The organism is Aurantiacibacter marinus, assembly GCF_001021555.1.
GTDB lineage: Bacteria > Pseudomonadota > Alphaproteobacteria > Sphingomonadales > Sphingomonadaceae > Alteraurantiacibacter > Alteraurantiacibacter marinus.
Window position 1 is genome coordinate 569,452 of sequence record NZ_LDCP01000002.1, and the last position, 111,377, is coordinate 680,828.

Here is a 111,377-nt window from a genome sequence, read left to right on the forward strand (position 1 = left end):
ACATTCCGCTCGCCACGCTCCCGCATGGCAAGTTCGAAGTGTATGATTCCACGCTGAGTGAATTTGGCGTGCTTGGTTTCGAATACGGCTTCTCTCTGGCTGATCCCAAAACACTCGTGATGTGGGAAGCGCAGTTCGGCGATTTTGCCAATGGCGCGCAGATCATGATCGACCAGTTCATTGCCGCAGGCGAAGTGAAGTGGATGCGTGCCAATGGCCTCGTCCTGCTGTTGCCGCACGGCTACGAAGGTCAGGGGCCGGAACATTCCTCTGCTCGCCTCGAACGTTTTCTGCAATTGTGCGCGAACGACAATATCCAGGTCTGCAACATCACCAGCCCGGCGAATTACTTCCATGTTCTACGCCGCCAGATGATGCGGTCTTTCCGCAAGCCGCTGGTTATCATGACGCCCAAAAGCCTGCTGCGTCATGCCTCCGCCAGATCCGAAGCGGCCCAGTTCAGCGGCGACAGCCATTTCATGCGCATCCTTTCGGACCAGAAAGAGATCGCCGACAAGAACGTGCGCCGCCTCGTGCTGTGTAGTGGCAAGGTCGCCTATGATCTGATGGACAAGCGGGATGAGCAGGAAGTGGATGATGTTTCCGTGATCCGCCTCGAACAGATCTATCCATTCCCCGGCGAACCGCTGGCCGTACGCATGAAGCGCATGACCAATCTGGAAGAGGTCGTCTGGTGTCAGGAAGAACCCCAGAACAATGGCGCATGGTTCTTCGTGCAAAACCGCATTGAAGACGCGCTGACCGCGGCCGGACATACAGGCATGCGCCCGACCTATGCTGGCCGCGAAGAAGCCGCATCACCCGCAACCGGCTTCGCCAAGCGCCATCTGGCGCAGCAGGAAGCTCTCGTATCCGTCGCGCTGGGCCTGTCCAGCCGCGGCAAATCCGCCGCCATGCAAGCGGCGCGTTCCACCAAAAAGAACAGCTGAGGAACTCCTTTCATGGCAACCGAAGTAAAAGTCCCCGCACTCGGGGAATCGGTCACAGAGGCCACCGTCGGCGAATGGCTGAAGCAGCCTGGCGACGCAGTGGCGGCAGATGAGCCGATTGTCAGCCTGGAAACCGATAAGGTCGCGGTAGAAGTGCCGTCTCCTGTTGCAGGCGTCCTCATGGAATTCGTGGTGGAGCTGGGTGAAACGGTAGAAGTCGGCGCGGTCATCGCGAAGATCGAAGCCGGCGCAACCGGGGCGGCAAAAGGCGAAGAAGCCGGACGCGCAGCAGAGCAGCGTGAGGAAAGCAACGAGGCCGACACCGCCAGTTCTTCCGATGGCTCTTTGACTATGTCACCCGCTGTGCGCCGCGCGGTAATCGAACACGGCGTTGACCCGACCACCATCAAAGGGTCTGGCAAGGATGGCCGCCTGACCAAGGAAGATGTGGTCGCCGCCGCCAAGGCCAAGAAAGACAGCAGCGGGGCTGCGGCAACCTCTGCGCCAGCTCCCTCACCCTCGCCTACGCCAGCTCCCGCAGCAAAGGGCGAACGGCGCGAAGAGCGCGTGAAGATGACACGGATGCGCCAGACCATCGCGAAGCGATTGAAAGGCGCGCAGGAAGAGGCTGCGCTGCTCACCACTTTCAACGATTGCGACATGACCGCCGTGATCGAAGCACGCAATGCCTACAAGGATGTGTTCGCCAAGAAGCACGGCATCAAGCTGGGCTTCATGAGCTTCTTTGCCAAGGCTGCTGCACTGGCCTTGAAGGATGTGCCATCCGTCAACGCACAGATCGACGGGGACGAAATCGTCTACCACGACTACATCGATCTCTCGGTAGCCGTCAGCGCTCCCAATGGCCTCGTGGTGCCGGTGGTACGCAGCATCGACGCGATGAGCTTTGCCGAGATCGAGCTCGCCATCGCCGACTTCGGCAAGCGCGCCAAGGCTGGTGAGCTGACCATGGAAGACATGAAGGGCGGCACCTTCACCATTTCCAACGGCGGCGTGTTCGGATCGCTGATGAGCACCCCGATCATCAACCCGCCGCAGTCTGCCGTACTCGGCCTCCACCGCATCGAGGATCGCCCCGTGGCGGTGAACGGCGAAGTGGTAATTCGCCCGATGATGTATCTGGCGCTAAGCTACGATCACCGCATCATTGATGGCCGCGAAGCCGTGACCGCGCTGAAGATCATGAAAGAGGCAATCGAAGATCCCATGCGGATGCTGATCGACCTTTGAGAACTTATTCCACTGTGGTGAACCAAAATGGCTGAATACGACTACGACATTCTCATCATCGGCGCTGGCCCGGGCGGCTATGTCGCTGCCATTCGCGCGGCGCAGCTCGGCCTGAAAACCGCCTGTGTGGAAAGCCGCGAAACGCTGGGCGGAACTTGCCTCAATGTCGGCTGCATCCCGTCCAAGGCGATGCTGCATGCGTCCGAATATTTCGATGCGGCGACAAATGGCACTATGGCCGAAATGGGCATCGAAGTGACGCCAAAGCTGAACATGGACAAGATGCACGCGCAGCGGCTGGATGCTGTTGACGGGCTGACGAAAGGCGTCGCGTTCCTGTTCAAGAAGAACAAGGTCGACTGGAAAAAGGGCCACGCGGAGTTTGTGGATGCCCACACGGTCGATGTTGGCGGCGAAAAGGTGACCGCTAAGGAAGTAGTGATCGCCACCGGGTCCTCCGTTACGAAACTGCCTGGCGTCGAAGTCGACAATTCCAAGCATGTGGTGGTCGATTCCACCGGCGCGCTGGAGCTGCCAACAGTGCCAAAGCACATGGTAGTGATCGGCGGCGGCGTGATCGGGCTGGAGCTCGGCTCTGTCTGGCGCAGGCTCGGCGCGAAAGTCACCTGCGTGGAATATCTCGATCAGATTTTCCCCGGAATGGATGCCGATATCCGCAAGGAATCGAACAAGATCTTCAAGAAGCAGGGCATTGAGTTCAAGCTTTCCACCAAGGTCACCGGCGTATCCGTGAAAGGCAAGACCGCCACCGTTACGCTGGAGCCTGCCGCTGGCGGCGAAGCAGAAACGATCGAAGCCGATTGCGTGCTCGTGTCGATTGGCCGCCGTCCCAACACTGATGGTCTCGGTCTCGAAAACATCGGTCTGGAAGTGAACAAGCGCGGACAGATCGAGATCGACCATGAATTCCGCACCAGCGTGGAAGGCGTACGTGCCATTGGCGATGTCGTCCCCGGCCCCATGCTCGCCCACAAGGCTGAGGACGAAGGCATTGCGGTAGCAGAATGGATTGCGGGCCAGACCGGCATCGTGAACCACGATGTGATCCCTACGGTCGTCTACACTCTGCCCGAAATTGCAGGCGTTGGCCTGACGGAAGAACAAGCCATCGAAAAGATGGGCGGCGACAAGTCCAGGATCAAAACCAGCAAATTCCCGATGATGGCGAACAGCCGCGCAAAGACCAATCACCAGACCGATGGGCTTGTGAAGGTCATTGCCGAAGCGGAAAGCGACCGTGTGCTGGGCATCTGGGCCATCGCCAGCGTGGCAGGCACCATGATTGCCGAAGCCGCCATCGCGATGGAATTTGGCGCGACGAGCGAAGACATTGCCTACACCTGCCACGCGCACCCGACCCATGCGGAGGCGCTGAAAGAAGCGGCGATGGGCGTTCAGGGCAAGCCGATCCATATCTGATCCATGCAGCCTGACATAAGCATTCGTGATCGCCTGCCAGCACTGCTGGCGCTGGCGATCCCGGTGCTTTGCGGCGCTGCGTGGATGGCGACAAACGGTGCTCCGGCGCATTATCCGCTTGTCAATCTGGGTGCGCTCGCCCTTGCCTGTCTGTGGATCATTGGCGGGCGCGGCCCCCACACCGCGCTCAGCCGCCATATCCTACTCGGTACCTTGCTGCTTGTACTGCTGAGCCCGCTGTTCATCGGGCCCGAACTGACTTCGATTACCGGCGACCGCGTGATGCGCTGGGTGCCGCTTGGCTCTGTATTGCTGCACACTGGAATGCTCGTCGCGCCTGCCCTCGTTCTCCTCGCCGCGCGCAATCGCCGTTATGGCGCAGGGTTCCTCTTGGCAGGCATACTAGCCGCAATGGTCCAACCCGACGCCGCCACCGGTTTTGCGCTGACCTTCGCCGCAGTGGGCATCCATCACGTAACAAAGGACTGGAAGTTCGGTGCTGCTGCAATCCTCGGTTTCTTCGCGTCAATTGCGATGGCGCTTAACGGAGAGATTGCGCCCCAGCCTTTCGTGGAGCGTGTACTGGTAGAGGCGACATTACAAAGCATTGCTGTGGGCTTGGCGCTGGCAATCGCGCTAATCATCAGCTTTCTGGTCATACTGTTCACAATACCCTTTGCGCGCGAAGGACGTATGGCGCTGGCAGGCCTGCTGTTTGGTTTTGCGATTATGGCGCTTATGTCCAACTATCCCACGCCTTTTGTGGGCTATGGCGCTGCTTCCATTCTCGGCTTTGGCCTTGCATTCGGATTACACAGGATACCCGCCCGATGACCAAGCTTTCACCCTTTCATCTTGCTTTCCCGGTTGACGACCTTGCGGCTGCGCGCAGTTTTTGGGGCGGCGTAATCGGATGTCCCGAAGGTCGGTCTTCGGACCATTGGATCGATTTCGACTTCTACGGCCATCAGATTGTGACGCATCTTGCTCCTGCCGCAGCGGACCGCGCCGCCAATCCGGTTGACGGGCATGACGTGCCTGTCCCGCACTTCGGCATCGTGCTGAGCATGGCGGAATGGAAAGATCTCGCAGCGAAGCTGACAGACGCTGGCGTAGAGTTCGCTATTGCGCCGTACATAAGGTTTGAAGGGCAAGTGGGGGAGCAGGCGACTATGTTCTTCCGCGATCCCGCGGGCAACGCCATAGAGATGAAAGCCTTTGCGGACCGGTCGAAACTCTTCGCCAAAGACTAGTCGACCTCGCCTGAGGTGGGTATGGGCCGCGCATGACCCGGCGCAAAATCATGCGACTCTTCGCCAAATGGCACATCTGGCTAGGCTGGCTTGTCGGCGTGCCGATCCTGATGTGGACGATCACCGGTCTGATCATGGTGTGGCACCCCATCGAACAGGTGCGCGGCGATCATTTGCGGATCGAAAGGGAGCAGGCGCTTTTGCCAGCAGGCAATCCGGTTCCAATTGCGCTGCCCGCAGATGGCAGTGTGCAGTTTCAGGAAATGCGTGTCGCCATGCAGAATGGCAGGCCCGTGTGGTTTGCGACGCATCCGGATGGCCGCGTGGAGCGTTTCGCCGCTGATGGCACCGGCGTACCGCTGCCAGCTATCGACGAGGATTATGTGCGTGCATTAGCTGCCGAGCAAATCGTGGGCGGTGCCGATCCAGTTGCAGTCGAGCAGTTCTCTGCTGAAAAAGCGCCCTTCGATTTTCGCCGTCCCGTGCCAAGCTGGCGAGTAACTTTGCAGGACGGCGCCCATATCTACATTGATGCGCAAACAGGAGAGATCGCTGCCGTGCGTTCGCGGTTCTGGCGCGTGTTCGATTTTGTATGGGGTCTGCACATCATGGACTTGCAGGAGCGCGAGGACACCAGCCATCCGGTCCTGATCCTGTTTGCCGCGCTGGGCGTGCTTGGTTCGCTGCTTGGCTGCGTGCTGATGTTTCGCCGGCGTAAGGCGCGGGTGAAGACATGAATACCGAAATCCTGACACCGCTGCTCGATTGGCTCGATCTGCTTGGCGTTGCTGTTTTTGCGCTCACCGGTGCACTCCTTGCCGGCAAGGAGCGCCAGACATTTGTGACCATGGTGTTCTTCGCGCTGATAACAGGCGTGGGCGGCGGCACGGTGCGTGATCTGTTGATCGGTGCGCCGGTGTTCTGGATTGCCGACCCTTGGGTGACGCTGATTATTCTTGGTGTGTCGCTGATTGCCTGGCTCACCCCAACGCGGTGGTGGGACGGCCTGCTGCTCGAATTCGCTGATGGCCTGGGGCTGACCGCCTACGCCGTGCTCGGCTCGGCCAAGGCTCTCAGCTACGGCGTGCCGCCGATCCCGGCTGTGCTGATGGGCGTAATCACCGGCTGCGTTGGCGGCATAATCCGGGATGTGATCGCGGGCCGCCCATCTATCCTGATGCGACCGGAACTTTACGTGACGGCTGCGGCTCTATCCGCCGCTCTGTGCGTGTTGGGAGAGTTTCTGGGCCTTCCGCGCGTGCCGGTATGGATAGGTGCAGCGACGGCCGGCTTCCTGCTCAGAAGCGCGGCCATTCGCTGGAACCTGTCCCTGCCCGCCTATTCGCGCGAACCCTGAAGGCTCAATTACCCCGCTGCGGGAAATCTGGTGCCTCTGCTGTGGCATAACGGCCATCGCCTTCGTCCTGCGAAGCGTCGCCATACCCTTCTTCACCCGGCAGCGGTCCGCCCGGATAGGCAGGCTGTGGGCCATCATTTTCCGGCGTATAACGGGCCTGTGCGCGGTAGGTATATTCACTGTCAGCTGCCGTGCGTGTGGTGGCACGGGCGCGGGCATAGGCACCGTCATCCCATTGGTCACCTGCGGGCGCAGCTGATGCGGAACTGCCGTAATTCGCATCGGCTTCATAGGAATAACCAGGCACGCCAAGATCAACGTTGCGGATTCGCCCATCATTATCGATCCAGCAGCTCCAGCCTTCGCCGCCGGACAGGGTCCCGGCAACACGCCAGCCATCGGCGGTGCGGCGCGCGCTGGATATCTCTTCCACCCGCTCATTCCCGCGCTCCACCTGATCGGCGCACATTTCAGCGGCGTTATCGAGGCCGCTGCTGTCATAGTTTCTGCGCTCATCACGATTACGGCGATCATCCCGATCACGGTAATCCCGATCACGATAATCACGGTCCCGTACCCGGTCCCGGTCGCGGTTTCGACCAGAACCCGCGATTGCGGCAATCGTGCCGAGCACCAGAACGCCAGCAATCACGTCACCTGCATCAATCCCCCGATCACGATGACGGCGGTGACGGTAGCGGTGCTGATTCTGTTCTTCGGCAGCCCCTGTCTGCACCGCCACATCGGATACACCGATGTAGGGCAGATCAACGGCCGCAGCGGGTGTTGCAACCATGGACAGTGCCGCTGCCAGGGCGGCACCCGTGGTGATCTTGGATGGCTTGGTAATCATACGATGCTTCCCTGTCCTTAACCCCGTGAAACGCAGGCGCCCTATTACGGGCTAGGCGGCCCAGGCTGACACCAACCTGAACCGCCCCGATGCCGTTCAAACTCCGTTAGAGCCCGCGGATACCGCGGAAGTCGATATCGACGACCCGGCCGTTGCGGAATTCACATTCAAAGCGGCCCTCGTCCCAGCCATCGTTGCGGTAGCCACGGCGATAATCGCCGCGATGTCCACGGCTGCGATAATTGTCACGAACTGCAATCCGGCCTTTCACTTCAAAACCGTGACGTTCACGGTCCACATCGCGGATTTCGTAAACTTCGGCGCTCGATCCGGTGTAACGCTGGGCGGTACGCTCTGCGGCCCGGACACAGGCTTCTACTGCACGGCGGCCATTGTTGGCATAACCGCGATTATCCCGGCGATTGTGACGGTAGTTGTCACCGCGATAGTCCCGGTCGCGGTAGCGTCGGTCACGATCATCATAGCGATCATTGTTGCCCGACGAGAGGATGGCAGCAAGCCCGCCGAGAATAACGGCGCCGGCAATCACTTCACCTGCAGAAATACCGTCATCATGACGGTCGCGGTAGCGATCCTGCGCAGCGGCAGGAGACACTGCGGTCACAGCCATCGCGCCAGCCGCGACGGTCGCAAACGTGCCCTTGGCAAATGCTTTGGTTATGGACTTCATGGTGCTTCTCCTTCCGAAGCAGATGGCTGGATTGCCACCCGGTAAGAAGGTTATGGCCGGCGCGTCCTTAGGTGAGCCTGAACTTGCGCGTTAGGCGGCGTTCAGGAAAGCGTTGAGTTTCCTGAACGCACTTACTCTTCGACTTCCAGTCCGGTCCAGTGTCCAAAAAAGCTCAAAATATCAGCTGCTTCGGCTATCGCCTTGTCCGTCGGCTTGCCCGATCCGTGGCCAGCGCGGGTCTCGATGCGGATCAATTGTGGCCGTTCGCCCAAATCCGCTTCCTGTAAGGCAGCGGTGTATTTGAAGCTGTGCCCGGGCACCACCCGGTCATCTGTATCGGCTGTCGTTACCAGCAGTGCCGGATAATCCATGCCGCGCTGGATGTTATGGTATGGCGAATAGGCCCGCAGGATGCGCCAGTCATCCTCACGGTCGGGATGGCCGTAATCGTCCACCCAGTATCGACCGGCAGTCCATTGGTCGAAGCGCAGCATATCCATCACGCCAACCGCCGCATTGCCCGCTGCAAACAGATCGGGACGCTGGTTGACCACAGCGCCGACAAGCAGGCCGCCATTCGATCCGCCCTGAATGGCAAGCCCGCTTTCCGGCGTAACGCCTTCGGCCATCAGAAACTCACCGGCAGCGATAAAGTCGTCAAACACGTTCTGTTTGTTCGCGCGCCTGCCGCCATCGTGCCATGCCTTGCCATATTCGCCGCCGCCACGAATGTTGGCGAGGACATAGGCCCCGCCTGCTTCCACCCACGCGAGCCGCGATGCGGAAAAGCCTGGGCTGAGCGAGACGTCGAAGCCGCCATAGCCATAAAGCAAAGTAGGCACTGCCTCAGCTCTGGCAGCAACATCGGCGCGGCGTACGATGAACATCGGCACGCGGGTGCCGTCGCGGCTTTCATAGAAGCGCTGTTCGACCACAAAATCATCGGGTGAGAAGGTGACTTCGGGTGAGGCAAACACCGTGCTTTCGCCTGTGGTCACATCATAGCGATAGATCGTGCTGGGGCGATTGAAGCTGGAGAATGCGTAGAATGTCTCCGCATTGTCCGGACTGCCGCCAAAACCGCCTGCGCTGCCAAGGCCCGCAAATTCAATCTCGCGAACCAATTCGCCGCCGAGCGTATAAACGTATGCGCTGGAGGACGCGTCCTCCAGATATTCGACGATCAGATGACCACCGACCATGCCTGCACCGGCAATAGGCTGATCCTTCTCTGCCAGCACTTCGGTCCAACCGGCCGCAGCATTGTCCATGTCGATAGAGAGAATGCGGTAGAGCGGCGCCTCATGATTGGTCACGAAAAACAGGCGTGAGCCGACACTTTCGATCATGCTCCAACTGTTTTCGAAGCCGCTGACCAGCGGACGCGCCTGCCAACCGAGCGTATCACGCGCGGCAAGGTCAATCATATGCACTTCATAACGGGAATCGGTGCCGGTGGAGGACGTGACAATTGCCCAGCGGCCATCGTCGCTGGTGCCAGCGCTGTGATTGCGTTCCGGGAAGTCCGGCGTTGCGTACACAAGCTGATCAGAAGCCTGGTCCGTACCAAGCGCGTGGTAATAGACAGCCTGATTTGTGTTCAGCGCCTGAAAATCCTCACCCTCTTCGGGTTCGGGGAAGCGCGAATAGAGGAAGCCCTCCTCTCCCACCCATGAAAGGCCGGAGAATTTGACCCAGCGGATTTCGCCGCCAATGTGTTCGCCTGTTGCCACATCCAGTACGCGCACAATGCGCCAGTCGGTGCCGCCATCCTGCACGCTGTAAAGCAGTTTCGTCCCGTCAGGCGAAGGTACCCATCCACCCAGCGCCGTCGCGCCATCATCAGCCCATTCGTTCGGATCGATCAGCAGACGCGGCTCTCCCTCCAAACCGTCCCGAACATACAGAGGCGACTGGTTCTGGAGGCCCGAATTGCGGCTGTAGAAATAGCGGTCGCCGCGCGCGACGGGGACGGAGAAACGTTCGTAATCGGTCAGCTCGCCGATGCGGCTTGCAAACCAGTCCCGTGCAGGAAGATTTTCCAGATAGGCATCGGTGACCGCGTTCTGCCGCTCCACCCAATCGGCCACGTCTGGATTGTTGCGCACATCATCTTCGAGCCAGCGGTAAGGATCTGCGACCTTTTCGCCAAAGATAGTCTCAACCACATCGCCGCGGCGGGTTTCAGGATAGTCGGGAGCTGTCATGTCCTGCGCGTTAGCGGGAATGGAGATTGTGGCAAGCAGCGTGGCTGCAGCAATAGCTGTTCGTTTCATGCGACCTCAGAATTAGCGTTCGGAGTAATGGTAGGTAGTTGGCAACGAAGCCTGACCGATGCAAGACGGCTTAAGGACTATTCATCCAGCGCGCCGAGCACATCGCGGGTAAAGGCCTCGATATCGAAGCCGGAGCCGCCCGCAGGGTCCTCCCCGCGCCGCACGATCACGAGATCACGGCTGGGGATGACGACGATGAACTGCCCGCGATTTCCTGCCGCCAGAATAGTGTCCGCCGGAATGCCTTCGGAATTGTTGAGCAGCCACCAGCCTGCTCCGTAACCCCACCCGCTTGCGCCATTCGGTTGCGGCCCGCTGGGCGTGGAGACGTACTCCACCCAGTCTTCGGGCAGAATACGCGTTCCGTCCGGCAGGATGCCATCATCGAGGTGAAGCTGCCCGAGCTGCGCCAGATCGCGCGCGGTCGACCATACCTGGCTGGAGAGGATGTAATTGCCCTGCCAATCTGTCTCCGCAATGGTGTGATCCATGCCGAACGCATCAAGCAGCGCGGATGGCGGAAGGTCAGAAAAAGTATGCTCAATTGCCTGCATTGCCGCAAGCGTATCGTTATTGGCGTAACGATAGGTGCTGCCGGGTTCAGTTATCAGCGGCCAGTCAACTGCCACCTCGTCCACCGTCGCTCCGCCGTAATAGAGCGGATCAGTGCGGTTGCCGGGCGTATCGGTATAGCGACCTGACGCCATGCGCAGCGCGTGATCGATTGTAATTGTAGCGCGTGGATCACGCTCCCCTTCGCCCAAGCCGGCGCTATAGGTGACATCGGCTTCACCGCGGTAAACTGCCGCCCCGACGAGGGTTGCGGCAATGCTCTTCGCGACGGACCATGTACGCTGGGGTACGTTCGGGCCATGATCCGACCCATAGGCTTCGCCAATCAATTTGCCCTCGCGCAAAATCACAACGGCGGTAGTCCGCGCGTCGGCACCATAAATCGGGCCAAAGCCAGCTTCCGCTAAAACACCATTTTCAGGCACTGCTGGCTCCAGAGCGAAGGCCCCGAACCGTGCGGCATTACGAAGGAAAATTTCGGTATCAGGCTCGGGCGCTTGTGCCCCAATCGGCAATATCGAGCACCCGCGATCAGGACGATGCATCGCGACACGCGGCAGCATGTCGTTGGCAAATAATACGCTGACGAAATCGATCACATCGTCAGCGCCGCGCTCGATCATCGCCGGCAGCGCCTCCACTATACCGTGAAGCGGTGCCTGGATACCTGTCAGTTCCCAACTCTCAACACTGCCTATGGAACGAGGCGCACCGAACAATTCCGCATTCGCAATCGCGCTGCACAGAAACATCGCCTTATAGCCCGCCGCCAGAGCGCGATCATACCGGGCATTGAGATCGGCTTGCGATTGTGCAGCGGCGGGGACGGTGAAGAGCAGCCCTGTGGTTGCCAGGGCAGCTGCGAACATGGTGGTGCGGATCATGACACACACTGTGCCATCAGCCTGATAAAATGAAAGGGGCAAAAGAAAAGGGCCGCCGGATCGCTCCGACAGCCCTTTCATTTGTTTCTTGGTGTGAGGCGGTTACGCGTCTGCGTATTCGTCTTCAGTCATCACCGGACCGCTGTCCTGACCCTTTGCGTCTGGGTCGCGATCGACGAATTCGATGTAGGCGATGGCGGCGGCATCACTGCCGCGGTAGCCGGCCTTGATGATCCGGCAATAGCCGCCATCACGATCGGAAAAACGCTCTGCCAATACTTCGAAAAGCTTCTTTTCCTGCGCTGCGTCCATCAAGCGGCTGTGCGCGAGACGACGGTTCGACAGGCCGCCACGCTTTGCCAGCGTGATCAGCTTTTCAACGTAGGGGCGAATTTCCTTCGCCTTGGCGGTGGTGGTAAGGATCTGCTCGTGCTTGATCAGCGCAGCAGCCATGTTGCGGAACATGGCAGTACGGTGCTGAGACTTCCGGCTGAGCTTACGCCCTTTAATACCGTGACGCATGATTGGTTACTCCAGTTTGAAAAAGGCCCGTATTAGGTAGCCCAGTGCAGGCGGCAGTCAGGGTCGCCGCCCATCACCCTGTTAGTGGCAATTAACCGAGCAGTTCCTGCTCAAGCTTCTTGGCCATTTCCTCGATGTTTTCCGGCGGCCAGCCAGGGATATCCATGCCGAGGCGCAGACCCATGCTGGAAAGCACTTCCTTGATCTCATTAAGCGACTTGCGGCCGAAGTTCGGCGTACGCAGCATCTCTGCTTCGGTCTTCTGGACCAGATCGCCGATGTAGATGATGTTGTCGTTCTTGAGGCAATTTGCCGAACGGACACTGAGTTCCAGCTCGTCCACCTTCTTGAGAAGGTAACGGTTGAGCTGGTTCGTGTCACTTTCCTGCGGCTCTGCAGCGACGCCAATCATGGCGGCCTGCGGCTGCGGGATGCCGTCTTCGAAGTGGACGAACAGCGTCAGCTGGTCCTGCAGGATGCGCGCTGCATAGGCAATCGCATCTTCAGGGGTGACGGTGCCGTCCGTTTCGATCGTCAGGCTCAGCTTGTCGAAGTCGAGTTCCTGACCAACGCGGGCATTTTCGACCTTGTAGCTGACCTGCTTGATCGGCGAATAGAGTGAGTCAACCGGGATCAGGCCGATCGGCGCATCAGCCGGACGGTTAGCCACGGCCGGCGAATAGCCCTTACCGGTATCGGCAGTCAGCTCCATATTAAGCGTTGCGCCTTCATCGAGGTGACACAGCACGAGATCCTTGTTGAGGATTTCGATGTCGCCAGACACGGCGATATCGCCGGCCTTCACATCACCTGGACCAGTAGCGGAAAGCTGCAGACGCTTGGGGCCTTCACCTTCCATCTTGAGGGCGATCTGCTTCACGTTGAGCACGATGTCGGTTACGTCTTCACGCACACCGGCAAGGCTACTGAATTCGTGCAGCACGTTTTCGATCTTGATCGACGTAATGGCTGCGCCCTGAAGGCTGGCGAGCAGCACGCGGCGCAGCGCATTGCCGAGTGTCAGACCATAGCCACGCTCGAGCGGCTCAGCGACGAAAGTCGCTTTGCGCTTCTTGTCGTTGCCTTCCTTGACGTCGAGAGTGTTGGGCTTCTTCAGTTCCTGCCAGTTCTTGGTATTGACGGACATGGACTTCCCCTAAAGGTAATATGTGGCGCACAAGCCGCGGGGCAATTGACCGCCGCGGCTGATGCAAATGACTGTTTGTGCGAGGACCGATTGCCCTCGCGGCAGACTTCGATCAGACGCGACGACGCTTTGACGGGCGAACACCGTTATGCGGGATCGGCGTTACGTCGCGGATGCTGGTGATATTAAAGCCCACCGCCTGCAACGCACGCAGTGCACTTTCACGGCCCGAACCCGGGCCCTTGATTTCAACTTCCAGCGTACGCACACCATGATCGGCGGCCTTCTTGCCGGCGTCATCAGCGGCGACCTGCGCTGCATAGGGAGTCGACTTGCGGCTGCCCTTGAAGCCCATCGCGCCTGCACTGGACCAACTGATAGTGTTGCCCTGCGCATCGGTGATAGTGATCATCGTGTTGTTGAAGCTGGAGTTGACGTGCGCAACACCGCTTGAAATATTCTTTTTATCGCGGCGCCTTACTCGGCCTGGTTCGCGTGCCATTGTTCGTGTTCCTCGTAACTCGAAAGAAGGGAAAAGCTGTGACCCAGGTTGCCCCAGGCCTCGCGCTTACTTCTTCTTGCCGGCAATCGGCTTGGCCTTACCCTTGCGGGTGCGGGCGTTGGTGTGGGTGCGCTGACCGCGGACGGGAAGGCCCTTACGGTGACGCAGGCCACGATAGCAGGCGAGGTCCATCAGGCGCTTGATATTCATCGCAGTGTCACGACGAAGATCGCCTTCCACGGTGATATCAGAATCGATGGTTTCACGGATCTGCACGACTTCACCATCGGTCAGGTCCTGCACGCGGCGGGAATGATCAATGCCGATTGTGTCGACGATCTTGCGGGCCGTGGTCGGTCCGATTCCGTGAATATAGGTAAGCGCGACAATCACGCGTTTGTTGGTGGGGATGTTTACCCCGGCAATTCGAGCCACTTATTAGTTCTCCATGCTCCACAGAAGCTTTGCTGGACCCGGCAAACGGGCGGCGCGCTTCTATCTCATAGCGGTTGCGTTTCGCCCGAAGCCGGGAATTGAAAAATCAAGGTCAGCATGAAAGCCGGCCTGAATCGGTCAAGTCTCTGCAAATGGACGATTGGTAGGCGCAAATAGGGTGATTCCCCCTCCACGTCAACAGGCGAAAGCGAGCCAGCGGTTCCCACTGCCCGTTTCCGGTCTTCCCGTTATCCTTTTGGCTTATAGCGAGCCTGCGAGCCCTAGTCAAAACAGCCGTTAACTTTGGTCAACCGCACCGCCCAATCGGTTGACCAGGTCGCCTAGAAACTCAGCTTGCACCCCGTCAACGACTGGTCCGAATTGCGCGACCGGAAATCGCGCTTGCCCGCCGGCGATATAATCCCAGGTAATACGGATACCACCATCATCTTCGGATAGCGTAACGGTCAAGGTGCCCACCAGTCCTTCGGACTGCAGCGGCCCCAGCGATCCGGACATGCGCAGCATCGTTCCAGGCATTACCATCACAACGCGCATATGCTCGACAGATCCGGCAGCCCAATCACCGTTTGCGGGCAGGCTTTCGCAGAAACAACCACCCGCCCGGGATTCAAGATGCAAATTTGCGGAATCGTTGGACCAAGTGTGGCTCCACCACTGTTCCGGGTGAACAAGTTCTTCCCAGACAGCTGACCTATCAGCTGCCACGATTACAGAATGTGAACTGGCGAAACCGCCATGCTCGGATTCGATGATCTCGGCAGCTGCGGGCCCTGCATAAAGTAAGGCTGCGGCCACCAAAGCGGCGACGTAAAATCTGTTCATTCCTCATCCCTTTGTTGGGACAAAAAATAAGCAAACACTCAACCGGCTGCCAGGACTTTCTCGATCGCGGTCGTGACATTATCGATGGTGGCCATGCCATCAACGCGTTGTACAATGCCGCGAGCATCGTAAATCGGCAGAATTGGCGCAGTTTTCGCACGATATTCGTTCATGCGGGTCCGCACCGTTTCCTCGGTGTCGTCAGGACGCCGCTTGAACGCGGTTAAACCGCACTTGTCGCAAACGCCTTCCACGGTCGGCATCTTGTGCCTGTCGTGGTAACCTTCGCCGCAATTTTCGCAGGTGAAGCGGCCCGTCACGCGGTCAACCAGCGCTTCCTCATCAACCAACAGTTCGATGACATGATCCAATTTGCGGCCATGCTTGCTGAGGATTTCATCCAGCGCATGGGCCTGCGCCTCGGTCCGCGGATAGCCATCGAAAATTGCGCCAACCTTGTCGCCCATATCCGACAGCTTGGCGTCGATCATGGCGGACACGATATCGTCGGAAACCAGCTCGCCAGCATCCATTACCGAAGCTACGCGGCGACCGAGATCGGTATCGGCCTTGCGCGTTTCGCGCAGCATGTCTCCGGTCGAAAGCTGCAGCATACCGTGATGCTCAACCAGCAAGTTGGCCTGTGTGCCCTTGCCTGCACCGGGAGGGCCCAAAAGGATGATGTTCATGCCAAGATGCTCATTGTGCCAGCGATTCCCCGTAAAATTGAGCCAGCACCGCCAGCTTAGCGCGTCCGGCCTTTCAGCTTGGCCTTCTTGATAAGATCACCATACTGATGCGCGAGCAGATGTGATTGGATCTGGCTGATGGTATCCACAGTCACGTTGACGACAATAAGCAGACTGGTGCCGCCAAGAAAGATCGGGATGCCCGTTTGCGCGATGCCCCATTCTGGAATGACACAAACCAGTGTGAGATAAATCGCTCCGACCACCGTAATGCGCGACAGCACATAATCGATATATTCTGCAGTTCGCTTGCCTGGGCGGATGCCTGGAATGAAGCCACCCTGCTTTTTCAGGTTCTCTGCAGTATCTTCAGGATTGAAGACAACTGCGGTGTAAAAGAAGCAGAAGAAGATAATGCCGGCAGCATACAGCGCCATGTAGAGTGGTTGGCCATGCGCCAGATACTGGTTTAGCGACTGGATGAAGCTGCCCGACCCGCTGGTCGTATCAATCGAATTGCCGGCAAACTGCGTGATCGTCAGCGGCAGCAACAGCAGCGAACTTGCGAAAATCGGCGGAATAACACCGGCGGTGTTGAGCTTCAGCGGCAGATGTGAACGATCCGCCTGCATGCCGCCGCGCTGCTGGGCGCGTTTGGGATACTGGATCAGCAAGCGGCGCTGGGCACGCTCCACGAAGCAGATGACCAGAATGAGACCAATTATCATGAACAGCATTCCGCCGATCACGATGCCGCTGATGGAACCGGTGCGGCCGCCCTCGAACAGATTGACAGCAAAGCTTGGGAACTGGGCAACAATACCCGCCATAATGATCAGCGATACGCCGTTACCGATACCGCGACTGGTGACCTGTTCACCCAGCCACAGCAGGAACATGGTTCCACCAACGAGGTTGATCACCGTCACAATACGAAACTGGATGCCTGGATCGACCACGGCCTGCAGACCGCTTTGCGCGCCATAGGCTTCAAGCCCACTGGCGAGGAACCAACCCTGGATCGCGCACAGGAACACTGTGCCGTAACGCGTATATTGATTGAGTTTCTTGCGACCTGCTTCGCCTTCCTTCTTGAGCGCCATCAGGCTGGGGTGCAGCGATGATGCGAGCTGGATGACGATGGAAGCGGTGATGTATGGCATTACACCAAGCGCGATCAGGCTCATCCGCTCAAGCGAACCGCCAGAGAACATGTTGAACATATCCAGGATGCCGCCGCGCGTCTGGTCATAAAGCGTTTCCAGAACCATCGGATTCACGCCGGGAAGCGGAACGAAGCTGAGGAAACGGAATACGATCAGTGCACCGATGGTGAACATGATTCGCTGCTTGAGCTCGGTCGCCTTGCCAAAATTGGCAAGGCTGAGCGTGCTGGCGATATTATCGGCGCGAGATGACATCTGAAGCCTTAATCCTGATCAAGTCGCCGGACCCTCCCCGGCTCTGGAGAGCTAGATAGTGAGGCGCGGGCCCGATGTCGAACCCCGCGCCTCAATTTTGTCCCAGCTTACTTGGTACGCTCTGCCTTGGCAGCGGTATTGGCCGCACGACGAGCTGTCTTCTTTTCGTGCTCCGATGGGCCACGATCGATGACGTCAACCTTGCCGCCAGCCTTTTCTACAGCAGCAACCGCGCCCTTGGAGGCACCGGCAACATTGAAAGTCAGCTTGGCAGAAATTTCACCCTTGCCGAGGAGACGAACGCCGTCTTTGCCGCCACGAGCAACACCAGCAGCCTTCAAGGCCGCGTGGTCAATGGTTGCCTTGGCGTCGAGCTTCTTTTCATCAACCAGCTTCTGGATCTGGCCGACGTTCACTTCAGCGTAGTCCTTGCCGAATGGATTATTGAAGCCGCGCTTAGGAAGACGCATGTGAAGCGGCATCTGACCGCCTTCAAAGCCCTTTACGGCCACGCCAGAACGGCTCTTCTGGCCCTTCTGGCCGCGGCCCGCAGTCTTGCCCTTGCCGGAGCCGATACCACGGCCCACGCGCATGCGCTCTTTACGGGCGCCCGGATTGTCTCTGAGATCGTTAAGTTTCATATCTTGCACTCGCTTTCGCTGTTTTCGCGCTAGTGAAAGCGTCGATTACTCGACGATTTGCACCATGTGCGGCACTTTCTTAAGGGCGCCGCGCACTTCGGGGGTGTCCTGCAACTCAACTACCTTGTGCATCTTGTTCAGGCCGAGGCCGATCAAAATCTGGCGTTGAATCTTCGGACGACGGATCGGCGAACCGATCTGCTTGAGCTTGATGGTTTTCTTGTCTGCCATCGTTCTTACTCCGTAAGGGCCGCTGCGTCAGCCTCGGCCTCCGCTTCGCTGACACCGCCACGACCGAGAAGGTCAGCGACCTTCTTGCCCCGGCGCTGCGCGACCGACTTCGGCGAGGACTGGTTGTTCAGCCCGTCGAAGGTAGCGCGGATCATGTTATAGGGATTGGACGTACCGACCGACTTGGTCACAACGTCTGCAACGCCAAGCGCTTCGAAAACGGCACGCATCGGACCACCGGCGATAATACCGGTACCCGCAGGTGCCGAGCGCACAACCACTCGGCCAGCACCGAAGTGGCCAGTGCCATCATGGTGTAACGTGCGGCCTTCTTTCAGAGCAACGCGGATCATCTTCTTTTTGGCAGCTGCGGTAGCCTTGTTGATGGCTTCCGGCACTTCACGGGCCTTGCCGTGGCCGAAGCCAACGCGGCCCTTGCCATCACCCACCACGACCAGCGCGGCGAAACCAAAGCGCTTACCGCCCTTCACCACCTTGGCAACACGGTTGATGTGGACGAGCTTTTCAATCAGCTCCTCACCGCCATCATCGCCGCCACGGCCGCCACGGCGATCGTCACGACCGCCACGGCCACGGCCACCGCCGCCTCCACGATTGTCGTTACGGCCACCACGGCCACCACCGCCACGATTGTTATCGCGTGTGCGCGGCTGACCTTCAGCACCCTGAGCGGCTGACTGATTGGCAGCGGCTTCAGATGTTGTTGTCGTCGGCGTCGGGGTCGAACCTTCGTTCGTGACCTTCACGTCTTCGGTTGTCTTTTCGTCAGCCATATTAGAACTCCAGCCCGCCTTCGCGAGCGGCATCGGCCAGCGCTTTCACGCGGCCATGGAACAGGAAACCACCGCGGTCGAACACGACAGTCGTCACGCCAGCCTTCTTGGCAGCCGCGGCAATATCCTTGCCGACCTTGACTGCAGCATCGACATTCGCGCCGGAGCTTTTTTCGCCAAGCGTGCTGGCAGCAGCCACGGTCCGACCATCCTTGTCGTCGATGACCTGGGCGTAGATGTGCTTGCCCGTGCGATGCACGGAGAGGCGGGGCTTGGAGCCGGAACGCTTGCGGAGTGCAGTACGCACCCGGCGGCGGCGGCGTTCAAAGAGAGAGAGCTTTGCCATCTTACTTCTTCTTCCCTTCCTTGCGGAAGATGTACTCGCCGCGATACTTCACACCCTTGCCCTTGTAAGGCTCAGGCTTGCGCCATTCGCGGATCTCGGCAGCAAACTGCCCGACCTTCTGCTTGTCGATACCCGAAATCTCGACCGTAGTCTGGTCGGGCGTCTTCACATCGATACCTTCAGGAACATCAAGATCGACATCATGGCTGAAGCCGAGCTGAAGCTTGAGCTTCTTGCCCTGAGCCTGCGCACGGTAACCGACGCCGTTGATCTCGAGAACCTTGGTGAAACCTTCGGTAACACCGTCAACCAGGTTCTGTACCAGCGTGCGCTGCATACCCCAGAACTGGCGTGCCTGAGTGGTTTTGTTGACGGGGGCGATCCGAATTTCATCACCGCCGACATCATATGTGATGAGATCGAACATGGTCATCGTGAGTTCGCCCTTGGGGCCCTTCACGCTAAGCACGCCGTCCTCAGTCTTGGCGGTAACGCCGGCCGGGATGGATACCGGCTGCTTGCCAATGCGGCTCATCAGAACACCTCCGCAAGCACTTCGCCGCCGACGTTCTCGGTGCGTGCTTCGGCATCCGAGAGCACACCCTTGGGTGTCGAGACGATGGTGATGCCAAGGCCATTACGGACTACCGGAAGCTCTTGGCTTCCCGAATAGACCCGGCGACCCGGCTTGGAGACGCGTGCCACGAACTTAATCGCTGGCTCGCCTTCGAAATATTTCAGTTCGATCCGCAGTGCCTTGTGCTTGCCGCTGTCGTCTTCACTGTAGCCACGGATGTAGCCTTCACGCTGAAGAACTTCGAGGACGTTTGCACGCAGCTTGGAAGCGGGCGAGAGGACAGAATCCTTCTTCGCCTGCTGGCCGTTGCGGATGCGGGTGAGCATATCACCCAATGGATCGGTCAATGCCATGGTTTAGATCCTCACCAGCTCGACTTGGTCACACCCGGGATCAAGCCTTTGTTGGCCAGATCACGGAGTTCGATGCGGCAAAGCCCGAACTTGCGGTAATAGCCGCGCGGGCGGCCGGTCGTGTTGCAACGGTTGCGCACCCGCGTTGGGTTCGCATTGCGCGGGATTTCAGCCATCTTCAGACGGGCAATCAGACGTTCTGAATCGTCAAGCGATTTGTCGTCTGCGATAGCCTGAAGCTTGGCATATTTGCCCGCATACTTCTTGACGAGCTGCTTGCGCCGCTCGTTCTTGTTTATGGAACTCAGTTTCGCCATTGGACTTAAGCTCTCCTGCGCCGCTTACGCGGCCTCTTTTTCTTCTGCGGCTGCATCAGCCGGGAACGGGAAACCGAACAGACGGAGCAACTCGCGCGCTTCCTCGTCGGTCTTTGCGGTGGTGGTGACAATGATGTCCATGCCACGCACCTTTTCGATTTTGTCGTAGCTGATCTCTGGGAAGATGATCTGCTCTTTGATGCCCATGGCATAATTGCCCTGGCCATCGAACGACTTGGGATTCAACCCACGGAAGTCGCGAATACGCGGCATCGCGATGGTCACCAGACGGTCAAGAAATTCGAACATACGGTCACGGCGCAGGTTAACCTTGCAACCGATCGGCATGCCATCACGCAGTTTGAACTGCGCGATCGACTTCTTCGCCTTGGTAATCACTGGCTTCTGACCAGCGATCAATTCCATTTCGGCAGCAGCAGTCGCAACCTTCTTTTTGTCCTGACTTGCCTCGCCCACACCCATGTTGAGTGTGATCTTCGACAACTGCGGAACCTGCAGGCGGTTGGTATAACCGAACTTCTCGGTCATCGCTTTCACGATTTCGTCCGCATACTTCTGCTTCATGCGGGGTGTGTAATCAGCCATCAATGGTCTCCCCGGATTTCACGGCAATGCGCACTTTCTTGCCGTCCTTTTCCTCAAAACGGACGCGCGTAGGCTTTCCATCCTTCGGATCAGCAACAGCAACTTTTGCGAGCGCCAGTGGAGCAGGAATGCGATCGATACCGCCCTGCGGGTTCGCCTGGCTTGGCTTGCGGTGGCGGGTCATCACATTGACACCTTCCACAAGAACCTTGCCCTGTTTTGGCATAACCTTCTGAACGGTGCCCGAAACGCCTTTGTCCTTGCCCGAAAGCACGACGACGGTGTCACCTTTTTTGATTCTAGCGGAAGCCATCAGAGCACCTCCGGCGCAAGCGAGATGATCTTCATGAAGCCCTTGCCGCGCAGTTCACGCACCACCGGGCCAAAGATACGAGTGCCGATAGGCTCTTCGTTCTTGTTCACGAGCACCGCGGCGTTCCCGTCGAAACGGATAACGCTGCCATCGGGACGACGAACATCCTTACGGGTACGCACGATCACCGCGCGGTGAACGTCACCTTTTTTGACCTTGGCACGCGGTTGGGCTTCCTTGACGGAAACCACGATCACGTCCCCGACACTCGCGGTACGACGCTTAGAGCCACCCAGTACCTTAATGCACTGGACGCGCTTAGCGCCGCTGTTGTCCGCGACGTCGAGATTGGATTGCATCTGGATCATCGATCCGGTTCCTTCTCATTGGCTTTCCGAGACTTTGGCACATGCCCGCCCGGAAGTTCCTAACGTCTGCTCTTCGCCGAAACGAAGAAGCTACTAATTACTCGGCTTTCGCCTCTTCCTTGTCGGACTTTGCAGGCTTTGCTTCGACCTGCTTGTCCGCCGGAGCGCCAGTTGGCTGGGATTCCTTCACATCGATGTCAGCTTCAACAGCTACACCCTTGCTCGCTACCAACCGGTCGATCACCTTCCAGGTCTTGGTCTTGGAGATTGGCTTCGTCTCCTCGATCCGGACGGTGTCGCCCACTGTATATTCGTTCGCTTCGTCATGCGCGTGATACTTCTTCGAACGCTTGATGATCTTCCCGTACAACGGGTGCTTCACTCGGCGTTCGACCTTCACGGTCACGGTCTTGTCGGTCTTGTCGGATGTGACAGTCCCGCTCAGGATACGCTTCGGCATTGTCTGCTCCTTACGCTTCAGCGCCAGCGGCAGTTGCCGCGCGCTCGTTTTGAAGCGTTTTGATCTGCGCAATTTCGCGGCGGACCTGCTTGACTCGGGCTGGGCCCTCAAGCTGGTTGGTCGCTGCCTGGAAACGCAGGTTAAACTGCTCTTTCTTGAGAATAACGAGCTGCTCTGCGAGCTGATCGTCAGTCTTCATACGAAGGTCTTCTGTCTTCGCCATTACTTGCCTCCACCCAGGTGCGAGGTGTCGCCCATACGTGCGACAACTTTCGTCTTGATCGGCAACTTCATCGCTGCACGGCTGAAAGCTTCGGCGGCCAGCGGGCCGGGTACACCATCAAGCTCGAACAAAATCCGACCCGGCTTTACCCGAGCAGCCCAGAATTCAACAGAACCCTTGCCCTTACCCTGACGGACTTCTGCAGGCTTCTTCGAAACAGGCACATCGGGGAACACACGGATCCACAAACGGCCCTGACGGCGCATGTGACGTGTAATCGCACGACGCGCAGCTTCGATCTGGCGTGCAGTAATACGCTCAGGTTCCAGAGCCTTGAGCCCGTAGGAGCCAAAGTTCAGATCGGTACCACCCTTGGCCTTGCCATGGATCTTGCCCTTGAAGGCCTTGCGGTACTTGGTTTTCTTCGGTTGCAGCATGTTATCTACTCACCTTAACGCGCAGGCCGGACGCCGGCCGTCTGCGATTCCATCATCAGACGATCCTGCGAGGTCGGGTCATGGCCCAGAATCTCACCCTTGAAGACCCACACCTTGATCCCGATGATGCCATAGGCAGTCAGTGCCTCAGCTTCGGCGTAATCAATGTTGGCGCGGAGCGTGTGCAGCGGCACACGGCCTTCACGGTACTGTTCGACACGGGCAATTTCTGCCCCGCCAAGCCGGCCGCCACACATGATCTTGATGCCTTCGGCACCAAGACGCATGGCAGACTGCATGGCGCGCTTCATCGCACGTCGGAATGCAACACGGCGGATCAGCTGATCGGCAATGCCCTGCGCGACGAGCTTCGCATCGATTTCCGGCTTGCGGATTTCAACGATGTTCAGTTTCACTTCGCTGTCGGTCATCTTGGCCAGTTCAGCGCGCAGCTTTTCAATGTCTGCACCCTTCTTGCCAATGATGACACCGGGACGCGCCGCATAGATCGACACACGGCACAGTTTGGCCGGACGCTCGATCACCACCTTCGAGATGGCTGCCTGCGGCAGCTTCCCGACGATGAACTTGCGGATCATGATGTCTTCCTTGAGCAGCTTGGCGTACTCGCCGCCTTCGGCGTACCACCGGCTGTCCCAGGTGCGGTTGATCTGCAGGCGCAGACCGATCGGATTGCTCTTATGACCCATCTTAAGCCTCTTCCTGCTCGCGAACGACGATCCGCAACCGGCTAAACGGCTTGAGGATGCGCGTGGACTTGCCACGGCCGCGCGTCGCGAAACGCTTCATGGTGATCGCCTTGCCAACACTCGCCTCGGCAACGACCAAGGAGTCGACGTCGAGATCGTGGTTGTTTTCCGCATTGGCGATCGCGGATGCGAGCACCTTGGTTGCATCACGGGCCATCGCACGCTTGGAGAAGGAGAGGATGTTCAAGGCCTCTTCAACCTTCTTGCCACGGATCAGCGCGGCAACAAGGCCGAGCTTCTGTGCGGAGCCACGAATTGTAGTGCCTACGGCCATCGCTTCATTATCAGCGACGCGGCGTGGTGATTTCGCCTTGCCCATTATCGCTTACCCTTCTTGTCGGCAGCATGACCGGGGAATGTGCGCGTTGGCGCGAATTCACCGAGCTTGTGCCCAACCATTTCCTCGCTGACCGAGACCGGGATGAACTTGTGACCGTTATAGACGCTGAATGTCAGGCCGACGAAATCCGGAAGGATCGTCGAACGACGTGACCAGGTCTTGATCGGCTTGTTGCTGCTTGCCTCTTGTGCGTCCTGCGCCTTCTTCAGAAGGTGCAGATCAACAAAAGGACCTTTCCAGACGGAACGTGCCATCGTGTCTTACCTCTTCTTCTTAGCATGACGCGAACGGATAATCACCTTGTCCGTCTGCTTGTTCTTGCGGGTACGAGCGCCCTTGGTCGGCTTGCCCCATGGAGTAACCGGATGACGGCCACCGCTGGTACGACCTTCACCACCACCATGCGGGTGATCGACAGGGTTCTTGGCAACACCGCGAGTAAGCGGCTTGATGCCCATGTGACGGCGACGACCGGCCTTACCCAAATTCTGGTTCTGGTTGTCGGGGTTCGAAACCGCGCCAACCGTACCCATACAATCGGAACGCAGGTAACGCTGCTCACCGCTGTTCAAGCGAACGATCACCATTCCGCGGTCGCGGCCGACCAGCTGCACATAGGTGCCGGCTGAACGCGCTATCTGACCACCCTTGCCAGGCTTCATCTCCACGTTGTGGATGATGGTGCCGACCGGCATCTGGCCGAGCAACATGGCGTTGCCTGGCTTGGTGTCGGTCTTCTCGCCAGCAATAACCTTCTCGCCGGGAGCGAGACGGTTGGGAGCGATGATATAAGACAGTTCACCGTCTTCATACTTGATCAGCGCGATGAAAGCCGTGCGGTTAGGATCGTATTCGATCCGCTCCACCGTTGCTTCCATGTCCCACTTACGACGTTTGAAGTCGATGAAGCGATACTTTTGCTTGTTACCGCCACCGATACCACGCGACGTGATATGGCCTTTGTTGTTACGCCCGCCGCTCTTGGTCATGCCCTTGGACAATGACTTGACCGGGCCGCCTTTGTGGAGACCGGTCTTGTCAACCAGGACGAGAGCACGCCGGGACGGGCTTGTCGGTTTATAATTCTTCAGTGCCATCGGATCAGCCCACGCCTTCAGTGATATCGATCGACTGACCTTCAGCCAGTGTCACGATAGCCTTCTTGAAATCGGAACGCTTGTAAGGCTTACCCTTCCAGCGCTTCGACTTGCCCTTGGTCAAAATCGTGTTCACGTTCGTGACCTTCACGTCGAACAGAGCTTCCACAGCAGCCTTGATTTGCGGCTTGGTGGATGTGTTCGCGACCTTGAAGACCACGGCGTTATGTTCGCTCAGCAACGTCGCCTTTTCGGTGATGTGCGGTGCGAGGATTACGTCATAGTGACGCGCGTCCATTCCTTGCTTCTTAGCCATTGAAACGCGCCTCCAGCTTTTCAACCGCGTCCGTGGTCAGGACCAGCGTGTCGTGGTTGAGAATGTCGTAAACATTGGCACCCATGGCAGGCATCACATTGACGCCCGGCAGGTTACCAGCGGCCTTGGCAAAGCCATCAGCCACGCTCGCGCCATCAATAACCAGAACTTTGCCGTTCCAGCCATTCTTGTCGAAGTGGCCTTTCAGCGCTTGGGTCTTGACCTCGTTCAACTCAAGACTGTCAACGATCACCAGACCGTCTTTCGCCTTGCTCGAAAGCGCCATTTTCAGGCCGAGCGCGCGGATCTTCTTGTTGAGCGACTGATTGAAGTCACGCTTGCGCGCACCATGCGCCTTACCACCACCGATGAAGATAGGGGCACTGCGAGCACCGTGACGTGCGCCACCGGAACCCTTTTGCTTGCCCCACTTCTTACCCGTGCGAGCAACGTCGGAACGCTCCCGCGTCGGACGCGCAGTGGCGCGGCGATTTTCGAGCTGCCACGTAACAACGCGGTGCAGGATGTCGGCACGCGGCTCAACACCGAACACGGCATCGTTAAGCTCAAGCTCTCCGCCCTTGCCCGATACGGCCTTGCCGTCGATTTTCTGGACCTTCACCTTCATGGCGATCAGCCTTCCTTGTTTTCGTCAGACGCAGGCGCATTGCCCACGCTGTCGGATTCTGCAGAACCGGTGTCGGTGTCAGCACCGGCTTCCTGTTCCTTAGCCAGCTTTTCCTGAGTAGCCGCATCGACTTCAGGGTTCACTTCGTGCTCCGCCGCGCTCTCTACGAGACCGGGGGTTGCATCTGGCGTTGCGGTTTCGTCAGCGTTCCGGCGCATTGCACCAGGGAACGGGACGCCCTCTGGTAATGCGACCTTCACCGCATCCTTGACCAGCAGCCAGCCATTCTTCGTGCCCGGGACAGAGCCCTTGACGAAGATCAGGCCGCGGTCGGCATCGGTGCGCACGATTTCAAGGTTTTGCTGGGTGCGTTGACGGTCACCCATCTGACCGGCCATCTTCTTGTTCTTGAAGACCTTGCCCGGATCCTGGCGCTGACCCGTCGAACCGTGCGAACGGTGAGAGATGGAAACGCCGTGCGTTGCGCGGAGACCCTTAAAGCCCCAGCGCTTCATGGCACCGGCAAAGCCCTTACCAACCGTATGGCCGGTAACGTCAACCATCTGTCCAGCGATGAAGTGATCAGCCGTGATCGTCGCGCCGACGGGAAGGAGACCTTCCTCATCAGCCACGCGGAATTCAGCAACTTTCTTCTTCAAGCCAACTTCAGCCTTTGCAAACGCTTCGCGCTGCGGCTTGTTGACGTTCTTGTGCTTTGCATCCCCGGCACCAAGCTGGACCGAGAAGTAGCCGTCGCGTTCGGCTGTTTTGTTTCCAGTGACCTGACAGCCCTCCAGAGACAGAACGGTCACGGGAACGTGACGTCCATCCTCCTGGAACAGGCGGGTCATCCCGACTTTTTTCGCGATCACGCCAGTGCGCATGACCAAAACTCCTAACAGAGGCACAAGGGGACCATTCCCCAGATGCTTGCCAACCCGAATTTTCGTAACGTCGCCCCGTCCGGGCTGAGTGCTCTTGCAGCCACCTGGCTGGTTGAGCGAGACGGGGGACGCGGCCCGGAGAAACTCCGGCGGTATCCCTATGTCTTGCCGATCTTGCGAAACGGCGGGGCCATATGGAGCCCCTTAACTCTCCGGCCGGCTTAAGGTCCTGCCAGGCGGACCAATCGAAGCGTGACCTAGGCCAGCTTGATTTCTACATTTACGCCAGCAGCAAGGTCGAGCTTCATCAGCGCGTCAACCGTCTGTGCGTTTGGCTGCACGATATCGAGCAACCGCTTGTAAGTGCGCACCTCGAACTGCTCGCGCGACTTCTTGTCGACATGCGGGCCACGGTTCACGGTGAACTTCTCAATACGCGTCGGAAGAGGAATAGGACCACGAATAAGTGCGCCAGTTCGGCGTGCGGTGTCCGCGATCTCTCCAGTTGCCTGGTCGAGCACGCGGTGATCGAAGGCCTTGAGGCGAATGCGGATATTCTGAGCGTCCATAAATTCCAACTACCGATGCGAAAGAGCCAAGGGGCAGAAACCCCAAAAACAAAAAGGCCCGCCCCGCGTATCCCCGGTTTCCCGGAACGGGCGGCCTTCCCGTAAAATTCATTTCGGAAGAGACGAATCCCTTCCTGTAGGCGCGCATATACGGAGGTGACCCTCTGCTGACAACCCCCGAATTCGGCCTTTTCGGCTTTGTTCGCGATAAGGTGCCTTTGAATATGCGTCAGACAGAAACTCTGCCTTCATAAAAAGGGCCCGGCACTCGCGTGAGTACCGGGCCACTTTTTGCAGTCCGCTGCGCCGGTATGGCGCGGCAGACCTACTTGGTGATCTTCGAAACCACGCCCGAACCAACGGTACGGCCGCCTTCGCGGATAGCGAAACGCAGACCTTCGTCCATGGCGATCGGTGCAATCAGCTTCACGCCGATCGAAACGTTGTCGCCTGGCATAACCATCTCGGTGCCCTCTGGGAGAACAACTTCACCGGTTACGTCGGTAGTGCGGAAGTAGAACTGTGGACGGTAGTTGGCGAAGAATGGCGTGTGACGGCCGCCTTCGTCCTTCGACAGCACATAGACCTCGGCATCGAAGTCTGTGTGCGGGTTCACATGGCCTGGCTTGGCCAGAACCTGTCCACGCTCCACGTCATCACGGCCAACGCCGCGGATCAGTGCACCGATGTTGTCGCCTGCCTGACCCGAATCGAGCAGCTTGCGGAACATTTCAACGCCGGTCACGGTCGTCTTCGAAGTGTCCTTGATACCGACGATTTCAACTTCGTCGCCAACATTCACGATGCCGGTTTCAACACGGCCGGTAACAACCGTACCGCGACCCGAGATCGAGAACACGTCTTCGATAGGCATCAGGAAAGGCTGATCAACCGGACGCTCTGGCTGCGGGATGAACTCGTCAACCGCATTCATAAGCGCAATGATCGATTCCTTGCCGATGGCATCGTCACGGCCTTCAAGAGCGGCCAAAGCCGAACCCTTGATGATCGGAATGTTATCACCGTCGAAATCGTAGCTGGACAGCAGTTCACGAACTTCCAGTTCGACCAGCTCGAGGATTTCCTCGTCGTCGACCTGATCAACCTTGTTCATGTAAACCACCAGAGCCGGAACACCGACCTGACGCGAAAGCAGGATGTGCTCGCGGGTCTGCGGCATGGGGCCGTCAGCAGCGTTCACAACCAGAATAGCGCCATCCATCTGGGCAGCACCGGTGATCATGTTCTTCACATAATCGGCGTGACCCGGGCAATCGACGTGCGCATAGTGACGGGCACCAGTTTCGTACTCAACGTGAGCAGTCGAAATGGTGATACCGCGTTCGCGCTCTTCAGGAGCCTTGTCGATGTTTGCGAAATCAACAGCAGCACCGCCGTGGACTTCAGCCATCACCTTCGTGATCGCTGCAGTCAGCGTAGTCTTGCCGTGGTCAACGTGACCAATGGTGCCGACGTTACAGTGCGGCTTGTTCCGCTGAAATTTTTCCTTCGCCATTTTCTCTTATTAACCTCTGTCTAAAATTGAAAGTTGTGCGGGGAGAGAGAGACGGCACCCGCGAAACAGGCGCCGCCCCTAGCTGTATCGCTCGCCTTAGGCAAGCTTCTCCTTGACCTCTTGTGCCACGCTGGCCGGAACTTCGTCATAGTGGCTGAACTGCATCGAGTATTGAGCGCGGCCCTGACTGAAGGATCGGAGCTCGTTCACGTAGCCGAACATGTTGGCCAGCGGCACGAACGCTTCGACCGCTGTGGCGATACCGCGCGTGTCGGTGCCTTGGATCTGGCCACGACGCGAGTTGAGATCGCCAATAACATCACCGAGATAATCCTCGGGGGTAACGACTTCAACCTTCATGACTGGCTCAAGCAGTTTGATGCCGGACCTTTCGGCCACTTCGCGCATGGCACCGCGTCCACAGATTTCGAAAGCGATCGCGCTAGAGTCGACGTCATGGTATTTGCCGTCAAGCAGCTCGATTGTGAAGTCGATGATCGGGAAGCCGATCAGGTAACCGCTTGCAGCCTGGTCACGCATACCCTTTTCGATCGCCGGGATGAATTCCTTCGGAATGTTCCCGCCCTTGACGCTGTCATCGAAGACGATGCCCTGGCCGCGTTCCCCGGGGCTCACGCGAACCTTGGCTTCACCAAATTGACCAGAACCACCCGATTGTTTCTTGTGGGTATAGGTCACTTCCACCTGACGGCCGAGCGATTCGCGATACGCCACCTGCGGCGCACCAACGTTGGCTTCGACCTTGAATTCGCGTTTCATACGATCAACCAGAATGTCGAGGTGAAGCTCGCCCATGCCCTTGATGATCGTCTGGCCCGATTCGTGGTCGGTCGAAACGCGGAACGAGGGATCCTCGGCAGCAAGACGATTGAGCGCGACGCCCATCTTTTCCTGGTCAGCCTTGGTCTTCGGCTCCACCGAGAGCTCGATCACAGGCTCTGGGAATTCCATACGCTCCAGAATGATCGGGTGCGCCGGGTCACACAGCGTGTCACCCGTGGTGGTTTCCTTCAGACCTGCAATCGCAACGATATCGCCGGCAAATGCCTCTTCGATGTCTTCACGGTTATTGGAGTGCATCAGCAACATGCGGCCGATCTTTTCCTTCTTGTCCTTCACCGAGTTCAGAACGCCGCCCTTGGAGAGCGTGCCCGAATAGATGCGGGTGAAGGTGAGCGAACCGACAAACGGATCGTTCATGATTTTGAAGGCCAGCGCAGAGAACGGGGCGTCATCGCGTGATGGACGAACCTCTTCCTTGTCGCTGTCCGGCAGGACGCCCTTGATCGACTCAACGTCGGTCGGAGCAGGCATGTAATCGACCACGGCATCAAGCAAAGGCTGCACGCCCTTGTTTTTGAAGGCAGAGCCACAAAGCACAGGCACGAACGCCTGGTCCATGGTGCCCTTGCGGATCAAACGCTTGAGTGTAGCTACGTCGGGCTCATTGCCCTCGAGGTAAGCTTCCATTGCCTCGTCATCTTGTTCGACGACGAGCTCGATCATCAGCTCACGGTATTCTGCAGCCTTGTCAGCCATGTCTTCGGGAACATCGATGTAGGAGAAATCGGCACCAAGACCGTCATTTTCCCACACGATACCGCGGTTGTTCACGAGATCGACCACGCCGCGCAGATCGCCTTCGATACCGATCGGGAGATACAACACGAGCGGCTTTGCGCCGAGGCGGTCGATGATTGACTGAACACAGTAGTAGAAATCGGCACCGGTGCGGTCCAACTTGTTGATGAAGCACATACGCGGAACTTTATACTTGTCCGCCTGGCGCCATACGGTTTCGGACTGCGGCTCAACGCCGGCAACGCCGTCAAAAACCGCGACCGCGCCATCGAGCACGCGCAAGGAACGTTCAACTTCAATGGTGAAGTCGACGTGGCCCGGCGTATCGATGATGTTGATGCGGTGCTTTGGACCCTTGCCATCTTCGGCGGACCAGAATGTGGTCGTCGCGGCAGACGTGATGGTAATCCCGCGCTCCTGCTCCTGTTCCATCCAGTCCATCGTCGCGGCACCATCGTGCACTTCGCCGATTTTGTAGGATTTGCCAGTGTAATACAGAATACGCTCTGTCGTAGTGGTCTTGCCGGCATCGATGTGAGCCATGATGCCGATGTTGCGATAACGCTCCAGCGGATAGTCGCGGGCCATGTGGAATTCCTCGTAAGGTTCGGGATGCGAGAATGTGCTCGCGCCCTATGTAGTGACTTTAAGTGACCACTTGAAGACCGGGACACCCTGCCCCGGTCTTTCAAGCAGAACGTCTTACCAGCGGTAGTGGCTGAACGCGCGGTTGGCATCCGCCATGCGGTGCGTATCTTCACGCTTTTTCACAGCATTGCCGCGGTTGTTGGCCGCATCCATCAGCTCACCCGAAAGACGGGCGCTCATGGTGGTTTCTGCACGGCCGCGAGCAGCAGCGATCAACCAGCGAATGGCGAGCGCCTGAGCACGTTCGGGGCGAACTTCGACAGGCACCTGATAGGTGGCACCACCAACACGGCGGCTGCGAACTTCGACCTGCGGCTTCACATTATCGAGAGCGGTGTGAAACAGCTCAACCGGATTGGCCTTGGCCTTGGCTTCGACTGTATCCAGTGCGGTGTAGACGATGCCTTCAGCAACAGCCTTCTTACCGTCGAGCATGAGGTTGTTCATGAACTTCGACAGGATCTGATCACCAAACTTGGGATCGGGCAGAATGATCCGCTTTTCGGGACGACGACGACGTGACATAATTCGTAACTCCTTCGGAGTGGGGCGGTGCCAGCCCTCTCCCCCTCCCAGCCACCCGATACCGTATCGGATAATCATCGGGTGGCTGGGAGGGGGAGAGGGCTGGAACCGCAAGGGAGGGACGGATGTCCCGACCGCACCCAACAAATAACTCCCCGCCGCAAGCGCCATGCTCACGGCGAACAAAAACCTTATTTCGGGCGCTTGGCGCCGTACTTCGAACGGGACTGGCGGCGATCTTTCACACCCTGCGTGTCGAGCACGCCGCGCAGCACGTGATAACGCACACCGGGAAGGTCGCGTACACGGCCGCCGCGGATCAGCACCACGGAGTGTTCCTGCAGATTGTGGCCTTCACCCGGAATATAGGCGATGACTTCGCGCTGGTTGGTCAGACGGATCTTCGCAACCTTACGCAGTGCCGAGTTCGGCTTTTTCGGGGTCGTCGTGTAGACGCGCGTGCAAACGCCGCGCTTCTGCGGGCTGGATTCCATCGCCGCAGACTTGCTCTTCTTGACGATGGGACTGCGGCCCTTGCGGACCAGCTGGTTAATAGTCGGCATTCGTTTCTCTTCACCTGATTTAGGAAGCACCCACATCAACCCCGTTCGTGCTGAGCTTGTCGAAGCACTGCCCTTTTCAAGGCAAGGCCGAAACAAGGAAAACAACCCTTCGACAAGCTCAGGGCGAACGGAAGAAGGTGTGGAGACCTCCAAATGAGTGGCACCAAAGGCACCGGATGGATTGTTTGAAAGGTCCGTGCAAATAAAGCCCGTTCGTCCTGAGGCTGCCAGAGGACATTGCCTCCAACCCGCCGGACGCGGACAATTGCACGAGCCTGAAACACTCCACCCGAACGCACAAAGGCACCGGGTTACTTTGGCGGCTGCCCCGGCGGTATCGCTACCGCCCCAATAGAAAAGAGCCCCTCACTAATGCGAGGAGCCCCGGGACATGACCGGCAATGTTCAGCTCTATCTGACCATGGCCGCTGGTTAGAGCATGCCTTGGATGAGGGCGCACTTAATTGGATTTGGTGTGGGGGTCAAGTGATCGCTATCTACTACTCGTATTTGTTTCTCTGGCGCTCACTGCTGGCCTCTGGCTCATTCAAAGCCTCAATCAACTCTGAAAGAACTATCAAATCGCAAAGTTTCGCCCCATTTTCTAAATCGGTCAAAGTATGGGTAACTCCATGGAACTGTCGCTGATCTGCATTCTCAGGTATCAATAAAGAGGTAATGCCATAACGCTCAGAATAAAGGCTTCCGGTTTGCCAACAAACGCAAAGATCGACATCATTCACATTTTTGTCATGCGTATCGAAGTCCTCGACAAGCCCATCCAATGAAAATTTGTATTCTAAAATGCGAGGTGGTGTGACCTTCCCACTGAGCGCCTCAGATAGTTCCAATGTCACTCCCAACGGATTTGAGGCCTCATCATAGACATAAAGTTCGCTGGGCAAGTCAAAAGCAATTTTTACTAAGCCATCATATGTAAAACGTTCGTTTGTGGACATAATTTGAAGCCCACGCACCACTCCGCCAGCGATAAGTTGATTGAAAAGTGCAATTACGTCCTGCTCGCGCGTTGGCTCTGAGGTCACAGATACCCGCTCGGTAGGAGCAAAGAAATGTTCGCTCTCAAGCTTAAGAGGCAAATTACCTTCATGCGCGAGCATTCTCTCCTTCCACTCACTAACTTTTAATTCCCGCACCAAATCTGGAGCAACTCCAGTGTTCGCCTTTAGCTGAGAACGCAGTTTCGCAAGTATGCTATCCGTTATTTTCTTCGCAACCGATTTTGAAAAATCTGCCAATTCTCGATGAAAACCCTTTCGGCCCATGTCTGGAGAATAATTGTCGAAATGAACCAAAAAATGGATTTGATTTTGGCGGCCGATGTTGCGGTCCAATGGGATTACGAGCGGCTCTCCCTGAGGCATACGGTTTGCGGCAAGCTGTATCCCCGCATGAAGAACTTTGTAATTGCTCCTAATGCCCAAGCTTTTATTAAATTTTGTCCAAAGTTTAGCGGTGTATCCAAATTCTACAGAAATAGTCGGAACGTATCTTTCTAATACCTCTCGTTCCTCCTCAGCTAGATCAGCACCCATAATTTGCGCGATTTCATCTGCTGACCAGGTGTCCCAGAGAAAATCCAATTGACGAAATTTATCCGGAAGTGCTCGACCCGGACCAAACTTTTCAAATAGTCTCCGTGCTTCCGCATCGACATCCCGTATTCTCGCGATCTTCCCACCTTGCTTATGAAGCCACAAGTAAGCGACACTGTCGGGCTCGATCGAGGTTTCGCCATTTTCGCTTCTAACTACGATTTTGGTCTTTATGGAGTCATCTTCCACAACAGAACCTAGGCCAGTTTTTATGGCCAAAATGTTTGCCCACTTCTCAGCGTCGTCGGCCATCACCCAGCTCAGCTTTCTAGGGTGAGTGGAGTCATCAAATCTGACTGTTATCGATACGCCACGCTCAAAGTTACTGAACTCAGGATCGGCAGACTGGCCGTCGGAGGGTTCAATCCTTGGATTTGCCGCCGCACCCATTTCATAGAGCCAATTTCTAGCTCCTCGGATCCGACCGGCGGCCGCAAATCCAGGTGTCTTGGTTTCAATCCTCATGTAATTGAATCCGTACGCTACATACGTCGCGCCAACGCCTTTGTGGCCCCTTGTGTTTCCCGACTTGAAAGAGAAATTAGGAGCTAAAAATTGCTGGAATTTTTGCTCATCGAGACCAATTCCGTTGTCTGATACTGTCAGCGAATTATTCACAATATCTATTAGAATAGACACAGTCGGAACATAATTTGCTTTGTTGCCATCGCTCGCCTCGAGAGCCCGCCTGGCCTCCACGGCATCGAGTGCGTTTTGGATTAACTCGGAGAATGGATCATACCAACCGACATATGAACTCAGGATGTTAGTAATCTCGCGCTTTAGCGCCGCAAGTGCGGCCTCGTTCACGTGGGTATTCTTAAATTCCAGAGGATCGAATGGGACGAAGGTCATCGCGTGTGAGAACTTTCATAGATAGGGGATTTGTCTTTCGACTACGCGCAACAGACTCACAAAGAAACTGTTTTCAAGTGAACGTGCATGGCAGCTTTGGCAAAGCGGCTGTCCAACTTGCATTGCGCGCAACAGCTTTTGGTAACGGCAAAAATCACTGAGCAGAAAAGGGGAAAACAGAACGGGAGTTTCGAGATTTCCCTAATTTTGAGGTTATCACTTTCCTACACCCTCACCCCCATGCTCCCCATCCCGCATGAGCAATCACCACACCAACACCCGCGCTATCGCCAGCCCCCTCTCTGAAACAGCGCCCGAGGACCGTCTCACCGATCCCGAAATCTCCGCGCACCCCCAGACACCTCGCCGCGAGGACCCGGCGGTGCGGGCCCGGGCGCGGGCCACCAGCTACGTCACCGCGCCCGCCGCCTCGCCCCTCCCCGAGGATGATCCGTTGCTGGACTTCACCCCCGTCCCGCACACCAATCCGCGCAAGAACTCCATCACGCCTGATCGCCAGCGCCGCTTTATCGCGCATCTGGCCGCCACCGGCATCGTCAAACAGGCCGCCAGGCACATCGGCGCTTCGCTGGAGGCTTTGTACAAGCTGCGCCAGCGGCCCGGTGCAGAGGGCTTTCGTGCTGCGTGGGAGGCGGCGGTTGATTGCGGCATTGCGCGGCTGGAGGATTGCGCGCTCCAGCGGGCGATAGAGGGGGAGGAGCGGCTGGTCGTCTCCTCCGGCAAGCTGCTCGGCACGGAGCGGCGGCATAACGAGGCGCTGGTGATGTTCCTCCTGCGCCAGCGCCGCGCAGACCGTTACGGCGCGCAGGTGCTGCCCGGCCACCCGCTGTACGAACGCATCCGCGCAGAGGTGCTGGCAGAGCACCGCTCCGCCATGCGCCAGAGCAAGGACGAAGTGCTCGCCAGCCTCAATGCCAAGCTCGACCTGATGCGCGAACGCAAGGCGCAAGCGCAGCGCCTCCTGTCAGAGGGCGGGCTGGAACCGGCGGGAAAGTAGCGGCAAGAGCAGCAACGCATGGGGACCAACGGAAAAAGGGCGGAGTTGCCCCCGCCCTTCTCATGTGGTTCTTGAAAGGTGCGTCCGGTCAGTCCGCCGGCATTACCATCGGCACGGGCGGAGCGGGAATTGAATACTCGTCTCCCATCACGTTCTCCACACGCTCTTCCATACCTTCGGTAATGGTAAGCGTGTAGGCGCCAGCCGATCCGCCAAGACCGGTTACGCGGATACGCATCATATCAAGCAGGCCGGGGTGATCTGCCAGCAGGCCAAGATCGACCGGCAGCATCGCGTTGAGCGTGCCCGAACCATCGTCATCCGATGTCGCCACCGCAAAACCGAGCGGCGTGTCGAAGCCCAGTTCGACAAACGGATCGATGTCCGAACCGAAATCAGGATCGCCGCCTTCGGCTGCGTTCATGCGAATGGTGATCTGCCCGGCGCCACTGCGGATCGTCGCCAGTGCGGCAGGGCTGAGCTGATACAGGATCGAGCTGGGACGCATCCCGTCTTCCATCCACGGTGAGGAAAGTTCACCCGTTGCCTCGTCATTCAGGCCGATCATCTGCAACGGCAACTGCGCCATGGCGGTACGGCGTTCACGGACGCGCAGGGTGTAATCGCCCGTGCTTTCGCCATAACCCATCGCCGCGATGGTGTAGGTGCCTGCTTCTTCAAAAACATGCGTCAACAGCGAATTGAGGCCGTTGCCGCCGTCATCATCCATATTGATCGTCTCGCCATCGGCATCGCGCAGTTCGAGATACGGATCGAGCTCACCTTCGGACAGCAGCGCGACTTCGATCATGTCGCCGGCCTGCGCCGTAAACGTGAACAGGTCCGGTTCACCCTGAACAGTGCCGGTTTCGCGTGACCCGTAGGTTACGGTGCGCGTGACAGGTGCGGTATAGGTGCTGGTGGCAAGGCGCAGGTCGAAACTGCCGCCATAGGTCTCCCCTTCTTCCACCCATGTCGCATCGAAGCTGTTGACCGAGATTACAATGCGCCGGCCTTCCTCACCGCGAATGCGTACGCGGGAATTGAGGTTGTCACCGCCGTCATCATCCTCTGCAATCACATCGCCGGTGGCGGCATCGGTGACTGTTACGATAGGATCGAGGTCGGACGTGGACAGCACATCGATCTGCATGATCGAACCCGCCGGCACGGTTACTTCAAAGGTGGCCGCCTCGCCATCTACCGTGCCCTGGAAAACGCGGACATCGCTTTGCGCCGCATCAAGGTTGACCTGAGCACTGGCCGTGGCGGGCGTAAGCATTGCAGCAGCGCCGATAAGCAGTGCCGTCTTGGTGAATCCGAATCTCATAGAATATGCCCCTCTTCGAAGTTGTTTCCCTGTTACTACCGGCGGCAGTCCCGGGTTTCTAGCGCGTTGTAACTTAATCAGTCCTAGCCTTGCCATTCATCGCAGAGAAGGCCGAACAACCAGGTGTCGCACCAGCCAATGTGCGTTTTCATGGCATGGCGCAAATGCGCCTCCCGCGTGAAGCCAAGGTCCAGCAGCAGGCGCGCGGATGCAGTGTTGCGCGGGTCAACATCACCAAATATCCGGTGATAGCCATCTGCGCGAAACAGGTGGGTGATCAATGCCGACAGACATTCGCGCGCAATGCCTTGCCCTTCATGCCCCGGGATCATGATATATCCGATTTCTGCGACACCGGGGCTGCTCTCACTCGTAAACAGCCGAAATACAGGGGCGCCGCCCTTTTTGGGGACTGCCACCCAGCTTCGCCCTGCACTGCTGTCGAGCAGATATTCGCGCAGCTTGTCCATTTCGTTAAATGGCCCGCGAGACCAGTAACGCATCTGTGCTGCATCGCTGAAGGCCGGCCAGAAGGCCTCTGTATCGCCTGCTTCCAAAGCACGGCAGACAAAGCGATCGGTGGTCAGCGTTGGCGTGTCAGTCATTCAAGATTTCTCAGTTCTGGGTCAAAAACGCCACCAGAGCTTGCACCTTTTTCTGCCGCCATTGCGGGCGCGGGGCGAGTAGCCAGTAGGCGCGGCGGCAGTCTTCGGATTGTCCGATCACTTCAAGCCGCCCACCCGCCAGCGCATCCTCTACCAAAGGCATTGGCAGGATCGCGCGGCCCATTCCGGCTATCACGGACGACAAGACCTGCCCGGCATTCCCGACCTGCAATCCAATGGCTGCGCCTTGCGGCGGTTCATACGTGGGCCAGCTGATCCAGATGTCCGGAGCACCCGGAGCGGCCACGGTCACGCGGCAGCCCTGAATAAGCTGCGCGCCTTCCAGATCATCGGGGCCGTCCACAAGCCGGATGGCCAGATCAAGATTGCTTTCGGTGAAATCGGCATTTTCGTCAGCCACCAGCAGGAACTTGGCCTCCGGGTTGGCTTTCTGGAATTCTGCCAGACGCGGTGCGAGCCATTGCGCGTAAAATTCGCGCGGCGCGGCAATGGCGAAATGGCTGCTGGACTGGCCAGCCTGCATGCCCTGCACGCTCTCCTCGAACCGAAGGAAGCCTTCGCGCAGGGCATCAAGCCCGGCATCGGCCTCATCCGTCAATTCCAGCCCTTTCGACGTGCGCCGGAACAAGACGACTCCCAACACATCTTCCAGCGCGCGAATCTGCTGGCCCACGGCGGCAGGCGTTACCGCCAGTTCGTCCGCCGCGCGGGTGAAGCTGAGGTGCCGGGCGGCGGCATCGAAAACGCGCAAGGCGTTGAGGGGAAGATGTGTGCGTTTCATGTGTCAAGCTGCACTTAGGCAGGCAAAAGCACCTCGGCAAGCCGCAGCGCACACGATCATACCACGCTGCTTGATCGCAGTGCCGCATCATGATCAATGCCGGCCGTTTCATACCGGCAACAGTACATGATCAATTTCGCGATCGGCCTGACTGCGATCTTCGCTGAAATGGCGACACCCGCCTTCCGCATAAAGTTTTTTGGACGGCAATTTCGATCAAGCGCCGGCGGCGCATGAGATTAAACTGAAGAATCCGCAGGTGCAGCCAACGAGAACATCGGGATCGCCACTTCGAACAGCGTGCCGTCGTCGTGGGCGAAGGTGTAGAACCCCTCCATAGTGCCCTGATTAGTTGTCAGCTCGCAGCCGGACACATAATCATGTGTCTGCCCCGGCTCCAGCAGCGGAGTTTCCCCGACCACGCCTTCGCCGTCGACGATGTTCACCATGCCCAGGGAATCGGTGATGCGCCAATGCCGTGTTTTCAGCTGTACGCGTTCATCACGGCCATTTTCGATTCGGATATGATACACCCAGAACCACCGTCCCGCGCCGATCCGAGACTGTTCGGGCATGAAATTCACCGCAACGCGCACGGTCACATCTTTCGTGATCGCAACATGCTGGAACAGGGAAGAGATCGCATCGAAAGCCATGCACACAGCGTAGCGGACTTCACTTGCGCGGCAAAGGGGGCTTTGGCCGATATCCTCTACCAGCAGCTTCTATCCGCCGTATCCAGGCTTTGCGGGACCGGATTCAGGCACTTCTCCCTTGCGCGGACCTAAAGCCCGACCTTGCCCAGTGCCCGGTCGAGATCCTCGATCAGATCGAGCGGGTCTTCCAGCCCGACATTGATGCGCAGCATGCCGTCTTCGATGCCCGCTTCTGCGCGGCCTTCTGCGCCCATGTTGTAATGCGTGGTGCTGGCGGGGTGGCACATCAGCGATTTGGAATCGCCGATATTGTTGGAGATATCGATCAACTCCAGCGCGTTGCACAGCGCCATCGCCTGTTCCTGACCTGCCGGCGCATGAAAGGCGAAGATCGGTCCGGCGGCGACCATCTGCTTTTGCGTCAGCGCATATTGCGGATGGCTGGGCAGGCCGGGGTGCAGCACGCGCAGGCCCTTGTCTTCAAGGAATTGCGCGACCAGCACCGCATTGGCGCTTTGTGCAGGCGCGCGCAGGGGCAGTGTTTCCAGCCCTTTCATCACTACCCACGCGTTAAACGGCGCGCAGATCGGCCCGGTGTTGCGCTGGAACGGGCTGAGATATTCCTCGATCCATGCAGTACTGGAACACACCGCGCCCGCCATCACGCGGCCCTGCCCGTCCATCAGTTTTGTGGCGGAATAAGCGACAATATCCGCCCCGAAATCCAGCGGACGTTGCAGCACCGGCGTGGCAAAGGCGTTGTCGACTACCGTCTTGATCCCCTTGGACCGCGCCAGACCGCACACAAATTCCAGATCGACAATGTCCATCGTGGGATTCGCAGGCGTTTCGAAGAAAAACGCCTTGGTATTGGGCTGCACGGCGGCTTCCCACGCGGCGTTGTCCGTCCCGTCGATCGCGGTGTGGGTGATGCCGAAACGGTTCAGCACATTGTCAAGAATCCAGCGGCAGGAGCCGAACGCGGCACGGCCTGCAACCACGTGATCGCCTGCGCTGAGCATACATAACAAGGAACCGGTCATCGCCGCCATGCCGCTCGCCTGCATCAGGCATGCCTCTGCCCCTTCCATCGCGGCGATGCGCGCTTGCGCCATTTCCACTGTGGGGTTTTTGAAGCGGGAATATTGCATCCCTTCTGCCTCGCCTGCGAAACGCGCGGCGACTTCCTCGGCGCTGTCATAGGCAAAACCGCTGGTAAGATAGAGCGCTTCGCTCGTCTCGCCGTGATGGCTGCGATTGGTGCCAGCGCGCACAGCCTGCGTGGCGGGACGCCACTTGGCGGTGATGGCGGGATCGGTTCCGGTAGTCTTTTTCATGATGGCGCGGGGTTTAGGGGCGATGGTGTGATTTGCCAATTGCTCTTGGCCCTGCGCCCATTTATCGAACAGATTATCTTATGAGCGCTCCGCCAGATCATCCCCGCGATCCGTTTGCCTGGAACATCCTCATCGCGCTTGTCTTTATGGCACTGGCGCTGGTGCGGATCAGCACACCGACCCAGCCATATTTCGATGAAGTGCATTACCTGCCGGCCGCACGTGCTGTGCTGGATTTGGGCTTTGCGACAAATGTAGAACATCCCCCGCTCGGCAAACAATTGATGGCACTGGGCATCTGGCTGTTTGGTGACGGGCCTTTCGGCTGGCGCGTTTTCAGCGTGATTTTCGGCGCGCTCGCCCTGTTTGCAGCGATGCGGGCGGCGTGGTTTTCCAGCCAGACGCGCGCCGCCAGCCTGCTGACAGGTCTGTTTGTCAGCACCAACTTCCTGCTGTTCGTCCATGCCCGCATTGCAATGCTCGATGTGTTCATGGTCGCTTTCATCATGGTCGCGCTGTGGATGTTTGCCGGTGCCGTGCGGGAGAACGAAACAGGGCGCTGGCGGCTTGTGATCAGCGGCGTTGCGCTCGGCTGCGCGATGGCCAGCAAATGGAATGCCATACCGCTCGCCGTACTGCCCGGCCTCGCCTTCTTCGGCGCCAGGCTTGCAGCGGGTCGGCGGCATTTCCTGACCTCTCGCCGCGGTTGGCCGGTCGCAGGCATTCCTTTGTGGGAAGCGGGTATCTGGCTCGGGCTGCTACCTTTGGCGGTCTATGCCCTTACCTTCTGGCCGTTTCTGTATTGGTCGGTTCCGTCAGGCAATTCGACCGGGCTGATCGACCTGCACCAGCACATGCTCGCGCTGCAAACGCAGGTGCCGCAGGGGCATCCTTATCAAAGCGAATGGTGGCAATGGGTCAGCAACAGCCGTTCGATCTGGTATCTTTACGAATTTATCGACGGGGCGCAGCGCGGCGTCATGCTGATCGGCAATCCGGTGACCATGTGGTTCGGCCTGCTGGCCATGGGCTGGTGCGCATGGGAAGGCTGGCGGACAGGGCGCAAGGATATGCTGGCGCTGGTATTGCTTTTTCTCGTCAGCCTCGCCCTGTGGATATTGGCGCCCAAGGCGGTACAATTCTACTTCCACTACTTCCTGCCGGGAATGTTCATAAGCGGCGCGATGGCGCTGGCCGTAGAGCATTTGTGGCAACGCGGGGAACGCTTGATTCCCATCACACTGGCGGTCGCTGCTGCGGGGGTATTCATCTACTGGTTTCCAATCCTGACCGCTGCACCGTTGGACGATCCACAGGATTTCCTGCGCTGGGCATGGATAGGCGGATGGCGTTGAGCTTTGCCGGATAAGGACGTTGGCGGGCGCTGTGCCTGATGGCGCGGCCGTGCTATGGCGATCTTTTACAAATGGGGGGCGACCATGATTGATCACGACATGCCGAAAGCTCTTAAAGTCTGGACGACTCCGGCCTGCGTGGATTGCGACAAGACCGCTACCAGCATCAGCGCTGCGGCAGGCCCCGCCGGATTCGACGGCGGCGCTTTTCCAAACAGCTACGCAACCAGCTGATCCAGAATTATCCGCCCGGCACCACCTGATATCGGCGGAGCGAAAATAGCAAAGGCGGGCAGCCCGAAAGCAGCCCGCCTCGCCGGATTGGGTGGTACGTAATTAAGCCTGCGGCGAAACGGTCACGATTTCGCCATCATCAGACGTGGCTGTGAAAGTTCCGGTTTCGTCAGGTTCGCTTTCGGTCCAGCATTCAGGTTCGGAGCCCTCTTCGATGCTGGTGAAGCAGGTTTTCCCGTCGACGATGGCCCATGTGGATTCCTGCACCACATTGCCTTCTGCATCCATGCTCTGAGAAGTACCGTCGGCGTTCAACATGGACGTTCCGATGGAGCCGTCAGCCATGGTTACGGAATACGTGCCAGCAGGACTGCCATTTCCGGTTGTCATCGCCGGTGCTTCCGCCTCAACAAGCGCCTCGTCGATTACGGCTTCTTCTTCTGCAGCCGGTTCGGCGCAGGCAACAAGCGCCAACGGCGCGGCAAGCATGATAAGTTTTCGCATCAATTTCCCCCAGGGATCGGCGCGACCCGAGCTGCGGGCAATACCATCATATGCGGGGGAAATGAAGGACCACGCGAATTACCGGAAACGGCCCCAGACAAATTTGCTGGAAAGCGCATAATTCCAGACAGATGCGATCACCACGCCGACAAGTGCCGCGCTCCACCACAGCATGCCCTGCTCTTCCAGCACGGTGGCCACAGCGACGTTGGCGAAAGCCCCGACCGAGCACGCTCCGCAGAATTTCAGCCAGCCCCAGAACATGCCGTCCGCTCCGCCAAGCTTCTTGTCGCGGTAAGTCAGCATGTTGTTGAGCCAGAAGTTGAATGTCATCGCCACCATTGTCGCGATGGCCTGCGCCCAGCCGAAAGCGACCGTTTGCGGCCAGTAAATCGCGGCCAGCACGGCCATATGGACGAAGACGCCCAAACCCCCGACCATGCCGAACAGGACGAAGCGTGTTGGCAGCCATTTGCCGAAATAGCGTTCAGCCAGGCCCGCAATGAAATCGAGCACGACGCCGTGATCAAGTTTGCTTTCCCCGGCGAGACGTTCTGCGAATTTCAACGGGAATTCCTTCACTTTCAGACGCGGCTGGGCAGTCGCGAGAATGTCGAGCATGATCTTGAACCCTATGCCCGAAAGGTTTTCAGCCTGTTTACGCAGTTGATCAGTACGCAGCAGGAAAAACCCGCTCATCGCATCGGTCAATTCCGTACCTGTCAGCTTGCGGGCGAGCGCATTGGCAACTTTGCTGCCTTTCTCCCGCCCTTTGGAGGACAGACCATCGGCATTGCCGCCCACGGCGAACCGGCTGGCATAGGCCAGGTCAGCCTCACCCGATTTCACCGCGGCCAGCATATCGACAAGCAGCGCGGGATCGTGCTGGTGATCGGCATCCATAACCGCCACATAAGGCGCAGCGGTGGCGCACATGCCTTCGATGGCAGCACTTGCCAGGCCGCGCCGTCCGATGCGCTGGATCACGCGAATACGCGGATCGCTGCGCCCGATGCGGCGCGCTTCTTCGGCGGTACCATCATGCGAATTGTCATCGACAAACACGGCTTCCCAGCCGGCAGGACCAAGGGCTTTTTCAAGCCGTTCTACCATTGGGGCGATATTGTCCCGTTCGTTCAGCGTGGGCAAAACGATGGCGAGGTCCAACGGAGCTGTCGCTTGCGCCTTCGCCAAAGCGGCGACGCTTTCTACCTGCTGCCGGAAATCATTGTGACTCATGTGCATGCACCCGCATTACGGGGAATTGTTAACCATAAGGTTACCGTACCGATTATTTCAGCCGTCCCAGAACGGCATCGCCAATGGCCCTGGTACCCGCCGATCCGCCCAGATCCGCACCCAGAATGCCGTCGTCCAGCGTCTTTGCCACTGCGGCCTCTATCACCGCAGCGTCATCCTCGCGGCCCAGCGAATGGCGCAGCAACATGGCAAGGCTGAGGATCATTGCAGAAGGATTAGCAGTACCCTGCCCGGCAATATCGGGCGCGCTGCCATGGATAGGTTCATACATGCCGAACGTGCCGAATTCTGTTTGCCGTTCTCCCAAGGCCGCGCTGGCGAGCAGGCCGATGGAGCCGACACACATACTGGCCTGATCAGACAATATATCACCGAACAGATTGCCGGTGACCATCACATCGAACTGGCCCGGATTGCGCACCATCTGCATGGCAGCATTGTCCACATACATGTGGCTGAGCGTGACATCGGGATATTCAGCGGCGGTTTCCACCACTACATCGCGCCACAACTGGCTGGTTTCCAGCACATTCGCCTTGTCCACGCTGCACAGGCGTTTCTTGCGGCCTTGCGCGGCGCGGAAGGCGACATGGGCGATGCGGCGCACTTCGTCCTCATTATAGGACATGATGTCATAACCTTCGCGCACGCCATCAGGCGTGGTGCGCATTCCCTTTTCGCCGAAATAGACATCGCCATTGAGCTCACGCACAATCAGCACGTCGATTTCCCGCGCGATTTCGGGCCTCAGCGCAGACATGTCCTCCAACCCGGCAAACATGGTGGCCGGGCGCAGATTGGCGAACAGGCCGAGCGCACTGCGCAGGCCAAGCACCGCCTGTTCAGGCCGCAAATGGCGTTCCAGATTGTCGCAAGCCGGATCGCCGACCGCGCCGAACAGCACGGCATCGGAAGCGCGGGCCATTTCCAGCGTTTCTTCCGGCAGAGGATGACCGTGGCGCTTGTAGGCCGCGCCTCCCACATCGCCCTCGAACAACACCAGTCCGGGCAATGAGAGCGCATCCAGCACACGCCGCGCCTCCGCCATGATTTCCGGGCCGATCCCGTCCCCTGCAAGCAATGCGATTTTCATGTCAGACCATCCGTCCCAGCAAATCCCTTAAGCGTCCGCGCGCGGCCATAACGTCTCCGCGCTGGTCGGCAAGCAGGTAGTGGTTCAGCGGCTCTGCCAAGTCGTCCATCACCTCGATCACCTGCGCCAGATCACCTTCGGGTCGACCGCCTGCGCCGCCATATCCCATTTCGCGTAGAAGCAGCACCTCGTATCCCACCAGGGCGCCTGCCCAGCCGCGCGCAGATGGTGCATTGCAGATCGCATCAAGCGCCCCGCCGAGCGCCTCGTGCAAAGTCGGATAGGGCTGGCGTTCCGGCAGCGCCGTAGCGGTGAGCGCACAAAGCCATGCAATCGCAGCAGCAGCCAGAGGCTCACCCAACCACGGCCCGCGGCTTTGCGTCAGTTCCACCCTGGCAAAGGGCAGTTGGCTGTCGGATTTGGCTGAAAACTGCACTTCCACGGCATTGCCGGGGATGACCACCGGGCGAAGGTTCCTCCCGCGCCCGCCTGCAACATAGGCTGCGACAAGGCCGTACTCGCCGGTCAGAAACCGTCCGATAACCGCAGTTTCGCCGTGCTGGCGGGCGGACACAAGTATGGCGGGGGCGCGCAGGTGCATATGCACAAGCGTTACCCGCTAGCTTCGGTCACCCCAAGCTGTTCTTCCAGAAACTCCGCCTGCTTTCGGTAATAGGCCAATCGGCTCGCCAGCTTTTGCCAGGCGCGACCTTCGTCCGGAATGCAAATGAAGGGCGCCTCTGTGCCGTTGGCGCGCAAGGCCTGCACCATGATTTCCGTTTCGGAAATGTCGATGCGCGGGTCCATGGCTCCATGCGAAAACAGCACGGGCACGCGTATCTGGCCTGCGCGCAACACCACATTCAGCAGATAGCAGGAAGCGTCAGCCTTTGGCTTCGAGAGCGGCGACGCGGGCTTCCAACGCCTCCGCGTGCTCGCGCGCTTTGGCAGCCATGTCTTTCACAGCGTCAAACTCTTCGCGAGAGACAAAATCGAGGCCGCCCATGGCCTCCTTCATTCTCTCGCGCGCGTTGTCCCGCGCTTCACGGCCCATACCCGCCAGCGTTCCCGCTGCGGAATTGGCGACTTTGACGAAATCGGCGATGATCGGGTTTTCGCTTTGCATGGGCACTATGTGGTGCGTCTCGCAGAAAATCTCAACCCAAAACCAACCGAAGATTGGCAAGGCCGGATGGCCGCCCGCTGGTGCCCGGCAGTGAAACGTAGGGAATAGCACCAAGGATGCGCGCCCGGATCGGCGAGCGTTACCGAATTAGAACTCGAAGCTCTGTACTGCGCCGTCATCGTCGAAATCTGCGGGATCGGGGTTCAGTTCAAGAAACTGCCAGTTCAGCACGGTCGCAAACAGAACCCATGCCAGATAGGGCAGCATCAGCAGGCCAGCCCATTTGCGCACCTTGAAAAACAGTACCGTGGTCAGGATTGCCAGCACATCGACGGCGATGATGACATATAGAGCCAACTGGATTTCCTGCTGACCGAAGAACACCGGCGACCACGCCAGGTTAAATCCCAGATGCACCAGGAAAGCGGCAATCGCGACGCCCCGGTTCGCCGAACCCCATGCCGCGCAGACCATTGCAAAGGCGAAGCCGATCATCGCGTAAAGGATCGCCCACACGATCCCGAAAGTGGCGGGCGGAGGAAAAATGGCGGGTTTGTCCAGCGACTGGAACCACGCGCTGTTGGCGTCTCCGCCCATTTGCCCCGCCAGAAAGCCGAGCAGGACAACAGAAGGAACAATGAACAGCGCCCAGCGGAGCAGGCTGGCGCGCAATTGACCGGGAGAAGCGAGACGATTCATTGAGGCTCCGATTCGTTTGACGGCAGTTTTGGCCGCGGTAACGCCCTAGAGCAAGCGCCGCCGCGCCCAATAGCTGTGTTGCCAGTGTCCGTTACCGGGTCACTCAGTAACATTGTCATCCATGCCGCGGACCGCGTTGATCAGGAATTCCACATTGCCCTGCGTGCCGGTAATCGGGCTATCCGTCAGCCCTTCGATACGCCAGCCGCCCGCTTCCAGCCACGCCGTCACTTCATCACATACGCGGGCGTGCAAAGCCGGATCGCGGACGATGCCGCCCTTGCCGACTTCGCCTTTGGCCACTTCGAATTGCGGCTTGATCAGCGCGACGAGGCGGCATCGCGGCGCGGCCAGTTTCAGCGGCACATCCAGCACTTTGGCAAGGCCAATGAAGCTGGCATCGCACACGACCCAATTACAGGGCCGGTCAATAATTTCAGGGGTCAGCGCGCGGGCGTTGGTCTGTTCCAGCACAGTGATGCGCGGATCCTCCCGCAGCTTCCAGGCAAGCTGGTTGGTGCCGACATCCACGGCAAACACATGCTCCGCCCCGTGATGCAGCAGAACTTGGGTGAAGCCGCCGGTGGAGCTGCCGATATCCATTGCCACCGCGCCGCGCGCATCAAGCCCGAAGTGCTGGATTGCATGGTCCAGCTTCATGCCCCCGCGCCCGACCCAAGGATGATCGCGGCCGCGCACCTCAATTGCAATGTTTTCGGTAACTTGCTGACCGGACTTGTTCACCCTTTCGAGCTTTCCCGGAGGCCCGGCAAACACCAGCCCTGCCATGATCAGCGCCTGCGCACGGCTGCGGCTGTCCGTCTCGCCGCGTTCGACAAGCAGTTGATCGATGCGGGTACGCGAAGGCTTGCGCTCTACCATGCGCGAAGCGATAGAGATTAGGATGCGGCAGGGCCAGAGCGTTTGTGCTGCAACATTTTTCCACCCACCCCGGTATTCGTAGGGTTATCGCTTCATGCAGTTAAATCGCACACATCTTCTTGGCTCCGCCGCCCTGATCGGCGCGTTTGCGCTTACCGCGTGCATTCCCCCGGCACCCCAGCCGACCCCTGTTCCAACGCCCTCACCTGCCGCGCAGCCTGCACCCACGCCGGTCCAGCCCGCCGCGCCTATCACCACGGCTTCAAGCAATTGGGCGGATAATCTCGCCACGCCGGGTGATTGGACATATTCGGACAGCACCGGCACGCCGATCGCATCCTTCGGCATGGCGGGACAAATCCCGCTGTTTGCCATGCAATGCAACCGCGCGAACCGCAGCATTTCGTTTGGCCGCCTCAGCAATGCAGGCGACCCGCGCACCATGCGTATCCGCACAGAAACCGCAGACCGCGATTTGCGCGCCGAACCGCAGTCGGGCGCTTCCGCCAGCATACTTTCGGCCAGCATCCCCGCGCTCGACCCCTTTCTTGACGCGATGGCCTTTTCCAAGGGCCGTTTCGCGGTTCAGGTGGCGGGAGAGCCGGTGCTTTATATCCCCGCTTGGCCAGAGGTTACGCGCGTGATCGAGGAGTGCCGGAACTAAGCCGCAAGGCGCATTGCAGCCCGGCTGTGAAAAAGAATTTTTTGGGGCTTGTTTTTACACCCTTCGCGATTCACATTGCCAATCAAGACCGGCGGTGAACGCAGGTCCCGGGCCCCCGGTGATCGGCGCGGCCCTTGGCTTAAAAGCGCGAAAGGAGGTGATCCGATGTCTCATGGTTCAGTAGCGAGGTCGGTGAAGACCCAGGCGGAGCATATTCGGTAGTTTCTTTTTGCCGAGTAAGGCTTCGTCGGCGGTCTAACTGACCGCTGACCATGCGAAGGGCGGTTCCTGTTTCGGCAGGGCCGCCCTTCCCATTTGTGGGGTTGGTCGGTTCTGGTTGGGTTTGGAGTAAATTGCAGACTGCCAAACTTCCCGGCTTCGACCACCAAATGCGGACTGCCTGCTAACGACCCAGTTGGGGACATTGTGCGTTCGAATGGCATAATTCCGTATCGGCTATTTGCGACAATCGATATGCGAGCGCGATCTATATAGGCGGATTGCTCTCGTGCCAGGAAGTTGCTTGCTCATAGGCATGACCAATCCGGCACAGCGTAGCTTCAGAGAAAGGGGCGCCGCCAAACTGTATAGCCAAGGGCATCCCTTCTGCGGTGAAGCCACACCGCACGGTGAGGCCTGGTGCACCTGCCATGTCGAACGGCACCGTATATTCCAGATGCGCCTTGTCAAAGAGCGGCTGTAGCGCTTCGGCGTTCTGATACAGATCATAGTCATTCTGTAGCGGACCGATCCCTGATGGCAGAGCCAGTGCGTCAACGCTTGCCAGAAATTCGTTGAACTCTGCCGAAAAAGCACGCCTGAGTTGCCATGCAGCATCAACCTGCTCTTGCGTAATTGTTGTGCCAAGAGCGAGAAAATCTCCGAAGTAACCGCCATAATCAGCAGCCCTTGCCGGATAGGTTTTGGCATGCGCTGCAACCGCTTCTGAAGCACAGATAGCAAACCAGGCATCCATCAATTCGGTTGTCTGGGAAGGCACGCTCACCTCGACTATCTGCGCCCCGAGCTTTTCCAATTCCAATAGCGCTGCTTCATGCGCGGCAATTAGCTCCTTCGATGCGCCAATTGCAGTGTAAGTCGCATCATAGCCGATACGCATACCCGCTATCCCGGCATCCAGATTGGATGTCAGATCGGGCACGGGACGATCCAGAGAGTGTCTATCGAACCTGTCGTATCCCGCCATTACTTCCAGCATGATCGCTGCGTCAGCAACACGACGGGTCAGCGGGCCGATGTGGTCGAGACTGTCTCCCAGGGTGAGAGCACCGGACTTCCCGACCAGGCCAAACGTTGGCTTCAATCCGACAACGCCGTTGGCCATTGCAGGAAATCGGATCGAGCCTGCTGTGTCAGTCCCAAGTGCTGCAAAGCACAGTCCTGCCGCAACGGACACGCCCGATCCACTCGACGAAGCCCCAGACCAGTAGCCTGCATTCCATGGATTGACTGGGATCTCGAAATCACGGTGGTAGCCAGCCATCGCGCCTTCGGTCATGTTGAGCTTTCCAATCAGGATCGCTCCGGCTGCAGAGAGCTTCTTCAATACCGGTGCATCATTAGCCGCGACATTGCCCTTGAGAACAGCCAGCCCTCCTTGTGTTGGAAGGTCTTTTGCATCGATAAGGTCTTTGATGGCGATTGGGATGCCATGAAGACGCCCGCGGTAATCTCCATCAGCAATCTCACGTTCGGCCTTCTCAGCTTCTTTGAGCGCCCTGTCTCTCGTTACCGTCATGAAGCTCTTGAGATCTTTGTCGATCGCGTCGATCCTATCAAGCATATGTCGCGTCAAATCGACCGGCGACAGTTTTCCGCTCTCGATTTGTTCGGCAACTTCGCAAATACCGGAATAATGTAGTTTACTCATGCAATCCCCCCAATGCGGAATCCATACACTTAATCCGGCGCGAAGACACAACTTCGCTGCATCAGGGGAATTCAAACGCAGTTGATCGAGGGTGCAAGTTGCAGGCATCCCAATCGGCATTGAAGTCCGCTTTCCACCCCAAACTCGGACCGTCGCTCACACACGACGCGATCCCGGAAGCTGGCATCAGTACTATCCAGGCTGGGGCCGCAAGCACTCATTCCACCACCTTACACCAACCCACACCCCCCTTGCCTCCAAACCCGCCCCCGACTAATCGCCGCAGGGCAAGGAGAACACACGCCCATGGCCAACGCGCCCGCCCTATCGATTGAACGCATTGCCCACCCTGCACCGGTCTCGGATGCAGACCGCAAGGCAGCGATTGCCGATCCCGGTTTCGGAACGGTGTTCACCGATCACATGATCTCCATCGATTACGACGAGGGGCATGACGGTCCTTTGGGGGGCTGGCACTCCGCCACGCTCGGCCCGCGCGGCCCGATCTCGCTCGATCCTGCTGCCAGCGTGCTGCATTATGCGCAGGAAATCTTCGAAGGGATGAAGGCTTACAAGCTTTCTGACGGTACGATGGCGCTGTTCCGTCCGGGCGAAAATGCCGCCCGCTTCAACAGATCGGCCGCGCGGCTGGCCATGCCCGCTTTGCCGGAGGATCTGTTTGTAGAATCGGTCAAGCAGGTGGTGCTCGCCGATAAGGAATGGTTCCCCGGCGTCGAAGGCGGATCGATCTATATCCGGCCCTTCATGTTCGCCAATGAGCATTTTCTGGGCGTGCGTCCGGCAAAGAAATACAAATTCCTCGTGATTCTAAGCCCCGCGGGCAACTACTTCAAATCGGGCGCGCCAGCGGTGTCTGTCTGGGTTAGCGAATATACCCGCGCGGCTCCCGGCGGCACCGGCGATGCGAAATGCGGCGGGAATTACGCCGCCAGCCTCGTCCCCACCGGAGAAGCCTTTGCCAAGGGCCACGATCAGGTTGTGTTCCTCGACGCGGCAGAACACAAATGGGTGGAAGAACTGGGCGGCATGAACCTGTTCTTCGTTTTTGACGACGGCACAATGATCACACCGCCGCTGCGCGGCACCATCCTGCCCGGCATCACCCGCGAAAGCATCATCACGCTCGGCCGCGAACAAGGCCTGGATGTGCGCGAGGAAATGTATTCGATCGACCAATGGCGCGATGATGCAGCAAGCGGGAAGCTGGTGGAAACCTTCGCCTGCGGCACCGCTGCCGTGGTAACTGCAGTTGGCAAAGTGGCCGGACGCGACGGCGAATTTACGATCGGCACCGGCGGCCCCGGACAGATGACCAGCAGCATTCGCGAAAAGCTTGTCGGAATCCAGCGCGGCACAATCGAAGACACCCACGGCTGGGTCACACGGCTGGGGTGAATGTAAGTCTGCCCAGACCGGATCCTGCCACCGGATATTGGGGGCTACAGCAAACCGACAGGCGCTGCGCCGATCAGCGCTTCCAGCTTTTGCATGCCGCTGCACCGCCCGAAAAAATTGTTGCCCACGGACATGCCAACCCCCACGCCGTATTCACTTTCGCGGGCACATATCTGACCGCCGCCAACAAGGAGACGGTCCCGCTGGCGACAGCCGCATTGGTGATCAATCCGCCCGATATGTGGCACCGGGATCGGTATGCGCGCGGCACGGGCAGTTTTCTGGCAATCGATCTGCCGCGCGGCGTTCCGGGTACGGCAGAACCCAGCGTGGTCCGTGACGCGGGGACTGTTTTCGCCTGCCTGCGGCTGGTCCGGCAGCTTCCCGATGCGGAAACGCTGTTGCTGCAAGAAGCGAGCCGCGCGATCATCTGCGGACAGGAAGGCACACCGCACAAGGCAGGTTCGCGCCTGCACCGCGCCTATGCCGCGATCATGGATAGCGAAACGCCGGAAAGGCTTGATCTGGCGCAGCTTTCCCAACTGGCAGAATGCCATCCGAACCATGTCTCCAGCGCATTTCGGACGCGGTTCGGAATTTCGGCCGCCCGCCTGCTTCGGCGTCGCCGTATCGAACGGGCGTGCATTCTGCTGCGCGAAAAAGACAGGCCGCTGGCAGATATCGCCTTGCAATTGGGATTTACCGACCAGGCGCATTTTTCCCGCGTGTTCTCGGCAGAAATGGGCGCGCCTCCCGGGCGTTGGCGCAGACGGAACGCAGAGCTTTGAAATATACAATATCCGGCACTTGCAGCGCGCTAGGGGATGCTCCCGAATTCGTTATTATGTCAGGATTTGCAGTGAAACTTGCCCCCTTTTTTGCCATGATCATGGCAATGACTACCTCTGCACACGCTCAGGATACCTTTTCCCCGGTCACCGAACGCGTGGAATCGGGCGATGTTGGCTCGGTCACCAGTGTCCTCGTGATGCAGCATGGCAATATTCTGTTTGAAGAATATTTCGACGATGGCGGCGCACAAGCGCTGCGAAACACCCGATCAGCCACAAAGACCATCACCGCCATGCTCGCAGGTATCGCGATCGAGCAGGGACATATCCCATCTGTAGAAGCGCGCGTTCTGGACTATTTTCCCGGCACATCGCCCGCCAATCCCGATCCGCGCAAGGACGCGATGACGGTGCAGGATTTGCTGACAATGAGCGGTCCGTTGGAATGCGACGATTCCAATCCGTGGTCGCGCGGTAATGAAGAGCGGATGTACACGATCGAGGATTGGCCGGCCTTCTTCCTCGATCTGCCGCCGCGCGGGTTTGCCGCATGGGCAAATGGACCGGAAAGCAGCCCTTACGGGCGCGCGTTCCAATATTGCACCGCCGGTGTCTCAACGCTTGGCGCGGTGATCGAGCAGGCGAACGGTCAGCCGCTGGAATCTTTTGCGCAGACGTATCTGTTTGCGCCGCTGGGTATCACTAATGTGCAATGGCAATTTTCCCCCCTCGGCCTGGCGCAGGGCGGCGGCGGACTTGCGCTGCGTACGCGTGATATGGGCACCATCGGCCAGTTATTGATCGATAATGAAGCCGGCACTTTGCCCCAAGGCTGGGCCGCGCAAATGATGCAGGAACGCGTTGCGGTGCCCGATCGTGACAATATCGGGTATGGATATCTTATGTGGCTTCATCGATTAACCCATGACGGCATACCCTACCAAGCCGCGATGATGAGCGGAAATGGCGGCAACAAGGTGATCATTGTTCCGGCGCTTGATGCTGTCGCGGTTATCACTGCAACCAATTTCGGCAATGGTCAGGCACACGGCTGGAGCGAAAATATCTTTGAGGAATTGATCCTGCCCGAACTGGTTGATCGCCGCGCCGCCGCAGTACTTTCAAACACGCCCGCGGCTGTATCGTCAGCTGCAACCGGCAGTCAATAACAGGAGCGCAAGGGCTTGGCCGCACGCAAGGTCCAGATTTATCTGCCGGAACGGCGCATCGGGCAGCTTGAGACTATCCTCAAGCGTCATAGCCGCCGATATTGGCGCGAAACGGTTCCGGGCGGGCAGGAAAAATATACCTGCATCGTGCAGCAACGCTATACCGAGCGCCTGCTCGATGATCTGGAAGATATATTCGGCGATGATCCCCATTTCCTTGCCCATGTCGAGCTGCTCGAGGCGGTGCTTCCTCGGATCGAGGAAACGGCGGATTCAGAACTGCCGCTTGGCAGCGATCTTCCTCCACCAACGGCGCTGGAGCGGTTCTTCAGCCGCGACAGGCTGAACACGGACGAGATTTACGACGACATCGAGGAAAGCCTGAAGATTACGCCGTCGTATCTTATCACCGTCGTTTTATCGGCGGTTATCGCGGGTCTTGGGATGCGCAGCGGCCAGACTGCAGTGGTGATCGGCGCCATGATCATCGCACCGCTGCTCGGCCCAACCATGGGGATGGCTCTGGCGGCAACGGTGGGCAATGCCAGGCTGGGCGCGCGATCAGCCTTGACCACGGCGACAGGCTGCGTGTTCGCAATCCTGGCAGGATGGCTGGTGGGTATGCTGGTGACGATCGATCCGCTCATCCCGGAACTCAATAACCGCACCATTGTGCAGCCCGCCGATGTTACGCTGGCGCTGGCATGCGGCGCGGCGGGCGTTCTTGCGTTCAGCAGAGGCGCGTCCTCGGCGCTGGTGGGCGTGATGGTGGCTGTGGCTCTGGTACCGCCGCTGGCTGCCACAGGTATCTATTTTGGCGCTGGCTATCCGGAAGAAAGCGGCAATGCCTTCTTCCTGTTTCTGACCAATCTGGTGTGCGTGAATGTGGCCGGGATCGTGATGTTCCTGTTTCAGGGCCTCCCGCCCAAAAGCTGGCGCATCACTGGCGGCACGCTGGCGGTATGGATCGCCATGCTGCTCGCCCTGATATCCGTGATGCTGGGCCACATCCTGCTCGGCGTCGGGACTTAGCTTTGTAGCGCCAAAGCTATTGGCGCATCACCCGGCTTCCATGGCTTTTCGCGCTGCATGACTGTCTTGAACAACGGGGATTCCATATGCCCTGCCAGCCATGCCTTCACGCGTGGCAGGTCCACCTTGGCCCACCAGTCGCGGTCCGTGGCCGCAAACTGGCGCACAAACGGCATGATCGCCGCATCGGCCAACCCGCGCGTTTCGCCGCAAAGCTGCGGATTTTTCTCAAGCCGAGCTTCGAGCTTGCGCAGGAATTTCACGCCTTCCGCCCGGTGCTCCAGCGCGTCGCTGTCATGCCGGTCCGGGTATTTGTACCGGTCGAGCGCGTGTTTGAACGGCCCGTCATTCTCGGCAATCAGCGCCGCATCATCGCGCGCCAGCCAGCCTTCGGGATCGGTGTGGCCAAGCGCCCAGCGCATGATGTCGATGCTTTCTTCCAGAATGGCGCCGTCACCGTGCACCAGCACCGGAACGGTGGCCTTGGGGGAAACTTCGCGCATCGCATCGGGTTTGGCCGACAGCTTCACTTCGCGCAGTTCGACCCGCGTCTTGCTGACCACCAGGGCCATGCGCGCACGCATTGCGTAAGGGCAGCGGCGAAAACTGTAGAGGACGCGGTCAGACATTCTTGGGTTTTTCCTTTTTGGGTATCACGGCCCCGACATGGGCACGACCCTGCTCCGCTGCGAGCTTTTCCTGCCGGTGCCGTTCGCGGTAAGACGCGCGCTGCGCGTCGGTGCGTTCGGCATAACAGGCCGGACAGCTGACCCCCTTTTCGTAAAATTCGGAAGTCTCGTCTTCCGCTGTCACAGGGCGGCGGCAGGCGTGGCATAGCGAATAGCTGCCCTGCTTGAGGCCGTGGCCGACGCTCACCCGCTGATCGAAGACAAAGCATTCGCCGCGCCACAGGCTGAGTTCTTCAGGCACGGTTTCCAGATATTTCAGGATGCCGCCCTTAAGGTGATAGACCTCCTCCACCCCCTCGCTGGCGAGAAACGCGGTGGACTTTTCGCAACGAATGCCGCCGGTGCAATACATGGCGACCTTGGGCTGCTTGCCGCCGCCTGCCTCCATCAAACGCTCCCGCTCTGCGCGGAACCATTCGGGAAAATCGCTGAACGTCGGCGTCTGCGGATCGACCGCGCCTTCGAATTGACCGACCGCGACCTCGTAATCATTGCGCGTGTCGATCACGATGGTGTCCGGGTCGGAGATCAGCGCGTTCCAGTCCTGTGGATCGACATAGGTGCCAGCATTGTTCGCCGGATCGAGCGCGGCCTGCCCCATGGTGACGATTTCAGACTTCACCCGCACCTTCATCCGCATGAACGGCATTTTTGCGGCGGCGGAGAACTTCACTTCGATATCGGCGCAATCGGGCAGCGCGCGGATGTGGTCGAGGACTTTGGCGACGCCTTCAGGCGAGCCTGCGATTGTGCCGTTGATGCCCTCTTGCGCGAGCAACAGCGTGCCGCGAATGCCGTTGGCGTCGCACAGCTTCTGGAGAGGCGCGCGCAAGGCTTCGGGGTCGTCGAAGGAGGCGAAGCGATAGAGAGCGGCTACGCAAATGGGGGTGTCGAGAGAGGTGGACGCGGTTGGCATGGGAAGCCTTTAGCGATGCACGACCTTTATGAGCAAGGCCGCGAGCTTGAAAATTGGATAGATGGAGGACATGAGGTCCATTCTCGCAAAAGACCGTCGAAGTCGCCTTTCACAAGCTTCTATCAGGCGCTGTAAGCGATGCTGGGCAGTTGAGAACGACCGAGTCCATCCGATTAAGGGCCGCTTCGAAATGTTGGAAATTTTAAACGAAAATGCAGGCGCAATCACTGCAATTGCAACAGTTGTGCTTGCACTGCTCACGACAGCCCTTTGGGTTGAAAATAGAGCGCTCCGGAAAGCTGGAAGCAATCCGTATATAACGGCATACCTCAGACCTCATCCGGACGGCACGGGGGGAGTGCAATTTGTTTTGGCAAATGTGGGAAAGGGTCCAGCGTTCGACGTCAAATTTTCAATTTTGGCAGATTGGGATGACTTCGAAATGCATAAAGTCTTGTTTCAAGATGATGAGGATCGAGCACCAATTTCTGCGGTTCCCGAGTCAGTCGAATTTCACTTTCTCTTCGGCATTAGCTTTGAGCTTGCTCGGAATCGCGATGATGAAATCTGTTTTCTGAAACCGTTCGATGTATCGGTCGCTTATGCTGACGCGTTGGGTCGAAAACACCGTTCAAACTGCACAATTGATTTGAAACAGTTCTCCGGCCTTAAGGGAGTTCTCGCAAAATCTAATGACAAGCAAATCGCCGACAGTTTGAGTAAGATTGATAAGCACTTAGCTGCAATTTCCAAACAATCGCCGAGTATTTCTCCAGTAATCCAAGCATCTAGTTTCACAGACCGGGTTTTGCGATGGTTGAAGGGACGATAGCTCCCCCTCATATCCCGTCAGGATAAATCGGGCGGATATCCACCGGAATGCCGTCCATCCCCGCAATCGCGGCCTCGGCATGTTCGTCCAGCCGGGCGTAGCGTTCGAAGAAGGCGATGGTGCCGTCGTAATCGCCGGTCGCTTGCAGCATCAGTTCGGTACGCAGCAATTCGGTGATGCCGCTTTCCAGCTTCGCTTCGTCCACCACGAAATGCCCCGCATCTTCGTCCCAAGAAAACGCACCGTAATCGAGCAGGAAGCCATATTGCGCCGCTGCGCCTTTGCCGTGGGCTGACTCGATGCCCTGCCGCATCGTGCGGAACAGGCCGGCGAAATAGGTTTGGAGCAGCTCGCTCTTTTCCGCCACCGGCAGTTCGCCGCGCTCCATCATGTAGAGGAGGTTGTAGATGCCCATGACATCGGCCTTGCTCTCCTCCAGCGCGGAATATTGCTCGCGCAGTTCCTCGTTCACGGTGGTGGTGCGGCCATCCACGGTGATGCTGCCGGGGCCGAGCGAGTGGCTGAGTTCGTGGAACAGGGTGAACAGCTGCATGTAACGGCGGCTGACCAATGCGGCCTGATCCTGCGCCAGCACGACATCGGCAATCGGATCGAGGATCATATCGAACTTCGCGCCGAGCACATTGGCAAGGATCACCTTCTTCGCGCCCTTGGCTTCGCGCACCCGTTCATCATTGGGCAGGTTGAAGGCGATGGTCTGCACGCCGGGCACATTGTCGCCGCCGCCGTGGATCTGGTCCGCCACTGCAATCGGGCTTTCGAACCCGCGCGCGAAATTGTGGTATTGCGCATCGATGGGGAGGTTGCCCTCCATATCGCGCAGATATCCGACGTAGCGATCCAGCGCGGCGCTTTCATCCGGATTCCGCAGCGTCACGAAGCTTTCGAACGCGGTTTTCGTTCCGTAGAGCCGGTCAGTGTAAACCTCATACGGGCCGATGGCGACTTCGATGGGCGTATCGGTCAGGTCCATCCACGCCATTTCGCTTTCGAAATAATCATCGGATTCGAAGCTGTCGGCGCGCAGCGTCAGGAACCGCTTGAGGCTGGGATTGGTGGTGATCGCCGCTGCCTCGCGCAGCTTTTCGGCTGCGGGCTGGAGGAACTCGGCATATTCTTCGCTGTAAGGGACCGCCACGAACCCGTCCCCGTCGCGGCGCACCACGGTGTAGGGGCTCATCAAGGCGTCGCGCTGGTCAGGGTTGGCTTCCAGATAAGCGTCGAATTCCTCCCGCGTCAGGTCTGCCGGATAGAAACCTGCGCCTTCGGGCCATGCGGTGTCGCCGTAGAAGGGGTGGTTGTCCGCCACACTGTCCCACGGGCCGAAATGGCGGTCGAACATATCGAGCGTGTCGGCATCGCCGCTGGCCTCGATCTGGCTACGCATCTCCGGCAGGCCTTCGCCGCGCTGGCGCAGGTAAATCTCGTCCATATATCCGCTCGCCTCGATCAGCAGATTGACGACCTGGCGTTCTTCATCGGTGAGATAGGATGTGTCCGGCGCCATCTCCACATCTGCCATGGTGGCGCGGCTGGCGGCCATGTCATACCCGCCCGTAGCGGCCTGCTCTGTGGCGGCGGTGCATGCCCCCAAAAGCGCAACAGGAGCGACGGCGAGGCTGAGAGCGATAAGGGTACGGCGCATGGCATGGTCCTTCGACTGGGAACAGGCGAAACCATCTAGACCCTCTCTGCGGGCCTGTCACGCGCTCCGAACCGCGCTATGCGGCGCTGCTCAGCAAATCTGCTGCAGCCGGGCTTTCTTCCAGAAATTCCAGCAGGCCGCGCTCCCACTTGTTGAGATATTGCGTGCGGCGCGGCAGCCGCATTCCGGCGCGCCATTGCTCCTGCCTTTCGATCAATGCGATCACAGCAGGGTGGATATAGCTTTTGCGCGTCACTGCCGGGGTATTGCCAAGGCTGCTGGACACTTTTTCAAGCACAACCTTGATTGTCAGCACCTCCTCTGACTCTCCCAGAAGGCGGAAGGCCATGACGCTGGCATGCCATGTACGAAAATTCTTGGCGGTGAATGGCTCTCCCATCGTATCGGCCAAATATGCGTTTACGTCGGAGGAGCCGACATCCTGCGGATCGCCTTCGTTATCCAGCCAGCGAAACAATTGCTGTCCCGGCAGATCATGCATACGCTTCACCACCTGCGCGAGTGATCCGTCCGAAAGCGTCACATTGCGCTGTTTTCCGCCCTTTCCGATGTAGCTGAGGCGCAGTGTTCGCCCGGTGACCTCTGCATGGCGGCGTTGCAATGTCGTCGCGCCAAAGCTGCGGTTCTTGCGCGCATATTGTGTGTTGCCCACGCGGATCGCGCCCAGATCGAGCAGCTTTACAACGCTGGCAACAGCGCGGTCCTTCCCCAGATTGGGCGAGCGCATATCCTTTTCCACACGTTTGCGCACCAGTGGCAGCAAATTGCCGAAGGCGAGCGAGCCATCGAATTTCTCACTTTCCTTCATGGCGCGAAAATCAGGGTGATACCGATATTGCTTGCGGCCCTTGGCATCATATCCGGTGGCAAGGATGTGGCCATTGTGCGCTGGGCAGAACCACGCGTCCACATAGGCTGGCGGCAGAGCGATGGCATTCAGCCGCCGCTTCTCCGCACGGTTCCGGATCAGCGCACCCTTGGGGTCGTAATAGGCCCAGCCCTTCCCCGCACCCTTGCGGGTAATGCCGGGAAGACCATCATCGACATAAATCAGCTGGGGTGGGTGACTTGCCATCAAGGCGCATAACGCTCTGATATAGTTGGCGGTTCCTCCACATGGCCCAAAGCAGGTGGAGCCAGCTAACTGATCGAAGGGCGCGGCCCCGGTGCCTCTGCGACATTCTCCAGCACTTCCTCCGGCACTGCTCCCTTGCGCGGGAACTTGACCGTGAGCATCAACAGCAATCCGAGGAGATGCATAGAGGCCACGATGAGGAACATCGGCCTGATCCCGCCGAACACCTCGCTGAAGCCGGATGCCCATGCGCCGATGCTGATGCCGAAATTGCTGCACGCCATGTACAGCGTGAACTGCGTCGCGGCGACGCGCGGGTCGCACAGCCGCATCGAGATAGGAAGCGCGGCGACAGTAATCAGCACGTCCAGTCCGGCCCATGCATAGACAAATGCCGTGAAGACACCCGGATCACTCCACTGGTCTGCAATCATCCACATCGCGAGGCTTACGAAGATATAAGCGGCAAACATGGTGATGGTCGCCCTCTTCGCGCCAAGCCTGTCGCCCAGATAACCGCCAATCGTCAGCCCCAGAATGCCTCCGACAAGCTGGGCCGAACCGACGACACCGGTGATGGATTGTTCGTCCCACCCGACTTCGCCAGCGCCGATGAGCGGCGTCAGCGCCGTGAACATGCCGTAGTGAAACCCGCGCACCAGCAGAACCGGGAACCACAGCACACTGATCGGTAACAGCAGAGATTTCAGAGTGGTCTTCAGGATGGGCCACCAAGCGCCAAGCTGGATGTTGAGATTGCGCGGATGGGCCTCCCCGTTGCTCCAGGGAAGGCAGCGCTCTCCGGGTCGTTCGCGCAGGATCAGTATGTATGCGGTGATCAGCCCGATAAAAAAGGCAGCGAGCAGATAGGCCGCTGCCGGGCCAAGCTGGGCGATGGCAAAACCGGTCAGCATGGTCGCCAAGGCAATGCCAATGGCCTGACCGCCGAACATCATGCCGCTACCGCGCGCGCGCTCATCCTCCTCCATTATATCCACCGCCAGCCCGTCTACCGCAACGTCCTGAAATGTCGTCGCCATGTTAACGAGGAAACCGGCGATGCCGAGCAGGAGGATGTCTTTCACACCCGGCTGGGCAACAGCGCAGAGAAGCAGCAGCGCGATCATCACGCATTGGGCCCCGGCGATCCAGACGCGCCTCCGCCCCATGGGCAGGAACGTGTATCGGTCCATGATGAAGCCGTTGACCAGCTTCAGGGTCCAGGGCAGCGCCGTCAGCCCGAGAACATAGGCAATGTCGGTCGCATCGGCTCCGTTCGCCGCCATCCAGGCCGGAATTGCGAACCAGAACAACCCGATTGGCACGCCCTGCGCGACATACAGAATAAACAGCGTGAACAGGCGCAATCGCCTGCTAGACGATAGAACAAAGCGTTCTTGCGCAAGTGTGTTTTCGATATCCCTGCCCCCATTGGAGGCGACCCCGAAGTATTCCTGGCACATCCGCAGACAGTTGGCAAAATCAGAATTGACCACTCCCAAGATTTGCTTGCCTTGTTAGCAGGCAGCCAAGCCGCCACCTGTGGCGCAGCAATTCAATTCAGGAGCACCGCATGGCCGATCCCACCTACACCCCGCCCTCTGTCTGGCAGAATACTGAAAGCGGCGGCAAGTTTGCCAACATCAATCGCCCCACCGCAGGCGCACGGGTGAAAAAGGATTTGCCGGTGGGCGATCACGCCTTCCAGCTCTACTCGCTCGCCACGCCCAATGGTGTGAAGGCGACAATCATGTTCGAGGAATTGCTGGAAGCGGGCCATTCGGATGCGGAATATGATGCATGGCTGATTGATATCAGTGATGGCGACCAGTTCAGCAGTGGTTTCACCGATCTCAATCCCAACGGCAAGATCCCCGCCCTGCTGGACCGCACGGGCGACACACCGGTGCGTGTATTCGAATCCGGTGCGATCCTGATGCATTTGGCCGAAAAATTTGGTGTATTCTTGCCGGCAGACCACACCCGTGCAGAAGTGCTAAGCTGGCTGTTCTGGCAGGTCGGCAGCGCGCCCTTCATCGGCGGTGGCTTCGGCCATTTTTACGCTTATGCACCGGAAAAATATGAATACCCGATCAACCGTTACGCGATGGAAACAAAGCGCCTGTTCGATGTGGCGGACAGGCGGCTTGGCGAAAGCCGTTTTCTTGGCGGCGATGATTATACCATCGCCGATATGGCCGCCGCGCCGTGGATGATGCCTTTCGTGACCGGCGAAATCTACAATGACGCCAGGACTTTCCTGTCGATCGACGAATATGAAAACGTCGGCCGGTGGGCGCATGAAATTCTTGCCCGCCCCGCCGTTCAGCGTGGCCGGATGGTCAATCGCAGTTGGGGCGAAGAAAGCGAACAGCTGCCAGAACGGCACTCGTCAGCCGATTTTTCCGCACGACAAGCAAAGTAACGCCCGATGTGCAGCGCGCGGCCTTGCGCCATGCGCTGCACGCGTTATATGAGCGCCCTCCTGCTGGGGTGTGGCCAAGTGGTAAGGCACCGGTTTTTGGTATCGGCATTCGCAGGTTCGATCCCTGCCACCCCAGCCATTTCTTCCAATCCGCCTTAATTGACGAGCACGGCGCGGCCCGTGCCGTTTACGCGCAGCGGCAGATAAAGGCCCTGCTCCACAGCATGGATTTGTCCGTGGCGCACCTGCGAAATATCGGCTGACAAACGCACGTCACCAATACGGATTTCCTCCAGCGCTTGCTGCGCCAGTTCGAGGACATGGGCGTATTCCCGATCAAAATTTTCCTGCAATGCGGCCTCGATCCGGGCGTTGACCTGCGGCGACTGCGCAAACTTCAGCAACAGGTCGGAGGCCAGCCGGTCGGTGTCTCCGTAAACCTGCAAGTCTTCGATGGAGATGCGTTCGCTGTCATAATCGCCCCGCGGGCGGCCGGTCAGCCACAGGCGCCCCTGCACTTTGCCATAACGGCGCGCAGTGCCCTGGGTGGGTGTCATGGCCAGATCGATGCCCACCGCAATGCGCCCGCCGCTGGTGGGGTAAATCTCGACAGCCGCAATCTCTGTATTCACCCGTCCCACTCCGGGCAGCGCGATGCCGCGTTCATCCAGCTGGCGCAGTTCGCGCAGCACAATCGGCTCCAGCAGGGCATATTCGCTCATCACCGGCAGGAAGATATCGAGCCCCTCTGCGCCCTGCGGCGGTGCGTTGGGCGGCAGTGGTATCGCTTCGGGCGGTTCGGGCCGCTCTCCCAGAAAGGTTCGGGTGCGCGCTCCCATCGCGAGATTGATGGTCAGAGCATTGCGACCCGCCGACATGGCTGTGATGCCGATGGTTTTCGGTTCCAGCCACAGCCACGCAGGCGGATTTTCGCTGTTGAGCGATTCCACGGTAAAGGCCTGCTGCCACAATTCAGCAGCCTGTGAGCGCACATCTACGCGCGCCAGTTCGCGTTCGATCTGGCGCTCGATCCGCGCCATGACCGGGCGCAGCCGCTCATCTGCCTCTTCCATGAACGTGATGCGCTGGCCCAGGAAATCTATGCCAGGCGCGCGGGACCAGTTGTAGCGAAGAGTTATGTCGGTGGCGGGCGACCAGTTCCGGTCGATATCTATCCGCACCACTGCTTCTACCACGGCACTTCCCGTGGCGGTTTCGCCGCGCAGAATACCGCCGATATCGCGCGCGGAAACCTGCGCCGTGACAGGCATACGAACGATCAGATTGCGCCCTTCACCGCGTAAGGTAATGTTCCCGCGCTGCACATTGCCCACGATCCGGCAACTGATGCGGGGCGTCACCCGGATCTCGCGGCCGAGTACGCTCACCCGTTCAGGCGGAACGCAATCGCCGCGGCTTTCATCAATGGCATAAAGCGTGCGCGGCACGTCACTGGCGATCAGGTCGCGGATCCGCGCCAGCGGTATCGTGACAGGTAGACCAAGCCGCGAATCAACGTCCGGGATTTGCAGCTGCGCAGCATCGCGCGGCGGTGCCTCAACCGCGATTTCATTACGGCATCCACCGAGCAACAACGCAATCAGCGCCAGCGCGGCGAAAAATCTCATGATGTTAGCCCCATAGCCGCCAATTCTGCTTGCGAACTTGCGCGTAGGCAAGCGCAAAACCGCTCCCGGATTACACGTTGGGGAAGTTTCGTCGGAAAGTTTAGTCGGAAGGTTCCAGAACGGGCTGCGGGTTGTTCGGCGTCAATATCAGTTCATTGTTCTCGATCCGCACCGACGCCAGCCGCGAAAGGAGGTTCATTCCGATGACATTGGTTTGTCCCAGTCCCGGCGCAATCACGGCATCCAGTCCGCGCGCAGCAACATTACCAAAGCGCATTTCATCGATGTTGGTCATGTGCGCCGCCACCACGCCATTGGCGGTGTTCAGGCGGATCGGCAAGCCGCCGTCACGTTCATCCAACCCGGCAGCGCGGGCCGTGTCTTGTGAAACTGCAGTCAGCGTGGCTCCGGTATCGACGAGGAACGCTGCGCGGTGGCCGTTCACGTCAGCCTCCAGCCAGTAATGCCCGTCAATATGCATGGGGATGCGCGTTTCGCGGCCTTCCACCACTTGTTCGGGCAGGCCGATTTCCGGCACGGCGAGCGAAAAGCGCGGATCAAGGCGCGACAATTGCAGCACAACCAGCACCAGCACCCCGATAAGGGCAAACGTGCTGCCTGTGCGCAGGATGCGACCGAGCAGCGGCACCCGCTTCATCATTACGGAACCAAGCACGCCTGCCACCATCGCAAAAACCGCGACCATGAGCAGTCCCGATTGCGGGAGCTCGCGGATCGAATGGGCGAGCTGATCAAAAACAGGCGCGAAATCCATGATGCCCTATATAGCGCGCGATCTGGGATTTGCGATGAACGACCCTGTGATGGCCATAATTACGGTGCGCTGCGCGGTATGGTAGCCCGGGCGAGCACCAGCGAGAAACGCTCCTCCGCATCGGTCCAGTGTTCCACCGGCGTCCAGTGTCCCGCCAGCAGCAAGGTGTTGGCACTGCGGCGCACGAATTTGTGGCTGTTTTCCGTGTGGATGGTTTCGCCCGCTTTCATGGCGAATTGCTCTCCGGAAACGGTGAAGTTCACTTCCTGTTGTGCCACCAGATGCATCTCGATCCGTGCATAAGTATCTACCCAGCGGGCCTCATGCTGAAACGCCTCTACCGGAATCGCGGCGTCCAGTTCGCGGTTGATACGGGTGAGCAGGTTAAGGTTGAAGGCCGCCGTGACACCCGCTGCGTCATCATATGCCGCCTCCAGCACCGTTTTGTCTTTCACCAGATCCATGCCGATCAACAGCAGCGCACCGTCACCCAGAGTGACACGCATTTCGCGTAGCAGATCGACAGCGGTGCGCGGCACCATATTGCCAATTGTGGAGCCGGGGAAAAAGCCGAGCTTGGGCAGATTGGCCACCGCGCCGGGCAATTCGACGCGCTTGGTAAAGTCTGCCTCCACCGGATGCACCGGCAGGCCGGGAAATTTCGCCGAAAGATCGGCGGCAGCAGCGCGCAGGAATTCGCCCGATATATCGAGCGGCACGTAGGCGCCGGGTGCAATGGCGGAAAGCAGCAGCGGCGTTTTGACCGAAGATCCGGAGCCGAATTCAACTACGGCGCGCCCGGCCCCGATCAGCCGCGCGAATTCATCGCCCTTGCCGCGCAGGATTTCCGTCTCTGCGCGAGTCGGGTAATATTCCGGAACCCGGGTGATATCCTCGAACAATTGTGAGCCGCGCTCGTCGTAAAACCAGCGCGCGGGGATCGCCTTTTGCGGCTGGGAAAGCCCGCTCAGGACATCGCTTCGAAACGCACGGTCGACGCCCCCCTCGTCAAGATCGACGAGGCGAATGCCCTCTGAATCACTCATCAAATGTCCTTTGCGAGGCGGAGTCCGGTGAACTGCCAACGCTGCTGAGAATAGAAGAAATTGCGGTAACTTGGCCGCGAATGACCACGCACTGTGGCGCAGCTGGCGCCTTTCAGCACCCACTGTCCCGCCATGAACTTGCCGTTGTATTCGCCCACTGCGCCCGGTTCCGGCTGGAACCGCGGATAAGGGGAATAGGTAGACCGCGTGAATTGCCACACGTCACCAAACAGCTCTGCCGTGCCGACCGGTTGCGGCGGCGCTGCGCCGTCCAGCTGGTTGCCTGCGGCCGGTTCGAAACTTGGTGCATCCTGCGGTGCATCCTGCCCGCGAGCGACCGCTTCCCATTCGAATTCTGTCGGCAAACGCGCGCCTGCCCAAGTGGCGAACGCTTCCGCCTCGTAAAACGAAATATGGCTGACCGGCGCGTCAGGATCGCGCACCTGCCAGCCGCAATGCGTGAAATGCTCGTCCCCGCGCCAGTACAGCGGCGAACCGATATCGCGCCGGTCAAGCCAGGCCCATGCATCCGACAACCACAGGCGGTGATCGCGGTAGCCGCCATCGGCGATGAATTCAGCCCAATCAGCATTGGTTACAAGGCGGCGAGACAGTGCAAAAGGTTGCAGCAAGGTGCGATGCGCAGGGCCTTCATTGTCGAACGCAAACCCTTCTGCCTGATGGCCGATACGTGCGATGCCGCCGGGATGGGAAATCCAGCCATCTTGCTGTGCTGGCGCTTGCTTGTGGGTTTTGTCCCACATGGCCGGACCAAGCGGGTTCTTGCTGAAGGCGTGTTTGATATCGGTCAGCAGCAATTCGATGTGCTGCTGTTCATGCGCAATGCCAAGTTCGATCAGATCGGCGCAGGCCGGGTTGCCCAGCAAGGCCTCCATCGCGGCGTCCACATGTTGCCGCCAGTCCAGCACTTGTTCCAGCGTTGGCCGGGTAACAAGGCCGCGGTTGCGGCGGGCAATACGCTCCCCCTCCGCCTCGTAATAGGAATTGAACAGGAACGGGAATTGTTCATCGAACAAAGCATATTCAGGCGCATGATCGCGCAGCAGAAACGTTTCCCAGAACCATGTCGTATGCGCCGCATGCCATTTGGCAGGAGATGCATCATCCATTGACTGAATGGTGGCATCCGCTTCGCTCAACGGTTCCAGCAAGTCCTGCATCAATCGCCGGGTCGCGCGAAAACGGCCCACAAGCGATTGGCTGGCATCTGTTGCAAGGCGGGGTTCGGCCTGGGGCAAAGCCCTCTCCTGTCGGCGATCAATATCCGTCGGCCACTAACATGGGGCAAGGTCTTCCCAATTGAAACCCCTAGCTTTTGTCCATGTTGTGCAATTGCCGTCAGGCTGCGCGGCGAACCCGGTTGCGGCCACTTTCCTTGGCTTTGTAAAGTGCTGCATCTGCCCGGGCAAGCAACCCGTCACCGTCATCGCCGGCTTCAAACTGGGCCAGACCGATGCTGACCGTAATATTGGGCAGTGACGATCCCTCGATCCCCCGCTCGACAGATTGACGCAGCCGCTCTGCAAGGGCGCGTGCAGCTGCGGCGTTGATGCGGGGAAGCAGCCAGACGAATTCTTCGCCTCCGATGCGCCCGACCAGATCGCCTTGCCGCGCCTGTCTCCGCGCCAGTTCGGCCACCTGCACGATCACTTCGTCTCCGGTCTGGTGTCCGTGGGTGTCGTTCACCAACTTGAAATGGTCGATATCGAACATGATCGCCGTCAGCGCAGAACCATGCTGCTGTGCCACATTCACCATATTTTCCAGCCGGCCGAATGTGCAGCGGCGGTTGGGCAGGTTGGTCAACGGATCGGTGTTGGCCAGTTCCTGCGCTTCCTTTGCCAATTGCACTGCCCTGCCCCGCGCCAGATCAAGCGCTTGTTCGCGGTGCACCTGCTCCGTCACTTCCATTGCCGCGCCAAAGATGGCGATGCGGTTGCCTTCATTGTCGAATTCGTTGAGTACCGAAATGCGCAGGATCCGCTCGGCACCTGCCGGCGGCTTGATGCGATAATCGAAGGAGAACGGCTCCCGCTCCTCCCGGTTGGACGTAACCTTGCGAAACATGGCGGTGCTGCCATCCGGTAGAAGATGGCTTATATCTCCCGGATCGGGCGCCAGATCCTCAGGCAATCCGTGAATTGCCAGCATTCGCCGTGACCAATCCTGCTCGCCCGTAAGCATATCCAGCCGCCACCTGCCGATACCTGCCAATTGCTCCGCCAGATCGAGCAACATCAGGTTTTCATGCATGGCGGAATTGCGACGGATCAATTCAAATTGCAGGTCTTCGCGCTTCATCAGGATCGCCGCCAGTGGCAAGGCGGTGGCCAGCATGGTGAACAGCCAGCTTTGCAACTCCAGCACAGCGCTGCCGATGGAACCATCATGCATCAGCAACGGGCTTTGCCCGCCGAGACCGAGCACGCTTGCCACGGCAATATAGCTCAGCAAGGTCATCGCAATTGCCGGGTGGCCAAAGCGCACAGCCATGCCGATCATCGCTGCGACCAACAGCGGCATCAGCGTGATGGCATTCACCTGCAAGGCCAGCGCCGCCAGAACCGCGCATCCGCCCAGAGCAAGCAGCAATGCCGGGTCGACCGCTATTCTTCCATCATTGTGCCAACGCACAATCACGCTGCGGGCATGGAGCAAAGCGGGAGTTACGATCAAAATACCCAGCACATTGGCCAGAAACCATGCACCAAATTCAGCAAAAGACTGTTCCGGCCGGAATGGCAGCACGAGCGTGGCGCCCACCAGGCAACTGGCAATTGCCGATCCGAACAGTCCGATAACGTGGGTAACCCGGCGCGGAATTGCGGTCCGGCTGCCAAGAACTTTCCGGCTCAGCGCGGCGCAGATGGTTGCTTGTGCGACGGCAGAAACGGCGCCTGCGAAAGCGATCACAAGTGATGTGCCGACCAATGCCCCGACGATAAACTGCACAGGCAACAACCCTGCCACAAGCAACGGCCATTGTTTGCGCGGGATATGGCGGAACGCCGCCACTGCAACCCCGCTTGGTGCCCAGAACAGCAGGGCCGTCCCCAACCCGTCGCGCACGAACAGGCTGCCCAGGGCAACAATCGCCCACAGGGCGCTGGCCAAAAGCGTCTCGCGCAGCGGCTGAAAAGGTCGCAAATTCAATTCCCCAAAGGTCTCTGCCTCGGAGGTCTAATCCGCTATGGTGTCGATGCGTTGCAGCCAACCTTACGCGAAACTGCGTAACGCCGGTTAAGCGGCGACCCGCCGACCTTCGCCCAGTTCCAGATTGAGCATTTCTGCCAGCAGAAACGCCAGTTCCAGCGATTGCGCCGCATTCAGACGCGGATCGCAATGCGTGTGATAGCGCGAAGACAGGCCTTCATCGGTAATCGCCACAGCGCCGCCGGTGCATTCGGTCACGTCCTGTCCGGTCATTTCCAGATGGATACCGCCAGCATGGCTGCCTTCGGCCCGGTGGACCGCGAAGAACCCGCGCACTTCGGCAAGTATCCGATCAAACGGACGGGTCTTGAAGCCGCTGTCCGCCTTGATCACATTGCCGTGCATCGGATCGCAGCTCCACACCACCGGATGCCCTTCACGGGTAACGGCGCGCACCAGAGGCGGCAGCCCCTTTTCAACCTTGTCGTGTCCGAACCGGCTGATCAGCGTAATGCGGCCCGGCTCCCGCTCAGGGTTAAGGACGTCGAGCATTTGCAACAGGTCTTCTGGATCAAGGCTGGGTCCGCATTTCAGGCCGATCGGATTGTTCACGCCGCGCAGGAATTCAACATGGGCACTGTCCATGAAGCGCGTACGATCACCGATCCACAGGAAATGGGCGGAGGTATCGTACCAGTCGCCAGTGATGGAATCCTGCCGCGTCATCGCTTGCTCGTACGGCAGCAACAATGCTTCGTGGCTGGTGTAAAAGCTGGAGGTTTTCAGCTGCGGCTGGTCTTCAATATCGACCCCGCAAGCCTCCATGAAATCAAGTGCTTCGCCGATGCGGTCGGCAATGTCCTGATATTTGTCCGACCACGGGCTGCGGCCCATGAAATCCAGCGTCCAGCGGTGCACTTCGCGCAAATTGGCGTAACCACCGCCAGCAAAAGCGCGCAGCAGGTTCAGGGTGGCCGCAGCCTGCGAATAGGCGCGGATCATGCGCTGCGGATCATTGCGCCGGGTTTCCGGCGAAAATTCGATGCCGTTCACATTGTCACCGAAATAACTCGGCAATGTCATGCCGTCTTTTGTTTCGGTGTCAGAGCTGCGCGGTTTGGCGAACTGGCCTGCCATACGGCCCAGCTTCACAACCGGCATCTTGCTGGCAAAAGTCAGGACAGCAGCCATTTGCAGAATAACGCGGAAAGTGTCGCGGATATTGTTGGCGCTGAATTCGGCAAAGCTTTCAGCGCAATCGCCGCCTTGCAGCAAGAACGCCTCTCCGGCAGAAACCTTGCCCAATTCACCCTTCAGCTTGCGCGCTTCACCGGCGAACACCAGCGGCGGAAAGCCGCCCAGTGTATCGGTTGCATCCGCAAGAGCGCCTGCATCCTGATATTCGGGAAGATGCTTTGCAGTGAAGCTGTCATGCTTCCAGCTAGCGGGTGTCCAATCGTGTGCCACGGCAATTCCATCGTCAATAAAGCGCCCGTCCCCGGCGGGTCGCGAACTGTCAGATTTGCGGGGAAGCGACAATTCCTACAGCCACCTCCCCCTGCGCGCAAAGGTTACTTGCGAAATCTTTGGTTCGCCGCCCACTAGATTGGCTTTGCCCTATCGGCCCGAAGGTGTGTTGCCCGTTGCATTTGCACCGGGCACAATCTGCAATTGCCAGCCGGGCCGGGCCAGATACTGTGCCGCCAGCGCCTGCATTTCTTCCACGGTGGCCTCGTCATAATCGACATAGATCGTGGGCAGATAAGCGACACGGTTTGCGTCGAACGCAGCGCCCTGCAACTGGTTCAGCCAGAACGTGTGCCCGGTTTGGGCGCGCAGCAGATACTGCCGTGATGGTTCTACCACCCGCTCAAGTTCGTCTGGTGTGGGGCCGTTCGCGGCCAGATCATTCGCGATCGATTGCGCTTCGTCGAAGAAGGCTGGCAGCAATGGCGGTTCGATCTGCACAAGTGCGAACATTACCCCGCCAGTGTCCACATCCAGTGGCCACCTGGCAGAAACGAAGGGCGAATACGCCGCCCCCGCGCGTTCCCGCAAACCATCCAGCAGACGGTTGGAGAATATTTGCGACAGCAATTCCAGCTTGCGGCTGCGGACAATTCCTTCGGACCCGCCGCCAAGCGGCCATGCGATCACAGCGGCCGCCTGATCGGCATCGCCGCCATGGGTCAGCACCTGTGGCTGCGCCCCGGCTTCGGGAAAAGTCACACCGCGCGCTGCGACATCTGCAGGCAAAGGCTCACGCAGGTTCATCGCGCCAAATGTGCGGCTGAGCGCGCCGATCGTGGCTTCACGGTCGATATCGCCGAATACGGCCACTTCAACCGGGCCTTGCGCCAGCAGACGTTCCCACACCTCGCGGAAGCCGTCCGGTGTTGCGGTCTGCATTTCGGCCGGTGTCGGCGTACGGAAGCGCGGGTCCTCACCGCGCAGCAAGTAGTCCAGATCGCGGTTCAGCACGCCATTGGGATCACGGCCATAACTATCATAGGCCAGCAAGGCAGATGCACGTGCGCGCTCTACCGGATTGGGGTCCCAACTGGGCATCGCCAGCTTGGCAGCGAACAGATACAGCTGCTGCTCCAGATCTTCCTGCCTGGTCAGGCCCTGGAAAACAAAAGTGCCGTCATCGATTTCAAAGTCGAAGCCGAGCTTCCGGTCAGCCGCGATGCGGTCGAGAGCGTTCTGGTCGAGCGGGCCGATGCCGGAGTTGACCAGCGCAATGGGACCGAGTTCGGCATAGATCGCTTCGTCACTTTCGAACCCGCGCCAGCCAGCGCCAAAGCGCACCCGCACAGTGATACGGCCCGGTTCATTATCGCGGCCCATCAGCAGGGCACGCACGCCATTGGGGAACGTCAGCCGTTCTGCGCCCAGCAGGCCGAGAGGCTCCCGGCTGACAGGCAGGGTGGGATTTCCGATAACGGGCAGATCGGCAAAATTTATGGCTTCGGCATCGTCACGCGCCACACCGCTGGCGATCACCGGAGTACTCAACGCCGCGAGCAACTGCGCCTCGGTTGCCTCACCCGGTGTCGGGGTCAGCATGACGGAGCGAACGACATCGCCTTCAAACAGGGCCTGCGTTGCTGCAAGCACATCTTCAGGCGTAAAGCGGCTGGCAATAGAGCGGAACACCTCAAGGAACACTTCGGGACTGGCGACCGCTTCGCGAATATCGACAGCTTGCACGATCTGGTCTGCCAGCTGCGATCCGGCCTGGATCCTGGACTGCTCAACCGAATTGACAAAGGCGACGTCGAATGTCGCGACCGCCTGATCGATTTCTGACTGTGCCGGAGGCTGCGACAAGGCATCGGCAATTACCGAGCGAACATCGTCCAGCGCCGTTTCCCAATCGTCGGTCAGCGGAGCATAGGTGACAAATGTGCCATCAACCGAACGGCTGATCTTGTCCCGGCCAACGCCTGCGAACAGAAAAGTCCCTCCGGCGCGGGCGCGGTTTTCCAGCCTGCGGTTGACCACGGCCAGTCCCACTTCGCCCAGCAGGTTACGGCGGTTGTATTCCAGGTTGTCGATTACTCCGACCCATGGCCGCATGATCGCATAGGTTACAGCACGCGGCTGGCCCGCTTCCACGATCACGCCGACTTCGCCCACCGGATTGGCCGGATCAGCCCCGGCAGGAGCGACTGGATCACCGAAGTCAGGCGCTGGCACGAAAGGCCCATCGCCTTGCCATCCGGCGAAATGGCGTTCCACGACAGCGGCAAGAACCTGCGGATCGGCATCACCAACCAGCACGACAACGGCATTTTCCGGGCGATACCAGCGGCGGTGGAAAGCGCGCACGGTATCCGAAGTTGCGCCTTCAAGCGTTTCGACAGTCCCGATTGGGCTGCGTTCGGCCAACTTTTGTCCGGCAAAGAATATGGCGGTCGTCGCTTCGGCAACGCGCCGCTGCGGCCCGGCCTGCTCGCGCCGCTCGCTCAACACAATCGGCACGTCGGCCGCAAGATTGGCTTCTGACAGCGTGGGCGCAATCACCATGCCGGCAAAACGCCGCACGCTGTCATCGAGCGTGGTACGGTTGGCGTTCGGCAGATTGAGATTGTAAGTCGTCGCCGTCGGGCTTGTCGTGGCGTTGGTGTCATAACCAAAACTTGCACCCAGACGCTGGAAATGGGCAATCGCCTCGCCCGGCCCGAAGGTGGACGATTCGCGGAACACCAGGTGCTCCAGCAAATGCGCGAAGCCCCGTTCGGTGTCTTCCTCGTGCAGTGATCCTGCATCTATGCGCACGCGCAGACTGATCTGGCAGGGCGGCACATCGTTTTGCCGCACGGCATAGCGCACGCCGTTGGGCATTTCCCCGAAAAGCCACTGCGGATCGACCGGAATGTCCGTTCCGCGGTAGATCCACGGATCGTCCGGCATCGCATATTGCGGCTGGTCGGCCTCGGTCGCCCGGATAATGCAGTTTTGCGCCTGGACCGGTGCCGCAATGGGCAGCAGAATCGCAAACGGGATGAAAAGGCGCGTCAGGCGGGAAAGAAAGGTCATAGCGCCTCATTAGCTGGGCAAGGAATGAAGGTCCGGTGAATACAGGGGAAGAATTGCTTGCGCCACCCTGCACCTAATCCGTCTTGTCGGCAGGTCTCCCACCCCCTACATTCCAATGCATGTTCATTGAAACCGAAACCACGCCCAACCCCTCCACTCTGAAGTTCCTGCCTGGCCGCGCAGTGATGCCTTCCGGCACCCGCGACTTTGCGACCCCGGAAGAGGCTGAGGCCAGCCCGTTGGCGCAAACCCTGTTCGATACCGGCGAAGTGACCGGCGTGTTCTTCGGTTACAACTTCGTGTCCGTAACGGCCGCGCCCGGTGTCGCTTGGTCTGATCTGAAGCCGCAGGTGGTGGCCGTGCTGCTCGATCATTTCGTGTCCGAGGCGCCGCTGTTTGCCGGCGGCGACGCAAGCGGCATTGCCGTTCCGCCAGAGGCTGACGATGCAGAAATCGGCAATGATGACGGTACTGAAGATATCGTGGCGCAAATCCACGAATTGCTCGAATCTCGTGTCCGCCCCGCTGTTGCCAGCGATGGCGGCGATATTCGTTATCGCGGATTTCGTGATGGCGTGGTCTTCCTGCAAATGCAGGGCGCCTGTTCGGGCTGCCCCAGCTCCACAGCAACGCTGAAGCACGGCATCGAAGGGCTGCTGAAGCATTATGTTCCCGAAGTGAAGGAAGTGCGCGCGGCTTAGGCAGGTCTACGTGACAAAGCCCGTGTGAACTTATCGGGCGGTGCTGCGTTATTGGCGCAGACCTTCCTCATCATCTCCGCAGGAGCATCCCCCAATGTCCGATACACTGAGCGATTCCGCTCTCGACCGCATTTTCCGTGAAGCGCGAACTCCGAATGGCTGGCACGACAAGCCCGTGACGGAGCAGCAGATACACGAAATCTACGAACTCATGAAAATGGGCCCGACATCTGCCAACCAGCAGCCGGGCCGGTTTGTGTGGGTCACATCGGACGAAGGCAAAAAGAAACTCGCCGCTTGCGCGTCGGATGGCAACAAGGACAAAATCCTTGCCGCGCCTGCCACTGTGATCATCGGCTACGATCTCGACTTTCACGAGCAATTGCCGTGGCTGTTCCCTCATACAGATGCAAAAAGCTGGTTCGAAGGCGACGAAGATGCCCGCAAGGAAAGCGCCTTTCGCAATTCTGCATTGCAAGGTGCCTATCTGATGATCGCGGCGCGCGCATTGGGCCTGGATTGCGGTCCAATGTCCGGCTTCGACAAGGAAGCAACCACCAAGGCATTTTTCGCAGATCAGCCGCGCTACCGCGCCGATTGGCTGTGTTCTCTCGGCTATGGCGACATGACCACGGTTTTCGATCGCAGCCCGCGTCCGGAATTCGGCACCTTCAATAAAGTGGTCTGATCATCTAAGCGCGCAATTGTATGCTGACACTGGCAATAGATTGCGCGACCGAAGCGTGTTCCGTGGCGCTGTTCGATGGAACAGCGCTGCTGGACGGGCGCTTTGAACTCATCAACCGCGGACACGCCGAAAGGTTGGTTCCGATGATCGCCGAATTGCCTGACAAAGGCCGGGCGGGACGCATTCTCGTCTCGCTCGGTCCCGGCAGCTTTACCGGCGTTCGAATCGGGCTTGCTGCGGCACGGGCCCTGGGGCTCGCCTGGGGCGCGACGGTTCTTGGCTATCCCACGCTCACCATGGTCGCAGCACGCGCATCGCAGCCCCGACCCCGGCCTGTCACCGTCTGCATGGCGGGCGGGCACGGTGAATATTTCATCCAGAATTTCGCCACCGGCACGCAGGGCGATGACCAGGTCCGCTCGCTTTCGCCCGAAGAAGCCGCGCTGGCCTGCAGCCACCATGTAATTGCAGGCAACCGGGCGAGGGAACTTGCGGAGATGTTGGGCGATGGCCGGATCGCTCTTGATCTTTTGCCCGATGCCCGCGCAGCCTGTCTGCTTCACGAGTCCCGGCTTACCGCCGATCTAACCCCGATCTATGGCCGCCCACCCGATGCAAAACCCCAGGTGAAGGCATGATAGACGATCCGGTCGATGCAATCATGGCAGTGATGTGTGAAGCCTTCGACAGCACTTACGGCGAAGCTTGGAACAGGCGGCAGGTGACCGATGCACTGGTCACGCCCAGCACACACTATACATTATCCGGCCAGGACGAAGGCGGACCGATCATCGCAGAGCGGACCACCGGCTTCACCATGTCGCGCCATGCAGCCGACGAAGAAGAACTTCTGCTCATTGCTGTCCGCCCAGAGTTTCGCGGCAAAGGTATTGGCCTGAAGCTGCTGGAGGATTTTGCGGAAAAATCAAAAAATCGAGGTACAACAAAGATTTTTCTCGAAATGCGTGCGGGAAACCCTGCCGAACACCTCTATCGGAAATTTGGCTTTGTACAGGTTGGCCTAAGACCGGGATATTATCGCGGAGCTGTTGGCGGCCCGTTGGATGCAATTACTTTTGCATTAGAATTAAATTAGCCGCGATCATTTCATTATGGATCGCGTCTCTTTTGAAAATTGCGAATCATGGTGTTCTCAGACTGTATCGAAGCTTGAATATCGCAAATAAATGCGGCAAGAGATTGCGCAGTTCGTTCCGTCAAAAGAGAACGAATGATAATATCGGTTCGCAATTTCAGAGGTAATAATGGATATACTTGAATCCGACACGAATGAGATGTTGATCACGCTCACCGCGGACATCGTCACAGCTCAGGTCGCCAATAACAGTGTCGAGTCCGACACGATCCCCGCTCTCATCCAGAACGTCTACGCTGCGCTTTCCAGCCTTGGCGAAGAAGACCGCGTCGAAGAACGGCCAGAGCCAGCGGTTTCCGTTCGTGCTTCGGTAAAGAACGACCACGTCGTCTGTCTGGAAGATGGCAAGAAGATGAAGATGCTGAAGCGGCATCTGATGACCGACCATGGCATGACGCCTGACGAATACCGGGAGCGGTGGAATCTACCCGCCGATTATCCGATGGTCGCCCCGGCATACGCTGAAAAGCGCCGCGAACTGGCCAAGAAGATCGGTCTTGGTCGCAAGCCCGGTCAGAAGCGCGGACGCAAGAAAGCAAGCTGATCGAGCCAATCGATTGCATCCTCCGTATTCTTGATACGGCCCGATGCTTGAGTGAAGCGCCCCGTGCCTCTAAGGCTACGGGGCGTTTCCTTTTTCGGGAGTTCCATTTTCAGGGGGTTCCCACAGACACTCAGGCGGGCCAATATACTCACATGATCGACCTTGAAGCTCTATGCGCCGAACGCGGCCTTCGCATCACGGACCAGCGGCGCACTATTGCCAAGGTTCTGTCCGAAAGCGACGATCATCCCGATGTGGAAAAGCTGCACGCCCGCGCTTCGGCAGTCGATCCGAAAATTTCCATTGCAACGGTTTATCGCACCGTACGCCTGTTTGAAGAGGCCGGCATTCTGGACCGGCACGATTTCGGTGATGGCCGCGCACGTTACGAAGCTGCGCCAGAGGCCCACCACGATCACCTGATCGATGTGGAAACCGGCAAGGTCGTGGAATTCGTCGATCCCGAACTGGAGGCGCTCCAGCGCCAGATTGCCGAGAAACTCGGCTATCGCCTGGTCGATCACCGGATGGAACTTTACGCCGTCCGCCTCGACCGCGAAGAAAAGAACTGAGCGTCACCCGCTTGAATCAGACAATAGCTCACGGCGAAGCGCGCATCCCACCTATCGGCTATTTGCTGATTGGTCTGCGCCTGATCGGTATGCTCGCTTTGCTGCTCGTTTGCGTGCCGCTGCACTATCTGTGGCGCCTGTTTGGGCTGGACCGGATGTGGCCGCGCGTTTTTCTGGCCGGTGTCGGCATGTGCGCCGGACTGCAGCTGCGCCGTCATGGAAAGCGCGTTCCGGGCGCCTTGCTGCTGTCCAATCACGTCAGCTGGCTCGACATTCTCGGCCTCTCGCACGCCGCGAACAGCGCCTATGTCGCGCAGGACGGGCTGGCGCAGTTCGGCTTTCTGAAATGGATGTGCTCGATGAACGAAACGGTGTTCATCGCCCGCGATCGCCGCGCCGATGTTGCCCGGCAAGCGCAGGCCATTCGCGCGGCCATGGACCATGGCGGCACGCTGACCCTGTTTCCCGAAGGCACGACCAGCGATGGCACCGACCTGCTGCCGTTCAAATCATCGCTGCTGGGCGCGCTGGAACCGCTGCCCGAAGGCGCAGTGATCCAGCCGGTCCTGCTCAGCTATCCCGAAGCGCGCGATATCTGCTGGATCGGTGACGAGCCGGGGCTGGACAATTTCAAGCGCATTCTGGCGCGGACACGGCCCATCCGGCTGAACGTGCATTTCCTCAGCCCCTTGTCGGGCGAGGAACTGACGAACCGCAAGACCATGACCGCCGCCGCGCGGGAGCGGATTTCGCAGGCTATGCTTTAAGTCGCGGGGCTTTAACTCGCGGGCGAATTCCCGTAAAGGCGCGCCAATCATGAAACCGACAGACACACCCAAGACCTACCGGGTCAAAAGCTTCGGCTGCCAGATGAACGTCTATGATGGCGAGCGTATGGGCGAATTGCTGGAGGCCAAGGGCATCACCCTCGCCCCCGAAGGCGAAGAAGCCGACCTTGTCGTGCTGAACACTTGCCACATCCGTGAAAAGGCGACCGAAAAGGTCTATTCCGACGTTGGGCGGATCGTGAAAGCTGGCCGCAAGGCGGGCAAGGACCCGATGATCGCGATTGCCGGCTGCGTGGCGCAGGCAGAGGGTGAGGAGATCATGAAGCGCGCCCCGGCAGTGGGCATGGTGGTCGGTCCGCAGGCTTATCACCGCTTGGGCGACATGGTCACCAAGGCCGCTGCGGGCGAACGCTCTACTGACACCGATATGCCGGAAGATGCGAAATTTGCAGCCCTCCCGGCGCGGCGCAAGGTTGCTCCGTCTGCGTTTCTCACGGTGCAGGAAGGATGCGACAAATTTTGCACCTATTGCGTGGTACCCTATACACGCGGCGCGGAAATATCGCGGCCTTTCAGTGCATTGGTAGACGAAGCGAAAAGGCTGGTCGAAGCCGGAGCGAAAGAAATCACGCTGCTCGGTCAAAACGTCAACGCGTGGTCAGGCAGCGATTACGCAGGCCACGCGGTAGGGCTGGAAGGCTTGATCGGAGAGCTGGCGAAAGTCCCCGAATTGCAGCGCCTGCGCTATACCACCAGCCATCCGGCAGACATGCACGAAGGGCTGATCGCCGCACATGGTGAGGTGGACAAGCTGATGCCGTACCTCCACCTCCCGGTGCAGAGCGGATCTGACCGTGTGCTGAAAGCCATGAATCGCAGCCACACGGCCGAAAGCTATCTCAAACTGCTCGACCGTTTCCGCGCAGCCCGCCCCGATATTGCCCTGTCAGGCGATTTCATTGTCGGCTTTCCCGGCGAAACCGATGCCGAGTTTGAAGAGACGCTGCAAATTGTTGACGCGGTGGGATATGCGCAGGCCTACAGCTTCAAATATTCGCCCCGACCCGGCACGCCGGCAGCCAGCATGGACGGTCAGATCGCGATGGAAGTGATGGATGAAAGGCTGCAACGCCTTCAGGCCCATCTGAACCGCGATCAGCAGGCCTTCAACGAGGCGAGCCTTGGCAAGACCTGCGATGTGCTGATCGAACGCAAGGGCCGCAAGCCCGGCCAATGGCTGGGCAAATCGCCTTGGCTGCAATCGGTGTTCTTCGAGAATGAACTGGCGATCGGTGACATGGTGCGCGCTGAACTGGTGCAGGCTGGGCCAAGTTCATTGCAGGGGCGGTTGCTGGAAAGCGTTTCCGCTTAGTTTAGCGGTTGCAAAGGCGCATCAGGGATTACCGTTTCGAAGGTGTCCTTGGTCATCTGTGCAGGTTCTACCGTCGGATTGGAGGCATACTGGCCCTCGCCGAATGGCACACGTGCGACGCCGCCTTCGATACCGCCGCCGTACACAGTTACTGCGAGATCACGCCAGCCGTTTGTGCTGGCTTCAAACACGCCCACAGGCAGCTGTGAGACAGACAATGATCCTAGGCGATCAAGTCCCTGTCCCGTCCTTTGCAGCACTTCGAGCAGACACCCGCCTGTTCCGCACAGCATCGGTCCGCCGACATAGGCAAGAATTTCATCTTGCCCGTCCCCGTCCAGGTCTACCTCGCCAACGGAATAAAGAATAACGCCAGAATCAGCGTAGTTCTCGGCAATCCACGCAGTCACTGCCGGATCGGGTTGCACCGCGGCAGGCTCATCCGGAACGACCTCGGCAACGCTGCCATCAGCAATAATCTGGTCAGTACTGTCATCTGTTTCAGCCGTGCATGCTGTCAGTGCCATGCCAGCGATAGTCGCCGTAAATATCCGCTGCATCAGACCGAAGCTCCCTTGCATATCTTCTCATATTCCCCGCCGCCGGCGCAGTGGCCGCTGCATGGAACCGCATACCAAAAGCGGCATTAACTCGCTTCCGCCGGAGTAAAGCTACCACAAATCGGGCAGGACGACGACTTTTACACCGCGAAACAGAGCCACATAGCTTGCCAGAATGCCCGCGCGGCCTATCTTCAATTCTACAGTTCGAAAGGAATAGATGGCCCGCAAAGTTCATAAAGCCGGCGAGATGAACCACGGCCTCGCCGCCACCATCGCCCATTCGGCGCAGGATCAGGATCAGTCCGGTCGCGCCCGTGTTGAAGTGGCATTTGACGAACAGGCTGTCCTTGGCGCCTTGTTCGGGCAATTCGATGCAAACCTTGTGCAGATCGAAAATCGCCTTGGCGTGTATATCGCCGCGCGCGGAGACAAGGTCGTTATCGAAGGCGCGGCAGATGAAGTCGCCCGCGCCCGGGATGTGCTGATAAAATTGCATGAAAAGCTGCTGACCGGCGAGGAGATGGACGCAGGCGCAATCGACGCGCTGATCACCATGTCCGATCAGCCGACGCTGGAAGGCATCATAACCGGCGATGCCAAAGCCCCCCCGATCATGATCCGCACGCGCAAGAAAACCATCACCCCGCGCAGCGCCATGCAGGCCGATTACATGCGTGAACTGGCCAGCCGCGACATTATTTTCGCGCTTGGTCCGGCAGGGACGGGCAAAACCTATGTCGCGGTGGCGCAAGCCGTCAGCCAGCTTATTACCGGTAGCGTGCAACGCCTGATCCTGTCCCGCCCCGCTGTCGAGGCTGGCGAGCGGCTGGGCTTCCTGCCCGGCGATATGAAAGAGAAGGTCGATCCGTACCTGCGCCCGCTTTACGATGCGCTGTATGATTGCATGCCGCCCGAACAGGTGGATCGCCGGATCGCCAGCGGAGAGATCGAAATTGCACCGATTGCCTTCATGCGCGGCCGCACGCTGGCGGATGCCTTCGTGATCCTGGATGAAGCGCAGAATACCACGCGCGAACAGATGAAGATGTTCCTCACCCGTTTCGGTCAAAACAGCCGCATGGTGGTGTGCGGCGATCCCAAGCAGGTTGATATTCCCGGCGGCGACCGGATGAGCGGACTTGCCGATGCGGTGCTGCGTCTTGAAGGTGTCGAAGGTGTCGGAGTTACGCGCTTTACCGCCGCAGATGTTGTTCGCCACCCGATCGTAGGCCGGATCGTGGAAGCTTATGAGGGCGAAGATGCCCTTCCCTGACCTTGACCTGGCCTGACCAGACCTGAGCGTGAAATGCATCTTGAGATAGATATAGAGGATTGGCCTGCCGGGGACTGGGAAGTGCTCGCCACAAGGGCCGCTGATGCCACCGCGCGAATCGCGCCCGAACTTGCCAATCCGCGTCTTGTTGCCAGCATGCTTTTCACAACCGATGATGTGGTGCGCACGCTCAATCACGATTGGCGGCAGAAGGACAAACCGACCAATGTCCTGAGTTTTCCGATGCTGGAACGCGGCGATCTCGTTCACCTTGATCCCGATGAAGATCAGCCGGAAATGCTCGGTGATATCGCGCTTGCTGGTGAAACCTGTGCGCGCGAAGCGGCCGAAAAGAGCGTAACGCTGGAGCATCATGCTGCCCATCTGATCGTCCATGGATTGCTGCATCTGGCAGGCTTCGACCATGAAACTGGTGAGGCCGATGCGCAGGAAATGGAAGAAATGGAAGTAAAGGCGCTTGCACTTATGGGTATAGCCAACCCATATACCGGCGATCAAACAGCATAAGGAAAAGCGACAGGGCGATGCCCGATAGTGAAAAACCGGGCGACTCCCAAAGCGGAGACGCGGACAGTAGCAGCCAATCGGGGAATGGTGGGGGATTGTGGAATGCCATCCGCGGCCTTTTCGACGATGCTGATGCCGACACCTCGCTGCGCGCGCAGCTTGAGGAAGCCATTGACGAGCATGAGGACGAAGCTTCGCGCAACGGCGGCGATGTCCCGAGCAAGGGTGATCTTTCGCAAGTAGAGCTCACGATGCTGCGCAAGGTGCTGCACTTTAGCGAGCACGATGCAGATGACGTGGCGATCCCCCGCGGGGAAATTATCGCCGTGGACGTCAATGTCCCCTGGGCAGAAATGGTTGCGACCTTCGCCGAACATGGCATTTCGCGCATGCCGGTGTATCGCGACCAGTTGGATGACGTGATCGGCATGATGCATATCAAGGATGTGTTCGCCTATCTCGCCAGCGGGGAAGACCCTCCTGAAGAATGGTCCACCCTGATGCGCCAGCCGCTGTATGTGCCGCAGGCGCGCGGGGCGCTGGATGTGCTGGCCGATATGCGCCAGCGCCGCACCCACCTCGCGATTGTCGTTGATGAATTCTCCGGCACCGATGGCATCATCACGATCGAAGACTTGGTCGAGGAAATCGTCGGTGAGATCGAGGACGAGCATGATGAAGCTCCGATCGAACAGCTGGTCGAGATTTCCGAAGGTATCTGGGATGCCGATGCCCGGGCCGAACTGGATGATGTGGCCGAAAAGGTCGGCGATCCGCAGCTGGCGGAAATCGAGGAAGCCGTGGACACGCTGGGCGGATTGGCTTTCGTCCTGGCCGAAGGCGTGCCCCAGCCGGGCACCGTGCTCCAGCACCCGAGCGGCTGGACACTGGAAGTGACGGCTGGCGATGAGACACACGTCACGCGCATGCGTCTGCACCGGCCTGTCCCGCAAAGCGGTGAAGACGGCGAGGACGGGTAGGCCGGATGCCGCAGCGCACCGTGTATTTGGTGCGTCGCAGCAAAAAAGTGCAGCGCAAGCGCAATTCCCTCTCGACAGCGGGCCGGTGCATGGCGACAAGTGATTCGTGCGACGCCTCCCTCCCCTCCGCGCTTTGGAAGCGTTTATCCGTGTCGTGAGGCTGGGTTCGGCGCGCTCCGCCGCAACAGAACTGGGATTAAGCCCCTCTGCATTGTCCCGCCGGATCAGCAATCTGGAAAGCTTTACAGGACGAAAATTGTTCAGCCGTTCCGGCCAGACCATGCGGCTGACCGATGAAGGACGGCTGTTCTATGAAGCGGTCGCCCCGCATCTGGAGGCGCTGGCAGCATCCGTCGAATCGCAGAGCGAGAACCTGCAACTGATGCGCCTTCGTCTGGGCGTGATGCCGTTGTTCGGCACGCAGCGGCTGTTTCCGCGGCTGGGCGAGTTACGCGAACGCCATCCGCGCCTGCATCTCGATATCGACACCGGATCGCATTTGACGGGCCGTGTGGGCGACACGCTGGACGCTGCCATAACGCTTACAACCAGCCCGGCAGAGGGGCTGTATGGAATACAGCTGGATCAAAACACCATCCACGCCATCGGCAACACCGATCTGGTGGCAAAACTGGGTGATCAGCCTGATGCGGCGGCGTTGAAAAAGCAGACCTTCCTTATCCACACAGACATGCCGCTCGGCTTCGAGGCATGGAAAGTAGCGATGGGCCTGCAGAAAATGCAGCCTGCCGCGATTGATCATTACGATTCGGGTCAGCTTATTCTTGAAGCCGCGGCGCAAGGCATGGGCATTGCCATCATGCATGACGATCACCTTGCGCGTAACAAGGATCCGCGACTTGCGCCCCTGTTCGATAAACGGGTGGAGAGCCCCTATTCCTACTGGTTTGTTTGCCGCCACGCCGATCTGGAAGCCCGGCCGGTCCGCATCTTCCATGATTGGCTGGTCAAGGCCGGATTGTAGGACCAACCGGCACTTTCCGCAGGGATCCGGTTCGTCAAAACCGCGGGCGAGGAACCAGTCCTTCACCGGCTTGCACGATCAAGTCGGCACAGCGGTGAAAATTCTCCGGTGCGCATTCAATCACGCTGCGTCCCTGTTCAACGCCGTTGAGAATCCAGATCGCTTCGGCATTTCCTGTCGCATCGTCCAATTCGGCTATCAGGCGAAAACCGGCGCGCCCGGCGTAATATGGTGAAAGCATCGTCGATGTTCGCAAACTCGCATCGACAGCGCGGGCCAGGGCCACATCCGAAACATAGGGATTGACCGGGATGCCCCGCCCCAAAGTGTCAGCCGTCAAAGGACGGCGTTCGCTCACCTGACCTGGTGGCCGGTCTACCAGCGGGTTTTGCGCCATGGATAAACGGGCATCGTCCGCTTCCTCCTGAAAGGCGGCAATCCATGTCAGGCACTCGGCCAGGTTGCGGATCGAATGCCCGTCGAAGGGAGAAAGGCCCGGCTGGCAATCGACCGATTGATAGATCTGGCTCGGTTCTGATCCGAAATAGCGCAGCGCAGTCAGCCATTCACCGCGTTCCACAACGGCCAAGCGGTCTCCATCGCGCGGAAAGCCGGAGAAACGCGGTGAATTGTTGAACACAACGGATCGCCGCACGCTGCTGTCATTATCGTCCACCGGATACAGCGACACATGATGCGCGATCCCTCCGCCAAGTGAATGGCCGGTCACGCTCAGTTTCACGTTTTCGTATTCAGGGCGGTCAAGCTGCGCCGCGACCGCAGTGGCTGTGGCAATTCCGCTGCCGTTTTGCGCCCCGAGGATGTTCCCCAGAAACCAGTCGTTGAAAGAGGCCTCTGTTCCGCGATAGGCGATGATCGTTTCGACAAGGCGCTGCCCTTCGAACCGGTCATATATCGCATAGGCGTAGCCACGCCCGTCATTGGGCTGCATGACCCGCAACACCACATCACCCGGGAGGATGAATTCCTCTGCCGGGTCGTCATAGGCGTTGGAGGAAAGCTGCGCGTAAAGCCAGCTGCGCTCCGCCACGTCACGGGTTTCCTCATACCAACCCGCCACGGGATTGGTGCCCGGCATTCGATCCAGACTGCCTGTTATGGTGCAACCGCCAAGTGCGGCGGCTGCGCCCATAACAAATACGGCAGAGGCTGGTCTTATCAACCGACCGTGGCTTTTACGATCTTGCCCGGGCTCGCGGGCGGTTCGCCCTTGGGCAGTGCGTCGACATGATCCATGCCGCTCTCCACTTCGCCCCACACCGTGTACTGGCGATCCAGGAAACGGGCATCGTCCAGACAGATGAAAAACTGGCTGTTCGCGCTGTTGGGATCCTGCGTGCGGGCCATGGAGCATACGCCGCGGCTGTGCGGTGCATCGCTGAATTCCTGGCCCAGGTTCGGCTTGTCCGATCCGCTCATCCCGGTGCCGGTCGGATCGCCGCCCTGCGCCATGAAGCCGGGGATCACGCGGTGGAATACCACCCCGTCATAAAAACCGTCCTTCGCCAGCTCGGTAATGCGCTCTACATGCTTCGGTGCCAGGTCTGAACGCAGCTTGATGACAACGTCGCCGCCCTTTCCGTCTCCGTAATCAAGCGTGAAGGTCAATTTTTCGTCGGCCATGTGGTATTCTCCATAATGGGTGTGGCCGCGGATATAGGGATACAGGCGCGAATGTCACGGGTCACTTTGTGCCCGGTCTGCAACCTTGGGCATAGCGGGCGCTTGCTTTTGCGGCGCAGCGCAATAGACCGCCACCATGGCTGAAACCGATCTCGATGAACGCGTTTTCGAGACGCCCCTCCAGGGCGAGGGGGAGCAGTTTGACGAAGAGAATCGGCTGAAACCCGAGTTTATCCGGCAAGTGCGCGAATCGCTTCGCGACGACAATGAAGACAGCACCTACGATCTGGTAGAGCCGCTGCACCCGGCCGACATCGCCGATCTGTTCGAATTGTTCGACCGCGACGATCGCAGCGTGCTGGCCGCGGCCATTACCGATCTGATGAGCGGCGAAGTCATCGCCGAGCTCAATGATTACGTGCGTGAAGACATGCTCGAATCACTGCCGCCAGAAGCGGTGGCCAGCATTGTCGAGCAATTGGAAACGGACGACGCCGTTCAGCTGATCGAGGATCTCGATCTTACCGATCAACGCGCAATTCTTGCCGAGGTTGAGCCGGAAGACCGCGCCGCGATCGAAAATGCTCTCGCCTATCCGGAAGAAACCGCCGGCCGTCTGATGCAGCGGGAACTGGTGGCCGTGCCCGAAAGCATGAATGTGGGCGATCTGATCGATTACCTGCGCCGCGAAGATCAGCTGATTACCGATTTCTGGGAAATTTTTGTCGTCGATCACCGTTTCCACCCGGTTGGCAGCTGCCAGCTCAGCTGGATATTGCGCACCCCGCGCGACATTGCCCTGACCGATGTGATGAAGCGTGACCAAACGCTGATCCCGGTGGATATGGACCAGGAAGAGGTCGCGCTTCGGTTCCAGAAATACGCGCTGATTTCGGCGGCTGTGGTCGATGAAAGCGGGCGGCTTGTCGGCCAGATCACTGTCGATGATATGGTCCACATCATTTCCGAAGAGGCAGGCGAAGATGCCCTGCTGATGAGCGGTGCGGGCGAAGGCGACATCAACGAACCGCTGCGTGATGCCTACTCCGCGCGCGTCCGCTGGCTGATCGCCAACCTGGGCACCGCTGTGGTCGCCAGCGCAATTATCGCGTTTTTCGGGGCAGCTATCGAACAGCTTGTGGCTCTGGCCGTCCTTATGCCGATTGTCGCCAGCATCGGCGGCAATGCAGGCACGCAGACCATGGCCGTCACGATCCGCGCCATCGCGATGAACCAGCTTACCCGTTCCAATACAAAGCGTATTTTGCTGCGTGAATTGAAGGTGGCGATCATGAACGGCGTAACCGTCGCCATCCTGATCGGCATAGCTACCGCACTGCTGTTCACTCCGGAACTCGGCGCGGTGATTGCGGCTGCCATGGTGGTCAACATCGTGATCTCCGGCCTTGCCGGCGTGCTGGTCCCGGTCGCATTTGAACGGATGGGTCAGGACCCTGCCGTGGCCAGCAGTGTTTTCGTGACAATGATTACCGATTCCATGGGCTTCTTCGCCTTCCTCGGGCTTGCCGTGGCGGCGGGACTGGCTGGAATGTAGGGACAATAGGTGATCCAGAAGGAGCATTTGGATGGCGAATAAGTACGAAGCGTCGATGAATTTCGATCTGGAGATGGTCCGCGAATTTCTGGACCAGATCGAAGATGAGCTGGAGCTGGGCCTTGAAGTCGATGATTTGTTCGATTTTACAGAAAACACCGATGTAGAAGACGAACGCCAGCGCACTTTCGATGTCGAATTCCGCGGCGATGATGTCAGCATGACCTATGTCGTATTCATGGACGACATAGATGCGCCTGATGTGGCATTTTTCGTCTCCGACGAAGAGCTTGCGGACGCCATCAACAAGCAGATGGAAGCCTTCTGCCAGAAACACGGTCTGTAGTTCAGCTTGAGCGGCGGCGCAGGATGCCTAGATAGACACCATGCCGCTCAACATCACCAAAATCGCCTTCGGCGCAAAAAGCTTTGCCGACATCGAAAGCTGGTATGCCGGGCGGCGCAGCCCGCATCTCACCACGCGCTATCGCCCGACGCGCTGGGAGGAGTGCATCGGCGGATCGCTGTACTGGATACACGAGCATAATCTGGTGGCCCGATCCACAATCACGGGTTTTTCGCAAACCGACACAGGCCGCTGGCAGATAGAGCTTGAGCCGCGCCTGATCAAAGTCATGCCGAAGCCCAAGCGGGCGCATCAGGGCTGGCGTTACCTGAAAATAGAACCGCCACGCGATCTGGAAGATGGCGAGGAAATCGGTGATATCATTCCCGGCAAGCTGGCGGGCAAATTGTCACGGCTGGGACTGATCTGAAGCGCATTAAGCGTAGCGCAATATTCGCTCTGCCAGAAATTTCTTCAGTAAATTCAGAAGGAACGACCATGAAGCCTTTTACCGTGCTTGGCATTGCCGCTGCGCTAGCCATCCCGACCGTTGCGAATGCGCAGGACACGCAAGTGGACCACGAAGCCCAGGCAGAGGCACCTGTCCCTGTAACTGACGAAGATCTTGCACAATACGCTGCCCTCGTATTGCAGGGGCGCCGTGTCCAGAACAGCACGGACATGTCCGATGCTGAAAAGCAGGCCGCGCTTTTGCAAATTCTCACCGAGTCAGAAATGGGCTTGGCCCGGTTTACTGCGGTGTCTGAGGCAATCCGGGCAGATGAAGCTTTGCAAGCCCGTATGCAGCAGGAAGTCATCAGACAGCTTGCTGGACAGTAAGCTCAGGCGGCGGCTTCGCGCTGCGCAATAACGCGCAAGGCCTTGGCGACAGTCTCGGGTTCCTGCGCGCCTTGCGGGACGTGTTGGTTGGCTAAAACGAAGGACGGCACGGCGGTAATTCCGCTTTTGCGGCCCCGCTCTGCCGCCCCGCACAGCCTCAGGCCGCACAGCTTTCGCCCTGCCTACATCGGCGTAGCGTACCGCGCACTACAGCCACCTCACGCCTGATCAGCCACCGAATTAAAGCTGCGTCAAACGCCGCGTTCCATCCACCATTCGAGCAATGTGCGCGCGATGGCTTCTGATGGCGGTGCGCGAAAGCTGCTCGTCTCGCTGCCTGATAGCGCCTCGGCGATTTCGGCGCGGGTGAACCAGCGTGCGTCTTCGATCTCGGTCTCATCCAGAGTAAGTTGGCGCCCTGTGGCATAGCCGTGGCAGCCGATCATCAATTGCGAAGGGAACGGCCATGGCTGGCTGGCGACATAGGTAACGCCGCCGACAATGACGCCCACTTCTTCCAGCACTTCACGCGCGACCGCTTCTTCGATGCATTCGCCCGGTTCAATGAACCCTGCGAGCGCCGAATACGACCGTTCGGGAAAATTCGCGCCGCGCCCCAGCAGCAAATCGCCATCATGTTCGATCAGCATGATCGCGACGGGATCGGTGCGCGGAAAATGGGGCGCACCGCAGCCGCCAGTGCCAGTGCCAGCGCCATTGCCAGTGTCCAACTTGGCGCAATCACGCTGCCAGCCGCCTTTCGAAAGCGTGGTGGGTTTGCCGCAATTGGCACAGAACCGGTGCCGGGCGTGCCAGTCCACCAGACTGCGCGCGCCGGCATAGATCGCCAATTCACGCGGGGCCAATTGCATCAGCAGTGCACGATTGCCGCGCTGTTCATAGGCGGGCCGCGTATCGCCCTTTTCCGCTACTGGAGCAAACAGCGGTATGCCCTCCTTCAGGCCAAGAAACACCAGCTCTGCATCATCCGGTACGGCATCCAGCGCGGTCCAGACCAGCGCATCGCCGTCCATATGCGGCATCAGCCCATCCATCGACAAAAGCCGAGCATCCGGCCGGGCCCGCATGGCAGCGAGATTTGCTGGATCGGCACGGGTATGATCGTCACGGTCCAATCCGTGACCGGTTATCGCGGGCCGAAATTGGGCCATCAGGACGCCATCATCGCCATGGCATCCTCTGCGACAGCTAGCGGGAAGCGCGCCTGGATGTCGTAATTTTCGGCAGGCATATACTGGGTCATCAAAGTATGCCGTAGCCCGGCCCGCATATTCACAAGACCCACCGTTCCCGCCGCACCGAACCAGCCGAACAATCCAGCGGCGGCGCCCTGCCCGGTCAATCCCGCCGCACCGAAGCCGAAGGTCAACCCATTGGCGGAGAACCTGCCATTGGCAGCCAGCGTTTCGGGAAACAGGTCCGATGTGCCAAGCCGCACTGCGGCCTCGCTCATCACGCGCACGCCGTCGATTTCACCATATCCGGCCAGCATCCGCAGGAAGCGGTCATAATCGCGCGCGCTGGAGACAAGCCCTGCCCCGCCAAACGGGAAGGCCGGTTCGTCAAGAAAGATCGAACTTCCCGGAAGATCGAGCGGCACGGGAAAGCCGCCCATCAGGAAGTAATTGGCCGATAGGCGGCCGGCATCCTGCCGGGAGACACGGAAGCTGGTGCTGTCCATGCCTACCGGTCCGAGAATGCGTTCCTGCAGAAAAGTGTCGAAGTCCTGTCCGGTTACCACCTCTATCACGCGGCCCAGCAGATCGGTCGCCACCGAATAGCTCCACCGTGTGCCCGGCTGACGGACCAACGGCATTTCCGCCAGCCTGTCGGCAAAGGCGGCCAGACTGGGCGCAGGCGTGCCGCCAAGCAAATCCTGCGCAATCGCCATCCGGCTTGCTGAAAAAGGTACAAGGCCAGCGCGCGAATATGCGGCTTTTAGCGGCCCGTTCTGGACAATCGTGTAGCCCAGGCCTGCCGTATGGGTCAGCAGATGACGAATAGTGATGTGCCGTTCAGCAGGCTCCAGATTGTCAGCCGTGATCGCTCCGTCATACTGCTTTTGCACGCGCATGTTGCGGAAGGCAGGCAGAATTTCATGCAGCGGCTGGTCCAGGCTGATGAGGCCATCATCAATGCACATCATCATTGCCATGCCGGTGATAGGCTTCGTCATTGAATAGATACGGAACAGCGTATCCGGACCTACGGCGCTTCCCCCTTCAAATGTTCGCGATCCGGCGGAAACGAAATCCGGCGCGGTTTGACCAAAGCCCATTCCGGCAACCATCCCTGCCACACGGCGATCATCGACATAAGATCGGATGAAGCGCGAAACCGCTGGCCAGCGGCTTGCGGCCCTGTGCGCCGCTGGAAGGTCCTGCGCAAAGGCGGCAGGTCCAAACGGCAACGCCGAAAACGCAGCGCCCGCACCCAGCATCGCGCCTGAACGGAGAGCCGCACGGCGCGAAAAGGCGAGAGAAAAAAGCTGCTGCTGCATGGAGGTAACTCTTTCGGGAAGGAATTTCAGTGCGGTGATTAAGCCGCAAATTTGGGCGCGGCAAGGTTGCAGATCGCTACTGTGTTACCTATCTATAACGCATGCTGAACGTACTTTCGATCCTCATCGGCCTGCTGTCGCTGGTCATCGTTATTCCCGCACAGATCCCGTTTCTTGGCATTGCCAACTGGATTGCCCTGCCATTCATTGTGGTCGGCCTGGTCATAGGCCAATTGTCGAGCAGCAATGGCGGGCGCAATCTGTGCCTCGTGATCTTCGCAGTCGCCGTGGTTCGCCTGATGCTGGGCGGCGGGGTTATCTAATCGCGCGCCGCCAGCACCAGCCGCGCCGCCTTCGCGAACAATGTTGGCAGGCCTGCTTCCTCGATTGAGCCAGTGGGCCACCACTCACCCTCGCCGCCGGGCGCAGGGCGGTGTTCGGCATGAACGGCAACGCCAAGCTCAAGATCGAAATGGGTGAAAGAATGGCGCACCACCCCAGCCGCTTTCCATGCGCCTGAAAGTGGCGCGTCCTTGTTCCCGTCACCGCGCGCCGACCAGCCATCATCGGGTAAGCTGCGCATTCCGCCCAGCATCCCCTTGCCCGGCCTCTTGACCAACCACACGGCATCATCGCGCTCTATCCAGAACGCTGTTCCCGTGCGGCTTGGCTTGGCCTTTTTGGGCGCCTTTACCGGCAGACGCAGCGGGTCGCCGCTCGCGCGCCCTTTGCAAACCTTTTGCAACGGGCACAGCAGGCATTTCGCATCGCGCGATGTGCAGATGCCCGATCCAAGATCCATCAGGCCTTGTGCAAAATCGCCTGCGCGGGTGTCTGGCGTAATCGAATCAGCCTTGACCCGAATGGTCTTCCGCGCACCGGGCAGCGAATCTTCAATCGCGAAAAGCCGCGCCACAACCCGCTCTACATTGGCATCTACCACCACCGCCCGCCGGCCAAACGCAATCGCCGCCACCGCCGCTGCGGTATAGTCACCTAACCCCGGTAGTTTGCGCAAGTCCGCCTCGGTATCTGGAAATGCGCCCAGTGCGGCAACCTCGGCAGCGCATTTCACGACATTGCGCGCGCGCGAGTAATATCCCAGCCCCGCCCACGCAGCCATCACCTCCTCCTCCGGCGCAGCGGCAAGCGCCTGCACGGTCGGCCAGCGTTCCGTGAATTTGGCGAAATAGGGCTTTACCGCCGCAACGGTCGTTTGTTGCAGCATGACTTCGGACAGCCACACGCGGTACGGATCGGGCGGTGTCGTAGACGGGGCCGCACGCCATGGAAGATCACGGGCATGGGCATCATACCAGTCGAGAAGCATTGATGAGACAGTAGCGGTCACGCGCAGCCTATGGCATGAGGCTGGCGTCCATGGAACGCGATAACAAACCGAAATCGGGGAAGATCCCAAAAACGGCTGCCGGAAAAATTCCGCGCCGGACGGTGAAGCCTTATGAACGCCCGCGCGGTGGCCCGGCGCGGCCGGTGTCCGAACTGGTGCCGCAAATCGGACGCGCTGCATTTCGCCGGTTCGGGTTTGTGCAAAGCTCCGTCGTCACGCGCTGGCCCGAAATTGTCGGCCTGCAGCACGCAAAGGTCTGCGCGCCCGAAAGCATTCGTTTCCCGCCTGGCGAGAAATCGGACGGCATCTTGCAACTGGTCGTCGCACCGGCCCATGCCCCGCTGATCCAGCATGTCATTCCCGAAATCATGGAGCGGGTAAACCGCTTCTTCGGCTACAAGGCAGTGGCCAAGGTGAAGATCCGGCAAGGGGCGGTTAAGCCGCCCCCTGCTGGAGAGAAAAGAACCGCGCCGCTTTCGTTGAAACCCATTCCGATGGATCTTGGCGAAGGCTTGCGCGATATCGGCGATCCTGAACTGCGGGCAGTACTGGAATCACTCGCCCGTTCGGTAGTCAACAAAGAGGATGGTAATACATGACACAGCTGCGCGTTTCGCGGCATTTTCTGCCGGCCATAGGGGCCGCGCTTGCCGCATTGGCACTGCCTGCTGCGCCTGCCATGGCGCAGGATTGGAATACCCAGATAGTCGAAACCGATCAGGGCACCCGCGTGGGTAATCCCGAAGCGCCGATGCAGCTTGTCGAATTTGTCAGTTACACCTGCCCGCATTGCGCGCATTTCGAGCAGGAATCCGAAGCAGAGCTGAAATATGTCTATGTGCTGGAAGGTCTGGCAAATGTGGAAATCCGCCACCTGATCCGCAATTCGATTGATGTCGCCGCAGCACTTGTGACCGAATGCGGACCGGTGGAGAATTTCTTCAATAACCACCGGACCATGCTGTTCACGCAGGACGAATGGCTCAATCGTGCACGTGGGATTTCCGCGGCACAGCAGGCCCGCTGGAACAGCGGAACCATTTCCTCGCGAATGCGCGCCATCGGCAATGATCTGGATTTTCACGAGATCATGGAGGGCCGCGGCTACAGTTACAGCGATGTCGATAATTGCCTGGCCGATGCCGAACGTGCGATCGCTCTGGTTGAAAAATCCGCCGCCAATTCGGCTGAGTTCAATGTCCTTTCAACGCCAAGTTTCGTACTTAATGGCGCCTTGCTCGAAGACGTCCATGACTGGCCTACATTGGGTCGGTTGATGGCTCCGACCCGTGAATCCGCCTTGACTGCTACCGAATAAGAAGAAAACACCCCGATATTAGGGAAAACTCTGTGCAAAAGCGCCGTTTCAGGGCCCTCGGCGCTTCCGCCTCTGCGATTGATACGTCTAGTTTGCGGGCTCGCCATACGACGGAAAGATATTTGCCATGACGACACTTCGCCGCCTCTCGCCTGCCAAAATCGCCTGGACCATTATCGCAGCACCGCTTGCGCTGGCGCTCGGCGCTTGCGGCGGGGAAACCGAAGGTGGCGCTGTCGATGGCGATCCCATTTCGGCCATCCCGGCACCCGACGGGCAGGCATGGACCGATGTGGTTCAGGTGACGGAAGAGGACGGCTATCTTCTCGGCAATCCCGATGCGCCGCTCAAACTAATCGAATACGCCTCGCTGACGTGCGGTGCCTGCGCAAACTTTGCCCAAACCGGCGCATCGCCGCTGAAGGAAGAATATGTCAGTACCGGGGTCGTGTCGTATGAACTGCGCAATCTGGTGCGCGATGGGTACGACCTGACGCTTGCCCGCCTTACCCGATGCGGTGCGCCGGAAAGCTTTCATCCCCTTTCGGACCAGGTCTGGTTGAACTTCGATCAGATCATGAATGGTGCGCAGCAAGGCCAACAGGCCATGCAGCAGTTGGGCGACTTGCCCGACAATCAGATATATGTCGCCGTTGCCGAAACAGCTGGTTTCCTGGATTTCTTCGCATCGCGCGGGATCAGCCGCGATCAGGCCGCAAGCTGCCTTTCCGATAACGCCTCTGTCCTCGCGATTGGCGAACGGTCCGATACGCAGGCTGGCGAACTGGGGATCACTTCCACTCCGACTTTCATTCTCAACGGTCGCCAGCTTGATGAACGCAGCTGGACCGATCTGGAGCCGGTGCTGCAACGCGCCGGCGCCCGCGAAGAGTAAGGCACAGGCGGGGCAAGGCATGGAGTTTCGCAAACTTCGCCTGAGCGGCTTTAAAAGCTTCGTCGAGCCTTCTGAATTGCGCATAGAGCCGGGGCTTACCGGCGTTGTCGGCCCCAATGGGTGCGGCAAATCCAATCTGTTGGAGGCCATCCGCTGGGTGATGGGCGAAAACTCGCCCAAGTCCATGCGATCAGGCGGGATGGAGGATGTGATCTTCGCGGGCACATCAACCCGCCCGCCGCGCGATTTCGCCGAAGTCGTGCTCCACGCGGTCGATGATGGCGGCGAAGATCTGGACGTCACCCGCCGGATAGAGCGCGGCGCGGGCAGCGCCTACCGTATGAACGGCAGCGACGTGCGCGCGAAAGATGTGTCGCTGATTTTTGCTGATGCCGCCACCGGGGCGCACTCCCCCGCCCTCGTCAGCCAGGGCAAAATTGCACAAGTCATCGCCGCCAAGCCGACCGAGCGCCGGATGATGCTGGAAGAAGCAGCGGGCATTGCCGGGCTGCATGTGCGCCGCCGCGATGCCGAGCTGAAGCTACGCTCTACCGAGAAGAACCTCGAACGGCTTGAAGACCTGATGGCGGGGCTCGATACGCAGATGAACTCGCTCCGGAGGCAGGCAAAGCAGGCGGAGCGTTACAAGAAACTATCCGATGAAATCCGCATTGCAGAAGCTCGCCTGCTGTTTGCCCGCTGGCGCGATGCCGCGGCTGCGGCAGAGGCCGCCCGCTCGCAGGCCAAGGCGGCGGATGACAAGGTTACCGGTGCGCAAGCGGTGGCCAAGGAAGCGCAGAAAGCGCAAGCCGCGCTGGCCGAGAAACTGGCTGAACTTCGCGATGAGCTGGCCGACAGGCGCGATGATACCAGCGCGCACGGTCACCGCATGGCGGCCCTCGCCAGCCAGTTGGAAGCAGCGCAGCAGCGCCTCAGCGATCTCGACCGGCAGAAGGAACGGCTGGAGGAGGACAAGTTCGAGGCTGACCGCATGACACAGGATGCGGCCAAGGCGCTGAAGGACCTTGAGGCCGCTTTGGGTGCCGGTGAAACCGCGCTGCAAGCTGACGAGGCGAAGCGCCCGGACCTTGTTGAAAAGGTCGAGGACAGCGAGCGCGCCGGACGCAATGCCGAACTCGCATTGGCAAAGGCCACGGCGGACCACGCAGGCGTGGAAGCAGACTGGCGGGTCGCCCAGTCGGAGATTGCGCAGGCAGAGGCAAGGCTGGCGCGGCTGGCAGGCGAAGCGCAGCGCATTGCGGCGCAGCGCGAAGATCTGACTGGCGCGCGCGATCCGCAGGAAGCTCTGGCCGAAGCGCGGGAGGCAGCCACGGCAGCGACCGCGTTGGTAACGCTGCGCCAGAAAGAGCTTGAAAGCGACCGTACGGCAAAGGAATCCATCACACAGGCCCGCGACGATGCCCGCGAAGCTTTCGCCTCTGCCAAGGCCGAACTTGCAGGGACAGAACGCGAATATGCCGCATTGGAGCGGGACCGGGCTGCGCGTGCCAAACAGCAGGCGAACCGTTCGGGCCGCGCGCTGCCCATCGATCAGGTACGCGCTGCTCCGGGCTATGAACGGGCGCTCGCCGCCGCACTTGGCCGAGATGCGAAATCCCCACTTGGCACACCCGAAGGCGAAGGCCGTTTCTGGACGGGCCGTGCAGCGCCTGCGCCTGTGGCAGACTCGCTCGCCAACCATATCACCAATTGCCCCGAAGAATTGGCCGCACGCATGGCACTGGTCCATGTCGCGGACGCAGATGACGGGCGGACGCTTGAGCCCGGTCACTGGATCGTCACACGTGCTGGCGCGCTGCGCCGTTGGGATGGCTTTGTCGCCCACGGTGAAGGGGGGGCCGAGGCAGCGCGGCTGGAAGCAGAGAACCGCTTTGCCGAATTGGCCGAAAAACTCCCGGCGCTGCAATCCCGAATGCGCGACACCGAAGCGCAGGTTGCCGAAACACAGGATCGCTACGCGCGATTACAGCAAGCTATCATAGAGCGTGACCGAAGCATCGCGCAGGCTATCGAAGCGGAGCGCGCCGCTTTGCGCAGCGTCGATCAGGCAGAGGCAGCGGTGGCGCAAATGGCATCGCGGCTTGAGCAGATTGAAGCCGCTACCGCAGAGCTTTCAGGCCAGCAGGAAGCCGCCACTGCCGATCTCGACACGGCAAAAGCGCGGCTGGCTGAATTGCCCGATCCTGAAACCGGGCGCGCATCGCTGGATGCAGCGCGGGCCAGGCATGAGGCTGCCCGCGAAAGCCTGCAGGCGGCCACCGCCAGCCTCGCCGCGCACGACCAGTCGCTCGCAGTGCTGCGAGAACGGGTCGCCACCCAGCGCGCCGATATGCAGGGCTGGCAGGCCCGCGCAGGAGACGCCGCCAACCGCCTTGCCGGAATGTCCGCCCGGTTCGAGGAAATCGAGGAAGAACGCGCCGTTGTCGCCGCCAAGCCCGAAGGCCTGATGCGCGAGATTGAAAGCGGCGAAGCGGTGCGCAAGCGGCTTGGCGAGGAACTCGCCACGGCCGAAGCGGCGGTGCGCGAGACCGAGGCGCAGGCGCGCGAGGCCGATGCGGCGCTGGGCGATCTGACCGAGGCACTTGCCGCCGCCCGCGAACAGCGCGCTACTTTGGCGACTCGGGCGGAGAATGAGGAGCAGCGGCGCGAGGAAATGGCGCGCATTTCGGGCGAACGATTCCAATGCCCGCCATCGCTGCTGCCGGGGCGCTTTGAATTTGACGAGGAGGAAGTGAAAAACTCCGGCCTCGAAAGTGATGATATGGACCGGCTGGTGGCGAGCCGCGAACGCATCGGTCCGGTGAACCTTGTCGCCGCCGATGAACTGGAAAAGATGGAAAGCGAGCACGGCTCCAGCGCGGCGGAACAGGCCGAACTTGCCGAAGCGGTAAACCGCCTGCGCGGCAGCATCGGCAATCTCAACCGCGAAGGGCGCGAACGACTGAAAGCCGCGTTCGAAGAAGTAGACGGGCATTTCCGCCGCCTTTTCACCCGCCTGTTCGAAGGCGGGCAGGCCCATCTGGCGCTGGTCGATTCGGACGATCCGCTGGAAGCGGGCCTCGAGATTTATGCGCAGCCACCGGGCAAACGGCTGCAATCATTGAGCCTGCTGTCGGGCGGTGAACAGGCTTTAACCGCAACAGCACTTATTTTTGCGCTATTCTTAACCAATCCTGCACCGATTTGCGTGCTGGACGAGGTCGATGCACCGCTGGATGATGCCAATATCGAACGGTTCTGCGATTTGCTCGACTCGATGGTGCGCGAAGCGAACACGCGCTACCTGATCGTCACCCACAACGCCGTCACCATGAGCCGGATGCACCGCCTGTTCGGCGTGACGATGGTCGAGAAAGGAATTTCGCGGCTGGTGAGCGTGGATCTTGGCGAAGCTGCTGCGCTGGCGGCGGAGTAGGTGTGACCAGCCAGTTTGAACTTAATCCATATTGCGCAGTGCGCCGTCGTCTTCGATCATGAACGAATCTGAGCCATAACCGATAGTCTCGGAGCCAGTTCTCACCTCATAAACAACACCCCGACCCAACGGCTTCGCAGCTACGTTAAATTGGGTGACGCCATTCAGTTCTTCGCCGGTGATTGCCGCGCCATAGATGACAGGGAAAGGATTGGCGCACGGTAGAGAAGCGAAGCTCTGCTTCCAGAAATAGCCGACCTCGACCAAGCGGACGTTATCGCCTTCTGCCGGAATCGCAGGTGCGCCATTTCTGATGCTCACATCGATCGAGTGAAAACAATCCGGGTCAGGATTCCCCCAGAAATCTGTTTCAGTCGGTATAAATGCAAGCTGTCCCTCGATCCACACAGCCTTGATCTCATAGATGAAAGAACACCCCGATAAGGAAAGCGTCAAACCGAAGACGAGCATGATCCTGGATAGCATCGCTATCAATCCAAAACCGCCCTCGGCCCCGGCCCCTTAAGCCCCAGCTTGTCGTCCTTGTTATAGAGCTGACACTTCGTCAGGCTCAAACACCCGCACCCGATACACTGGTCGAGTTGGTTGCGTGTGCGGTTGAGCAGTGTGATCTTGGCATCGATTTGTGATCGCATTCCGCGGCTGATTTTCTGCCAGTCGGCAACGGTTGGATTGCGGCCATGCGGCAGTCCCGCCAGTTGTTCCTCGATCTCCGCCAGCCCCAGCCCCAGCTTCTGCGCGATCAGGATAAAGCTCACCCGGCGAATATCTCCGCGCAAAAACCGCCGCTGGTTTCCGCCGGTGCGGATCGGATCGAGCAAGCCCTTTTCCTCATAGAACCGCAGCGCCGACACGGCGACGCCGGTGCGCTTGGCCAATTGGCCGATGGTGACGAATTGCGCTGCAGCCATTTGCCCGTCCGATCCAGATTTTTTCCACAAAGTCTTGACCTCAACTTAACTTGAGGTTGCATAAAAGCCAAGCACGATGATTCGCTGCCCTTCCGGCATTGGCCAGAAGTGACACATAATCAGGAGCTTGATTCCATGACTTCAGGAACTCTCGAACACGCCAATCTTTCGGTCACGCAGATCGACCGGGCGGCAGGACTGCTGCAAGAATTGCTCGGCTGGCACATTCGCTGGCGCGGCGACCACCATCTTGGCGGCGAAACGGCGCATGTTGGAAGCGATGATTGCTACGTTTCGCTCTATTCGCGAGAGGATGTGGCGGGCGATTACGAAAAGGGTCAGCCGCTCAATCATCTGGGCCTGCGGGTCGATGATCTGGACGCGGCTGAGAAGGTTGTGACCGCGCACGGCCTGGAGCCTTTCAGCCAAGGCCAATACGAACCCGGCCCGCGCAGCTTCTACTTTTTCGACTGGGACGGTATAGAGTGGGAGATCGTCAGCTATGAATGATTGTCAAAAGCTCTCTTCATAGACGCGGGTAATGTCCCCGCCCCATTCACCGTGATATTTGTCCAGCAGAACTTCGGCGGGGACTTTGCCTGTGTCGACAATCTGGCGGAGCGGATTCAGGAAGCCGCTTTCATTGTCGCCCATGGAATTGAGGCGCCCGCGTGCCACAAGACCTGCATGGGCGATATCGAGAACCTCGCTGGCAAGATCACGCAAGGTCCCGCCGCCCGGAATTGCAGCGCCAAGCGCTTGAGCGGGCACTGCATTGCGCAGGCCCTCCCGTTCTTCCATCGACCAGTCTTTCACAAGATCCCATGCCGTATCCAGAGCGGTGTCATCATACAACAGGCCGACCCAGAATGCAGGCAGAGCGCATATGCGGTTCCAAGGGCCGCCATCGGCCCCGCGCATTTCGAGAAAGCTTTTCAGCCGCACTTCGGGGAAGGCGGTTGAAAGGTGGTCCCACCAATCGGCGGGCGTCGGCAATTCACCTGGAAGAGCCGGCAGTTCGCCTTTCATGAAGTCGCGAAAGCTTTGCCCGGCGGCGTCGATGTAGATGCCGTTCCGGTAGACAAAATACATCGGCACATCGAGCATGTAGTCGACGTAGCGTTCGTACCCGAAGTCTTCATCGAATACGAACGGCAGCATTCCGGTGCGGTGCGGATCGGTGTCCGACCAGATATGGCTGCGGTAGGAGAGAAAGCCGTTGGGCTTGCCTTCGGTAAAGGGGGAATTGGCAAAAAGCGCGGTGGCGAGCGGTTGCAATGCCAAGCCTGTGCGGAACTTCTTTACCATATCCGCCTCTGAAGAATAGTCCAGATTAACCTGAATGGTACATGTCCGTAGCATCATGTCGAGACCGAGATTTCCGACCGTCGGCATGTGCCGCTTCATGATGGCGTATCGCTGCTTCGGCATAAGCGGCAGATCAGCGCGGGCCTTGTCAGGCCACATGCCAAGCCCAAGAAAGCCGACATCAAGTTCATCACCAACTGTTTTCACCTGTGTGAGGTGACGGCCTGTTTCGGCGCAGGTCTGGTGCAAGGTTTCCAGCGGGGCACCAGACAATTCCAGCTGGCCAGCAGGTTCAAGGCTGATCGTGCCATCATCGCCCGACATCGCGATCACATCTACCTTGCCGTCCGGCCCTGCTTCTTCGACCGGTTCCCAGCCGAATTGGCGCATGGACATCAGGATATCGCGAATGCCGCCTTGCTCGCCATAGGAGGGTGCGTGAAAATCACCGGTCTTGTAGACCAGCTTTTCATGCTCTGTACCGATACGCCATTGGCTTTCCGGCTTTTCGCCGCGTTGCATCGGTTCGACCAGTTGATCACGGCTCTCGATGCGCACATCGTCTTCGCCCGAATTTGTTCGCGTACTCATGGTCTCTCCTTCACTCGGCGGACTTAGCTGATCAGCCCGAATGCGCCACCTGCAAAAATTCTTGGCCCTGCTGCGCGTTAATCTTGTGCGCGCCAATCGCCCATCACGCCCATCCACAGTGCAATCGCTGCGATGGCGGCGGTTTCTCCCCTCAGTATCCGCGGCCCCAGCGCAACGGCTTTTGCCTGATGGTGCGACCGGATAAGGTCGCGTTCCGCATCATCGAAACCGCCTTCAGGACCGATCAGGATGGCGGCGGGCGGCGGATTGCTGGCGAAGACATGTGCAGCGGAAACCGCGCCCTCCCCGCTCATCAATTCGTCTGCGAAAAATAGTACGCGGTTTGCTGGCAGATTGCGGAGGAAATTGTCGAGCTTCACCGGCTCATCAATTTGCGGGAGCGCGGTGCGGGCGCATTGTTCAGCCGCTTCTGTCACGATATTTCGGGCACGCTCCGCATTGAGTTTGTCCGCCACGCAGCGCCGTGTGATAATCGGCGCGATGCGGGCCACACCCAATTCCGTCGCCTTTTCCAGCACAAGGTCGAAGCGGTCCTTCTTGAGCAAGGCGGGACACAGCCACAGGTCGGGCACCGGCTCCCGCTCTCTCAGCTTCTCGACCGGATCGAGGATAATTTCGCGTTTGCCCGTCTCCACAACGCGGGTTGCCCATTCGCCGGTTTCGTCGTCGCATACGATAATCGTATCGCCTTCGCTCACGCGCATGACGCGGGATAGATAATGCGCCTGATTGCCCGATATGCGCAGCTGGCAGTCAAGCTCGACAGTTTGCTCCACAAACAGGCGGGGAGCAGATCGCGGGGGCCATTCGGGTGTTGCGGGCATGGCTAGGCAGTAGGGCCAAGCACGGCTAACAGGCAAGCCCAAGGAATGAGAACATGAGCGCGGAAACCGTCACTCCCGATACCCAGCACCGCAGCCTTGCTGAACGTCTGCCGCAGCCTTTGCGCGATTACGCGCTGCTGGCACGGTTTGACCGACCTATCGGCTTCTGGCTGCTGTTCTGGCCCTGCACATGGGGGCTTTGGCTGACCGGCGCGGGGCTGCAATGGATGCTTGCCCCCTGGTTCCTGCTGGGCGCTATTGCGATGCGGTCTGCTGGCTGCGTCTATAACGACATTGTCGATGCCGATCTGGACAAGAGCGTGGCCCGCACTGCCAATCGCCCGATTGCCAGCGGCAGAGTGTCCAGGCGCGCTGCCTGGATCTGGTTGGTGGCGCTTAGCCTTTTCGGCCTGATCGTGCTGCTGCAACTCCGCCCCACGGCGCAATTGGTGGCGCTGGGCAGCGTGCTGCTGGTCGCCGCCTATCCCTTTATGAAGCGCATCACGTGGTGGCCGCAGGCGTGGCTGGGGCTGGTGTTCAATTGGGGCGTGCTGGTCGGCTGGACTGCCATGCGTGATGATGGCTTCGGCGTAATGCTGGCATTGTATGCGGGCGCGGCGTGCTGGACGATCGGATATGACACGATTTACGCCTTGCAAGACCGTGAGGATGACGCGCTGGTTGGCATCAAGAGCTCTGCCTTGCGCATGGGCGGACGCGTGAAGAGCGGCGTGGCGCTGTTTTACGGTTTGGCAATTGCGCTCTGGGCGCTGGCATTCTGGATGCTACGAGGCGATCCGCTGGCATTGCTGGCGCTGGCCCCGGCAGCGCTACATCTGGCGTGGCAAGTCGTCACCCTTGATCCGGCAGACCCGGACAACCCCCTCGCCCGCTTCCGTTCCAATCGCTTTGCCGGAGCCTTGGTGGCAGCGGGATGTTTCATCGTCGGGAATGCCGGCGCGTAAGGGTTATTCTGCGGGCTGCGCCTGAATGCCGGCGCCTTTGCGCGGGTTGGCCCAGCGTAGCAGCCTTGCCAGCCGCGCGGTAATCACACCGTTGTCTTCCATCCAGTCGTAATATTCGCGGTATTTCGGGTCTTCCAGCAACAAATGCGCCTCTTCGGTGCGCGCGCGCCAATAATATATCCCGCTGACAACCGCGATAAAGACGGTGTTGCGGATCATATCGACCGTCGAACCGCTGGTCACGAGGAACGGCATAGTGCTGCTCCACCAGAACAGGTTCTTCGAAACATAGGCCGGATGGCGGGTGTAGCGATACGGGCCATTGGTGATGACGCCGCGATAGGTCAGGTTGGAAAAGCGAATGCCGAAGGCGAACGTCGCCCAGGCATAAATCGCGGTAAGAAATACCAGCCAGGCAGCCCAAATCCACAGCAGCGGAGGATAATCGGCAAACCAATATGCCCAATCGGCCGTGTTCACATCGTAATTGATAATATTGCCCAGCACACCCCACGCCAATGGGGGGTAGCACGCCAACGCCGCAATCCATCCGGCGAGGAAAGGATTACCACTGCGGATATGCGCATCGAGCGGGCGGAAAGTCAGCAGATAACCCACGGTGCCGATCTGCACATCAATCACGAACAACAGTTCGAAAAGCAGCACGCCCAGCCGCACGGGGTCACCCAGGATGCCAGCTGCATCGGCATCCACCACAGCGGCGAACCCGATGGGAATGATGGAAATCATGAAGGCGCTGAAAAAGCCCTTTATGATCCAGCTGCGCCAATGCTTTTTGACCTCTTCCAGATCAAATGCCTCGCGCCCGATCAGCATGGCTCCGAAATGCCATGAATGGTCCCGCGGATTTTTCATCACACGGTCGATCCAGATTACGTACGGGACTGAAAGCACGACCAGCGGGATGATCGCTGCGCCAAGAACCTGCATGGCGAAGAGATATTGCCCCTCCCAGTACCACCGGCCAAGGCAATAAAGCCCTCCGATGATGAACCATGTCGCCCACAGGCCCGCCAATTTTGTGATCGAAATGTCGATGATTTCGGAAATTGGGCGGCGATTTTCCCAATCAATCCCGGTCGAAGGATTGCGATGCACCTTCTCCACGACAAGCGAATAGGCCGCCATCGCTGAACCGGTCAGCACCATTGCAAGCATCGCGGAATAAGGGCCGGAAAGGCGCCCGAACTGGTCTGGATAGCCCAGCATGGCGGCAATTTCGGGAAAGCTGCGGGCGAGCAGGATATAGGCAAGCAGCGTGGCAAGGCCGACAAGACCAACCCAAGGGGAAACATCGCTGGCGGGAAGCCGCGAGCCGGTTTGCGTATCTGCGCTCATCACCCCCATGCCCTAGCGCGGAAGGGTTAAAAGCCGGGTAATGGTCGAAAGATCAAGCGCCCCGGCGCCTCCCTCATCAGCGCCATGCAGTAATCCGTCCGCTGTTGTCCAGTATGTACAGCGTATTGTTTGCCACCACCGGAGGCAGTGAAACGCCATCATCCAGTTCCGTGAAATCAGCCACTTCGCCGGTCATTACATCTACTGATTTGACGAACCCGCGAGAGCTGGCGATCCACAGGCGATTGCTGGCAAGTACCGGTCCGGTCCAGAAAATCGGCCCTTCGCGGTCTTCAGCATCGCGCCACTGCTCAAGCTGGGTCATCCAGCGGATCCGGCCTGTATTGCGTTGAATTGCAAGGATGCGGGCATCGTCGGTCAGGGTGAAGACCCACTCGCCCGAAATCGTCGGCGTGGAAATTCCCGCCAGTGTCAATTCCCAGATTCGTTGTCCGGTCAGCAATTCATAGGCAGCCATTCGTCCGCCCTGACCCAGTGCATAGACCCGGCCCTGATCGATAATAGGATCGGCATCGACATCGGTCAGCGTGCCAACCTGCGTCGAGATGGAGGTACGCGCCAAGGCGTCGGACCACAGTTCACGGCCATTTTCGTAACGGTAAGCGACCAGCTCTCCGCTGGAAAAGCCCGCCAGCACAGTGCCCTGCCCGGCCGAGGGCGCAGCCACGCCGAACACGCCTTGTTGCCCGCTGGCGGCGGCTTTCTGCCACACGATTTCGCCGTCGTCGGTTGCCAGGGAAAAAATCTGATTATCCTGGGTCATTACGAATACGGAATTGAAAGCCACGGTTGGCGCCCCGCGCAAGGGGCCGCCGGGCTTTACGCGCCAGATTTCAGTCCCGGTTGCGGCATCCAGCGCCACAACATCGCCAACACCATTGGTCGCGTAAACCCGGCCAGCGTTATAGCTTACGCCGCCGCCGAAGGTCGCATCTTCAAGATCACCGGCAACCACGATCCCGTGGCGCCAGCGCAAAGCGCCGGTCTGCGCGTCAAAGGCATGTACTGTTCCGCTGGTATCCACCACAAACAGAAGACCATCCGCAACCACAGGTGCAGCGGCCAGGCGGCGCGTTTTTGTGGTACCGGCAATGGCAGCCGTCCACGCCTGCGTCGGCGTGGCTGACAACGTTACGTGGCCAGATACCTTTGCCGCATTTCCACCAGCCTGCGGCCAGCTTGCGTTGGCCTGTGCAGGAGGAACAACAACCGCAACATTGGCAAGTGCGGGATCAGCAACGATTTCGGTCGCAATGCGCGAAAGAATGGGCTGCCGATTGCCCACTGTCGGCGTATCCGGTTCATCATCGCCGCCACCAATGCCGAGCGTTTCGCACCCGGTCAGCGCGAGCGCAGCCGTCAGCGCAAGGGCCGACAGCAGAAAACGGGGGGCTTTGCGGGAATTCATATTCTTCATGGAGTATCCGTTCGCCTTCATTGGGCCGGCCCAGCTGCTGCGACATCTGACGCAGTCGCGGGATTTTCGCCGGTAATTTCGGTCAAGGCTGCATCGACATCTTCGATGGCATCGAAGCCAAGCAATCCGGCAAGCTGGCGCGTGCGCCCGCGAATCGACTGCGGCACATTGTCATCCTGCGAAATCGACACCAGCAGCGGACCAGCTTGATCAGGTTTGTTCTGCGCCAGATAGGCATGCGCAACCAGTTCCCCTGCACTACCGAAATAGGCGCTGTCAGCCTGCGCCAAAGGTCCGATGCGGTCGATCACGACCTGCGGATCGAGCGTATCGTATTGTGCCGATACAGACCGGATTGCTGCGATATCGCGCATCTCGGAAGGCAATTCGGCGTTGTTGGCAACTCGGTCGAACAGCGCCGCAGCATCTGCTGGCCGGTCCTGTTCCATTGCGATACCGGCACGCAGCATGGCGGCAGCCGCAGCAGCGCCGTCCGTTCCTTCCGAAAGGGCGGTAAGCTCTTCATCGGCAAGGCCCAGATTATTCGCATCAAGCTCGTCCATTGCCTGAACCAGCTCTTCAGAGCGTTCTTCGAGAGACGCCTCTGAACTGCTTTGCCACAACAGGAACCCGCCGAACGCAGCGATTGCCAGAACAAAAGCGCCTCCCAGTGGCACGCCGTATTTCTTCGCGAAATTGCCGACTTCATCCTGGCGGACAGCCTCGTCCACCTCGCGCATGAGCATTTCCTGCTCCGCGTCGGCGCGTTTTTGTCCTTTGTCCGTTGTGGACGGGGCGATCGGGGTCGGTGGTTTGGCCAAGGTGTGTTTCTTGCTTTTGCAGGTTTCGACAAATCAGGCTGCGCTGTTAGGCGCGAACCGGTCGCATTTCAATCGAAGAGGCGAGAGTGTCCCCGCAACCGTGAATGGTGGCTTAAGCCGTGCCCGCCTCCTGATCCGCCCCGGCGGCTGACCTCGGGTACTTCTGCATCAATCCCCAATACAGCGCGCGATAACGTTCGATCATGCGTTGCTCGTCATATTCGGCCCGTGCCTTTTGCTTGTTTGCCTGACCGATGCGCTTGCGCTCTGGTCCATCACTGGCGAGCTTCAGGAGCGATTCGGCCAGTCCCGCACCGTCGCCTTCTGCCACCAGTGACGGCCCGTTCTCGCTTGCCACCATACTCCCGATATCGCCTACACGCGGCGCCACAACCGGCAGACCAGCCGCCATCGCTTCCACCACGGAAATCGGGAATTGCTCTGAATGACTGGATAGCGCGAAGATATCGAAATGGCCGATCAGTTTTTGCGGCTCTTTCACAAAGCCGGGCAGGTGGACACGATCTTCCAGACCCAGCGCCTCTGCCTGTGCCAGCAGCCCTTCGCGCTCCGGCCCTTCGCCTGCGATGACCAGATGCCATTCATCGGGTAGGCGCGCCATGGCTGTCACCAGCATATCGAGCTGTTTGACCTTGCGCAGACCCGCCAGTGATCCGATCCAGAATTCACCCTTATGCTTCAACAGGCCGGGCAGCACATCGCGCTTTGGCGATGCCGCGAAGGCGCGCGTATCGATCCCGTTGGGAATTCGCCGGACGCGGGTGCGCGGCTGGTCCCATATATTCAGCGCAATGTCTTCCAGCGTGGCGGAAGGGACGACCAGCGCGGCGCAGCGCCCAAGGGCGATACGGCGATACCAGTTGCGGCGCCTTTTCAGGCGCTTCGCCTCGTCCTCGTTAAAGCCGTCCTCATGATGAACCAGCGGTGCAAGCTTGTATGCATCGGCAAAGACGGTGTGCGCCATCACTGCGTCAATCGCGCCCCAATTGTATGTGCAGATAAGGTCGTACCCCGCCATTGCCCTGGCCAGTTTGGCGAGACGGCCCGGCGTCGGATTGCCGGTAAGCGGGGGGAATTTGGGCCAATTGATGCGCGGCGCCTTGCCGATCATGTGGGCTGCACCCCGCCGGTCCAGATCGCCGGAAACGATGGCATGATCGACCTCTTTGCCCCAAGCGTTGATCAGCCGGACATTGCGGAGTTCCTTGCCGCCTGCATCGAAGGTGGAATGCAGGTGAAGTATCTTCGGCGTCGTGCTCTTCGCGCTCATGCGATCTTCCCCAGCAGCCGCGCAATTGCCGCTTGCGCCGAAGGTTCTTCCAAAGTGGGTACATGGCCGACACCAGGAACGGTCACGGCTTCCATTTCGGGCATTTCGGACTTCATCTTCGCCAATGTCTCAGGCGAAAGAATATCGGACAGCTCGCCGCGCAGAGCCAGAACGGGTCGCCCGGCCAAGGCCCCAAACAGGGGCCACATATCGACCGGGGCCGGAGGAGGCTGCAGGAAGGGCTCGGCAATCTTCATGTCGTAATCGAAACTGATCCGGCCGCTATTACCCACCACCATCATCCGTTTGGCAAGGCGCAGCCAGTCGCTCATTTCATAATCGGGATAGATATCGTCACTGGTTTCCTGAAGAGCGCGGGCCGCATGCATCCATGTCGGATAGCTGCCACCGTGGCCGACATAATCGCGGATCCGGTCCAGTCCGGCTTCATCCACGTCGGGCCCGATATCGTTCAGCACAACCCCTGCGAACAGACCGGGATGCTGGAAAGCCATCAGCATCGAAACAATCCCGCCAAGCGAAGTGCCGAGCGCAACCACCTTTTCCAACCCCAGATGTTCAAGAAGGCCGGCGATGTCCTCGACATAGGTGGCTGGTTTATACGTTTCCGGGTTCTTGGAGTAATCGCTTTCCCCGCGCCCGCGCAGCTCTGCCACAATAACCCGCCACTCGCCTGCAAAGGCATCTGCGACCGGCTCGAAATCCCGGGCATTGCGGGTCAGGCCGGGGATGCACAGGATCGGAGGGCGATTTTCCTTACCGGCGTAATCGCGGTAATGCAGGGTCAGCCCGTCAGCGCTTTCCCAAGTTCCGTCCTGCCAGCTTTGTTTCCGAGTGGCTGCGTTGCCCATATCTGCTCCCGATCCAACGCCCACCTTGCAGCGCGCCGTTAATATGGCCACCTATTGGAATGATGCGAACCGAACCGCAACCTGCCGACTATCGCCCGGACCCGAAAATCACCGAAATTGCGCGATTTATTGCCGATCCGGTGGAGGCCGCTGCATTTGCGCGCCATGAATTGCGATTTCGCAATGCACGCTGGGACAAGGCAGTGGGGCTTGGCGAATTGTCCGATCAGGACTGGATTCGCCATTTCGGCAAGTTTGATCCGCTGCCCGGCAATTTGCCCCAGCCGCTGGCGCTGCGCTATCACGGGCATCAGTTCCGCACCTACAATCCCGAAATCGGCGATGGACGCGGGTTTCTTTTCGCCCAGATGCGTGACGGCGCAGGCCGGTTGCTCGATTGCGGCACCAAAGGCAGCGGCACCACGCCGCACAGCCGCGCCGGAGACGGCCGGTTGACGCTGAAGGGCGCGGTACGCGAAATCCTGGCGACAGAAATGCTGGAAGCACTTGGCGCCTATACGTCCAAGACCCTTTCCGTGATCGAGACCGGTGAGGAATTGTGGCGCGGTGACGAGCCGAGTCCAACCCGCTCTGCCGTGATGGTCCGGCTCAGCCACGGGCACATACGCATCGGCAGCTTTCAAAGGCTGATGGCGCTGGAAGAACACGCCGCATTGGCAGAGCTTGTCGAATACAGCCTTGCCGCCTTCCCCGGCCCTGACCTGCCAAAGGATGCCATCGGACGCGATGAACCGGCCGTCCAGTTGCTGCATCATGCGGCGGAACGCTTCGCCGATCTTGCAGCAAGCTACATGGTGGCAGGGTTTGTCCACGGCGTGCTCAACACGGATAACATGAACATCAGCGGGGAGAGCTTCGATTACGGGCCGTGGCGATGGCTGCCGCAGTGGGAACCGCAGTTCACCGCTGCCTATTTCGACCAGACGGGATTATACGCCTTTGGCCGCCAACCCGAAGCGATCCGCTGGAACCTTGGTCAGCTTGCCATCGCACTGCGACCGCTGGCCGAATCCGATGCGCTGATCGCCGCATTGGACCGTTTCGGCCCACTGTATGGTCAAGCCATGATGCGCCGCTTCTGCTGGCGGCTCGGAGTGGAGCAGCGCGGGGACAAGCCAGATGCCGCGCTTGTCGGGGCCGCCGAACTGGCGATGCGAGAAAGCAAACTTGGCCCGGACGCCTTCTTCTACAATCATCGCGGCGGACGCGCGGCCGCAGGCACATTTGCCGATGCGCTGGATGGCTACAAGCCGCTTGATAGTGGTCATGAATTCTGGTCCGAAGCTGCACCCGTCTCCATGTTGATCGAAGAAGTGGAAACGCTTTGGGACGCTATTGCGGAAAGGGACGATTGGCAGCCGCTCACCGCAAAGATCGGCGAAATCCGCCGTATGGGCGACGCGCTGGGTGAACCTCCGAAACCTCTTGGTCACTGCGACTGACGCCCGCAGGAACAATACCGACTGCCAAAGGCGGCGGCTTTCCTGTGAGCAGACCTCGCTTGGGCAGTTCTTGAAGGAGATGCCCAGCATTTCGCTCGCTATCGGGCATGTCCGCGCCGGATTGACGTCAATGACGACGATTATCGGGCCGGGCAATCGGGACGCGGTCGGCCAGCTTCTGTATATTCAGATGGATCCGATAACGATGGTAGTTTCTGCCGAGCGCCGCCAGACAGGTGCATACAATTGATAAACAGTGATTTTTTTGCAATTTGGCAGCCGTTTCTTTACAGAATTTTACCATAGATAAGCAGCTATCTCATGTTACATTTCAGTGAGAACTTTGCCCCCGCGCCTTTGTGGCGTTAGGGGGGCTCAGATAAGTCGTAACGAAAGCAACAACTCTTGGGCACACCGCAGGAATTAGTCTCGTTCGAACCCGCTACGGGCAAGGAACTGTGGCGCGGTGCGCATGGCAATGTCGATGCGATTGTTGCGCGTGCGCGGCGCGCCTGGCCGAAATGGGCAGCGCTGCCGCTCGCCAACCGCATCGAATTGATGCGCCGCTTCGTCAATGAAGTGCGCAAGGATCATGACGAGTTTTCCGAACTGATCTCCCGCGAAACCGGCAAGCCGCTGTGGGAAGCGCGCACCGAAGTCGAAGCGGTGATGGCCAAGATCGAGATTTCGATCCGCGCCTATGGGGAGCGGACCGGTCAGCGAAAGCTGGATAGCGCGCTGCAGGGCATTGCAGCGCTGCGGCACAAGCCGCACGGCGTTATGGCTGTGCTCGGTCCGTATAATTTCCCCGCACACCTGCCCAACGGCCACATGATCCCGGCCCTGATCGCGGGCAATGCGGTGATCCTGAAGCCTTCGGAAAAAACACCGGCCGTCGGTGCCAAGCTGGTCGAATTGCTCAACCGCTGCGGCATTCCCGAAGGTGTCGTACAATTGCTGATTGGCGGGCCTGATGAAGGCAAGGCGCTGGTGGCGCATGATGATGTGAACGGCGTGCTGTTCACAGGCTCTGCGCAGGTCGGCATTGCGATCAACCGCAAGCTGGCAACCGATCCGGGCAAGATTCTTGCGCTGGAAATGGGCGGCAACAACCCGATGATCGTGTGGGATACACCCAAAATTGCCGATGCCGCGGCGCTGATCGTCCAATCCGCGTTCACCACAGCGGGACAGCGCTGCACGGCCGCGCGCAGGCTGATAGTCAAAGCAAGCATGTATGACGAAGTCGTCGCGGAAACAAAGAAACTGGCGGACCGCGCGATCGTCGGGGGACCGTTTGACGAACCTGCACCTTTCATGGGCCCGGTGATCGACAACGCCACTGCCGATCAATTGACCGAAAGTTTTGTCTATTTGCTGTCGAACGGCGGCAAGGCGATCAAGCATATGCGGCGCTTGCAGGATGATTTGCCCTTCGTCTCACCCGCTATCATCGACACGACGGCAATGTCCGATCGCCCCGATGTAGAGCTGTTCGGACCTTTGTTGCAGGTCATCAAGGTCGATGACTTTGACGAAGCAATTGCAGAGGCGAATAACACCCGCTTCGGCCTTTCGGCATCGCTGGTGGGCGGCACCCCGCAGCAATACAACCGCTTCTGGGCCAATATCCGCGCAGGAATCGTGAACTGGAACCGCCCGACCAACGGGGCGTCCTCTGCCGCTCCTTTTGGCGGCGTGGGCTATTCTGGCAATCACCGCCCGGCAGCATTTTATGCCGCGGACTACTGCGCCTATCCGGTAACCAGCACGGAAATGGAGCAACCGCGAGCCAGCGTCGGCGTGGGCTTCAAGGAAAGCTGAACCGGTCAGGTAGCGCAAGCTTTGGACTGCCGCTTGCCGACAGGCGATGGAAGGCCTAGCGCAGCATCATGACAGCGCCCGCCATTAGGCCAGAAACCAGCCGCGGCAAGGCCTTGTCCAGCGCCTTCACAGCATACCTCATCTGGGGGCTGCTGCCGCTTTACCTGATCCTGGTGAAGGACGTTCCGGCGGTGGAATTCGTCGCGTGGCGGACCTTGTTCACTCTCCCGATCTGCCTCATTTTCGTCCGGTTGACGGGTCGCGGCGCAGA

General features: G+C 59.1%; 121 protein-coding genes, 1 tRNA gene and 1 pseudogene (2 of these 123 only partly in view). 45 read left to right on the forward strand and 78 right to left on the reverse strand.

The annotated features are described in order from the left end of the window. The 7 genes in view from AB731_RS09110 to AB731_RS09140 are tightly spaced (at most 50 nt apart) and all read left to right on the forward strand, a layout consistent with a single transcriptional unit that may run on beyond the window. A protein-coding gene (locus tag AB731_RS09110) for a 2-oxoglutarate dehydrogenase E1 component (RefSeq protein ID WP_047093381.1) crosses the window boundary here: on the forward strand, window positions 1-950 show its end. It extends 1,897 nt beyond the left edge of the window; 950 of the gene's 2,847 nt are visible here — the last part of the coding sequence; its start codon lies off the left edge, out of view; the stop codon is at window positions 948-950. Window positions 951-962: 12 nt separating this feature from the next. Beyond that, the gene (gene odhB, locus AB731_RS09115) at window positions 963-2,201 is read left to right on the forward strand and encodes a 2-oxoglutarate dehydrogenase complex dihydrolipoyllysine-residue succinyltransferase (RefSeq protein ID WP_047093380.1); all 1,239 of its coding nucleotides are present in this window, start codon (window positions 963-965) and stop codon (window positions 2,199-2,201) included. Between the two features lie 27 nt (window positions 2,202-2,228). Then, window positions 2,229-3,641 carry a dihydrolipoyl dehydrogenase gene (lpdA, locus tag AB731_RS09120; protein WP_047093379.1) on the forward strand — a complete coding sequence of 471 codons (1,413 nt, stop codon included), beginning with the start codon at window positions 2,229-2,231 and terminating at the stop codon, window positions 3,639-3,641. Between the two features lie 3 nt (window positions 3,642-3,644). Then, entirely contained in the window at window positions 3,645-4,475 is an 831-nt protein-coding gene (locus AB731_RS09125; protein WP_047093378.1) for a hypothetical protein, read from the forward strand. Further along, window positions 4,472-4,894, forward strand: coding sequence for a VOC family protein (locus tag AB731_RS09130; RefSeq protein WP_047093377.1), 423 nt, complete (start codon window positions 4,472-4,474; stop codon window positions 4,892-4,894). Before AB731_RS09125 ends, AB731_RS09130 begins: the two co-directional genes overlap by 4 nt. A 50-nt stretch (window positions 4,895-4,944) precedes the next feature. Beyond that, a complete protein-coding gene (locus AB731_RS09135; protein ID WP_231638894.1) occupies window positions 4,945-5,631 on the forward strand; it encodes a PepSY domain-containing protein in 687 nt (228 codons plus the stop codon). After that, entirely contained in the window at window positions 5,628-6,251 is a 624-nt protein-coding gene (locus tag AB731_RS09140) for a trimeric intracellular cation channel family protein (RefSeq protein ID WP_047093375.1), read from the forward strand. Before AB731_RS09135 ends, AB731_RS09140 begins: the two co-directional genes overlap by 4 nt. 4 nt (window positions 6,252-6,255) lie before the next feature. Here AB731_RS09140 and AB731_RS13670 read toward each other — a convergent pair whose 3' ends face one another. The 37 genes and pseudogenes from AB731_RS13670 to AB731_RS09325 form a co-directional block, all read right to left on the reverse strand. Next, window positions 6,256-7,104, reverse strand: coding sequence for a hypothetical protein (locus tag AB731_RS13670; RefSeq protein WP_052768963.1), 849 nt, complete (start codon window positions 7,102-7,104; stop codon window positions 6,256-6,258). A 106-nt stretch (window positions 7,105-7,210) separates the two neighbouring features. Next, a complete protein-coding gene (locus AB731_RS09150) occupies window positions 7,211-7,795 on the reverse strand; it encodes a hypothetical protein (protein ID WP_047093374.1) in 585 nt (194 codons plus the stop codon). A 131-nt stretch (window positions 7,796-7,926) separates the two neighbouring features. After that, entirely contained in the window at window positions 7,927-10,071 is a 2,145-nt protein-coding gene (locus tag AB731_RS09155; protein WP_047093373.1) for a prolyl oligopeptidase family serine peptidase, read from the reverse strand. A 77-nt stretch (window positions 10,072-10,148) separates the two neighbouring features. Continuing rightward, the gene (locus AB731_RS09160; protein WP_047093872.1) at window positions 10,149-11,528 is read right to left on the reverse strand and encodes a serine hydrolase domain-containing protein; all 1,380 of its coding nucleotides are present in this window, start codon (window positions 11,526-11,528) and stop codon (window positions 10,149-10,151) included. Window positions 11,529-11,630: 102 nt separating this feature from the next. Continuing rightward, window positions 11,631-12,050 (reverse strand): 50S ribosomal protein L17, encoded by a 420-nt coding sequence (rplQ, locus tag AB731_RS09165; protein ID WP_047093372.1) that lies wholly within the window; start codon window positions 12,048-12,050, stop codon window positions 11,631-11,633. A gap of 91 nt (window positions 12,051-12,141) precedes the next feature. Next, the gene (locus tag AB731_RS09170) at window positions 12,142-13,197 is read right to left on the reverse strand and encodes a DNA-directed RNA polymerase subunit alpha (protein ID WP_047093371.1); all 1,056 of its coding nucleotides are present in this window, start codon (window positions 13,195-13,197) and stop codon (window positions 12,142-12,144) included. Between the two features lie 112 nt (window positions 13,198-13,309). After that, the gene (gene rpsK / locus AB731_RS09175) at window positions 13,310-13,699 is read right to left on the reverse strand and encodes a 30S ribosomal protein S11 (RefSeq protein WP_047093370.1); all 390 of its coding nucleotides are present in this window, start codon (window positions 13,697-13,699) and stop codon (window positions 13,310-13,312) included. 66 nt (window positions 13,700-13,765) lie between these two features. Beyond that, window positions 13,766-14,134, reverse strand: a complete 369-nt coding sequence (gene rpsM / locus AB731_RS09180) for a 30S ribosomal protein S13 (protein WP_047093369.1) — start codon at window positions 14,132-14,134, stop codon at window positions 13,766-13,768. A 297-nt stretch (window positions 14,135-14,431) separates the two neighbouring features. Then, window positions 14,432-14,980 (reverse strand): SRPBCC family protein, encoded by a 549-nt coding sequence (locus tag AB731_RS09185; protein WP_047093368.1) that lies wholly within the window; start codon window positions 14,978-14,980, stop codon window positions 14,432-14,434. Window positions 14,981-15,018: 38 nt separating this feature from the next. Next, entirely contained in the window at window positions 15,019-15,669 is a 651-nt protein-coding gene (locus AB731_RS09190; RefSeq protein ID WP_047093367.1) for an adenylate kinase, read from the reverse strand. Between the two features lie 56 nt (window positions 15,670-15,725). After that, entirely contained in the window at window positions 15,726-17,090 is a 1,365-nt protein-coding gene (secY, locus tag AB731_RS09195; RefSeq protein WP_047093366.1) for a preprotein translocase subunit SecY, read from the reverse strand. Window positions 17,091-17,197: 107 nt separating this feature from the next. Continuing rightward, entirely contained in the window at window positions 17,198-17,731 is a 534-nt protein-coding gene (gene rplO / locus AB731_RS09200; protein WP_047093365.1) for a 50S ribosomal protein L15, read from the reverse strand. A 45-nt stretch (window positions 17,732-17,776) separates the two neighbouring features. After that, the gene (rpmD, locus tag AB731_RS09205; protein ID WP_047093364.1) at window positions 17,777-17,962 is read right to left on the reverse strand and encodes a 50S ribosomal protein L30; all 186 of its coding nucleotides are present in this window, start codon (window positions 17,960-17,962) and stop codon (window positions 17,777-17,779) included. Between the two features lie 5 nt (window positions 17,963-17,967). Then, window positions 17,968-18,756, reverse strand: coding sequence for a 30S ribosomal protein S5 (rpsE, locus tag AB731_RS14240; RefSeq protein WP_082126428.1), 789 nt, complete (start codon window positions 18,754-18,756; stop codon window positions 17,968-17,970). Window position 18,757: 1 nt separating this feature from the next. Beyond that, window positions 18,758-19,102, reverse strand: a complete 345-nt coding sequence (gene rplR / locus AB731_RS09215; protein WP_047093363.1) for a 50S ribosomal protein L18 — start codon at window positions 19,100-19,102, stop codon at window positions 18,758-18,760. Between the two features lies 1 nt (window position 19,103). Then, window positions 19,104-19,637 carry a 50S ribosomal protein L6 gene (gene rplF / locus AB731_RS09220; RefSeq protein WP_047093362.1) on the reverse strand — a complete coding sequence of 178 codons (534 nt, stop codon included), beginning with the start codon at window positions 19,635-19,637 and terminating at the stop codon, window positions 19,104-19,106. Further along, window positions 19,637-20,032: a 30S ribosomal protein S8 gene (gene rpsH / locus AB731_RS09225; RefSeq protein WP_047093361.1), complete on the reverse strand. Its 396-nt coding sequence runs from the start codon at window positions 20,030-20,032 to the stop codon at window positions 19,637-19,639. Before rpsH ends, rplF begins: the two co-directional genes overlap by 1 nt. An 11-nt stretch (window positions 20,033-20,043) precedes the next feature. Further along, the gene (rpsN, locus tag AB731_RS09230) at window positions 20,044-20,349 is read right to left on the reverse strand and encodes a 30S ribosomal protein S14 (RefSeq protein ID WP_047093360.1); all 306 of its coding nucleotides are present in this window, start codon (window positions 20,347-20,349) and stop codon (window positions 20,044-20,046) included. 24 nt (window positions 20,350-20,373) lie between these two features. Next, window positions 20,374-20,955 (reverse strand): 50S ribosomal protein L5, encoded by a 582-nt coding sequence (gene rplE / locus AB731_RS09235; RefSeq protein ID WP_047093359.1) that lies wholly within the window; start codon window positions 20,953-20,955, stop codon window positions 20,374-20,376. Continuing rightward, window positions 20,948-21,268 carry a 50S ribosomal protein L24 gene (rplX, locus tag AB731_RS09240; protein WP_047093358.1) on the reverse strand — a complete coding sequence of 107 codons (321 nt, stop codon included), beginning with the start codon at window positions 21,266-21,268 and terminating at the stop codon, window positions 20,948-20,950. The genes rplE and rplX overlap by 8 nt, the downstream gene beginning before the upstream one ends. Further along, complete coding sequence (rplN, locus tag AB731_RS09245) at window positions 21,268-21,636, reverse strand: 50S ribosomal protein L14 (RefSeq protein WP_047093357.1); 369 nt, start codon at window positions 21,634-21,636, stop codon at window positions 21,268-21,270. The genes rplX and rplN overlap by 1 nt, the downstream gene beginning before the upstream one ends. Window positions 21,637-21,865: 229 nt before the next feature. Continuing rightward, a pseudogene (rpsQ, locus tag AB731_RS14245) lies at window positions 21,866-22,096 on the reverse strand (30S ribosomal protein S17); the annotation flags it as partial. A 10-nt stretch (window positions 22,097-22,106) separates the two neighbouring features. Then, window positions 22,107-22,319: a 50S ribosomal protein L29 gene (gene rpmC / locus AB731_RS09255; protein ID WP_047093356.1), complete on the reverse strand. Its 213-nt coding sequence runs from the start codon at window positions 22,317-22,319 to the stop codon at window positions 22,107-22,109. Further along, window positions 22,319-22,756, reverse strand: a complete 438-nt coding sequence (gene rplP / locus AB731_RS09260; protein WP_047093355.1) for a 50S ribosomal protein L16 — start codon at window positions 22,754-22,756, stop codon at window positions 22,319-22,321. The genes rpmC and rplP overlap by 1 nt, the downstream gene beginning before the upstream one ends. Window positions 22,757-22,770: 14 nt before the next feature. Further along, a complete protein-coding gene (rpsC, locus tag AB731_RS09265) occupies window positions 22,771-23,466 on the reverse strand; it encodes a 30S ribosomal protein S3 (protein ID WP_047093354.1) in 696 nt (231 codons plus the stop codon). A gap of 1 nt (window position 23,467) precedes the next feature. Beyond that, a complete protein-coding gene (gene rplV / locus AB731_RS09270) occupies window positions 23,468-23,845 on the reverse strand; it encodes a 50S ribosomal protein L22 (protein WP_047093353.1) in 378 nt (125 codons plus the stop codon). Continuing rightward, complete coding sequence (rpsS, locus tag AB731_RS09275) at window positions 23,845-24,120, reverse strand: 30S ribosomal protein S19 (RefSeq protein ID WP_047093352.1); 276 nt, start codon at window positions 24,118-24,120, stop codon at window positions 23,845-23,847. The genes rplV and rpsS overlap by 1 nt, the downstream gene beginning before the upstream one ends. 6 nt (window positions 24,121-24,126) lie before the next feature. Then, complete coding sequence (gene rplB / locus AB731_RS09280) at window positions 24,127-24,963, reverse strand: 50S ribosomal protein L2 (RefSeq protein ID WP_047093351.1); 837 nt, start codon at window positions 24,961-24,963, stop codon at window positions 24,127-24,129. 4 nt (window positions 24,964-24,967) lie between these two features. Beyond that, a complete protein-coding gene (locus tag AB731_RS09285; protein ID WP_047093350.1) occupies window positions 24,968-25,279 on the reverse strand; it encodes a 50S ribosomal protein L23 in 312 nt (103 codons plus the stop codon). Then, the gene (gene rplD / locus AB731_RS09290; RefSeq protein ID WP_047093349.1) at window positions 25,272-25,907 is read right to left on the reverse strand and encodes a 50S ribosomal protein L4; all 636 of its coding nucleotides are present in this window, start codon (window positions 25,905-25,907) and stop codon (window positions 25,272-25,274) included. The genes AB731_RS09285 and rplD overlap by 8 nt, the downstream gene beginning before the upstream one ends. A 5-nt stretch (window positions 25,908-25,912) precedes the next feature. Continuing rightward, the gene (gene rplC / locus AB731_RS09295) at window positions 25,913-26,791 is read right to left on the reverse strand and encodes a 50S ribosomal protein L3 (RefSeq protein WP_047093348.1); all 879 of its coding nucleotides are present in this window, start codon (window positions 26,789-26,791) and stop codon (window positions 25,913-25,915) included. A gap of 257 nt (window positions 26,792-27,048) precedes the next feature. Beyond that, entirely contained in the window at window positions 27,049-27,360 is a 312-nt protein-coding gene (gene rpsJ, locus AB731_RS09300; protein ID WP_039095569.1) for a 30S ribosomal protein S10, read from the reverse strand. A gap of 325 nt (window positions 27,361-27,685) precedes the next feature. Further along, window positions 27,686-28,876 (reverse strand): elongation factor Tu, encoded by a 1,191-nt coding sequence (gene tuf, locus AB731_RS09305; protein WP_047093347.1) that lies wholly within the window; start codon window positions 28,874-28,876, stop codon window positions 27,686-27,688. Between the two features lie 96 nt (window positions 28,877-28,972). After that, window positions 28,973-31,066 (reverse strand): elongation factor G, encoded by a 2,094-nt coding sequence (fusA, locus tag AB731_RS09310; RefSeq protein WP_047093346.1) that lies wholly within the window; start codon window positions 31,064-31,066, stop codon window positions 28,973-28,975. A gap of 114 nt (window positions 31,067-31,180) precedes the next feature. Further along, window positions 31,181-31,651, reverse strand: coding sequence for a 30S ribosomal protein S7 (rpsG, locus tag AB731_RS09315; RefSeq protein WP_047093345.1), 471 nt, complete (start codon window positions 31,649-31,651; stop codon window positions 31,181-31,183). Window positions 31,652-31,842: 191 nt separating this feature from the next. Next, complete coding sequence (rpsL, locus tag AB731_RS09320; protein ID WP_047093344.1) at window positions 31,843-32,214, reverse strand: 30S ribosomal protein S12; 372 nt, start codon at window positions 32,212-32,214, stop codon at window positions 31,843-31,845. A 500-nt stretch (window positions 32,215-32,714) separates the two neighbouring features. Further along, window positions 32,715-34,640 (reverse strand): ATP-binding protein, encoded by a 1,926-nt coding sequence (locus AB731_RS09325; protein WP_162199467.1) that lies wholly within the window; start codon window positions 34,638-34,640, stop codon window positions 32,715-32,717. 301 nt (window positions 34,641-34,941) lie between these two features. Between AB731_RS09325 and AB731_RS09330 the strand changes: the two genes are divergently transcribed. Continuing rightward, on the forward strand, window positions 34,942-35,703 hold the full coding sequence (locus AB731_RS09330; RefSeq protein ID WP_231638897.1) for a hypothetical protein: 762 nt from the start codon (window positions 34,942-34,944) through the stop codon (window positions 35,701-35,703). An 88-nt stretch (window positions 35,704-35,791) separates the two neighbouring features. On the opposite strand, the gene AB731_RS09335 is transcribed toward AB731_RS09330, so the two are convergent. The 5 genes from AB731_RS09335 to AB731_RS09355 form a co-directional block, all read right to left on the reverse strand. Further along, entirely contained in the window at window positions 35,792-37,033 is a 1,242-nt protein-coding gene (locus tag AB731_RS09335; RefSeq protein ID WP_047093342.1) for a PPC domain-containing protein, read from the reverse strand. A gap of 83 nt (window positions 37,034-37,116) precedes the next feature. Beyond that, on the reverse strand, window positions 37,117-37,638 hold the full coding sequence (locus tag AB731_RS09340) for a GNAT family N-acetyltransferase (RefSeq protein ID WP_047093341.1): 522 nt from the start codon (window positions 37,636-37,638) through the stop codon (window positions 37,117-37,119). 10 nt (window positions 37,639-37,648) lie between these two features. Beyond that, complete coding sequence (locus tag AB731_RS09345; protein WP_047093340.1) at window positions 37,649-38,440, reverse strand: LysR family transcriptional regulator; 792 nt, start codon at window positions 38,438-38,440, stop codon at window positions 37,649-37,651. Between the two features lie 239 nt (window positions 38,441-38,679). Further along, window positions 38,680-39,081, reverse strand: a complete 402-nt coding sequence (apaG, locus tag AB731_RS09350) for a Co2+/Mg2+ efflux protein ApaG (protein ID WP_156167438.1) — start codon at window positions 39,079-39,081, stop codon at window positions 38,680-38,682. Between the two features lie 143 nt (window positions 39,082-39,224). Then, complete coding sequence (locus AB731_RS09355) at window positions 39,225-40,433, reverse strand: trans-sulfuration enzyme family protein (RefSeq protein ID WP_047093338.1); 1,209 nt, start codon at window positions 40,431-40,433, stop codon at window positions 39,225-39,227. Window positions 40,434-40,513: 80 nt separating this feature from the next. Here AB731_RS09355 and AB731_RS09360 point away from each other — a divergent pair, with 80 nt between their 5' ends. Both AB731_RS09360 and AB731_RS09365 read left to right on the forward strand, forming a co-directional pair. After that, window positions 40,514-41,788, forward strand: a complete 1,275-nt coding sequence (locus tag AB731_RS09360; protein ID WP_047093337.1) for a phospholipid carrier-dependent glycosyltransferase — start codon at window positions 40,514-40,516, stop codon at window positions 41,786-41,788. Between the two features lie 54 nt (window positions 41,789-41,842). Next, on the forward strand, window positions 41,843-42,022 hold the full coding sequence (locus AB731_RS09365) for a hypothetical protein (RefSeq protein WP_047310212.1): 180 nt from the start codon (window positions 41,843-41,845) through the stop codon (window positions 42,020-42,022). Window positions 42,023-42,124: 102 nt separating this feature from the next. Here the strand turns inward: AB731_RS09365 and AB731_RS09370 are convergent, their stop codons facing one another. The 8 genes from AB731_RS09370 to AB731_RS09405 all read right to left on the reverse strand — a co-directional run bounded on the left by AB731_RS09370 (window position 42,125) and on the right by AB731_RS09405 (window position 47,586). Then, window positions 42,125-42,526 carry a hypothetical protein gene (locus AB731_RS09370; RefSeq protein ID WP_156167424.1) on the reverse strand — a complete coding sequence of 134 codons (402 nt, stop codon included), beginning with the start codon at window positions 42,524-42,526 and terminating at the stop codon, window positions 42,125-42,127. A gap of 78 nt (window positions 42,527-42,604) precedes the next feature. Continuing rightward, entirely contained in the window at window positions 42,605-43,771 is a 1,167-nt protein-coding gene (locus AB731_RS09375) for a glycosyltransferase family 2 protein (protein ID WP_047093335.1), read from the reverse strand. A 46-nt stretch (window positions 43,772-43,817) separates the two neighbouring features. Further along, the gene (gene leuB / locus AB731_RS09380; RefSeq protein WP_047093334.1) at window positions 43,818-44,879 is read right to left on the reverse strand and encodes a 3-isopropylmalate dehydrogenase; all 1,062 of its coding nucleotides are present in this window, start codon (window positions 44,877-44,879) and stop codon (window positions 43,818-43,820) included. A gap of 1 nt (window position 44,880) precedes the next feature. Then, window positions 44,881-45,480: a DNA repair protein RecO gene (recO, locus tag AB731_RS09385; RefSeq protein ID WP_047093333.1), complete on the reverse strand. Its 600-nt coding sequence runs from the start codon at window positions 45,478-45,480 to the stop codon at window positions 44,881-44,883. An 11-nt stretch (window positions 45,481-45,491) separates the two neighbouring features. Further along, window positions 45,492-45,740 (reverse strand): alpha/beta hydrolase family protein, encoded by a 249-nt coding sequence (locus tag AB731_RS14250; protein ID WP_047093332.1) that lies wholly within the window; start codon window positions 45,738-45,740, stop codon window positions 45,492-45,494. A 22-nt stretch (window positions 45,741-45,762) separates the two neighbouring features. Further along, window positions 45,763-46,005 (reverse strand): accessory factor UbiK family protein, encoded by a 243-nt coding sequence (locus AB731_RS09395; RefSeq protein WP_047093331.1) that lies wholly within the window; start codon window positions 46,003-46,005, stop codon window positions 45,763-45,765. Between the two features lie 147 nt (window positions 46,006-46,152). Further along, complete coding sequence (locus AB731_RS09400) at window positions 46,153-46,704, reverse strand: TspO/MBR family protein (protein ID WP_047093330.1); 552 nt, start codon at window positions 46,702-46,704, stop codon at window positions 46,153-46,155. Window positions 46,705-46,803: 99 nt separating this feature from the next. After that, a complete protein-coding gene (locus tag AB731_RS09405; protein ID WP_047093329.1) occupies window positions 46,804-47,586 on the reverse strand; it encodes a TlyA family RNA methyltransferase in 783 nt (260 codons plus the stop codon). A gap of 94 nt (window positions 47,587-47,680) precedes the next feature. Here AB731_RS09405 and AB731_RS09410 point away from each other — a divergent pair, with 94 nt between their 5' ends. Further along, complete coding sequence (locus AB731_RS09410; RefSeq protein WP_052768962.1) at window positions 47,681-48,250, forward strand: hypothetical protein; 570 nt, start codon at window positions 47,681-47,683, stop codon at window positions 48,248-48,250. Window positions 48,251-48,737: 487 nt separating this feature from the next. Here AB731_RS09410 and AB731_RS09415 read toward each other — a convergent pair whose 3' ends face one another. After that, window positions 48,738-50,216 carry an amidase gene (locus AB731_RS09415; RefSeq protein ID WP_162199466.1) on the reverse strand — a complete coding sequence of 493 codons (1,479 nt, stop codon included), beginning with the start codon at window positions 50,214-50,216 and terminating at the stop codon, window positions 48,738-48,740. Window positions 50,217-50,447: 231 nt separating this feature from the next. Here AB731_RS09415 and AB731_RS09420 point away from each other — a divergent pair, with 231 nt between their 5' ends. The 4 genes from AB731_RS09420 to AB731_RS09435 all read left to right on the forward strand — a co-directional run bounded on the left by AB731_RS09420 (window position 50,448) and on the right by AB731_RS09435 (window position 54,549). Further along, the gene (locus AB731_RS09420; protein WP_047093327.1) at window positions 50,448-51,557 is read left to right on the forward strand and encodes a branched-chain amino acid aminotransferase; all 1,110 of its coding nucleotides are present in this window, start codon (window positions 50,448-50,450) and stop codon (window positions 51,555-51,557) included. Next, the gene (locus AB731_RS13815; RefSeq protein WP_082126431.1) at window positions 51,554-52,345 is read left to right on the forward strand and encodes a helix-turn-helix domain-containing protein; all 792 of its coding nucleotides are present in this window, start codon (window positions 51,554-51,556) and stop codon (window positions 52,343-52,345) included. Before AB731_RS09420 ends, AB731_RS13815 begins: the two co-directional genes overlap by 4 nt. Window positions 52,346-52,446: 101 nt before the next feature. Beyond that, window positions 52,447-53,517, forward strand: a complete 1,071-nt coding sequence (locus tag AB731_RS09430; RefSeq protein ID WP_197076222.1) for a serine hydrolase domain-containing protein — start codon at window positions 52,447-52,449, stop codon at window positions 53,515-53,517. A 15-nt stretch (window positions 53,518-53,532) separates the two neighbouring features. After that, the gene (locus AB731_RS09435) at window positions 53,533-54,549 is read left to right on the forward strand and encodes a TIGR00341 family protein (protein WP_047093326.1); all 1,017 of its coding nucleotides are present in this window, start codon (window positions 53,533-53,535) and stop codon (window positions 54,547-54,549) included. On the opposite strand, the gene AB731_RS09440 is transcribed toward AB731_RS09435, so the two are convergent. Together AB731_RS09440 and trhO are read right to left on the reverse strand one after the other, a co-directional pair. Continuing rightward, window positions 54,546-55,178, reverse strand: coding sequence for a glutathione S-transferase (locus AB731_RS09440; RefSeq protein ID WP_047093325.1), 633 nt, complete (start codon window positions 55,176-55,178; stop codon window positions 54,546-54,548). The two genes, AB731_RS09435 and AB731_RS09440, sit on opposite strands and share 4 nt — an antisense overlap. Continuing rightward, complete coding sequence (gene trhO, locus AB731_RS09445) at window positions 55,171-56,154, reverse strand: oxygen-dependent tRNA uridine(34) hydroxylase TrhO (RefSeq protein ID WP_047093324.1); 984 nt, start codon at window positions 56,152-56,154, stop codon at window positions 55,171-55,173. Before trhO ends, AB731_RS09440 begins: the two co-directional genes overlap by 8 nt. A gap of 190 nt (window positions 56,155-56,344) precedes the next feature. Between trhO and AB731_RS09450 the strand changes: the two genes are divergently transcribed. Continuing rightward, entirely contained in the window at window positions 56,345-56,986 is a 642-nt protein-coding gene (locus AB731_RS09450; protein WP_156167425.1) for a hypothetical protein, read from the forward strand. Between the two features lie 7 nt (window positions 56,987-56,993). Here AB731_RS09450 and AB731_RS09455 read toward each other — a convergent pair whose 3' ends face one another. From AB731_RS09455 to AB731_RS09465, 3 genes are all read right to left on the reverse strand, one after another. Next, complete coding sequence (locus AB731_RS09455; RefSeq protein WP_047093322.1) at window positions 56,994-58,652, reverse strand: dipeptidyl-peptidase 3 family protein; 1,659 nt, start codon at window positions 58,650-58,652, stop codon at window positions 56,994-56,996. A 76-nt stretch (window positions 58,653-58,728) separates the two neighbouring features. After that, window positions 58,729-59,748, reverse strand: a complete 1,020-nt coding sequence (locus AB731_RS09460) for a DNA topoisomerase IB (protein WP_047093321.1) — start codon at window positions 59,746-59,748, stop codon at window positions 58,729-58,731. Window positions 59,749-59,813: 65 nt separating this feature from the next. Further along, window positions 59,814-61,211: an MFS transporter gene (locus AB731_RS09465; protein ID WP_156167426.1), complete on the reverse strand. Its 1,398-nt coding sequence runs from the start codon at window positions 61,209-61,211 to the stop codon at window positions 59,814-59,816. Between the two features lie 110 nt (window positions 61,212-61,321). Between AB731_RS09465 and yghU the strand changes: the two genes are divergently transcribed. Further along, window positions 61,322-62,173, forward strand: a complete 852-nt coding sequence (yghU, locus tag AB731_RS09470; protein WP_047093319.1) for a glutathione-dependent disulfide-bond oxidoreductase — start codon at window positions 61,322-61,324, stop codon at window positions 62,171-62,173. A gap of 64 nt (window positions 62,174-62,237) precedes the next feature. Next, window positions 62,238-62,312 (forward strand) — tRNA-Gln (locus tag AB731_RS09475). A gap of 16 nt (window positions 62,313-62,328) precedes the next feature. Here the strand turns inward: AB731_RS09475 and AB731_RS09480 are convergent. The 7 genes from AB731_RS09480 to AB731_RS09510 all read right to left on the reverse strand — a co-directional run bounded on the left by AB731_RS09480 (window position 62,329) and on the right by AB731_RS09510 (window position 73,341). After that, window positions 62,329-63,801, reverse strand: a complete 1,473-nt coding sequence (locus AB731_RS09480) for a DUF4403 family protein (RefSeq protein WP_047093318.1) — start codon at window positions 63,799-63,801, stop codon at window positions 62,329-62,331. A gap of 100 nt (window positions 63,802-63,901) precedes the next feature. Beyond that, entirely contained in the window at window positions 63,902-64,576 is a 675-nt protein-coding gene (locus AB731_RS09485) for a retropepsin-like aspartic protease family protein (protein ID WP_052768961.1), read from the reverse strand. 59 nt (window positions 64,577-64,635) lie between these two features. Next, on the reverse strand, window positions 64,636-65,622 hold the full coding sequence (gene egtD, locus AB731_RS09490; RefSeq protein WP_047093317.1) for an L-histidine N(alpha)-methyltransferase: 987 nt from the start codon (window positions 65,620-65,622) through the stop codon (window positions 64,636-64,638). Next, entirely contained in the window at window positions 65,622-66,881 is a 1,260-nt protein-coding gene (gene egtB, locus AB731_RS09495) for an ergothioneine biosynthesis protein EgtB (RefSeq protein ID WP_047093316.1), read from the reverse strand. The genes egtD and egtB overlap by 1 nt, the downstream gene beginning before the upstream one ends. A 100-nt stretch (window positions 66,882-66,981) precedes the next feature. Continuing rightward, on the reverse strand, window positions 66,982-68,790 hold the full coding sequence (locus tag AB731_RS13675; RefSeq protein WP_052768960.1) for a sensor domain-containing diguanylate cyclase: 1,809 nt from the start codon (window positions 68,788-68,790) through the stop codon (window positions 66,982-66,984). Window positions 68,791-68,883: 93 nt separating this feature from the next. Then, entirely contained in the window at window positions 68,884-70,263 is a 1,380-nt protein-coding gene (locus AB731_RS09505) for a class II 3-deoxy-7-phosphoheptulonate synthase (RefSeq protein WP_047093315.1), read from the reverse strand. 150 nt (window positions 70,264-70,413) lie between these two features. Further along, entirely contained in the window at window positions 70,414-73,341 is a 2,928-nt protein-coding gene (locus AB731_RS09510; RefSeq protein WP_047093314.1) for a M16 family metallopeptidase, read from the reverse strand. 119 nt (window positions 73,342-73,460) lie between these two features. On the opposite strand from AB731_RS09510, the gene AB731_RS09515 reads away from it, so the two are divergent. The 8 genes from AB731_RS09515 to miaB all read left to right on the forward strand — a co-directional run bounded on the left by AB731_RS09515 (window position 73,461) and on the right by miaB (window position 79,162). Further along, window positions 73,461-74,042, forward strand: coding sequence for a NifU family protein (locus AB731_RS09515; RefSeq protein ID WP_047093313.1), 582 nt, complete (start codon window positions 73,461-73,463; stop codon window positions 74,040-74,042). Between the two features lie 94 nt (window positions 74,043-74,136). Continuing rightward, the gene (locus AB731_RS09520; protein ID WP_047093312.1) at window positions 74,137-74,730 is read left to right on the forward strand and encodes a malonic semialdehyde reductase; all 594 of its coding nucleotides are present in this window, start codon (window positions 74,137-74,139) and stop codon (window positions 74,728-74,730) included. A 20-nt stretch (window positions 74,731-74,750) separates the two neighbouring features. Further along, window positions 74,751-75,368: a tRNA (adenosine(37)-N6)-threonylcarbamoyltransferase complex dimerization subunit type 1 TsaB gene (gene tsaB / locus AB731_RS09525; RefSeq protein WP_047093311.1), complete on the forward strand. Its 618-nt coding sequence runs from the start codon at window positions 74,751-74,753 to the stop codon at window positions 75,366-75,368. Beyond that, window positions 75,365-75,826 (forward strand): GNAT family N-acetyltransferase, encoded by a 462-nt coding sequence (locus AB731_RS09530; protein WP_047093310.1) that lies wholly within the window; start codon window positions 75,365-75,367, stop codon window positions 75,824-75,826. The genes tsaB and AB731_RS09530 overlap by 4 nt, the downstream gene beginning before the upstream one ends. Window positions 75,827-75,995: 169 nt before the next feature. Then, window positions 75,996-76,430: a MucR family transcriptional regulator gene (locus tag AB731_RS09535; protein ID WP_047093309.1), complete on the forward strand. Its 435-nt coding sequence runs from the start codon at window positions 75,996-75,998 to the stop codon at window positions 76,428-76,430. 152 nt (window positions 76,431-76,582) lie between these two features. Continuing rightward, a complete protein-coding gene (locus AB731_RS09540) occupies window positions 76,583-77,002 on the forward strand; it encodes a Fur family transcriptional regulator (protein ID WP_047093308.1) in 420 nt (139 codons plus the stop codon). An 11-nt stretch (window positions 77,003-77,013) separates the two neighbouring features. After that, window positions 77,014-77,769 carry a lysophospholipid acyltransferase family protein gene (locus tag AB731_RS09545; RefSeq protein WP_047093307.1) on the forward strand — a complete coding sequence of 252 codons (756 nt, stop codon included), beginning with the start codon at window positions 77,014-77,016 and terminating at the stop codon, window positions 77,767-77,769. Window positions 77,770-77,818: 49 nt separating this feature from the next. Then, a complete protein-coding gene (miaB, locus tag AB731_RS09550; protein ID WP_047093306.1) occupies window positions 77,819-79,162 on the forward strand; it encodes a tRNA (N6-isopentenyl adenosine(37)-C2)-methylthiotransferase MiaB in 1,344 nt (447 codons plus the stop codon). Here miaB and AB731_RS09555 read toward each other — a convergent pair. After that, the gene (locus AB731_RS09555; RefSeq protein ID WP_156167427.1) at window positions 79,159-79,722 is read right to left on the reverse strand and encodes a hypothetical protein; all 564 of its coding nucleotides are present in this window, start codon (window positions 79,720-79,722) and stop codon (window positions 79,159-79,161) included. The genes miaB and AB731_RS09555 overlap by 4 nt on opposite strands. Before the next feature lie 220 nt (window positions 79,723-79,942). Here AB731_RS09555 and AB731_RS09560 point away from each other — a divergent pair, with 220 nt between their 5' ends. From AB731_RS09560 to AB731_RS09575, 4 genes are all read left to right on the forward strand, one after another. Then, a complete protein-coding gene (locus AB731_RS09560) occupies window positions 79,943-80,998 on the forward strand; it encodes a PhoH family protein (protein WP_173425745.1) in 1,056 nt (351 codons plus the stop codon). Window positions 80,999-81,031: 33 nt separating this feature from the next. Further along, window positions 81,032-81,526 carry an rRNA maturation RNase YbeY gene (ybeY, locus tag AB731_RS09565; RefSeq protein WP_047093305.1) on the forward strand — a complete coding sequence of 165 codons (495 nt, stop codon included), beginning with the start codon at window positions 81,032-81,034 and terminating at the stop codon, window positions 81,524-81,526. 17 nt (window positions 81,527-81,543) lie between these two features. Further along, complete coding sequence (locus AB731_RS09570; protein ID WP_047093304.1) at window positions 81,544-82,506, forward strand: hemolysin family protein; 963 nt, start codon at window positions 81,544-81,546, stop codon at window positions 82,504-82,506. A 106-nt stretch (window positions 82,507-82,612) separates the two neighbouring features. Further along, window positions 82,613-83,491, forward strand: coding sequence for a LysR substrate-binding domain-containing protein (locus tag AB731_RS09575; RefSeq protein ID WP_082126432.1), 879 nt, complete (start codon window positions 82,613-82,615; stop codon window positions 83,489-83,491). Between the two features lie 34 nt (window positions 83,492-83,525). Here the strand turns inward: AB731_RS09575 and AB731_RS09580 are convergent, their stop codons facing one another. Together AB731_RS09580 and AB731_RS09585 are read right to left on the reverse strand one after the other, a co-directional pair. Further along, entirely contained in the window at window positions 83,526-84,590 is a 1,065-nt protein-coding gene (locus AB731_RS09580) for an alpha/beta hydrolase family protein (protein ID WP_156172344.1), read from the reverse strand. Between the two features lie 80 nt (window positions 84,591-84,670). After that, window positions 84,671-85,135 (reverse strand): peptidylprolyl isomerase, encoded by a 465-nt coding sequence (locus AB731_RS09585; protein ID WP_047093302.1) that lies wholly within the window; start codon window positions 85,133-85,135, stop codon window positions 84,671-84,673. A 136-nt stretch (window positions 85,136-85,271) separates the two neighbouring features. Here AB731_RS09585 and mgtE point away from each other — a divergent pair, with 136 nt between their 5' ends. The 4 genes from mgtE to AB731_RS09605 all read left to right on the forward strand — a co-directional run bounded on the left by mgtE (window position 85,272) and on the right by AB731_RS09605 (window position 87,876). Beyond that, window positions 85,272-86,690 carry a magnesium transporter gene (mgtE, locus tag AB731_RS09590; RefSeq protein WP_047093301.1) on the forward strand — a complete coding sequence of 473 codons (1,419 nt, stop codon included), beginning with the start codon at window positions 85,272-85,274 and terminating at the stop codon, window positions 86,688-86,690. 31 nt (window positions 86,691-86,721) lie between these two features. Beyond that, window positions 86,722-87,036 carry a hypothetical protein gene (locus AB731_RS09595; RefSeq protein WP_047093300.1) on the forward strand — a complete coding sequence of 105 codons (315 nt, stop codon included), beginning with the start codon at window positions 86,722-86,724 and terminating at the stop codon, window positions 87,034-87,036. 40 nt (window positions 87,037-87,076) lie between these two features. Further along, complete coding sequence (locus AB731_RS09600; RefSeq protein ID WP_047093299.1) at window positions 87,077-87,466, forward strand: DUF1489 family protein; 390 nt, start codon at window positions 87,077-87,079, stop codon at window positions 87,464-87,466. A gap of 68 nt (window positions 87,467-87,534) precedes the next feature. Further along, window positions 87,535-87,876: a hypothetical protein gene (locus AB731_RS09605; protein WP_047093298.1), complete on the forward strand. Its 342-nt coding sequence runs from the start codon at window positions 87,535-87,537 to the stop codon at window positions 87,874-87,876. A 251-nt stretch (window positions 87,877-88,127) separates the two neighbouring features. Here AB731_RS09605 and nudC read toward each other — a convergent pair whose 3' ends face one another. Both nudC and AB731_RS09615 read right to left on the reverse strand, forming a co-directional pair. Next, complete coding sequence (gene nudC / locus AB731_RS09610) at window positions 88,128-89,048, reverse strand: NAD(+) diphosphatase (RefSeq protein ID WP_047093297.1); 921 nt, start codon at window positions 89,046-89,048, stop codon at window positions 88,128-88,130. Next, the gene (locus tag AB731_RS09615) at window positions 89,048-90,397 is read right to left on the reverse strand and encodes a serine hydrolase domain-containing protein (RefSeq protein WP_047093296.1); all 1,350 of its coding nucleotides are present in this window, start codon (window positions 90,395-90,397) and stop codon (window positions 89,048-89,050) included. Before AB731_RS09615 ends, nudC begins: the two co-directional genes overlap by 1 nt. 101 nt (window positions 90,398-90,498) lie before the next feature. Here AB731_RS09615 and AB731_RS09620 point away from each other — a divergent pair, with 101 nt between their 5' ends. Then, window positions 90,499-90,720, forward strand: coding sequence for a hypothetical protein (locus tag AB731_RS09620; RefSeq protein ID WP_047093295.1), 222 nt, complete (start codon window positions 90,499-90,501; stop codon window positions 90,718-90,720). Here AB731_RS09620 and AB731_RS09625 read toward each other — a convergent pair. Further along, window positions 90,717-91,727, reverse strand: a complete 1,011-nt coding sequence (locus AB731_RS09625; RefSeq protein ID WP_047093294.1) for an A/G-specific adenine glycosylase — start codon at window positions 91,725-91,727, stop codon at window positions 90,717-90,719. The genes AB731_RS09620 and AB731_RS09625 overlap by 4 nt on opposite strands. Window positions 91,728-91,777: 50 nt before the next feature. Here AB731_RS09625 and AB731_RS09630 point away from each other — a divergent pair, with 50 nt between their 5' ends. The 4 genes from AB731_RS09630 (at window position 91,778) to AB731_RS09645 (ending at window position 97,397) form a co-directional block, all read left to right on the forward strand. After that, window positions 91,778-92,347, forward strand: a complete 570-nt coding sequence (locus AB731_RS09630; RefSeq protein ID WP_047093860.1) for a DUF721 domain-containing protein — start codon at window positions 91,778-91,780, stop codon at window positions 92,345-92,347. Continuing rightward, window positions 92,344-93,066: a thioredoxin domain-containing protein gene (locus tag AB731_RS09635; protein WP_047093293.1), complete on the forward strand. Its 723-nt coding sequence runs from the start codon at window positions 92,344-92,346 to the stop codon at window positions 93,064-93,066. Before AB731_RS09630 ends, AB731_RS09635 begins: the two co-directional genes overlap by 4 nt. A 127-nt stretch (window positions 93,067-93,193) precedes the next feature. Further along, the gene (locus AB731_RS09640; RefSeq protein WP_047093292.1) at window positions 93,194-93,961 is read left to right on the forward strand and encodes a thioredoxin domain-containing protein; all 768 of its coding nucleotides are present in this window, start codon (window positions 93,194-93,196) and stop codon (window positions 93,959-93,961) included. 19 nt (window positions 93,962-93,980) lie between these two features. After that, window positions 93,981-97,397, forward strand: a complete 3,417-nt coding sequence (locus AB731_RS09645) for an AAA family ATPase (protein ID WP_047093291.1) — start codon at window positions 93,981-93,983, stop codon at window positions 97,395-97,397. 21 nt (window positions 97,398-97,418) lie between these two features. Here the strand turns inward: AB731_RS09645 and AB731_RS09650 are convergent, their stop codons facing one another. Both AB731_RS09650 and soxR read right to left on the reverse strand, forming a co-directional pair. Then, the gene (locus AB731_RS09650) at window positions 97,419-97,868 is read right to left on the reverse strand and encodes a hypothetical protein (protein ID WP_047093290.1); all 450 of its coding nucleotides are present in this window, start codon (window positions 97,866-97,868) and stop codon (window positions 97,419-97,421) included. Between the two features lie 20 nt (window positions 97,869-97,888). Next, on the reverse strand, window positions 97,889-98,329 hold the full coding sequence (gene soxR / locus AB731_RS09655) for a redox-sensitive transcriptional activator SoxR (protein ID WP_047093289.1): 441 nt from the start codon (window positions 98,327-98,329) through the stop codon (window positions 97,889-97,891). A gap of 135 nt (window positions 98,330-98,464) precedes the next feature. On the opposite strand from soxR, the gene AB731_RS09660 reads away from it, so the two are divergent. After that, on the forward strand, window positions 98,465-98,839 hold the full coding sequence (locus AB731_RS09660) for a VOC family protein (protein ID WP_047093859.1): 375 nt from the start codon (window positions 98,465-98,467) through the stop codon (window positions 98,837-98,839). Window positions 98,840-98,842: 3 nt separating this feature from the next. On the opposite strand, the gene AB731_RS09665 is transcribed toward AB731_RS09660, so the two are convergent. Then, the gene (locus AB731_RS09665; protein ID WP_047093288.1) at window positions 98,843-100,228 is read right to left on the reverse strand and encodes a glutamate--cysteine ligase; all 1,386 of its coding nucleotides are present in this window, start codon (window positions 100,226-100,228) and stop codon (window positions 98,843-98,845) included. Window positions 100,229-100,305: 77 nt separating this feature from the next. Next, window positions 100,306-101,073, reverse strand: coding sequence for a 16S rRNA (uracil(1498)-N(3))-methyltransferase (locus AB731_RS09670; RefSeq protein ID WP_047093287.1), 768 nt, complete (start codon window positions 101,071-101,073; stop codon window positions 100,306-100,308). A 53-nt stretch (window positions 101,074-101,126) separates the two neighbouring features. Between AB731_RS09670 and ubiA the strand changes: the two genes are divergently transcribed. Next, a complete protein-coding gene (gene ubiA, locus AB731_RS09675) occupies window positions 101,127-102,038 on the forward strand; it encodes a 4-hydroxybenzoate octaprenyltransferase (RefSeq protein WP_047093286.1) in 912 nt (303 codons plus the stop codon). Window positions 102,039-102,041: 3 nt separating this feature from the next. On the opposite strand, the gene AB731_RS09680 is transcribed toward ubiA, so the two are convergent. From AB731_RS09680 to AB731_RS09700, 5 genes are all read right to left on the reverse strand, one after another. Next, window positions 102,042-103,397 (reverse strand): methyltransferase family protein, encoded by a 1,356-nt coding sequence (locus tag AB731_RS09680; RefSeq protein ID WP_173425744.1) that lies wholly within the window; start codon window positions 103,395-103,397, stop codon window positions 102,042-102,044. A 76-nt stretch (window positions 103,398-103,473) separates the two neighbouring features. After that, a complete protein-coding gene (locus AB731_RS09685; protein WP_231638900.1) occupies window positions 103,474-104,835 on the reverse strand; it encodes an outer membrane protein assembly factor BamB family protein in 1,362 nt (453 codons plus the stop codon). Window positions 104,836-104,852: 17 nt separating this feature from the next. Then, window positions 104,853-105,656, reverse strand: coding sequence for a tetratricopeptide repeat protein (locus AB731_RS09690; RefSeq protein ID WP_047093284.1), 804 nt, complete (start codon window positions 105,654-105,656; stop codon window positions 104,853-104,855). A 112-nt stretch (window positions 105,657-105,768) separates the two neighbouring features. Beyond that, window positions 105,769-106,947, reverse strand: a complete 1,179-nt coding sequence (locus AB731_RS09695; protein WP_047093283.1) for a glycosyltransferase — start codon at window positions 106,945-106,947, stop codon at window positions 105,769-105,771. Beyond that, window positions 106,944-107,819, reverse strand: coding sequence for an alpha/beta fold hydrolase (locus AB731_RS09700; RefSeq protein WP_047093282.1), 876 nt, complete (start codon window positions 107,817-107,819; stop codon window positions 106,944-106,946). Before AB731_RS09700 ends, AB731_RS09695 begins: the two co-directional genes overlap by 4 nt. Before the next feature lie 62 nt (window positions 107,820-107,881). On the opposite strand from AB731_RS09700, the gene AB731_RS09705 reads away from it, so the two are divergent. From AB731_RS09705 to rarD, 4 genes are all read left to right on the forward strand, one after another. Next, entirely contained in the window at window positions 107,882-109,282 is a 1,401-nt protein-coding gene (locus tag AB731_RS09705) for a protein adenylyltransferase SelO family protein (protein WP_047093281.1), read from the forward strand. A gap of 79 nt (window positions 109,283-109,361) precedes the next feature. Next, window positions 109,362-109,532, forward strand: a complete 171-nt coding sequence (locus tag AB731_RS13995; protein WP_156167428.1) for a hypothetical protein — start codon at window positions 109,362-109,364, stop codon at window positions 109,530-109,532. Window positions 109,533-109,687: 155 nt separating this feature from the next. Further along, a complete protein-coding gene (gene astD / locus AB731_RS09710; protein WP_047093279.1) occupies window positions 109,688-111,106 on the forward strand; it encodes a succinylglutamate-semialdehyde dehydrogenase in 1,419 nt (472 codons plus the stop codon). Window positions 111,107-111,174: 68 nt separating this feature from the next. Further along, on the forward strand, window positions 111,175-111,377 hold the start of the coding sequence (gene rarD / locus AB731_RS09715) for an EamA family transporter RarD (protein ID WP_047093278.1). It continues 715 nt past the right edge of the window; 203 of the gene's 918 nt are visible here — the first part of the coding sequence; its start codon is at window positions 111,175-111,177; the stop codon falls past the right edge of the window.

Excerpts from the sequence above, each read along its gene's own strand:
- rplQ (WP_047093372.1), bottom strand. The coding sequence starts at position 12,050 with ATGCGTCACGGTATTAAAGGGCGTAAGCTCAGCCGGAAGTCTCAGCAC.
- AB731_RS09135 (WP_231638894.1), top strand. The coding sequence starts at position 4,945 with ATGCGACTCTTCGCCAAATGGCACATCTGGCTAGGCTGGCTTGTCGGC.
- rpmC (WP_047093356.1), bottom strand. The coding sequence starts at position 22,319 with ATGGCGAAGACAGAAGACCTTCGTATGAAGACTGACGATCAGCTCGCA.
- AB731_RS09665 (WP_047093288.1), bottom strand. The coding sequence starts at position 100,228 with ATGAGTACGCGAACAAATTCGGGCGAAGACGATGTGCGCATCGAGAGC.
- rplD (WP_047093349.1), bottom strand. The coding sequence starts at position 25,907 with ATGAAGGTGAAGGTCCAGAAAATCGACGGCAAGGCCGTATCGGGCAAG.
- AB731_RS13995 (WP_156167428.1), top strand. The coding sequence starts at position 109,362 with ATGCCCAGCATTTCGCTCGCTATCGGGCATGTCCGCGCCGGATTGACG.
- rplO (WP_047093365.1), bottom strand. The coding sequence starts at position 17,731 with ATGAAACTTAACGATCTCAGAGACAATCCGGGCGCCCGTAAAGAGCGC.
- AB731_RS09185 (WP_047093368.1), bottom strand. The coding sequence starts at position 14,980 with ATGAACAGATTTTACGTCGCCGCTTTGGTGGCCGCAGCCTTACTTTAT.
- AB731_RS09615 (WP_047093296.1), bottom strand. The coding sequence starts at position 90,397 with ATGCAGCAGCAGCTTTTTTCTCTCGCCTTTTCGCGCCGTGCGGCTCTC.
- AB731_RS13670 (WP_052768963.1), bottom strand. The coding sequence starts at position 7,104 with ATGATTACCAAGCCATCCAAGATCACCACGGGTGCCGCCCTGGCAGCG.
- AB731_RS09450 (WP_156167425.1), top strand. The coding sequence starts at position 56,345 with ATGTTGGAAATTTTAAACGAAAATGCAGGCGCAATCACTGCAATTGCA.
- rplF (WP_047093362.1), bottom strand. The coding sequence starts at position 19,637 with ATGAGCCGCATTGGCAAGCAGCCGGTATCCATCCCGGCCGGCGTTACC.
- mgtE (WP_047093301.1), top strand. The coding sequence starts at position 85,272 with ATGGCTGAAACCGATCTCGATGAACGCGTTTTCGAGACGCCCCTCCAG.
- rpsL (WP_047093344.1), bottom strand. The coding sequence starts at position 32,214 with ATGCCGACTATTAACCAGCTGGTCCGCAAGGGCCGCAGTCCCATCGTC.
- AB731_RS09375 (WP_047093335.1), bottom strand. The coding sequence starts at position 43,771 with ATGCACATGAGTCACAATGATTTCCGGCAGCAGGTAGAAAGCGTCGCC.
- ybeY (WP_047093305.1), top strand. The coding sequence starts at position 81,032 with ATGCATCTTGAGATAGATATAGAGGATTGGCCTGCCGGGGACTGGGAA.
- AB731_RS09520 (WP_047093312.1), top strand. The coding sequence starts at position 74,137 with ATGTCCGATACACTGAGCGATTCCGCTCTCGACCGCATTTTCCGTGAA.
- AB731_RS09460 (WP_047093321.1), bottom strand. The coding sequence starts at position 59,748 with ATGGCAAGTCACCCACCCCAGCTGATTTATGTCGATGATGGTCTTCCC.
- AB731_RS09485 (WP_052768961.1), bottom strand. The coding sequence starts at position 64,576 with ATGGATTTCGCGCCTGTTTTTGATCAGCTCGCCCATTCGATCCGCGAG.
- AB731_RS09395 (WP_047093331.1), bottom strand. The coding sequence starts at position 46,005 with ATGCAAAGCGAAAACCCGATCATCGCCGATTTCGTCAAAGTCGCCAAT.
- AB731_RS09510 (WP_047093314.1), bottom strand. The coding sequence starts at position 73,341 with ATGACCTTTCTTTCCCGCCTGACGCGCCTTTTCATCCCGTTTGCGATT.
- ubiA (WP_047093286.1), top strand. The coding sequence starts at position 101,127 with ATGAGCGCGGAAACCGTCACTCCCGATACCCAGCACCGCAGCCTTGCT.
- AB731_RS09635 (WP_047093293.1), top strand. The coding sequence starts at position 92,344 with ATGACACAGCTGCGCGTTTCGCGGCATTTTCTGCCGGCCATAGGGGCC.
- AB731_RS09190 (WP_047093367.1), bottom strand. The coding sequence starts at position 15,669 with ATGAACATCATCCTTTTGGGCCCTCCCGGTGCAGGCAAGGGCACACAG.
- AB731_RS09570 (WP_047093304.1), top strand. The coding sequence starts at position 81,544 with ATGCCCGATAGTGAAAAACCGGGCGACTCCCAAAGCGGAGACGCGGAC.
- AB731_RS09125 (WP_047093378.1), top strand. The coding sequence starts at position 3,645 with ATGCAGCCTGACATAAGCATTCGTGATCGCCTGCCAGCACTGCTGGCG.
- miaB (WP_047093306.1), top strand. The coding sequence starts at position 77,819 with ATGAAACCGACAGACACACCCAAGACCTACCGGGTCAAAAGCTTCGGC.
- AB731_RS09355 (WP_047093338.1), bottom strand. The coding sequence starts at position 40,433 with ATGAAAAAGACTACCGGAACCGATCCCGCCATCACCGCCAAGTGGCGT.
- rplE (WP_047093359.1), bottom strand. The coding sequence starts at position 20,955 with ATGGCTGATTACACACCCCGCATGAAGCAGAAGTATGCGGACGAAATC.
- AB731_RS09430 (WP_197076222.1), top strand. The coding sequence starts at position 52,447 with ATGGCAATGACTACCTCTGCACACGCTCAGGATACCTTTTCCCCGGTC.
- AB731_RS09695 (WP_047093283.1), bottom strand. The coding sequence starts at position 106,947 with ATGAGCGCGAAGAGCACGACGCCGAAGATACTTCACCTGCATTCCACC.
- rpsE (WP_082126428.1), bottom strand. The coding sequence starts at position 18,756 with ATGGCTGACGAAAAGACAACCGAAGACGTGAAGGTCACGAACGAAGGT.
- AB731_RS09480 (WP_047093318.1), bottom strand. The coding sequence starts at position 63,801 with ATGAGATTTTTCGCCGCGCTGGCGCTGATTGCGTTGTTGCTCGGTGGA.
- AB731_RS09340 (WP_047093341.1), bottom strand. The coding sequence starts at position 37,638 with ATGACTGACACGCCAACGCTGACCACCGATCGCTTTGTCTGCCGTGCT.
- AB731_RS09440 (WP_047093325.1), bottom strand. The coding sequence starts at position 55,178 with ATGTCTGACCGCGTCCTCTACAGTTTTCGCCGCTGCCCTTACGCAATG.
- AB731_RS09140 (WP_047093375.1), top strand. The coding sequence starts at position 5,628 with ATGAATACCGAAATCCTGACACCGCTGCTCGATTGGCTCGATCTGCTT.
- AB731_RS09465 (WP_156167426.1), bottom strand. The coding sequence starts at position 61,211 with ATGTGCCAGGAATACTTCGGGGTCGCCTCCAATGGGGGCAGGGATATC.
- AB731_RS09170 (WP_047093371.1), bottom strand. The coding sequence starts at position 13,197 with ATGTCCGTCAATACCAAGAACTGGCAGGAACTGAAGAAGCCCAACACT.
- rplB (WP_047093351.1), bottom strand. The coding sequence starts at position 24,963 with ATGGCACTGAAGAATTATAAACCGACAAGCCCGTCCCGGCGTGCTCTC.
- AB731_RS09650 (WP_047093290.1), bottom strand. The coding sequence starts at position 97,868 with ATGCTCGTCTTCGGTTTGACGCTTTCCTTATCGGGGTGTTCTTTCATC.
- rpsH (WP_047093361.1), bottom strand. The coding sequence starts at position 20,032 with ATGGCATTGACCGATCCATTGGGTGATATGCTCACCCGCATCCGCAAC.
- AB731_RS09530 (WP_047093310.1), top strand. The coding sequence starts at position 75,365 with ATGATAGACGATCCGGTCGATGCAATCATGGCAGTGATGTGTGAAGCC.
- rpsN (WP_047093360.1), bottom strand. The coding sequence starts at position 20,349 with ATGGCGAAACTGAGTTCCATAAACAAGAACGAGCGGCGCAAGCAGCTC.
- fusA (WP_047093346.1), bottom strand. The coding sequence starts at position 31,066 with ATGGCCCGCGACTATCCGCTGGAGCGTTATCGCAACATCGGCATCATG.
- AB731_RS09370 (WP_156167424.1), bottom strand. The coding sequence starts at position 42,526 with ATGCGAAAACTTATCATGCTTGCCGCGCCGTTGGCGCTTGTTGCCTGC.
- egtD (WP_047093317.1), bottom strand. The coding sequence starts at position 65,622 with ATGAGTGATTCAGAGGGCATTCGCCTCGTCGATCTTGACGAGGGGGGC.
- leuB (WP_047093334.1), bottom strand. The coding sequence starts at position 44,879 with ATGAAAATCGCATTGCTTGCAGGGGACGGGATCGGCCCGGAAATCATG.
- AB731_RS09420 (WP_047093327.1), top strand. The coding sequence starts at position 50,448 with ATGGCCAACGCGCCCGCCCTATCGATTGAACGCATTGCCCACCCTGCA.
- rpsC (WP_047093354.1), bottom strand. The coding sequence starts at position 23,466 with ATGGGTCATAAGAGCAATCCGATCGGTCTGCGCCTGCAGATCAACCGC.
- tuf (WP_047093347.1), bottom strand. The coding sequence starts at position 28,876 with ATGGCGAAGGAAAAATTTCAGCGGAACAAGCCGCACTGTAACGTCGGC.
- rplC (WP_047093348.1), bottom strand. The coding sequence starts at position 26,791 with ATGCGCACTGGCGTGATCGCGAAAAAAGTCGGGATGACCCGCCTGTTC.
- trhO (WP_047093324.1), bottom strand. The coding sequence starts at position 56,154 with ATGCCAACCGCGTCCACCTCTCTCGACACCCCCATTTGCGTAGCCGCT.
- soxR (WP_047093289.1), bottom strand. The coding sequence starts at position 98,329 with ATGGCTGCAGCGCAATTCGTCACCATCGGCCAATTGGCCAAGCGCACC.
- rplV (WP_047093353.1), bottom strand. The coding sequence starts at position 23,845 with ATGGGCAAGGCGAAATCACCACGCCGCGTCGCTGATAATGAAGCGATG.
- odhB (WP_047093380.1), top strand. The coding sequence starts at position 963 with ATGGCAACCGAAGTAAAAGTCCCCGCACTCGGGGAATCGGTCACAGAG.
- rpsS (WP_047093352.1), bottom strand. The coding sequence starts at position 24,120 with ATGGCACGTTCCGTCTGGAAAGGTCCTTTTGTTGATCTGCACCTTCTG.
- rpmD (WP_047093364.1), bottom strand. The coding sequence starts at position 17,962 with ATGGCAGACAAGAAAACCATCAAGCTCAAGCAGATCGGTTCGCCGATC.
- AB731_RS09360 (WP_047093337.1), top strand. The coding sequence starts at position 40,514 with ATGAGCGCTCCGCCAGATCATCCCCGCGATCCGTTTGCCTGGAACATC.
- AB731_RS09365 (WP_047310212.1), top strand. The coding sequence starts at position 41,843 with ATGGCGATCTTTTACAAATGGGGGGCGACCATGATTGATCACGACATG.
- AB731_RS09605 (WP_047093298.1), top strand. The coding sequence starts at position 87,535 with ATGAAGCCTTTTACCGTGCTTGGCATTGCCGCTGCGCTAGCCATCCCG.
- AB731_RS09150 (WP_047093374.1), bottom strand. The coding sequence starts at position 7,795 with ATGAAGTCCATAACCAAAGCATTTGCCAAGGGCACGTTTGCGACCGTC.
- AB731_RS09600 (WP_047093299.1), top strand. The coding sequence starts at position 87,077 with ATGCCGCTCAACATCACCAAAATCGCCTTCGGCGCAAAAAGCTTTGCC.
- AB731_RS09130 (WP_047093377.1), top strand. The coding sequence starts at position 4,472 with ATGACCAAGCTTTCACCCTTTCATCTTGCTTTCCCGGTTGACGACCTT.
- AB731_RS09330 (WP_231638897.1), top strand. The coding sequence starts at position 34,942 with ATGAGCAATCACCACACCAACACCCGCGCTATCGCCAGCCCCCTCTCT.
- AB731_RS09535 (WP_047093309.1), top strand. The coding sequence starts at position 75,996 with ATGGATATACTTGAATCCGACACGAATGAGATGTTGATCACGCTCACC.
- rplR (WP_047093363.1), bottom strand. The coding sequence starts at position 19,102 with ATGGCAAAGCTCTCTCTCTTTGAACGCCGCCGCCGCCGGGTGCGTACT.
- AB731_RS09160 (WP_047093872.1), bottom strand. The coding sequence starts at position 11,528 with ATGATCCGCACCACCATGTTCGCAGCTGCCCTGGCAACCACAGGGCTG.
- AB731_RS09515 (WP_047093313.1), top strand. The coding sequence starts at position 73,461 with ATGTTCATTGAAACCGAAACCACGCCCAACCCCTCCACTCTGAAGTTC.
- secY (WP_047093366.1), bottom strand. The coding sequence starts at position 17,090 with ATGTCATCTCGCGCCGATAATATCGCCAGCACGCTCAGCCTTGCCAAT.
- rplN (WP_047093357.1), bottom strand. The coding sequence starts at position 21,636 with ATGATCCAGATGCAATCCAATCTCGACGTCGCGGACAACAGCGGCGCT.
- AB731_RS09285 (WP_047093350.1), bottom strand. The coding sequence starts at position 25,279 with ATGGCTAAGAAGCAAGGAATGGACGCGCGTCACTATGACGTAATCCTC.
- AB731_RS09540 (WP_047093308.1), top strand. The coding sequence starts at position 76,583 with ATGATCGACCTTGAAGCTCTATGCGCCGAACGCGGCCTTCGCATCACG.
- yghU (WP_047093319.1), top strand. The coding sequence starts at position 61,322 with ATGGCCGATCCCACCTACACCCCGCCCTCTGTCTGGCAGAATACTGAA.
- AB731_RS09660 (WP_047093859.1), top strand. The coding sequence starts at position 98,465 with ATGACTTCAGGAACTCTCGAACACGCCAATCTTTCGGTCACGCAGATC.
- AB731_RS09630 (WP_047093860.1), top strand. The coding sequence starts at position 91,778 with ATGGAACGCGATAACAAACCGAAATCGGGGAAGATCCCAAAAACGGCT.
- rplP (WP_047093355.1), bottom strand. The coding sequence starts at position 22,756 with ATGCTGCAACCGAAGAAAACCAAGTACCGCAAGGCCTTCAAGGGCAAG.
- rpsG (WP_047093345.1), bottom strand. The coding sequence starts at position 31,651 with ATGTCACGTCGTCGTCGTCCCGAAAAGCGGATCATTCTGCCCGATCCC.
- AB731_RS09625 (WP_047093294.1), bottom strand. The coding sequence starts at position 91,727 with ATGCTTCTCGACTGGTATGATGCCCATGCCCGTGATCTTCCATGGCGT.
- AB731_RS09155 (WP_047093373.1), bottom strand. The coding sequence starts at position 10,071 with ATGAAACGAACAGCTATTGCTGCAGCCACGCTGCTTGCCACAATCTCC.
- recO (WP_047093333.1), bottom strand. The coding sequence starts at position 45,480 with ATGCACCTGCGCGCCCCCGCCATACTTGTGTCCGCCCGCCAGCACGGC.
- rplX (WP_047093358.1), bottom strand. The coding sequence starts at position 21,268 with ATGGCTTCCGCTAGAATCAAAAAAGGTGACACCGTCGTCGTGCTTTCG.
- AB731_RS09640 (WP_047093292.1), top strand. The coding sequence starts at position 93,194 with ATGACGACACTTCGCCGCCTCTCGCCTGCCAAAATCGCCTGGACCATT.
- nudC (WP_047093297.1), bottom strand. The coding sequence starts at position 89,048 with ATGGCCCAATTTCGGCCCGCGATAACCGGTCACGGATTGGACCGTGAC.
- lpdA (WP_047093379.1), top strand. The coding sequence starts at position 2,229 with ATGGCTGAATACGACTACGACATTCTCATCATCGGCGCTGGCCCGGGC.
- tsaB (WP_047093311.1), top strand. The coding sequence starts at position 74,751 with ATGCTGACACTGGCAATAGATTGCGCGACCGAAGCGTGTTCCGTGGCG.
- AB731_RS09585 (WP_047093302.1), bottom strand. The coding sequence starts at position 85,135 with ATGGCCGACGAAAAATTGACCTTCACGCTTGATTACGGAGACGGAAAG.
- AB731_RS09700 (WP_047093282.1), bottom strand. The coding sequence starts at position 107,819 with ATGGGCAACGCAGCCACTCGGAAACAAAGCTGGCAGGACGGAACTTGG.
- AB731_RS09400 (WP_047093330.1), bottom strand. The coding sequence starts at position 46,704 with ATGAATCGTCTCGCTTCTCCCGGTCAATTGCGCGCCAGCCTGCTCCGC.
- AB731_RS09560 (WP_173425745.1), top strand. The coding sequence starts at position 79,943 with ATGGCCCGCAAAGTTCATAAAGCCGGCGAGATGAACCACGGCCTCGCC.
- AB731_RS09580 (WP_156172344.1), bottom strand. The coding sequence starts at position 84,590 with ATGCCGGGCACCAATCCCGTGGCGGGTTGGTATGAGGAAACCCGTGAC.
- AB731_RS09335 (WP_047093342.1), bottom strand. The coding sequence starts at position 37,033 with ATGAGATTCGGATTCACCAAGACGGCACTGCTTATCGGCGCTGCTGCA.
- AB731_RS09455 (WP_047093322.1), bottom strand. The coding sequence starts at position 58,652 with ATGCGCCGTACCCTTATCGCTCTCAGCCTCGCCGTCGCTCCTGTTGCG.
- rpsJ (WP_039095569.1), bottom strand. The coding sequence starts at position 27,360 with ATGGACGCTCAGAATATCCGCATTCGCCTCAAGGCCTTCGATCACCGC.
- AB731_RS09705 (WP_047093281.1), top strand. The coding sequence starts at position 107,882 with ATGCGAACCGAACCGCAACCTGCCGACTATCGCCCGGACCCGAAAATC.
- AB731_RS09685 (WP_231638900.1), bottom strand. The coding sequence starts at position 104,835 with ATGAAGAATATGAATTCCCGCAAAGCCCCCCGTTTTCTGCTGTCGGCC.
- AB731_RS09405 (WP_047093329.1), bottom strand. The coding sequence starts at position 47,586 with ATGGTAGAGCGCAAGCCTTCGCGTACCCGCATCGATCAACTGCTTGTC.
- rpsK (WP_047093370.1), bottom strand. The coding sequence starts at position 13,699 with ATGGCACGCGAACCAGGCCGAGTAAGGCGCCGCGATAAAAAGAATATT.
- AB731_RS09670 (WP_047093287.1), bottom strand. The coding sequence starts at position 101,073 with ATGCCCGCAACACCCGAATGGCCCCCGCGATCTGCTCCCCGCCTGTTT.
- AB731_RS09680 (WP_173425744.1), bottom strand. The coding sequence starts at position 103,397 with ATGAGCGCAGATACGCAAACCGGCTCGCGGCTTCCCGCCAGCGATGTT.
- AB731_RS09620 (WP_047093295.1), top strand. The coding sequence starts at position 90,499 with ATGCTGAACGTACTTTCGATCCTCATCGGCCTGCTGTCGCTGGTCATC.
- AB731_RS09555 (WP_156167427.1), bottom strand. The coding sequence starts at position 79,722 with ATGCAGCGGATATTTACGGCGACTATCGCTGGCATGGCACTGACAGCA.
- AB731_RS09345 (WP_047093340.1), bottom strand. The coding sequence starts at position 38,440 with ATGAAACGCACACATCTTCCCCTCAACGCCTTGCGCGTTTTCGATGCC.
- AB731_RS09645 (WP_047093291.1), top strand. The coding sequence starts at position 93,981 with ATGGAGTTTCGCAAACTTCGCCTGAGCGGCTTTAAAAGCTTCGTCGAG.
- AB731_RS09410 (WP_052768962.1), top strand. The coding sequence starts at position 47,681 with ATGCAGTTAAATCGCACACATCTTCTTGGCTCCGCCGCCCTGATCGGC.
- AB731_RS09595 (WP_047093300.1), top strand. The coding sequence starts at position 86,722 with ATGGCGAATAAGTACGAAGCGTCGATGAATTTCGATCTGGAGATGGTC.